Origin of the sequence: Rubrivivax sp. JA1026 (assembly GCF_011065555.1) — a bacterium.
GTDB classification, from domain to species: Bacteria; Pseudomonadota; Gammaproteobacteria; order Burkholderiales; family Burkholderiaceae_C; genus Rubrivivax; species Rubrivivax benzoatilyticus.
The window spans coordinates 109,869-220,499 of the sequence record NZ_JAALCQ010000007.1 but is presented as its reverse complement, the minus strand read 5'-3'; the positions used below and the strand labels follow the sequence as shown (position 1 = coordinate 220,499).

At 71.3% G+C, this 110,631-nt stretch carries 103 protein-coding genes and 1 riboswitch (2 of these 104 running past the window's edge); of the genes, 50 read left to right on the top strand and 53 right to left on the bottom strand.

Annotation, left to right across the window (positions count from 1 at the left end):
- The 4 genes from G5B56_RS13620 to G5B56_RS13605 form a co-directional block, all read left to right on the top strand.
- Positions 1-2,096: the 3' portion of an efflux RND transporter permease subunit gene (locus tag G5B56_RS13620; protein WP_240920814.1), read on the top strand. The gene continues 1,168 nt to the left of window position 1, outside the view; the window shows 2,096 of its 3,264 coding nt (coding positions 1,169-3,264); the start codon falls outside the window, past its left edge; it ends in the stop codon at positions 2,094-2,096.
- 2 nt (positions 2,097-2,098) lie between these two features.
- Positions 2,099-2,314, top strand: coding sequence for a DUF2892 domain-containing protein (locus tag G5B56_RS13615; protein WP_009857887.1), 216 nt, complete (start codon positions 2,099-2,101; stop codon positions 2,312-2,314).
- Positions 2,315-2,368: 54 nt separating this feature from the next.
- Positions 2,369-2,659, top strand: coding sequence for a metal-sensing transcriptional repressor (locus G5B56_RS13610; protein WP_009857886.1), 291 nt, complete (start codon positions 2,369-2,371; stop codon positions 2,657-2,659).
- Between the two features lie 130 nt (positions 2,660-2,789).
- On the top strand, positions 2,790-3,785 hold the full coding sequence (locus G5B56_RS13605) for an SLAC1 anion channel family protein (protein WP_164963532.1): 996 nt from the start codon (positions 2,790-2,792) through the stop codon (positions 3,783-3,785).
- Between the two features lie 12 nt (positions 3,786-3,797).
- Here G5B56_RS13605 and G5B56_RS13600 read toward each other — a convergent pair whose 3' ends face one another.
- Both G5B56_RS13600 and bchO read right to left on the bottom strand, forming a co-directional pair.
- Complete coding sequence (locus G5B56_RS13600; RefSeq protein ID WP_164963531.1) at positions 3,798-4,442, bottom strand: histidine phosphatase family protein; 645 nt, start codon at positions 4,440-4,442, stop codon at positions 3,798-3,800.
- A 22-nt stretch (positions 4,443-4,464) separates the two neighbouring features.
- On the bottom strand, positions 4,465-5,313 hold the full coding sequence (gene bchO / locus G5B56_RS13595; protein WP_164963530.1) for an alpha/beta fold hydrolase BchO: 849 nt from the start codon (positions 5,311-5,313) through the stop codon (positions 4,465-4,467).
- A gap of 215 nt (positions 5,314-5,528) precedes the next feature.
- Here bchO and G5B56_RS13590 point away from each other — a divergent pair, with 215 nt between their 5' ends.
- The 4 genes from G5B56_RS13590 to G5B56_RS13575 all read left to right on the top strand — a co-directional run bounded on the left by G5B56_RS13590 (position 5,529) and on the right by G5B56_RS13575 (position 9,641).
- Positions 5,529-6,542: a sulfate ABC transporter substrate-binding protein gene (locus G5B56_RS13590; protein WP_009857882.1), complete on the top strand. Its 1,014-nt coding sequence runs from the start codon at positions 5,529-5,531 to the stop codon at positions 6,540-6,542.
- A 176-nt stretch (positions 6,543-6,718) separates the two neighbouring features.
- Entirely contained in the window at positions 6,719-7,555 is an 837-nt protein-coding gene (gene cysT, locus G5B56_RS13585) for a sulfate ABC transporter permease subunit CysT (protein ID WP_009857881.1), read from the top strand.
- 138 nt (positions 7,556-7,693) lie between these two features.
- Positions 7,694-8,632, top strand: coding sequence for a sulfate ABC transporter permease subunit CysW (gene cysW, locus G5B56_RS13580; protein WP_164963529.1), 939 nt, complete (start codon positions 7,694-7,696; stop codon positions 8,630-8,632).
- Positions 8,622-9,641: a sulfate/molybdate ABC transporter ATP-binding protein gene (locus tag G5B56_RS13575; protein WP_164963528.1), complete on the top strand. Its 1,020-nt coding sequence runs from the start codon at positions 8,622-8,624 to the stop codon at positions 9,639-9,641. The genes cysW and G5B56_RS13575 overlap by 11 nt, the downstream gene beginning before the upstream one ends.
- Before the next feature lie 10 nt (positions 9,642-9,651).
- Here the strand turns inward: G5B56_RS13575 and G5B56_RS13570 are convergent, their stop codons facing one another.
- Positions 9,652-10,284 carry a cold shock and DUF1294 domain-containing protein gene (locus G5B56_RS13570; protein WP_230247112.1) on the bottom strand — a complete coding sequence of 211 codons (633 nt, stop codon included), beginning with the start codon at positions 10,282-10,284 and terminating at the stop codon, positions 9,652-9,654.
- 89 nt (positions 10,285-10,373) lie between these two features.
- Here G5B56_RS13570 and G5B56_RS13565 point away from each other — a divergent pair, with 89 nt between their 5' ends.
- Positions 10,374-11,558, top strand: coding sequence for an ATP-binding protein (locus G5B56_RS13565; protein ID WP_009857877.1), 1,185 nt, complete (start codon positions 10,374-10,376; stop codon positions 11,556-11,558).
- A gap of 48 nt (positions 11,559-11,606) precedes the next feature.
- Here G5B56_RS13565 and G5B56_RS13560 read toward each other — a convergent pair whose 3' ends face one another.
- The 3 genes from G5B56_RS13560 to G5B56_RS13550 all read right to left on the bottom strand — a co-directional run bounded on the left by G5B56_RS13560 (position 11,607) and on the right by G5B56_RS13550 (position 14,816).
- Complete coding sequence (locus tag G5B56_RS13560) at positions 11,607-12,563, bottom strand: CysB family HTH-type transcriptional regulator (protein WP_009857876.1); 957 nt, start codon at positions 12,561-12,563, stop codon at positions 11,607-11,609.
- 59 nt (positions 12,564-12,622) lie between these two features.
- Positions 12,623-14,188 carry a PAS domain-containing methyl-accepting chemotaxis protein gene (locus G5B56_RS13555; protein ID WP_009857875.1) on the bottom strand — a complete coding sequence of 522 codons (1,566 nt, stop codon included), beginning with the start codon at positions 14,186-14,188 and terminating at the stop codon, positions 12,623-12,625.
- Between the two features lie 130 nt (positions 14,189-14,318).
- Positions 14,319-14,816 (bottom strand): NUDIX hydrolase, encoded by a 498-nt coding sequence (locus G5B56_RS13550; protein ID WP_164963527.1) that lies wholly within the window; start codon positions 14,814-14,816, stop codon positions 14,319-14,321.
- A 102-nt stretch (positions 14,817-14,918) separates the two neighbouring features.
- Here G5B56_RS13550 and G5B56_RS13545 point away from each other — a divergent pair, with 102 nt between their 5' ends.
- From G5B56_RS13545 to G5B56_RS13515, 7 genes are all read left to right on the top strand, one after another.
- On the top strand, positions 14,919-16,049 hold the full coding sequence (locus G5B56_RS13545) for a Re/Si-specific NAD(P)(+) transhydrogenase subunit alpha (protein ID WP_164963526.1): 1,131 nt from the start codon (positions 14,919-14,921) through the stop codon (positions 16,047-16,049).
- 11 nt (positions 16,050-16,060) lie between these two features.
- The gene (locus G5B56_RS13540) at positions 16,061-16,378 is read left to right on the top strand and encodes an NAD(P) transhydrogenase subunit alpha (protein ID WP_009857872.1); all 318 of its coding nucleotides are present in this window, start codon (positions 16,061-16,063) and stop codon (positions 16,376-16,378) included.
- Positions 16,375-17,796 (top strand): NAD(P)(+) transhydrogenase (Re/Si-specific) subunit beta, encoded by a 1,422-nt coding sequence (locus tag G5B56_RS13535; RefSeq protein ID WP_164963525.1) that lies wholly within the window; start codon positions 16,375-16,377, stop codon positions 17,794-17,796. Before G5B56_RS13540 ends, G5B56_RS13535 begins: the two co-directional genes overlap by 4 nt.
- Positions 17,797-17,930: 134 nt before the next feature.
- A complete protein-coding gene (locus G5B56_RS13530; RefSeq protein ID WP_164963524.1) occupies positions 17,931-19,598 on the top strand; it encodes a long-chain-fatty-acid--CoA ligase in 1,668 nt (555 codons plus the stop codon).
- 51 nt (positions 19,599-19,649) lie between these two features.
- A complete protein-coding gene (locus G5B56_RS13525; protein ID WP_164963523.1) occupies positions 19,650-20,138 on the top strand; it encodes a hypothetical protein in 489 nt (162 codons plus the stop codon).
- Positions 20,139-20,187: 49 nt separating this feature from the next.
- Positions 20,188-20,916: a 16S rRNA (uracil(1498)-N(3))-methyltransferase gene (locus G5B56_RS13520; RefSeq protein WP_164963522.1), complete on the top strand. Its 729-nt coding sequence runs from the start codon at positions 20,188-20,190 to the stop codon at positions 20,914-20,916.
- A gap of 42 nt (positions 20,917-20,958) precedes the next feature.
- On the top strand, positions 20,959-22,467 hold the full coding sequence (locus G5B56_RS13515) for an amidase (RefSeq protein WP_164963521.1): 1,509 nt from the start codon (positions 20,959-20,961) through the stop codon (positions 22,465-22,467).
- On the opposite strand, the gene G5B56_RS13510 is transcribed toward G5B56_RS13515, so the two are convergent.
- From G5B56_RS13510 to argS, 9 genes are all read right to left on the bottom strand, one after another.
- Entirely contained in the window at positions 22,453-23,088 is a 636-nt protein-coding gene (locus G5B56_RS13510) for a hypothetical protein (RefSeq protein WP_009857866.1), read from the bottom strand. The two genes, G5B56_RS13515 and G5B56_RS13510, sit on opposite strands and share 15 nt — an antisense overlap.
- 188 nt (positions 23,089-23,276) lie before the next feature.
- Positions 23,277-23,915 carry a DsbA family oxidoreductase gene (locus G5B56_RS13505; protein WP_164963520.1) on the bottom strand — a complete coding sequence of 213 codons (639 nt, stop codon included), beginning with the start codon at positions 23,913-23,915 and terminating at the stop codon, positions 23,277-23,279.
- Positions 23,912-25,147 carry a class I SAM-dependent RNA methyltransferase gene (locus G5B56_RS13500; RefSeq protein ID WP_164963519.1) on the bottom strand — a complete coding sequence of 412 codons (1,236 nt, stop codon included), beginning with the start codon at positions 25,145-25,147 and terminating at the stop codon, positions 23,912-23,914. The genes G5B56_RS13505 and G5B56_RS13500 overlap by 4 nt, the downstream gene beginning before the upstream one ends.
- Positions 25,148-25,354: 207 nt before the next feature.
- Positions 25,355-26,857 carry an RNA polymerase factor sigma-54 gene (locus tag G5B56_RS13495; RefSeq protein ID WP_164963518.1) on the bottom strand — a complete coding sequence of 501 codons (1,503 nt, stop codon included), beginning with the start codon at positions 26,855-26,857 and terminating at the stop codon, positions 25,355-25,357.
- Positions 26,858-26,867: 10 nt separating this feature from the next.
- Positions 26,868-27,626 carry an LPS export ABC transporter ATP-binding protein gene (gene lptB / locus G5B56_RS13490; RefSeq protein WP_009857862.1) on the bottom strand — a complete coding sequence of 253 codons (759 nt, stop codon included), beginning with the start codon at positions 27,624-27,626 and terminating at the stop codon, positions 26,868-26,870.
- A complete protein-coding gene (lptA, locus tag G5B56_RS13485; RefSeq protein WP_009857861.1) occupies positions 27,626-28,246 on the bottom strand; it encodes a lipopolysaccharide transport periplasmic protein LptA in 621 nt (206 codons plus the stop codon). The genes lptB and lptA overlap by 1 nt, the downstream gene beginning before the upstream one ends.
- 115 nt (positions 28,247-28,361) lie before the next feature.
- The gene (locus G5B56_RS13480) at positions 28,362-29,009 is read right to left on the bottom strand and encodes a thiol:disulfide interchange protein DsbA/DsbL (RefSeq protein WP_009857860.1); all 648 of its coding nucleotides are present in this window, start codon (positions 29,007-29,009) and stop codon (positions 28,362-28,364) included.
- Between the two features lie 65 nt (positions 29,010-29,074).
- Positions 29,075-29,680, bottom strand: a complete 606-nt coding sequence (locus tag G5B56_RS13475) for an SPOR domain-containing protein (protein WP_029718884.1) — start codon at positions 29,678-29,680, stop codon at positions 29,075-29,077.
- Positions 29,677-31,377, bottom strand: coding sequence for an arginine--tRNA ligase (gene argS, locus G5B56_RS13470; RefSeq protein ID WP_164963517.1), 1,701 nt, complete (start codon positions 31,375-31,377; stop codon positions 29,677-29,679). The genes G5B56_RS13475 and argS overlap by 4 nt, the downstream gene beginning before the upstream one ends.
- Positions 31,378-31,471: 94 nt before the next feature.
- On the opposite strand from argS, the gene G5B56_RS13465 reads away from it, so the two are divergent.
- Positions 31,472-32,827 carry a serine/threonine-protein kinase gene (locus G5B56_RS13465; RefSeq protein ID WP_009855384.1) on the top strand — a complete coding sequence of 452 codons (1,356 nt, stop codon included), beginning with the start codon at positions 31,472-31,474 and terminating at the stop codon, positions 32,825-32,827.
- 310 nt (positions 32,828-33,137) lie between these two features.
- Here the strand turns inward: G5B56_RS13465 and G5B56_RS13460 are convergent, their stop codons facing one another.
- Positions 33,138-34,052, bottom strand: a complete 915-nt coding sequence (locus tag G5B56_RS13460; RefSeq protein WP_009855383.1) for a sigma-70 family RNA polymerase sigma factor — start codon at positions 34,050-34,052, stop codon at positions 33,138-33,140.
- 135 nt (positions 34,053-34,187) lie between these two features.
- Between G5B56_RS13460 and G5B56_RS13455 the strand changes: the two genes are divergently transcribed.
- On the top strand, positions 34,188-34,466 hold the full coding sequence (locus tag G5B56_RS13455; RefSeq protein WP_009855382.1) for a PsiF family protein: 279 nt from the start codon (positions 34,188-34,190) through the stop codon (positions 34,464-34,466).
- 10 nt (positions 34,467-34,476) lie between these two features.
- Here G5B56_RS13455 and G5B56_RS13450 read toward each other — a convergent pair whose 3' ends face one another.
- Positions 34,477-35,391: a LysR family transcriptional regulator gene (locus G5B56_RS13450; RefSeq protein ID WP_009855381.1), complete on the bottom strand. Its 915-nt coding sequence runs from the start codon at positions 35,389-35,391 to the stop codon at positions 34,477-34,479.
- Positions 35,392-35,553: 162 nt separating this feature from the next.
- Here G5B56_RS13450 and G5B56_RS13445 point away from each other — a divergent pair, with 162 nt between their 5' ends.
- Positions 35,554-36,243, top strand: a complete 690-nt coding sequence (locus G5B56_RS13445) for a haloacid dehalogenase type II (RefSeq protein WP_164963516.1) — start codon at positions 35,554-35,556, stop codon at positions 36,241-36,243.
- A gap of 11 nt (positions 36,244-36,254) precedes the next feature.
- Positions 36,255-38,444, top strand: coding sequence for a malate synthase G (locus G5B56_RS13440; protein WP_164963515.1), 2,190 nt, complete (start codon positions 36,255-36,257; stop codon positions 38,442-38,444).
- A gap of 9 nt (positions 38,445-38,453) precedes the next feature.
- On the opposite strand, the gene G5B56_RS13435 is transcribed toward G5B56_RS13440, so the two are convergent.
- The 3 genes from G5B56_RS13435 to G5B56_RS13425 form a co-directional block, all read right to left on the bottom strand.
- Positions 38,454-39,710, bottom strand: coding sequence for a DNA cytosine methyltransferase (locus G5B56_RS13435; protein WP_164963514.1), 1,257 nt, complete (start codon positions 39,708-39,710; stop codon positions 38,454-38,456).
- Entirely contained in the window at positions 39,710-40,921 is a 1,212-nt protein-coding gene (locus tag G5B56_RS13430; protein ID WP_164963513.1) for a hypothetical protein, read from the bottom strand. The genes G5B56_RS13435 and G5B56_RS13430 overlap by 1 nt, the downstream gene beginning before the upstream one ends.
- Positions 40,922-41,059: 138 nt before the next feature.
- Positions 41,060-41,437 (bottom strand): TraR/DksA C4-type zinc finger protein, encoded by a 378-nt coding sequence (locus tag G5B56_RS13425; protein ID WP_240920813.1) that lies wholly within the window; start codon positions 41,435-41,437, stop codon positions 41,060-41,062.
- A gap of 125 nt (positions 41,438-41,562) precedes the next feature.
- Between G5B56_RS13425 and G5B56_RS13420 the strand changes: the two genes are divergently transcribed.
- Genes G5B56_RS13420 through G5B56_RS13410 form a run of 3 tightly spaced genes read left to right on the top strand, consistent with a single transcriptional unit; the run spans position 41,563 to position 45,318 of the window.
- Positions 41,563-42,789 carry an NAD(P)/FAD-dependent oxidoreductase gene (locus tag G5B56_RS13420; RefSeq protein WP_164963559.1) on the top strand — a complete coding sequence of 409 codons (1,227 nt, stop codon included), beginning with the start codon at positions 41,563-41,565 and terminating at the stop codon, positions 42,787-42,789.
- A 5-nt stretch (positions 42,790-42,794) separates the two neighbouring features.
- Positions 42,795-43,562 (top strand): class II glutamine amidotransferase, encoded by a 768-nt coding sequence (locus G5B56_RS13415; protein WP_009855377.1) that lies wholly within the window; start codon positions 42,795-42,797, stop codon positions 43,560-43,562.
- Between the two features lie 58 nt (positions 43,563-43,620).
- On the top strand, positions 43,621-45,318 hold the full coding sequence (locus G5B56_RS13410; protein ID WP_164963511.1) for a M14 family metallopeptidase: 1,698 nt from the start codon (positions 43,621-43,623) through the stop codon (positions 45,316-45,318).
- Positions 45,319-45,431: 113 nt separating this feature from the next.
- On the opposite strand, the gene G5B56_RS13405 is transcribed toward G5B56_RS13410, so the two are convergent.
- The 5 genes from G5B56_RS13405 to bchE form a co-directional block, all read right to left on the bottom strand.
- Complete coding sequence (locus G5B56_RS13405) at positions 45,432-48,380, bottom strand: PAS domain S-box protein (RefSeq protein WP_164963510.1); 2,949 nt, start codon at positions 48,378-48,380, stop codon at positions 45,432-45,434.
- Between the two features lie 12 nt (positions 48,381-48,392).
- Positions 48,393-49,214, bottom strand: a complete 822-nt coding sequence (gene pyrF, locus G5B56_RS13400; RefSeq protein ID WP_009856150.1) for an orotidine-5'-phosphate decarboxylase — start codon at positions 49,212-49,214, stop codon at positions 48,393-48,395.
- On the bottom strand, positions 49,211-50,581 hold the full coding sequence (purB, locus tag G5B56_RS13395) for an adenylosuccinate lyase (RefSeq protein ID WP_009856151.1): 1,371 nt from the start codon (positions 50,579-50,581) through the stop codon (positions 49,211-49,213). The genes pyrF and purB overlap by 4 nt, the downstream gene beginning before the upstream one ends.
- A gap of 142 nt (positions 50,582-50,723) precedes the next feature.
- Positions 50,724-51,311 carry a bacteriochlorophyll 4-vinyl reductase gene (gene bchJ, locus G5B56_RS13390; protein WP_164963509.1) on the bottom strand — a complete coding sequence of 196 codons (588 nt, stop codon included), beginning with the start codon at positions 51,309-51,311 and terminating at the stop codon, positions 50,724-50,726.
- Positions 51,308-52,975, bottom strand: a complete 1,668-nt coding sequence (bchE, locus tag G5B56_RS13385) for a magnesium-protoporphyrin IX monomethyl ester anaerobic oxidative cyclase (RefSeq protein ID WP_009856153.1) — start codon at positions 52,973-52,975, stop codon at positions 51,308-51,310. The genes bchJ and bchE overlap by 4 nt, the downstream gene beginning before the upstream one ends.
- 200 nt (positions 52,976-53,175) lie before the next feature.
- Between bchE and G5B56_RS13380 the strand changes: the two genes are divergently transcribed.
- Positions 53,176-54,165, top strand: coding sequence for a BMP family protein (locus G5B56_RS13380; RefSeq protein ID WP_009856154.1), 990 nt, complete (start codon positions 53,176-53,178; stop codon positions 54,163-54,165).
- Positions 54,166-54,287: 122 nt separating this feature from the next.
- The gene (locus G5B56_RS13375; protein ID WP_009856155.1) at positions 54,288-54,716 is read left to right on the top strand and encodes a hypothetical protein; all 429 of its coding nucleotides are present in this window, start codon (positions 54,288-54,290) and stop codon (positions 54,714-54,716) included.
- 93 nt (positions 54,717-54,809) lie between these two features.
- Here G5B56_RS13375 and G5B56_RS13370 read toward each other — a convergent pair whose 3' ends face one another.
- Positions 54,810-55,763 (bottom strand): DUF3667 domain-containing protein, encoded by a 954-nt coding sequence (locus G5B56_RS13370; RefSeq protein WP_240920812.1) that lies wholly within the window; start codon positions 55,761-55,763, stop codon positions 54,810-54,812.
- Positions 55,764-55,770: 7 nt separating this feature from the next.
- Between G5B56_RS13370 and G5B56_RS13365 the strand changes: the two genes are divergently transcribed.
- The 3 genes from G5B56_RS13365 to G5B56_RS13355 are packed head-to-tail and all read left to right on the top strand — an operon-like array spanning position 55,771 to position 59,250.
- A complete protein-coding gene (locus G5B56_RS13365) occupies positions 55,771-57,267 on the top strand; it encodes an ABC transporter ATP-binding protein (protein WP_164963508.1) in 1,497 nt (498 codons plus the stop codon).
- Entirely contained in the window at positions 57,257-58,318 is a 1,062-nt protein-coding gene (locus tag G5B56_RS13360; RefSeq protein WP_164963507.1) for an ABC transporter permease, read from the top strand. Before G5B56_RS13365 ends, G5B56_RS13360 begins: the two co-directional genes overlap by 11 nt.
- On the top strand, positions 58,315-59,250 hold the full coding sequence (locus tag G5B56_RS13355) for an ABC transporter permease (RefSeq protein WP_164963506.1): 936 nt from the start codon (positions 58,315-58,317) through the stop codon (positions 59,248-59,250). Before G5B56_RS13360 ends, G5B56_RS13355 begins: the two co-directional genes overlap by 4 nt.
- 181 nt (positions 59,251-59,431) lie before the next feature.
- Here G5B56_RS13355 and G5B56_RS13350 read toward each other — a convergent pair whose 3' ends face one another.
- The 6 genes from G5B56_RS13350 to G5B56_RS13325 all read right to left on the bottom strand — a co-directional run bounded on the left by G5B56_RS13350 (position 59,432) and on the right by G5B56_RS13325 (position 66,096).
- Complete coding sequence (locus G5B56_RS13350; RefSeq protein ID WP_164963505.1) at positions 59,432-60,085, bottom strand: phosphoribosylanthranilate isomerase; 654 nt, start codon at positions 60,083-60,085, stop codon at positions 59,432-59,434.
- Entirely contained in the window at positions 60,082-61,410 is a 1,329-nt protein-coding gene (locus G5B56_RS13345) for a thymidine phosphorylase (RefSeq protein WP_164963504.1), read from the bottom strand. Before G5B56_RS13345 ends, G5B56_RS13350 begins: the two co-directional genes overlap by 4 nt.
- A gap of 13 nt (positions 61,411-61,423) precedes the next feature.
- Positions 61,424-63,115 carry a bifunctional UDP-sugar hydrolase/5'-nucleotidase gene (locus G5B56_RS13340; RefSeq protein WP_164963503.1) on the bottom strand — a complete coding sequence of 564 codons (1,692 nt, stop codon included), beginning with the start codon at positions 63,113-63,115 and terminating at the stop codon, positions 61,424-61,426.
- Complete coding sequence (gene deoC, locus G5B56_RS13335) at positions 63,115-63,855, bottom strand: deoxyribose-phosphate aldolase (protein WP_164963502.1); 741 nt, start codon at positions 63,853-63,855, stop codon at positions 63,115-63,117. Before deoC ends, G5B56_RS13340 begins: the two co-directional genes overlap by 1 nt.
- 376 nt (positions 63,856-64,231) lie before the next feature.
- The gene (locus G5B56_RS13330; protein WP_164963501.1) at positions 64,232-65,185 is read right to left on the bottom strand and encodes a retron St85 family RNA-directed DNA polymerase; all 954 of its coding nucleotides are present in this window, start codon (positions 65,183-65,185) and stop codon (positions 64,232-64,234) included.
- Positions 65,182-66,096 (bottom strand): retron St85 family effector protein, encoded by a 915-nt coding sequence (locus tag G5B56_RS13325; RefSeq protein ID WP_164963500.1) that lies wholly within the window; start codon positions 66,094-66,096, stop codon positions 65,182-65,184. The genes G5B56_RS13330 and G5B56_RS13325 overlap by 4 nt, the downstream gene beginning before the upstream one ends.
- 309 nt (positions 66,097-66,405) lie before the next feature.
- Here G5B56_RS13325 and G5B56_RS13320 point away from each other — a divergent pair, with 309 nt between their 5' ends.
- The 3 genes from G5B56_RS13320 (at position 66,406) to G5B56_RS13310 (ending at position 68,204) form a co-directional block, all read left to right on the top strand.
- Positions 66,406-66,708, top strand: a complete 303-nt coding sequence (locus tag G5B56_RS13320) for an addiction module antidote protein (protein WP_206023524.1) — start codon at positions 66,406-66,408, stop codon at positions 66,706-66,708.
- A gap of 47 nt (positions 66,709-66,755) precedes the next feature.
- Positions 66,756-66,959, top strand: coding sequence for a type II toxin-antitoxin system VapB family antitoxin (locus G5B56_RS13315; protein ID WP_164963499.1), 204 nt, complete (start codon positions 66,756-66,758; stop codon positions 66,957-66,959).
- Positions 66,960-67,301: 342 nt separating this feature from the next.
- The gene (locus tag G5B56_RS13310; protein ID WP_164963498.1) at positions 67,302-68,204 is read left to right on the top strand and encodes an amino acid ABC transporter substrate-binding protein; all 903 of its coding nucleotides are present in this window, start codon (positions 67,302-67,304) and stop codon (positions 68,202-68,204) included.
- 13 nt (positions 68,205-68,217) lie between these two features.
- Here the strand turns inward: G5B56_RS13310 and G5B56_RS13305 are convergent, their stop codons facing one another.
- The 6 genes from G5B56_RS13305 to G5B56_RS13280 form a co-directional block, all read right to left on the bottom strand.
- On the bottom strand, positions 68,218-69,027 hold the full coding sequence (locus G5B56_RS13305; protein ID WP_164963497.1) for a purine-nucleoside phosphorylase: 810 nt from the start codon (positions 69,025-69,027) through the stop codon (positions 68,218-68,220).
- Complete coding sequence (locus G5B56_RS13300; protein ID WP_206023522.1) at positions 69,024-69,449, bottom strand: cytidine deaminase; 426 nt, start codon at positions 69,447-69,449, stop codon at positions 69,024-69,026. The genes G5B56_RS13305 and G5B56_RS13300 overlap by 4 nt, the downstream gene beginning before the upstream one ends.
- Positions 69,449-70,417, bottom strand: coding sequence for an ABC transporter permease (locus tag G5B56_RS13295; protein WP_164963496.1), 969 nt, complete (start codon positions 70,415-70,417; stop codon positions 69,449-69,451). Before G5B56_RS13295 ends, G5B56_RS13300 begins: the two co-directional genes overlap by 1 nt.
- Entirely contained in the window at positions 70,410-71,510 is a 1,101-nt protein-coding gene (locus G5B56_RS13290; protein ID WP_164963495.1) for an ABC transporter permease, read from the bottom strand. The genes G5B56_RS13295 and G5B56_RS13290 overlap by 8 nt, the downstream gene beginning before the upstream one ends.
- A 553-nt stretch (positions 71,511-72,063) precedes the next feature.
- Complete coding sequence (locus G5B56_RS13285) at positions 72,064-73,602, bottom strand: ABC transporter ATP-binding protein (RefSeq protein ID WP_164963494.1); 1,539 nt, start codon at positions 73,600-73,602, stop codon at positions 72,064-72,066.
- Positions 73,602-74,570: a BMP family protein gene (locus G5B56_RS13280; protein ID WP_164963493.1), complete on the bottom strand. Its 969-nt coding sequence runs from the start codon at positions 74,568-74,570 to the stop codon at positions 73,602-73,604. The genes G5B56_RS13285 and G5B56_RS13280 overlap by 1 nt, the downstream gene beginning before the upstream one ends.
- Before the next feature lie 107 nt (positions 74,571-74,677).
- On the opposite strand from G5B56_RS13280, the gene G5B56_RS13275 reads away from it, so the two are divergent.
- Positions 74,678-75,730, top strand: a complete 1,053-nt coding sequence (locus G5B56_RS13275; protein WP_164963492.1) for an adenosine deaminase family protein — start codon at positions 74,678-74,680, stop codon at positions 75,728-75,730.
- 1 nt (position 75,731) lies between these two features.
- Here the strand turns inward: G5B56_RS13275 and G5B56_RS13270 are convergent, their stop codons facing one another.
- Together G5B56_RS13270 and G5B56_RS13265 are read right to left on the bottom strand one after the other, a co-directional pair.
- Complete coding sequence (locus tag G5B56_RS13270) at positions 75,732-76,694, bottom strand: BMP family protein (RefSeq protein WP_164963491.1); 963 nt, start codon at positions 76,692-76,694, stop codon at positions 75,732-75,734.
- 5 nt (positions 76,695-76,699) lie between these two features.
- Positions 76,700-78,916, bottom strand: a complete 2,217-nt coding sequence (locus G5B56_RS13265) for a TonB-dependent receptor (RefSeq protein WP_164963490.1) — start codon at positions 78,914-78,916, stop codon at positions 76,700-76,702.
- Positions 78,917-79,153: 237 nt separating this feature from the next.
- Between G5B56_RS13265 and G5B56_RS13260 the strand changes: the two genes are divergently transcribed.
- The 6 genes from G5B56_RS13260 to G5B56_RS13235 all read left to right on the top strand — a co-directional run bounded on the left by G5B56_RS13260 (position 79,154) and on the right by G5B56_RS13235 (position 84,876).
- Entirely contained in the window at positions 79,154-80,428 is a 1,275-nt protein-coding gene (locus tag G5B56_RS13260) for an amidohydrolase family protein (RefSeq protein WP_164963489.1), read from the top strand.
- Positions 80,429-80,513: 85 nt separating this feature from the next.
- Entirely contained in the window at positions 80,514-81,131 is a 618-nt protein-coding gene (locus G5B56_RS13255) for a glutathione S-transferase family protein (RefSeq protein WP_164963488.1), read from the top strand.
- A gap of 37 nt (positions 81,132-81,168) precedes the next feature.
- Positions 81,169-81,245: riboswitch (SAM riboswitch) on the top strand.
- 30 nt (positions 81,246-81,275) lie between these two features.
- A complete protein-coding gene (locus G5B56_RS13250; RefSeq protein WP_164963487.1) occupies positions 81,276-82,430 on the top strand; it encodes a homoserine O-acetyltransferase in 1,155 nt (384 codons plus the stop codon).
- Positions 82,423-83,007 (top strand): methionine biosynthesis protein MetW, encoded by a 585-nt coding sequence (gene metW / locus G5B56_RS13245; RefSeq protein WP_164963486.1) that lies wholly within the window; start codon positions 82,423-82,425, stop codon positions 83,005-83,007. Before G5B56_RS13250 ends, metW begins: the two co-directional genes overlap by 8 nt.
- A 332-nt stretch (positions 83,008-83,339) precedes the next feature.
- Complete coding sequence (locus G5B56_RS13240) at positions 83,340-83,708, top strand: VOC family protein (RefSeq protein WP_009856180.1); 369 nt, start codon at positions 83,340-83,342, stop codon at positions 83,706-83,708.
- On the top strand, positions 83,674-84,876 hold the full coding sequence (locus G5B56_RS13235; RefSeq protein ID WP_029719065.1) for a CaiB/BaiF CoA-transferase family protein: 1,203 nt from the start codon (positions 83,674-83,676) through the stop codon (positions 84,874-84,876). Before G5B56_RS13240 ends, G5B56_RS13235 begins: the two co-directional genes overlap by 35 nt.
- Positions 84,877-85,154: 278 nt before the next feature.
- Here the strand turns inward: G5B56_RS13235 and G5B56_RS13230 are convergent, their stop codons facing one another.
- Positions 85,155-85,988 (bottom strand): enoyl-CoA hydratase-related protein, encoded by an 834-nt coding sequence (locus tag G5B56_RS13230; RefSeq protein WP_009856182.1) that lies wholly within the window; start codon positions 85,986-85,988, stop codon positions 85,155-85,157.
- Positions 85,989-86,097: 109 nt separating this feature from the next.
- On the opposite strand from G5B56_RS13230, the gene G5B56_RS13225 reads away from it, so the two are divergent.
- Both G5B56_RS13225 and G5B56_RS13220 read left to right on the top strand, forming a co-directional pair.
- A complete protein-coding gene (locus G5B56_RS13225; RefSeq protein WP_164963485.1) occupies positions 86,098-87,546 on the top strand; it encodes a M20 family metallopeptidase in 1,449 nt (482 codons plus the stop codon).
- Positions 87,547-87,566: 20 nt separating this feature from the next.
- A complete protein-coding gene (locus G5B56_RS13220) occupies positions 87,567-88,517 on the top strand; it encodes a LysR family transcriptional regulator (RefSeq protein WP_164963484.1) in 951 nt (316 codons plus the stop codon).
- Positions 88,518-88,747: 230 nt separating this feature from the next.
- Here the strand turns inward: G5B56_RS13220 and G5B56_RS13215 are convergent, their stop codons facing one another.
- Positions 88,748-89,812: an aminoglycoside phosphotransferase family protein gene (locus G5B56_RS13215; protein WP_164963483.1), complete on the bottom strand. Its 1,065-nt coding sequence runs from the start codon at positions 89,810-89,812 to the stop codon at positions 88,748-88,750.
- An 18-nt stretch (positions 89,813-89,830) separates the two neighbouring features.
- Between G5B56_RS13215 and G5B56_RS13210 the strand changes: the two genes are divergently transcribed.
- Genes G5B56_RS13210 through rsmA form a run of 3 tightly spaced genes read left to right on the top strand, consistent with a single transcriptional unit; the run spans position 89,831 to position 94,285 of the window.
- Positions 89,831-92,206 carry an LPS-assembly protein LptD gene (locus tag G5B56_RS13210; protein WP_164963482.1) on the top strand — a complete coding sequence of 792 codons (2,376 nt, stop codon included), beginning with the start codon at positions 89,831-89,833 and terminating at the stop codon, positions 92,204-92,206.
- Positions 92,203-93,513, top strand: coding sequence for a peptidylprolyl isomerase (locus G5B56_RS13205; RefSeq protein WP_009855812.1), 1,311 nt, complete (start codon positions 92,203-92,205; stop codon positions 93,511-93,513). The genes G5B56_RS13210 and G5B56_RS13205 overlap by 4 nt, the downstream gene beginning before the upstream one ends.
- A gap of 7 nt (positions 93,514-93,520) precedes the next feature.
- Positions 93,521-94,285, top strand: a complete 765-nt coding sequence (gene rsmA, locus G5B56_RS13200) for a 16S rRNA (adenine(1518)-N(6)/adenine(1519)-N(6))-dimethyltransferase RsmA (protein ID WP_009855811.1) — start codon at positions 93,521-93,523, stop codon at positions 94,283-94,285.
- A gap of 16 nt (positions 94,286-94,301) precedes the next feature.
- Here the strand turns inward: rsmA and G5B56_RS13195 are convergent, their stop codons facing one another.
- From G5B56_RS13195 to G5B56_RS13180, 4 genes are all read right to left on the bottom strand, one after another.
- Complete coding sequence (locus tag G5B56_RS13195) at positions 94,302-94,499, bottom strand: hypothetical protein (RefSeq protein ID WP_138938762.1); 198 nt, start codon at positions 94,497-94,499, stop codon at positions 94,302-94,304.
- Positions 94,478-94,873, bottom strand: coding sequence for a barstar family protein (locus G5B56_RS13190; protein WP_009855810.1), 396 nt, complete (start codon positions 94,871-94,873; stop codon positions 94,478-94,480). The genes G5B56_RS13195 and G5B56_RS13190 overlap by 22 nt, the downstream gene beginning before the upstream one ends.
- Before the next feature lie 35 nt (positions 94,874-94,908).
- Positions 94,909-95,277: a ribonuclease domain-containing protein gene (locus G5B56_RS13185; protein ID WP_009855809.1), complete on the bottom strand. Its 369-nt coding sequence runs from the start codon at positions 95,275-95,277 to the stop codon at positions 94,909-94,911.
- Positions 95,278-95,514: 237 nt separating this feature from the next.
- Positions 95,515-97,809, bottom strand: coding sequence for an NADP-dependent malic enzyme (locus G5B56_RS13180; protein WP_164963481.1), 2,295 nt, complete (start codon positions 97,807-97,809; stop codon positions 95,515-95,517).
- A 133-nt stretch (positions 97,810-97,942) separates the two neighbouring features.
- Here G5B56_RS13180 and G5B56_RS13175 point away from each other — a divergent pair, with 133 nt between their 5' ends.
- The 6 genes from G5B56_RS13175 to G5B56_RS13150 are packed head-to-tail and all read left to right on the top strand — an operon-like array spanning position 97,943 to position 103,537.
- Positions 97,943-100,003, top strand: a complete 2,061-nt coding sequence (locus G5B56_RS13175; RefSeq protein ID WP_164963480.1) for a sensor histidine kinase — start codon at positions 97,943-97,945, stop codon at positions 100,001-100,003.
- Positions 100,004-100,022: 19 nt separating this feature from the next.
- Complete coding sequence (locus tag G5B56_RS13170) at positions 100,023-100,670, top strand: response regulator transcription factor (protein WP_164963479.1); 648 nt, start codon at positions 100,023-100,025, stop codon at positions 100,668-100,670.
- A 43-nt stretch (positions 100,671-100,713) separates the two neighbouring features.
- Positions 100,714-101,664, top strand: a complete 951-nt coding sequence (gene thiL / locus G5B56_RS13165; RefSeq protein ID WP_164963478.1) for a thiamine-phosphate kinase — start codon at positions 100,714-100,716, stop codon at positions 101,662-101,664.
- Between the two features lie 9 nt (positions 101,665-101,673).
- Positions 101,674-102,195: a phosphatidylglycerophosphatase A gene (locus tag G5B56_RS13160; RefSeq protein ID WP_164963477.1), complete on the top strand. Its 522-nt coding sequence runs from the start codon at positions 101,674-101,676 to the stop codon at positions 102,193-102,195.
- Positions 102,186-102,674 (top strand): CinA family protein, encoded by a 489-nt coding sequence (locus G5B56_RS13155; RefSeq protein ID WP_206023521.1) that lies wholly within the window; start codon positions 102,186-102,188, stop codon positions 102,672-102,674. Before G5B56_RS13160 ends, G5B56_RS13155 begins: the two co-directional genes overlap by 10 nt.
- Positions 102,671-103,537, top strand: a complete 867-nt coding sequence (locus G5B56_RS13150; protein ID WP_164963476.1) for a glyoxylate/hydroxypyruvate reductase A — start codon at positions 102,671-102,673, stop codon at positions 103,535-103,537. The genes G5B56_RS13155 and G5B56_RS13150 overlap by 4 nt, the downstream gene beginning before the upstream one ends.
- Positions 103,538-103,742: 205 nt before the next feature.
- Here the strand turns inward: G5B56_RS13150 and holA are convergent, their stop codons facing one another.
- From holA to G5B56_RS13115, 7 genes are read right to left on the bottom strand one after another with little or no spacing between them, the layout of a single operon-like run.
- Positions 103,743-104,843, bottom strand: coding sequence for a DNA polymerase III subunit delta (gene holA, locus G5B56_RS13145; protein ID WP_164963475.1), 1,101 nt, complete (start codon positions 104,841-104,843; stop codon positions 103,743-103,745).
- A 2-nt stretch (positions 104,844-104,845) separates the two neighbouring features.
- Positions 104,846-105,346 carry an LPS assembly lipoprotein LptE gene (lptE, locus tag G5B56_RS13140; protein WP_009855800.1) on the bottom strand — a complete coding sequence of 167 codons (501 nt, stop codon included), beginning with the start codon at positions 105,344-105,346 and terminating at the stop codon, positions 104,846-104,848.
- Positions 105,333-107,957, bottom strand: a complete 2,625-nt coding sequence (gene leuS / locus G5B56_RS13135; RefSeq protein ID WP_029718845.1) for a leucine--tRNA ligase — start codon at positions 107,955-107,957, stop codon at positions 105,333-105,335. Before leuS ends, lptE begins: the two co-directional genes overlap by 14 nt.
- A gap of 18 nt (positions 107,958-107,975) precedes the next feature.
- A complete protein-coding gene (locus tag G5B56_RS13130; RefSeq protein ID WP_164963474.1) occupies positions 107,976-108,398 on the bottom strand; it encodes a biopolymer transporter ExbD in 423 nt (140 codons plus the stop codon).
- 11 nt (positions 108,399-108,409) lie between these two features.
- The gene (locus G5B56_RS13125) at positions 108,410-109,063 is read right to left on the bottom strand and encodes a MotA/TolQ/ExbB proton channel family protein (protein ID WP_164963473.1); all 654 of its coding nucleotides are present in this window, start codon (positions 109,061-109,063) and stop codon (positions 108,410-108,412) included.
- A gap of 10 nt (positions 109,064-109,073) precedes the next feature.
- Entirely contained in the window at positions 109,074-109,877 is an 804-nt protein-coding gene (gene dapB / locus G5B56_RS13120; RefSeq protein WP_164963472.1) for a 4-hydroxy-tetrahydrodipicolinate reductase, read from the bottom strand.
- Positions 109,874-110,407 carry an outer membrane protein assembly factor BamE gene (locus G5B56_RS13115; protein ID WP_009855795.1) on the bottom strand — a complete coding sequence of 178 codons (534 nt, stop codon included), beginning with the start codon at positions 110,405-110,407 and terminating at the stop codon, positions 109,874-109,876. Before G5B56_RS13115 ends, dapB begins: the two co-directional genes overlap by 4 nt.
- Positions 110,408-110,510: 103 nt before the next feature.
- Between G5B56_RS13115 and fur the strand changes: the two genes are divergently transcribed.
- Positions 110,511-110,631, top strand: the beginning of a protein-coding gene (fur, locus tag G5B56_RS13110) for a ferric iron uptake transcriptional regulator (RefSeq protein WP_009855794.1). The gene runs 311 nt beyond the window's last position; the window shows 121 of its 432 coding nt (coding positions 1-121); the start codon lies at positions 110,511-110,513; the stop codon falls past the right edge of the window.

Sequence of the window (110,631 nt, the reverse complement as noted above, 5' to 3'; positions counted from 1 at the left end):
TCGGCGCCGCCGTCGTGCTGACGCTGGCGGCGACGCTGTTCGCCAGCTGGGCCTGGGGCTTCACGCTGAACCGCGTGTCGCTGTTCGCGCTGATCTTCTCGATCGGCATCCTCGTCGACGACGCCATCGTCGTGGTCGAGAACATCCACCGCCACCAGCGGCTGGAGCCCGGCCGGCCGCTCGCCGCGATCATCCCGGCGGCGGTCGACGAGGTCGGCGGGCCGACGATCCTGGCGACGATGACCGTCATCGCGGCGCTGCTGCCGATGGCTTTCGTCAGCGGGCTGATGGGCCCGTACATGAGCCCGATCCCGATCAACTCCAGCCTGGGCATGGCGATCTCGCTGGCCATCGCCTTCACGGTGACGCCGTGGCTGGCGCTGAAGCTGATGAAGCCGCACGGCGCCGCGGCGCACGGCGGCCGCGCCGAGGCGCTGGCCGGGCGGCTGCAGGGCTTCTTCGCGCGGCTGCTGCAGCCGCTGCTGGACAGCGCGCGCAAGCGCTGGCTGCTGCTCGCCGGCATCGTCGCCGCGCTCGTGCTGTCGGTCGGCCTGGCCGCCGTGCAGTGGGTGGTGCTGAAGATGCTGCCCTTCGACAACAAGAGCGAGTTCGCGCTCGTCGTCGACATGCCGGCCGGCACGCCGCTGGAAGACACCGCGGCGACGCTGCACGAGCTCGGCGCCTACCTCGCCGCCCAGCCCGAGGTGCGCGACCTGCAGGGTTACGCCGGCACCGCCAGCCCGATCACCTTCAACGGCCTGGTGCGCCAGTACTACCAACGTGCCGACGCCGAGCAGGGCGAGCTGCAGGTCAATCTGGTCGACAAGTCCGAGCGCCACGAGCAGAGCCACGCGATCGCGCAGCGCCTGCGCCCGGAGCTGCAAAAGATCGCCGCGCGCCGCGGCGCCAAGCTCAAGCTCGTCGAGGTGCCGCCCGGCCCGCCGGTGATGAGCCCGATCGTCGCCGAGGTCTACGGCCCCGACGAGGCCGGCCGCCAGCAACTCGCCGCGCGGCTGGAGCAGGCCTTCCACGCGACGCCCGACGTCACGTCGATCGACAGCTCGTTGCACGCCGACGCGCCGCGCGCCTTCCTGCGTGTGAACCGGCAGCGCGCCGAGACGCTGGGCATCGCGGTGGCCGACATCGCCGCCACGGTGCAGGGCGCGCTGTCGGGCGCCGACGCCGCCTGGCTGCACGACGGCCAGTCCAAGTACCCGGTGCCGGTGCGGCTGCAGCTGCCGCGCGAGGCCCAGGTCGGCCTGGATGCGCTGCTGGCCCTGCCGCTGCGCAGTGCCTCCGGGGCGCTGGTGCCGCTGTCGGAGCTGGTTCGGGTCGAACGCGGCGTCGTCGACAAGCCGCTCTACACCAAGGACCTGCAGGGCGTGAGCTACGTCTACGGTGACGTCGGCGCCGGCGGCGCGACGCCCGACTCGCCGCTGTACGGCCTGTTCGGCATCCGCTCGCGGCTGACCGACGCGGCGCTGCCGAACGCCGGCCCGCTGGGCGAGTACTGGATCCGCCAGCCCGCCAATCCCTACGCCGAGTACGCGCTGAAGTGGGACGGCGAGTGGCAGATCACCTACGAGACCTTCCGCGACATGGGCGCGGCCTACGGCGTCGGGCTGGTGCTGATCTACCTGCTGGTCGTCGCCCAGTTCCGCAGCTACCTCGCGCCGCTGGTGATCATGGCGCCGATCCCGCTGACGATCATCGGCGTGATGCCCGGCCACGCGCTGCTGGGCATGCAGTTCACCGCCACCTCGATGATCGGGATGATCGCGCTGGCCGGGATCATCGTGCGCAACTCGATCCTGCTCGTCGACTTCATCGAGCTGCAGGCCGCACGCGGCGTGGCGTTCAAGCAGGCGGTCATCGACGCCGCCGCGGTGCGCGCCCAGCCGATCGCGCTGACCGGCCTGGCGGCGATGACCGGCGTGCTCTTCATCCTCGACGACCCGATCTTCAACGGCCTCGCGATCTCGCTGCTGTTCGGCATCGCCGTGTCCACGCTGCTGACGCTGGTCGTGATCCCGGTCCTGTACTACGCGCTTTTCCGCCGGCGCCACGAGACCCCACCCGCAACCGAAGGAGCCTGACGATGACCGTCGACCGCCTGATCCGCGTCTTCGCGGGCAGCTTCATCCTGATCTCGCTGGCGCTGGGCGCGCCGGCCAGCCCGCTGTTCGTCAGCGAATGGTGGCTGGCCTTCACCGCCTTCGTCGGCCTGAACCTGTTCCAGTTCGGCTTCACCGACGTCTGCCCGCTGGGCATCGTGCTGAAGAAGCTGGGCGTCCCCGTCACCAAACGTGCTTGAGGTAGGACAATGGGGGTACACGATCCATCCGCCCCGTCCCCGGAGCCCTGCCCCATGAGCTCGCTCGTCGACACCACCAGCCGCACCGACATCCTGAACCGCCTCAAGCGTGCCGAGGGTCAGTTGCGGGGCATCCAGCGCATGGTCGAGGAAGGTGAACCCTGCCTCGAGATCGCCGGCCAGATGTCGGCCGTGCGCAAGGCGCTGGACAGCACCTACGTGCGCATGACGGTGTGCTTCATGCAGCAGGAACTGCAGCAGCGCCTGTCGCTGGCCGAGTCGCGCGAGGACGAACTCGCCGCGGTGCTGGCCGACGTGCAGAACCTGCTGTCCAAGGTGCGCTGAGCCCGCGGGCGAAGCCACGCGCGGGCGCCTGTCGGCCCGCTCTCGAACCGAAGAACCTCCGGCCCTGCCGCGTGCGGGGCCGGCCGGCGTCGCGCCTGCCGCGCGCGCCGGTTTGCCCATGGCCCCACGCATGTCCCGTCCCGACGCGCTGAAGTTCCTCCACCCCGGCTGGTTCACCACCGTGATGGGCCTGTGCGGCCTGTCGCTCGCCTGGCACCGCGCAGTGCCGCTGATGGGCGAGATGGCCGGCGCGATCGCGCTGGCCCTGGGCGCGCTGGCCGCGCTCGTCTTCCTGGCGCTGGCCGGGGCCTTCGTGCTGCGCCTGTCGCGCCACCCCGAGGCCTGGCGCGAGGACCGGCGCCACCCGGTGCGCTACCCCTTCGTCGCCGCGATGCCGGTGGCCGTGATCCTGCTGGCGACGGTGGCCACCGCGCTGCTCGGCCCGGCGCGCTGGATCGAGGCCGTCTGGTGGCTGGGCTGCCTGGGGCAACTGGTCGTCACCGCCTGGGTGCTGCAGCACTGGTGGCACGACGCCCAGTCCGGCGGCCTGCAGTGGCCCGGCGTCACGCCGGCGATGCTGATCCCGGTGGTCGGCAACGTGCTGGCGCCGCTGGCCGGCGTGCCGCTGGGGCGGGTCGAATGGTCGGCGGCGCAGTTCGGCGTCGGCCTGGTGTTCTGGCCGGTGGTCATCGGCCTGCTGGCCACGCGTGTGGCGCTGCGCGGGCCCTGGCCCGAGCGGCTGCGGCCCACGGCCTTCATCCTCGTGGCGCCGCCGGCGGTCGTCGGGCTGTCGGCGCTGCAGTTCGGCGCCTCGCCGCTGCTGGGCTGGATGTGCTGGGGCGCGGCGGCCTTCGCCGTCGTCTGGGCCGGCACGCAGGCGCGGCGCATCGCGGCGCTGCCGTTCGCGCTGCCGCACTGGGGGCTGTCGTTCCCGCTGGCGGCGTTCGCGGCGCTGACACTGCGCCTGGCCGAGCCCGGCAGTGCGCTGGCCGCGTTCGCGCCGGTGGCGCTGGCGCTGGCCTCGCTGGTCATCGCCTGGCTGGCGCTGGCGACGTTGCGTGGCCTGCGCGACGGCTCGCTGCTGGCGCCCGAGCCGGTGGCGACGATCCAGCCGGTGGCGGGCTGATCCGGCGCGCCTTCAGCGCGCCAGCGGCGTGACCGGTGCCGTTCCCGGCAGGTCGGCGAGGTGGGCGTCGTCGCCCCAGTTCTCGATCTCCAGCGCACCGTCGCGCCAGCGCAGGCGGTTCAGGCCGGTGTTCGGGATCGGGCAGGCGCGTGCGCCGTCCAGCGGCTCGGCGCGTGCATGGCGCCACAGCATGTCGAGCACGCCGCCGTGCGTGACGACGGCGACACGTTCGCCAACGTGCACCCTCGCCAGGCGGGCGACGGCGTCGAGCACGCGGGCGCTGAAGTCGCGCACGCTCTCGCCGCCGGGCAGCGCGAAGTCGGCGCGGCGTTCGGTCCAGCGCGCCCAGAGCTCGGCGTGCTCCAGCCGGATCGTCGGCACGTCCAGGCCTTCGAGGATGCCGAAGCCCTGCTCGCGCAGCCCGGGCTCAGGGCGCGTGCCCAGCTTCCAGGTGCGCGCCAGCGGCTCGGCGGTCTGCATCGCCCGCGTCAGGTCGCTGGCGTAGAGCGCGGCCACCACTTCCGGCGCCAGGCGCTCGGCGAGGCGTTCGGCCTGCAGCCGGCCGGTGGAATTGAGCGGCACGTCGATGCGGCCCTGGAAACGCTGCTGGCGGTTCCAGTCGGTCTCGCCGTGGCGGATGAAGAGGAATTCGGTCATCGGCGGCGAGTATGCCGCCGGCTCAGAGCAGTTCGATGAGGCGTTGGGCGGCGCGTTCGGGGCTCTGCTCGTGCAGCAGATGGCCGCCGGGCCAGGTCTGCACCTCGGCCTGCGGCAGGTGGCGCTGCAGCACGCGGCGCAGCGGGCGCTCGCGGATCCAGCCGTCTTCGCGGCCGAGCACGAAGGCCGTCGGGCAGGGCAGCGCGGCGCAGCCGGGCAGCAGCGACGGCAGGTCGGCTGCGGCCATGAAGCTCATCGCGCCGCGCACGTGCGTCGGCTGCGCGAACAGCGTGCGGTAGAGGCGGCGTTCGGCCTCGGGCAGCTTGCTGCCGGTGGAGTCGAGCAGCCAGTCGAGCATGCCGGTGGGGCCCACGGCCCAGGCCAGCATCGAGGTCACTGGCGCCGAGGTCGCGAACGGGTGCACCAGCGGCGCCATCCACTGCATGTAATAGGCCGGCGGCGGCACCAGCGACGGCGCGAAGCCCAGCACCGCCTTCGGTGGCCGCGGCGCGTCCAGCGCCCAGCGCAGCGCCAGCGCGGCGCCGGCCGAGTGCCCGGCCACCAGCGCCGGGCGCGGCAGCTCCAGCGCCTGCAGCAGCGAGGCGATGGCCTCGCGCAGCCGTGGCAGCGTCAGCGCGTCGAAACGGGCGCCGGTCGTGAAGCCGTGGCCCGGCAGGTCGGGCGCGACGATGGTGCCGTGGGCCACCAGGTGCGGCAGCATGCCGGCGAACGAGTGCGAGGAGCCGCCGGAGCCGTGCAGCAGCAGGATCACCGGGCCGCGGCCGGCGACCTGCACGTGCCAGTCGACCTCGCCGGTGCGCACCGAGCGGCTGAACTCGCGCAGCGGCCAGTCGGGGGGCGGCAGGCTCATCGGGGGCACCCGCGCACGGTAGGCGGGCCGAAGACGGGGCGGGGCATGGCGGCCGAGCATAGCCGCCCGCCGCACCCGGCCGCTTCACGCCGCGCAAGCCGGCTGCCGGGGCCCCGGGGTGGCCGCAAACCGCATAAGGATCGGCGATTTCATTCGTTCTTCGGCGTCTTGCTCGTTCCTAGCATGCATCGCATCCCCGACCGAACGGATCCCGCATGAACACCACCCGCTTCCCCTGGCGCGCCACGCTGGCCGCCGCCACGCTGGCCATCGCCACCGCCGGCGCCTGGGCCAAGGACGTGACGCTGCTGAACGTCTCCTACGACCCGACGCGCGAGCTCTACCAGGACTTCAACAAGGCGTTCGCCGCGCACTGGAAGGCCAGGACCGGCGACAACGTGACGATCAAGCAGTCGCACGGCGGCTCGGGCAAGCAGGCGCGGTCGGTCATCGACGGCCTGGACGCCGACGTCGTCACGCTGGCGCTGGCCTACGACATCGACGAGATCGCCGCCAAGGCCGGGCTGCTGGCGCCGGACTGGCAGAAGCGCCTGAAGCACAACAGCGCGCCGTACACCTCGACCATCGTGTTCCTGGTGCGCAAGGGCAACCCGAAAGGCATCAAGGACTGGGACGACCTGGCCAAGCCCGGCATCGGCGTCATCACGCCCAACCCCAAGACCTCCGGCGGCGCGCGCTGGAACTACCTCGCCGCCTGGGGCTACGCGCTGAAGAAGTACGGCTCCGAGGCCAAGGCGCAGGAGTTCGTCGGCAAGGTCCTCGCCAACGTGCCGGTGCTCGACAGCGGCGCCCGCGGCTCGACCACCACCTTCGTCGAACGCGGTGTCGGCGACGTGCTGCTGGCCTGGGAGAACGAGGCGCTGCTGGCGCTGAAGGAACTGGGCCCGGACAAGTTCGACATCGTCGCGCCCTCGCTGTCCATCCTGGCCGAGCCGCCGGTGGCCGTGGTCGACAAGGTCGTCGACCGCAAGGGCACACGCGCCGTCGCCCAGGCCTATCTCGAGTACCTGTACTCGCCCGAGGGCCAGGACCTCGCCGGCCAGAACTACTACCGGCCTACCGACGCGAAGGTCGCGGCCAAGTACGCGGGCCAGTTCCCCAAGGTCACGCTGTTCACGATCGACCAGGTCTTCGGCGGCTGGGCCAAGGCGCAGAAGACCCACTTCGGCGACGGCGGCACCTTCGACCAGGTCTACGTGCGCCGCTGACCGCCGCCGGCCGCCGCCGGCGTGCGCAGGCACAGACGGCGGCCGCATAACGATCCTCGAAACGCTTCGTAGGCCGCGCACGGCCGCTGCCTACGATGCGTCGGCCTTTGCATTCCCCTCGCCAGCATGAGCAAACCGATGAAGCGCGGCCGAACGGCACGGCGCGTGGAGGCCTGATGCCGTTCTCCCGCGCGCTGCTGCGCCGCCACACCGTCCTGCCCGGCTTCGATCTCGCGTTCGGCTTCGCGCTGTTCTACGTCTGCCTGATCGTGCTGATCCCGCTGTCGGCGGCCTTCCTGAAGACGGCGACGCTGAGTTGGGACGCCTTCGTCGCGGCGACGATGTCGCCGCGTGTCGTCGCCTCGTACCGGCTGACCTTCGGCGCGTCGCTGGCGGCGGCGCTGGTCAACGCCGTGTTCGGCATGCTGGTGGCCTGGGTGCTGGTGCGCTACCGCTTCCCGGGGCGGCGTTTCGTCGACGCGCTGGTGGACCTGCCGTTCGCGCTGCCGACCGCGGTCGCCGGCATCGCGCTGACGGCGATCTACGCCGGCAACGGGCTCATCGGCCAGTGGCTGCCGTTCAAGGTGGCGTTCACGCCGGTGGGCGTGTTCGTGGCGCTCGTGTTCATCGGTCTGCCCTTCGTCGTGCGCACCGTGCAGCCGGTGCTGGAGGACGTGAACCGCGAGTTCGAGGAAGCCGCCGCGACGCTGGGCGCGACACGCTGGCAGACGGCGACCCGGGTCGTGCTGCCGATCGTCATGCCGGCGCTGCTGACCGGCTTCGCGCTGGCCTTCGCGCGTGCGCTGGGCGAGTACGGCTCGGTGATCTTCATCGCCGGCAACATGCCGATGGTCAGCGAGATCACGCCGCTGATCATCATCACCAAGCTCGAGCAGTACGACTACGCCGGCGCCACCGCGGTGGCGGTGGTGATGCTGACCGTGTCCTTCGCGCTGCTGCTCGTCATCAACGCGCTGCAGGCCTGGGCGCGCAAGCGGCAGGGGGGGGTATGAGACCTCAGGACTTGTCCGGGGCTCATTCCCGCCAGGCGGGACCGGCCGCAGGCCGAAGGGTGCCCCAATGAGACCTCAGGACTTGTCCGGGGCTCATTCCCGCCTGGCGGGACCGGCCGCAGGCCGTAGGCTGCCCCAATGAACACGACGACGACCCGGCTGCGTGGCGGCTGGCGCGCCGTCGTGCGGCGCAAGACGGAGCCCTGGCCGGTGGCCGCCCCGGCCGTCGAGCGCCGCCTGGGGCCTACCGAGGAGCCGGCCTGGGTGCGCCGGCTGCTGATCGGCACCGCGCTGGTGTTCCTGACGCTGTTCCTGTTCGTGCCGCTGGCCACCGTCTTCCACGAGGCGCTGAAGAAGGGCTGGGACGTCTACCTGGCGGCGATCGTCGAGCCCGACGCGCTCGCGGCGATCAAGTTGACGCTGGTGGCCGCGGCGATCAGCGTGCCGCTGAACCTCGTCTTCGGCATCGCCGCGGCCTGGTGCATCGCCAAGTTCGACTTCCGCGGCAAGAACCTGCTGCTGACGCTGATCGACCTGCCGTTCTCGGTGAGCCCGGTGATCGCCGGCCTGATCTACGTGCTCGTCTTCGGCATGCAGGGCTGGTTCGGCGGCTGGCTGCGCGAGCACGACCTGAAGGTCATCTTCGCCGTGCCGGGCATCGTGCTGGCCACCGTTTTCGTCACCTTCCCGTTCATCGCCCGCGAGCTGATCCCGCTGATGCAGGCGCAAGGCGTCGAGCAGGAGGAGGCGGCGCGTGTGCTGGGTGCCGGCGGCTGGCAGATCTTCCGCCGCGTGACGCTGCCCAACGTGAAGTGGGCGCTGCTGTACGGCGTGATCCTCTGCAACGCGCGGGCGATGGGCGAGTTCGGCGCGGTGAGCGTCGTCAGCGGCCACATCCGCGGCGAGACGAACACGATGCCGCTGCACATCGAGATCCTCTACAACGAATACCAGTTCGCCGCCGCCTTCGCGGTCGCGTCGCTGCTCGCGGCGCTGGCGCTGGTCACGCTGGTGCTGAAGTACGCCGTCGAGCAGCGTGTGAAGGCGACGATGAAGGGAGCTGCCGGTGAGCATTGAAGTCCGCAACCTGAAGAAGCGTTTCGGCAGCACGGTCGTCTGCGACGACCTCAACCTCGACATCCCGTCCGGCGAGCTGGTCGCGCTGCTGGGCCCCTCGGGCTCGGGCAAGACGACGCTGCTGCGCATCATCGCCGGGCTCGAGGTGCCGGACGCCGGCAGCGTGCACTTCCACGGCGAGGACGCGACGAACACCGACGTGCGCGAGCGCAACGTCGGCTTCGTCTTCCAGCACTACGCGCTGTTCGGTCACATGACGATCTTCGAGAACGTCGCCTTCGGCCTGCGCGTGCGGCCCAAGCACCGGCGCCCCGACGACGCGACGATCCGGCGCAAGGTGACCGAGCTGCTGGAGCTGGTGCAGCTGGGCCCGCTGCTCGACCGCTATCCGCACCAGCTCTCCGGCGGCCAGCGCCAGCGGGTGGCGCTGGCGCGGGCGCTGGCCGTCGAGCCGAAGGTGCTGCTGCTCGACGAGCCTTTCGGCGCGCTCGACGCCAAGGTGCGCAAGGAGCTGCGCCGCTGGCTGCGCCGGCTGCACGACGAGGTGCACGTGACCAGCGTCTTCGTCACCCACGACCAGGAGGAGGCGATGGAAGTCGCCGACCGCGTCGTCGTGATGAACGCCGGCCGCATCGAGCAGGAAGGCGCGCCCGACCAGGTCTACGACCACCCGGCGACGCCCTTCGTGCTGCAGTTCCTCGGCGACGTGAACCTGTTCCGCGGCCGCTTCGGCGTGCCCGACGGCGAGACCGGCTACGTGCGCCCGCACGAGCTGGACATCCTCGGCGAGGCCGCGCCCGACGCGCTGCCGGCGACGCTGGCGCACACGCTGACGGTGGGCGCGCACACGCGGCTGGAGTTCCGCCGTGGCGACGACGGCGGCTTCGTCGACGTCGAGATGCTGCGCGCCGACTACGTCGCGCTGCGCGAGCGCCTGGGGCTGGCCGTCGGCGGCCACTACCACCTGCGGCCGCGGCGCGTGACGCGCTTCGTGGCGGGGAGCGTTTAGGCGCTGCGGCTCAGCCTGCGGCGCCGGCGAGCGCCGCACCCAGCGGCGAACCGAGCACCGCCAGCGCCGCCACGTTGAGCATCACCGTCGCCCAGAACACGCGGCGGAAGGCCGGCTTGCTCGACTTGTGACGCAGCCACTGCTGCGCCAGCAGCGCGCCCGGCCAGCCGCCGAGCAGCGCCAGCGTGTGCAGCGTGCTCTCCGGCGTGCGCCAGGCGCCGCGCTCGGCGGCCGACTTGTCCTGCGCGTAGGCCAGGAAGGCGACGACGCTGGCGCCGAGGTACAGCCCGCCGACCCACAGCGGCAGCCGCCAGAGCACCGACAGGCCCAGGTACAGCAGCAGGAAGGCGGGGATCACGAACAGCGTGGCCGTGCCCCAGGCGGCCGGCCCCGGCCGCGCGGCGCGTGCCGCTGTTCTGCGTGGCACGAGCGGCTGGATCCTGGTCGCCCGCTTGCCCTTGGGCCCCTGCTCGATCTCGAACGACACCCGCTGGTCGACGCGTGGCCGCGGCGCGTCCCGGGGCCATTCCGAGATGTGCATGAAGATCGGTTCGCCGCCCTGGGTGGACTCGATGGTCCCGAAGCCGCGGTCGTCGTTCCAGCGGGTGAGCTTGCCGTCGAAACGGATGAGGGAAGAAGCCATGGCCGAGATCTAGCTGAAGCTAGCAAAGTCTAGCCTCTGGGTCATAGACTAGGTTAGAAATCAATAGAGGCCGTTCGCAAGGAGTCATCATGGACCCGGTCCGCAACCCGTTTGCGCCTGGCGCTGGAAGCCGTCCCCCCGAGTTGGCGGGACGGGAGGGCATTCTTCAAGACGCCCGGACCGCCATCCAGAGAGCGCTGCTCGGGAAGTCGAGCCGGTCGCAAATGCTGCTCGGCCTCCGAGGGGTGGGCAAGACGGTACTGCTCAACAAGATCGAGGAGATGGCCGAGTCTGCCGGCCACATCACCTCGGCGATCGAGGCGCCGGAGGGCAAGGCGCTGAGCGAGCTTCTCGTCCCGAAGATCAACCAAGCCGTCCGAAAGCTCTCCGCTGCCGAGAATGCCAAGGCCAAGGCGCATCAGGCACTGCGGGCTCTGCGCTCATTTTCTGCGGCGTTCAAGCTCACCTATGGCGAGATCTCGATATCGGTCGACCCGGAAGTCGGTGTTGCCGACAGCGGCGATCTGGAGGCGGACCTGCCGGAGCTGTTCGTGCGGGTTGGCGAGACCGCGAGGGCCGCAGGCAAGGCGTGGACTCTGCTGATCGACGAGGTGCAATACCTTCGTTCCTCGGACCTGGCGGCGCTGATCGTCGCCCTGCACAAGGCCAATCAGCGCGAATTGCCGGTGCTGTTCTTTGGTGCGGGGTTGCCGCAAGTCGCGGCACTGTCCGGGGACGCAAAGTCCTACGCCGAGCGCCTGTTTCACTATCCCGCGGTGGGTGCCCTCGGGAACGAGGATGCTGAAAGTGCGATCCGGCAGCCGATCGAAGACGAGGGCGAGCGCATCGAGAACGAAGCGCTGCACGAGATCGTGGCGAAAACCAAAGGCTACCCGTACTTTCTGCAGGAATGGGGATACCAATGCTGGAACATCGCCGAGAGATCGCCCATCACGCTGGCTGACGCCGTGCGGGCGGCAGGTGCGGCGACGAAGCGCCTCGACGACGGATTCTTCAAGGTGCGCTTCGACCGCTTGACGCCGAAGGAACGGGAATACGTGATTGCGATGGCCAAACTCGGGTCAGGGCCTTATCGATCGTCCGATGTCGCGGCCGCATTGAAGGAGACGCACCAAAGTCTCGGCCCGCGCCGGTCACAGATCATCAGCAAGGGAATGATCTACAGCCCATCGCATGGCGATATCGCATTCACGGTGCCGATGTTCGAGGAATACCTGGTTCGCAACTACGTCAAGAACGCTGCCGGCGATTGATCGCTGCCGCGCCGGTGGCCCGCACCGGGCGCATCGCCGTCACGACGCTCACGGCTCCACCACCACCCCCGCCGGCGCCGCCAGCGCCCGGTCGACGAGCGCCCGGTCCAGCGGTGCCGCGAAAGTGCGGATGAAGTCGTAGACGTAGTCGCGCAGGTAGGCGCCGCGGCGCAGGCCGACGTGCGTCATGTTGGTGGCGAACAGGTGGCGCGCGTCGATCGCGCGCAGCCCCGGGTCGCGCTGCTCGTCCCAGGCCATCGCGGCGATGATGCCCACGCCCATGCCCAGCTCGACGTAGGTCTTGATGACGTCGGCGTCCATTGCCGACAGCACCAGGTCCAGCACCAGTCCCTTCTGGCTGAAGGCCTCGTCGATCTGGCTGCGGCCGGTGTAGCCGGGTTCGTAGGTGATCAGCGGGAACTCCGCCAGCCGCTCCAGCGTCAGCGGCACGCCGCGTTCGGCCTCCTGCGCGAGCACGTGCCCCGCCGGCACGACGACCGAGTGCGTCCAGCGGTAGCAGGGCAGCGCGACCAGGTCCGGGCAGGTGGCGATCAGCGCGGTGGCCACACCCAGGTCGGCCTCGCCTTCGAGCAGCAGCTCGGCCACCTGCTGCGGCGAGCCCTGGTGCAGGCGCAGCTGCACGTCGGGGTGCGCGGCGCGGAAGTCGCGCACCGCCGTCGGCAGCGCGTAGCGCGCCTGCGAGTGCGTCGCGGCGATGACCAGCGTGCCCTTGCCCTGCCCGGCGTAGTCGTCGCCGGCGCGCTTGAGGTTGTCGGCCTCCTGCAGCAGGCGCTCGACGATCGGCAGGATGGTCGCGCCCGGCGCCGTCAGCCCGGTCAGCCGCTTGCCGGCGCGCACGAAGATGTCGACGCCGAGCTCGGTCTCCAGCTCGCGGATCTGGCGGCTCACGCCGGGCTGCGAGGTGTGCAGCACCTGCGCCACCTCGGTGAGGTTGAAGCCCCGGCGCACCGTCTCGCGCACCGACCGCAGCTGCTGGAAGTTCACGCCGGCCTCCTGGAAGGAACGCGGCGATTATTCGCGCCGCCGGCGCGCCACGCGCCCCTTCAGCTGCGGGCGGCCGAGCCGTGGTCGAACACCGCCACCGCCTCCGACAGCGCCACCGCCTGCTGGCGCAGGCTGGCGGCGGCGGCGGCCGTCTCCTCGACGAGCGCGGCGTTCTGCTGTGTCGAGCGGTCGAGCTCGTTGACGGCCACGTTGACCTGGCCGATGCCTTCGCTCTGCTCGCGTGCGGCGGCGCTGATCTCGGCCAGCAGGTCGCCGACGCGGTGCACCTGCTGCACCAGGCGCTCCATCGCCGCGCCGGTGTCGCCGGCCTGGCGGTTGCCGGCCTCCACGCGTTCCTGCGACTCGGTGATCAGGCGCTTGATCTCGCGTGCCGCGTCGGCCGAGCGTTTGGCCAGCGCGCGCACCTCGCCGGCCACGACGGCGAAGCCGCGGCCCTGCTCGCCGGCGCGTGCGGCCTCCACCGCGGCGTTCAGCGCCAGCAGGTTGGTCTGGAAGGCGATGCCGTCGATGACGCCGACGATCTCGCCGATGCGTGCCGAGCTGCCGCTGATCTCGGTCATCGTGGCCACCATCTGGCCGACAGCCTGGCCGCCGTGCGCGGCCGCGGCGGTGGCCTCCTCGGCCAGATCGTGCGCGGAGGCGGCGCTGTCGGCCGTCTGGCGCACGTTGCCGGTCATCTGCTGCATCGACGCCGCGGCCTGCTGCAGGCTGGCGGCGGTCTGTTCGGTGCGCTGCGACAGGTCGAGGTTGCCGGCGGCGATCTCGCGGCTGGCGTTGCCCAGGCCGTCGACCTGCTGCGCGACGTCGTCGACCAGCGAGCGCAGGTTCAGGCCGGCCTGGTTCACCGAGCGCAGCAGCATGCCGACGTCGTCGGCGCGGTCCAGCAGCTGCGTGCTGCCGGGCTGGCCGGTGGCGACCTTCAGCGCCTGCTCGGCGGCGACACGGATCGGCTGCGTGACCTGCTGGCGCAGCCACAGCCCGCCGGCCAGGCCGCCGACGCCCGCGGCGGCAGCCACGGCGGCGAGCACCTCGGCCGGAGCGCCGGCCACCGCCGCGGCAGCCACCGCCGGCAGCGCCGCCACCATCACGCCCAGCCGCACGCGCCAGGCCAGCGACATGCGCTGGCGCAGCGACAGCAGCCTGCCGACGCCGGTTCGCACCAGCAGGCCGGCCTCGATCGCCAGGCCCTTGGCGCGGCCTTCGCGGATCTCCTGGTACAGCGCCTCCGCGCCCTGGATCTCCTCGGGCGTCGGCCGCGTGCGCACCGACAGGTGGCCGACGATGCGGCCGTCGCGCACGATCGGCGCGACGTTGGCGCGCACCCAGTAGTGGTCGCCGTTCTTGCGCCGGTTCTTGACGATGCCGGTCCAGGCCTGGCCGGACTTCAGCGTCGCCCACATGTCGGCGAAGGCCGCCGGCGGCACGTCGGGGTGGCGCACGATGTTGTGCGCCTTGCCGACGAGCTCCTCCCGGCTGTAGCCCGAGATCGCCACGAACGCCGCGTTGGCGTAGGTGATCTTGCCGCGCGGATCGGTCATCGACATCAACGTCGTGCCGTCCGGGAACGGGTGCTCGCGCTGGGTCACGGGCAGGTTCTGGCGCATGTTGGCTTATTCTGGTCTAGGCGTTGACGGGAGGCCTTGTGCCGCCTGCGTTGGGCGAACACTGTCCAGGACATCCCGGGCTATCGACGCGCCTGTCGCCAGCTTGAGCTTGTGCGTCCGGGGATTTGTCCTAGCGCAAAACGGGGTCCGCGCCGTTCCACAGGCTGGGATGGCTGTACACGCCGTCCAGCGGCAGGCGCCGCCCGGCGAGGTGGTCCTCGATGCACTGCAGCGCCAGCGGGCTGCGCAGCCGCGCGGCCTGGGCGCGGATCTCGTCGGCCGTCAGCCACAGCGTGCGCACGATGCCGCTGTCCAGCGCCCGGCCCGGCAGCGGCTCGCCGACGCGCCCGGCGTAGGCGATGCGCAGATAGGTGCGGTCGTCACCGGGCCGCGGCGTGAACCGCGACAGGTACAGCCCGAGGAGCGCCTCGGGCGTGAAGGCGCGTGCGGTCTCCTCGAGCGTCTCGCGCACCACCGCCTCGAGCGGCGACTCGCCGCACTCGAGGTGCCCGGCCGGGTTGTTCAGGCGCAGGCCGTCGGGCGTCTGCTCCTCGACGAGCAGATAGCGTCCGTCGTGCTCGACGGCGGCGGCCACGGTGACGAAGGGGGTCCAGCGGGTGCTCGGCATCGGCGGATCGTAGCGGCGACTTGTGGTAGCTTCCGACGCCCCCGGGCGCCGGCACCAGACGCCCGCGGCGGCCAATTCACCAACGTAGGTTAGGAGATCCCCATGCTGATCGGGGTGCCGCTGGAGACGGCGCAGGGCGAGACGCGTGTCGCCGTCACGCCAGAGACGGCGAAGAAACTGAAGGCCCAGGGCCACACCGTGAAGGTGCAGAGCGGCGCGGGCGTGGCGGCGAGTGCGCCGGACGAGGCCTACACGGCCGTCGGCGCGGAGATCTGCGACCGTGCGACGGCGTTCGGCTGCGAGCTGGTGCTCAAGGTGCGCAGCCCGGATGCGCAGGAGCTCGCGCTGATGAAGCCGGGCACGACGCTGGTCGGCATGCTGAACCCGTTCGACAAGCCTGGGCTGCAGGCCCTGGCCTCGGCCGGCCTGACCGCCTTCGCGCTCGAGGCTGCGCCGCGCACGACGCGGGCGCAGAGCATGGACGTGCTGTCCAGCCAGGCCAACATCGGCGGCTACAAGGCCGTGATGATGGCCGCCGACAAGTACCAGCGCCTGTTCCCGATGCTGATGACCGCCGCCGGCACGATCAAGGCCGCGCGTGTCGTCATCCTCGGCGTCGGCGTCGCCGGGCTGCAGGCCATCGCCACGGCCAAGCGCCTGGGCGCGGTCATCGAGGCCTCCGACGTGCGTCCGAGCGTCAAGGAGCAGGTCGAGTCGCTGGGCGCCAAGTTCATCGAGGTGCCTTACGAGACGCCCGAGGAGAAGGAAGCCGCCGAAGGTGTCGGCGGCTACGCCCGCCCGATGCCGCAGAGCTGGCTGGACCGCCAGAAGGTCGAGGTCGCCAAGCGCGTCGCGCAGGCCGACATCGTCATCTCGACGGCGCTGATCCCGGGCCGCGCGGCGCCGGTGCTCGTCACCGAGGACATGGTCAGGAGCATGAAGCCGGGCTCGGTGATCGTCGACATGGCCGCTGGCCGCGGCGCCGACGGCGTCGGTGGCAACTGCCCGCTGACCGAGGCCGGCAAGACGGTGACCAAGCACGGCGTGACGATCATCGGCGAGACCAACCTGCCGGCGCTCGTCGCGGCGGACAGCTCCAGCCTGTACGCGCGCAACGTGCTCGATTTCCTGAAGCTCGTCATCACCAAGGAAGGCGCGCTGCACGTGCCGGCCGACGACGACATCGTGCTCGCCTGCCTGATGGCGCAGGGCGGCGAACTGAAGAAGAACTGAAGGAGGCGGCGATGGAAATCGTGAGCCCGACCGTCACGAACCTGATCATCTTCGCGCTGGCGATCTACGTCGGCTACCACGTGGTGTGGAACGTGACGCCCGCGCTGCACACGCCGCTGATGGCGGTGACGAACGCGATCTCGGCGATCGTCATCGTCGGCGCGATGCTGGCGGCAGCGCTGACCGAGACCGACCTGGGCAAGACCATGGGCGTGCTGGCCGTCGCGCTGTGCGCGGTCAACGTCTTCGGCGGCTTCCTGGTCACGCGGCGGATGCTGGAGATGTTCAAGAAGAAGGACCGCAAGCCGGCGGCGGAGGCCAAGAAGTGAGCCTGAATCTCGTCACGCTGCTCTACCTCGTCGCCAGCATCTGCTTCATCCAGGCGCTGAAGGGCCTGTCGCACCCGACGACCTCGATCCGCGGCAACGTCTTCGGCATGGTCGGCATGACCATCGCCGTGCTGACCACCGCGGCGCTCATCGTCAAGCTCGCCGGTTCGCCGCTGGGCCTGGGCTGGGTGCTGCTGGGCCTCGTGATCGGCGGCGGCGCCGGCACGCTGATGGCCAACCGCGTCGAGATGACGAAGATGCCCGAGCTGGTGGCCTTCATGCACAGCATGATCGGCCTGGCCGCGGTGTTCATCGCCGTCGCGGTGGTCGCCGAGCCCTGGGCCTTCGGCATCATCAATCGCGGCGAGCCGATCCCGGTCGGCAACCGCATCGAGCTGTTCCTGGGTGCGGCCATCGGCGCGATCACCTTCAGCGGCTCGGTCATCGCCTTCGGCAAGCTCAGCGGCAAGTACAAGTTCCGCCTGTTCCAGGGCGCGCCGGTGACCTTCAGCGGCCAGCACATGCTGAACCTGGTGCTGGGGCTGTCGACGGTCGGCCTGGGCCTGGCCTTCGCGGCCACCGAGAGCTGGCCGGCGTTCTTCGCGATGCTGGCGCTGGCCTTCGTGCTGGGCGTGCTGATCATCATCCCGATCGGCGGCGCCGACATGCCGGTCGTGGTGTCGATGCTCAACAGCTACTCGGGCTGGGCGGCCGCGGGCATCGGCTTCAGCCTGAACAACAGCATGCTGATCATCGCCGGCTCGCTGGTGGGCAGCTCGGGGGCGATCCTCAGCTACATCATGTGCAAGGCGATGAACCGCTCGTTCTTCAATGTCATCCTGGGCGGCTTCGGCGGCGAAGGCACGACGGCGGCGGCGGGTGGCCAGGCGCAGCGCAGCGTCAAGAGCGGCAGCGCCGACGACGCGGCCTTCATCCTCGGCAATGCCGAGACGGTGATCATCGTCCCGGGCTACGGCCTGGCGGTGGCGCGCGCCCAGCACGCGGTGAAGGAGCTGGCGGCCAAGCTCACCGAGAAGGGCGTGACGGTGAAGTACGCCATCCACCCGGTGGCGGGCCGCATGCCGGGGCACATGAACGTGCTGCTGGCCGAGGCCGAGGTGCCGTACGACCAGGTCTTCGAGATGGAAGACATCAACGCCGAGTTCGGCCAGGCCGACGTGGCGATCATCCTGGGCGCCAACGACGTCGTGAACCCGGCGGCGCACGTCAAGGGCAGCCCGATCTACGGCATGCCGATCCTCGAGGCCTACAAGGCCAAGACCGTCATCGTGAACAAGCGTTCGATGGCCAGCGGCTACGCCGGCCTGGACAACGAGCTGTTCTACATGGACAAGACCATGATGGTCTTCGGCGACGCGAAGAAGGTCGTCGAGGAGATGGTCAAGGCCGTCGAGTGACGGCCCTGCGCGCCGGCCCCGCCCCGAGGCCGGCGCGTGCAGCACCTCCCGGGGCGGGCGTGCCTGCTCGGAATCCCGGATGACGCGGACGTAAGGCAGCCGACAGAATCCCGCGTTCCACGGAGAAAAGGTGCATGGAGAAGATCTGGCTGAAGCAGTACCCGGCGGGCGTGCCCGCCGAAGTGAGCGCCGAGCTGTACCCGTCGCTCGTCGCGTTGCTCGAGGAAAGCTTCGGCAAGTATCGCGAGCTGCCCGCGTACAAGTTCATGGGTCGCACCGTGAGCTTCGGCGAGGTCGACGAGCTCTCGCGCGCCTTTGCCGCCTACCTGCAGTCGCTGGGGCTGGCACGCGGTGACCGCGTCGCGATCATGATGCCCAACGTGCCGCAGTACCCGGTGGCCGTCGCGGCCATCCTGCGGGCCGGCTACGTCATCGTCAACGTCAACCCGCTGTACACGCCGCGTGAACTGGAGCACCAGCTCAAGGACTCCGGCGCCAAGGCCATCGTCATCCTCGAGACCTTCGCCGCCACGCTGCAGAAGGTCTACGAGGCGGTGCCGACGAAGAAGGTGATCGTCGCGGCGATGGGCGACATGCTCGGCCTGATCAAGGGCGCGATCGTCAACCACGTCGTGCGCAAGGTGAAGAAGATGGTGCCGGCCTGGGACATCCCGGGCGCGGTGCGTTTCCCCGACGCGCTGGCGCGCGGCCGCAACAAGCCGCTGGCGACGGGCAAGATCGGCCCCGACGACATCGCCGTGCTGCAGTACACCGGCGGCACCACCGGCGTCAGCAAGGGCGCGATCCTGCTGCACCGCAACCTGGTGGCCAACGTGCTGCAGTCCGAGGCCTGGTACCAGCCGGCGCTGAAGAGGATCCCGGCCGGCGAGCAGGTCGTCACCGTCTGCGCGCTGCCGCTCTATCACATCTTCGGCTTCACGGCGAACATGATGCTGTCGATGCGCACCGGCGGCTGCAACATCCTGATCCCCAACGCACGCGACTTCCCGTCGACGCTGAAGGAGCTGTCCAAGCACCGTTTCCACAGCTTCCCGGCGGTCAACACGCTGTTCAACGCGCTGGCCAACCACCCGGACTTCGACAAGGTCGACTGGAGCCACCTGAAGATCAGCATCGGCGGCGGCATGGCGGTGCAGCACGCGACGGCCAAGCTCTGGCTGGAGAAGACCGGCTGCCCGATCTGCGAAGGCTACGGCCTGTCGGAGACCAGCCCGTCGGCGACCTGCAACCCGGTCGACACCGACGCCTACAGCGGCGCCATCGGCCTGCCGCTGCCGTCCACCGACGTCTGCCTGCTCGACGACGACGGCCGCGAGGTGCCGCCCGGCGTCGCCGGCGAGATCGCGATCAAGGGCCCGCAGGTCATGGCCGGCTACTGGCAGCGCCCCGACGAGACCGCCAAGGTGATGACCGCCGACGGTTTCTTCCGCACCGGTGACGTCGGCCTGGTCGACGAACGCGGCTACTTCCGCATCGTCGACCGCAAGAAGGACATGATCCTGGTCTCGGGCTTCAACGTGTACCCGAACGAGGTCGAGGACGTCATCACGCAGATGCCCGGCGTGCTCGAGTGCGCCGCCGTCGGCGTGCCCGACGCCAAGGCCGGCGAGGCCGTGAAGGTGGTCATCGTCAAGAAGGACCCGGCGGTCACCGAGGCCGACGTGCGGGCCTATTGCGAGGCCAACCTCACCGGCTACAAGCGGCCGAAGGTGGTCGAGTTCCGCACCGACCTGCCCAAGACCCCGGTCGGCAAGATCCTGCGGCGCGAACTGCGCGGCTGACGCCATGGGCGCCGACCGCCGCACGGGCGCCTGCGCCCGCCGGGGCCGCGCATGAGCGTGCGCCTGCAGCGCACCGACGCCGGGCGCGAGGCCATCCGCTCCCGCGACGGCCAGCTCTCTCGCGCCGCGCGCAACCTGCTGCTGATCGTCGACCCCTCGCGGCCGGCCGAGCAGTGGCTGGCCGCCGTCGCCGGCGCCGAACCGGCCGACCTGGAGCGCCTGATCGCGCTCGGCTACGTCGCCGAGAGCAGCCCGCCGCCGCGTCTGGCGGCCGCTGCGGCGGCCGTCTCGCGGGCGCGGGGCGCGGCGCAGGCCGCGCTGGCCGGCGCCGAGCCGCGGGTGCTGTACGACCTGCTGACCTCCGAGGCCCGCTCGCGGCTGGGCCTCGTCAAGGGCTACCGCATGGTGCTCGACGTCGAGCGCAGCCAGGGCCTGGATGAGCTTCGCCAGCTCGCGCTGCGTTTCGTAGACGAGCTCGAGGCCGCCGACGGCGAGGCTGCGGCGCTGGCCTTCTGCCGCCGCCTCGGCGGCGCGCCCTGAGCAACGGGGCGGCGCGCCGGGGGCGGCTTGCGGCACACTGCGCGCCGCGATGAGCACCCGTCTTTATCTCGACATTCCCCTGGCCGCCGGCAGCACGCTGGCGCTGCCGCCCGGCGCCGCGCGCCACGTCCAGGTGCGCCGGCTGCAGCCCGGCCACGCCTTGGTCCTGTTCGACGGCGGCGGCGCCGAATGGCCGGCCGAGATCGTCGCGATGGGGCGCAGCGAGGTCACGGTGCGTGTCGGCGAGCCGCAGGCCGTCGAGCGCGAGCTGCCGTTCGCGGCGACGCTGGCCGTCGGCATGCCGGCCAACGACCGCATGGACGCGCTGGTCGAGAAGGCCACCGAACTCGGCGTCGCGGCGATCCAGCCGCTGGTCTGCGAACGGTCGGTGCTGCGCCTGGACGGCGAACGCGCCGAGCGCAAGCAGGCGCACTGGCAGGCGGTGGCCGTCGCCGCCTGCGAGCAGTGCGGGCGCACGCGCGTGCCGCGCATCCAGCCGGTGCGGCCGTTGGCGGCCTGGCTGGGCGCGCTGCCCGCGGAGCAGGATCTCGGCACCCGGCTGCTGCTGAGCCCGCGCCCCGGCGCGCGCCCGCTGGCCGAGCGGCTGCCGGCCGGTGCCGGCTTCTGCACGCTCAGCGGCCCCGAAGGCGGCCTGTCGCCGGCCGAGGAGGCCGCGGCCGTTGCCGCCGGCTTCGCCGCCGTCTGCCTGGGCCCGCGCGTGCTGCGCGCCGACACCGCGCCGCTGGCGGTGCTGGGCTGGGCCGGGCTGCGGGTCTGACCCGCTGCGCGGCAGCCGGCGCCGCCGCGACAATCGCCGCCGATGCGGCACGACGAGTACCTGCGCCACGACGCCACCGCGCTGGCCGATCTGGTGCGCCGCGGCGAGGTCTCGCCGCAGGAGCTGCTGGACCTGGCCCGCGCCCAGGCCGAACGGGTGCAGCCACGTCTCAACGCCGTCACGCGCTGGCTGCCGGCGCTGGCCGAGGCCCAGCTGGCGCACGGCGCCGCCGGTCCGCTGGGCGGTGTGCCGTTCGTCGTCAAGGACAGCGTCGCCGATGTCGCCGGCGTGCCGACGAGCTACGGCAGCCGCGCCGGCGAACGCCTCGTGCCACCGGTGCACGCCGCGGTGCTGCGCCGGCTGCTCGACGCCGGCGCGACGGTCTTCGCCAAGACCAACCTGCCGGAGTTCGGCCTCAAGGGCGTCAGCGACTCGCGCGCCTTCGGCCCCGTGCGCAACCCCTGGGACCCGGCGCGCCACGCCGGCGGCTCCAGCGGCGGCTCGGCGGCGGCGGTCGCCGCCGGTGTCGTGCCGATGGCCGGCGGCAACGACGGTGGCGGCTCGCTGCGCATCCCGGCGGCGTTCTGCGGGCTGTTCGCGCTGAAGCCCTCGCGCGGGCGCATCTCCAACGGCCCGGGTCTGGGCGAGGTCTGGTTCGGCGCCTGTTCGGAAGGCGTGATCTCGCGCAGCGTGCGCGACAGCGCGCTGGCGCTGGACATCCTCTGCGGCCCCGAGCCCGGCGACCCGTTCACCGGCGCCGCGCCGGCCGAGCCCTTCGTCGCCGCGCTGCGCCGGCCGCCGGCGCGGCTGCGTGTGGCGTTCTCGACGGCCTCGCCGCTGGGCACCGCGGTCGACGCCGAGGCCGCGGCGGCGGTGCAGGCCGCGGCGCGCCGGCTCGAAGCCCTGGGCCACCACGTCGAGGAAGCCGCGCCGCCCGTCGACGGCCATGCGGTCGCGGCCTGTTATCTGCAGCTCTACGCGGCCCAGGTGCCGGCGGTGATGGCCCAGGCGCGTGCGCTGGGCGCGCGCGACACCGAGTTCGAGCCGCTGACGCGGGTGATGGCCGCCTACGGCCAGCGCCTGGGCGGCGCGGCGCTGACCGCCGGCCTGGCGCGCTGGAACGGGTTCGCGCGCACGCTGGGGGCCTTCTTCACCGCCCACGACGTCTGGCTGACGCCGACGACCGCACGGCCGGCGCTGCCGCTCGGCGCGCTGGAGCCGTCGCCGGCCGAGGCCCGGTTGACCGACCTGCTGCTGGCCAGCGGGCTGCTCGCGCCGCTGGCGCGCTGGGGCGCGCTCGACACGCGTGTGCAGCGCCTGTTCGTGCAGAACCTGGCGCCGTACCCGTTCACGCAGCTCGCCAACCTGGCCGGCGTGCCGGCGATGAGCCTGCCGCTGCACCGCACGCCCGAGGGTCTTCCGCTGGGCGTGCAGGCCGTGGGCCGCCAGGGCGACGAGGTGACGCTGCTGCAGCTGGCGGCCGAGCTCGAGGCCGATGCGCCTTGGTTCGACCGCCTGCCGCCGATCGCCAGCGGTTCAGCCGCCCAGTGAGAACGGCAGCAGCGACCGTTCAGTGCCGAAAGCCAGCCGGTCGAACAGGCCGTAGACCGCGACGCCGCCATCCCAGGCGCTGGAGATGACGACCCGGGTGATGACCGCGCTGCCGGCCGACACCATCAGCACCTGCCAGCTGCCCCAGGCCGGGTCGCCGGGGTTCAGCGGGTAGCGCGTGCGCTCGAGCAGCCGGTTGCCGGCGTCGTAGGCCTCAATGAAGGGCCGCGCCGTCGGGTTGCCGAAGTACTCGGGCGGCAGCACCGGCTGGGCGTCGATCGACACCCATTGCTGCGGCTTGTCGAAACGCGCCTCGATGCCGCCCTGGCGCGCGTCGAACAGGCTCAGCTGCGGCGGCGCGACCACCGACACGCCGTTGGGCGCGCTCTCGATGCCCCAGGCCGAGCGTGCGTAGCTGCTCCAGCGCCGCGGCGGGCTGGTGCTGATCGACGCGAAGTGCACGCCCTTGGCGGCGTACTGCTCGTCGATGACGGTGCCGTCGGGCACGTCGTCGAAGGTGATGATCGTCGGGCGGGCGAACGGCAGCGGCGGGCGCGGCCGGAACAGGTCGGTGCGGTTGGGTGCGGGCACGGAGCCCAGCAGGTCCAAACGGGTGGCCATGATCGATCTCCTGGTGCGGACAACGGTCGCCCGGCGGCCGGACGACTGCGCCGCGGGGCCCGTCGAGGCCATGCTCGGCCGCACCGCGGCCCGCCGCTTGCGCTGTGTCAGCGAAGCCCGGGGCACCCCCCAGCCCGCAGTCGGTGCGCCGGCGCGCGGCGAGGTGTCGCCGCGGCCGGGCCGGCCGTTCAGCGGCCGGCGGCGATCTCGCGCAGCGCCTGCTCGAAGACCTCGGGCGGCTGGCCGCCGGAGATCAGGTGGCGTTCGTCGACGACGACGCCGGGCACCGAGCGGATGCCCAGCGCCAGCCAGCGCTGCTCCTCGGCGCGCACGGCGTCGGCGAACTCGCCGCGTTCGAGCACCTCGCGGGCGCGGGCCTCGTTCAGCCCGACGCCGGCCGCGACCTGGGCCAGCACCTCGGGGTCGCTCGGGTTGCGGCCTTCGCCGTGGTAGGCGGCGAGCAGCGCCCGCTTGAGGTCCAGCGCCCGGCCTTCGAGACCGGCCCAGTGCAGCAGCCGGTGGGCGTCGAAGGTGTTCCAGATGCGCGTGCGCTCGCCGAAGGCGAAGCCGACCGCCGCGCCGCGTTCGGCCAGCGTGCGCCGCACGGCGGCGAACTGCTCGGGCGCGCCGCCGTACTTGCGCTGAAGATGTTCGTCGATGGCCTCGCCTTCGGGCGCCATGTCGGGGTTCAGCTCGAACGGGCGAACCTCGATCTCGGCCTCGATCTCGCCGGCCAGGTTCTCGAGCGCCCGCTCCAGCGACGCCAGGCCGACGGCGCACCAGGGGCAGACGACGTCGCTGACGAAGTCGATGTGCAGACGCTTCATGCGGCCTCCTTGTTGGACCCGGCAACCATGTCGAAGCGGAACAGCCGGCATTCGATGGGCCCGTTCCACATCGGCACGCGCCGGCTCTCCTTCAGCCGCATCAGCGACGGCAGCTTCATCTCCGGGCTCAGCACCCAGGCCGTCCAGCCGGCGTAGCGGCGTTTCCAGTGCGCGGCCAGCGCGCCGAAGAACTCGGCCGACGAGCCGCCGCCGTCGAAGCCTTCACGCGCGCCGCCGGGCGCGTCGCCGCGGGCGCTGCCGCTGCCCTTGGGCGCGATGCGCTCGCCGTACGGCGGGTTGAGCATCAGCGTGCCGCGTTCGGCCGGCGCCGGGCGCTGCAGCGCGTCGGCAGTCTTGAAGGCGATGGCCTGGCCGACGCCGGCGTTGGCGGCATTGCGCGCCGCGAAGTCGGTCATGCGAAAGCTCACGTCGCCGGCGAAGACCTCGACCGCAGGCGCGTGCACACGTTCGCGCGCGGCCTGCTGCAGCTCGCGCCAGGCACCGAGCTGGTCGCGGAAGGGCAGCAGGCGCTCGAAGGCGAAACGGCGCTTGATGCCCGGGGCGATGCCGCAGGCGATCTGCGCGGCCTCGATGGCGATCGTGCCGGCGCCGCAGCAGGGGTCGAGCAGCGCGCCGTCCTCCTCGCGGCCCTGCCAGCCGGCGGCGGCCAGCATCGCCGCGGCCAGCGTCTCCTTCAGCGGCGCCTCGCCCTTGACGCCACCGGCGCGTTCGTCGCGCCAGCCGCGCTTGAACAGCGCCTCGCCCGAGGTGTCGGCGTACAGCGTCGCGTGCTCGGGGCCGACGTACAGCTGCAGCGACAGGTCGGGGTGGCGGGTGTCGACGCTGGGGCGTTCGCCGCTCGTTTCGCGCAGCTGGTCGCAGACGGCGTCCTTCACGCGCAGCGTCGCGAAGTTCAGGCTCTTCAGCGGCGAACGCTGCGCCGCGACGTCGACACGCAGCGTCTGGCGCGGCGTGATCCAGTCGTCCCAGCGCACGCGGCGCGCGAGTTCGTAGAGCTCGTGCTCGTCGCGGTAGGGGCCGTCGATCAGCGGCCACAGCACACGCTGGGCGAGCCGGCTCTCCAGGTTCAGCGCCATCGCGGCGCGGGCGTCGCCGTCGACGAAGACGCCGCCGCGCACGGCCTCGGTGCGGCAGCCGGTGATGCGGGCGGCCTCGTCGGCCAGCAGCGGCTCGACGCCACCGGCGCAGGGAAGGAACAGGGAGACGGTCATGACGGCGGCGCGACGGACGAAAGCGCTGGACTGTAGTCCAGCTGCGGCGGCGGCGGCGGCGCGTTGTGGCGGAGGACGCGGAGGACGGGGTCAGGTCTCGCGAGACCTGACCCCGGGCTGCCCGGGCTGCCTCAGCTGCGGCGGCGGCGCGTCGCGGCGGAGGACGGGGTCAGGTCCTGCGGGACCTGACCCCGGGCTGTGGTCGCGTCAGATCGCCCGGCGCAGCGAGGCCGGCGCGATCTTCAGCGCCTCGCGGTACTTGGCGACGGTGCGGCGCGCGACCTGGATGCCCTGCTCCTCGAGCATCTGCGACAGCTGGCTGTCCGACAGCGGCTTGCTGGCGTCCTCGGCCGAGACGAGCTGCTGGATCAGCGCCCTCACCGCGGTGCTCGACGCGTTGCCGCCGGCCTCGGTGTTCAGCGAGCTGCCGAAGAAGTACTTCAGCTCGAAGGTGCCCTGCGGCGTGGCCATGTACTTGGCCGTCGTCACGCGCGAGATCGTGCTCTCGTGCAGGCCCAGCTCGTCGGCGATCTCGCGCAGCACCAGCGGCTTCATCGCGATCGCGCCGTGCGTGAAGAAACCCTTCTGGCGCTCGACGATGGCCTTGGACACACGCAGGATGGTGTCGAAACGCTGCTGGATGTTCTTCATGAACCAGCGCGCCTCCTGCAGCCGCGACGACAGCCCGCCGGCGCCGTTGCGCTGGCCGCGGATCGCCTGGGCGTAGAGGTCGTTGATGCGCAGCTTGGGCATCACGTCCGGGTTCAGCAGCACCTTGAAGCCGCGCCCCGACTTCTGGACGATGACGTCGGGCACGATGATGTTCGACTCGGCCGGCGCGAACGGCCGCCCCGGCTTGGGCTCGCAGGCGACGATCAGTGCCTGCGCTTGGCGCAGCAGGTCCTCGCCGGCGCCGGTGGCGGCGGTCAGCTTCTTCACGTCGCGCCGGGCCAGCAGCTCCAGCGAGTGCTCGCAGATGCGGATCGCGACCTCGCGCGCCTCGCAGCGCGGCGTCGTGCGCAGTTGCAGCACCAGGCACTCGGACAGCGAACGTGCGCCGACGCCGGTCGGCTCCAGGCTCTGCAGCCAGCGCAGCGCGCACTGCAGGCGGTCGGCCAGGGCCTCGCGCTGCTCCTCGTCGTCCAGGTCCAGCATGTCGGCCAGGCGCGCGGCGATGTCCTCCAGCGGGTCGGCGAGGTAGCCGTCGTCGTCCAGCGACTCGATCAGCACGTGCAGTGCCGCAGCGTCCTCGGCCGACAGCCGCATGCCGGCGATCTGGCGCCGCAGGTGGTCCTGCAGCGTGCCGGCGCCGGCGCGGCGCTCCTGCGGGTCGAGGTCGTCGTCGCTTTCGGGCGCGGCCGCGGCCGGGGTCTCGCGGATGCCGTCGAAGTCGTCGCGCTCGGTGCCGTTCTCCCAGTCCTCGCGTTCGGTGGTGCCGAACTCGGCGGCGTCGACCTCGGCCGGTGCCGGCTCGGCGGCACCGTCGCCGTCGTCACGCTCGGCGACGCGGTCGACGGTGGCACGTTCGGCCGGCGGGTCGAACGGTGTCGCCGCGTCCTCGTCCATCTCCAGGAACGGGTTCTGCTCGAGCATCTGCTCGACTTCCTGGTGCAGCTCCAGCGTCGACAGCTGCAGCAGCCGGATCGACTGCTGCAGCTGCGGCGTCAGCGCCAGATGCTGCGACAGGCGGACTTGGAGGGAGGGCTTCATCGGCCGCGCGTCACATCTTGAAATGCTCGCCGAGGTAGACCTTGCGCACCTCGGCGTTCTCGACGATCGCCTGCGGCGTGCCTTCGGTGAGCACGCTGCCTTCGCTGATGATGTAGGCGCGGTCGCAGATGCCCAGCGTCTCGCGCACGTTGTGGTCGGTGATCAGCACCCCGATGCCGCGCGACTTGAGGAAGGCGATGATGCGCTGGATCTCGATGACGGCGATCGGGTCGACGCCGGCAAAGGGCTCGTCGAGCAGGATGAAACGCGGCTGCGTGGCCAGCGACCGGGCGATCTCGACGCGGCGGCGCTCGCCGCCGGACAGCGCCGGCGCCGGCGAGTCGCGCAGCTTCTCGATCGACAGGTCGTGCAGCAGCTTGTCCAGCAGCTCCTGGATCTGCGCCGGCTTCAGCGGCCGGCCGTCCGGGCCCTGCTGCAGCTCGAGCACGGCGCGGATGTTCTCCTCGACGGTCAGCTTGCGGAAGATCGACGCTTCCTGCGGCAGGTACGACAGCCCCAGGCGCGATCGCTGGTGGATCGGCAGGCGCTCGACCGGGCGGCCGTCGATGCGGATCTGGCCGGCGTCGGCACGCACCAGGCCGACGACCATGTAGAAGGTGGTGGTCTTGCCGGCGCCGTTGGGGCCGAGCAGGCCGACGACCTCGCCGGCGGCCACCGACAGGTGCACGTCCTTGACGACGCGCCGCTGGCCGTAGCTCTTCTGCAGGTTCTCGGCTTCGAGCCGGCTGCCCGCGACGGCGGTTTCCATCAGCGCTGGCCCCCGAGCGAGCGCGCCGGCGCCAGCGGCGCGGCCGAGGCCGGCGCGGCCGGCGGCGTGGCCGCCTTGTCGCTGCGCGGGCTCAGCACCGCGCGCACGCGACCGCTCGGGTTGGCACGGGTCGTCTCGCCGCCGGCGACGCTGAAGGTCTCGGCGGTGTTGTCCCAGACGATCTGCGAGCCGGTGATCTCGTCGGCGACGACCGCGCCGCGCAGCCGGCGCACCGCGCCGTTGCCGATGAAACGCAGCGTGTCGGCGCGGCCGTCGTACTCGATGCGGTCGGCCACGCCCTCGACGACCTCGTCGACGCCGTCACGCTTCTGGCGGTAGCTCGCCGGGCGGCCGGCGCTGCCGATGGCGGTGGCGGCGCGGTAGCCGTCGGCCGTCTCGCGCAGCTCGACGCGGTCGGCGCGGATGACCATCGTGCCCTGGGTGATGACGACGTTGCCGTTGAACTCGACGAGCTGGCGCTGCAGGTCGACCGAGCCCGGCCGGTCGGCCTCGACGACCATCTGGCGCTCGCGGTCGGCGCGCTCGGCGGCCGCGGCGGCGCACAGCAGCGCCAGCACCAGCGGTGCGGCACGGCGGAGGAGGGCGAAACGGAGCGTCATTTTCGGCACGAAACTTGCAAGCATTCTAGCCACAAGTTCGTGCCGTCGAACAGGGTTCGCGGGCCCCGCGTTGCGAGGCCGATGCGCCGGATCAAGACCCGGCGCGGGCCCGGGCTCAGGCGCCCTGGCGGGAGCGGGCGATCAGGAAGTCGGCCACCGCGAGCGCACGCTCGTGGCCGCCGGCCAGGGCGCCGGAAGTGTAGTACCGGCCCTGGATGCCCATCGCCGGCACGCCGTCGATCTTGTAGGCGTCGGCGAGCTGCTTGGCGCGGCTGGCCTTGGTCGCCACGCTGAACGAGCGGAAGGCGTCGCCGAAGCGCTTGCCGTCGAGGCCGTTGGCGACCATGAAGTCGATGATGTCCGACTCCGACAGCAGGCGCTTGCCCTGCACGTGGATCGCGTTGAACACCTTGCGGTGCACCGCGCCGACCTGACCCATCTCCTCGAGCGCGTAGAAGATCTTCTGGGCGATCTGGTGGCGCGCGGTGAAGCCCACCGGCACGCGGCGGAACACGACGTCGGCCGGCAGGCGCTTGCTCCAGGTCTCCAGCAGCGGCTCGAAGTTGAAGCAGTGGCCGCACTCGTACCAGAAGAACTCGACGACCTCGACCTTCTTGCCCTCGGGGATCGAGGTCGGTGCGGGCGTCTGCAGCCGCACGTAATGCGTGCCCTCGACCGGCCCGCCCTGCGCGCGGGCGCCACCGGCCATCGCCAGGCCCAGGCCCGCACCGGCCAGTTGGATCGAGAAATCGCGCCGCTTCATGAGTTTCCTTTCGAGTGATCGGTGTCGTCGCATGGGACCGGCCGCACCCGTGCCGGGTTCCCTGCTCAGGGCTTCTCGGCGCGGACCAGCCGGGCGTCGATGTTCGCCGCCTGCAGCCGTCCCTGGACGGCCTCGGCGTCGTCGCGCGTGCCGTAGGGGCCCGTGCGCACCCGGTACATCGTCTTGCCGGCCTGCTCGCGCTCGCTCACCTTGGCCGTGAAGCCGAGCATCGCCAGGCGGGCGCGCTCCTGCTCGGCGTCCTCGGTGCGCGTGAACGCGCCGGTCTGCACGAAGTACACGAACGCTTCAGCGGCCCGGTCGGTGGACTGGCCGGCGAGGATGGCCGCCGGATCGCGGGTGGAGCCACCCTGCGCGGCCGGGGCGCTGGCGGGCGTCCGCGCGGCCGTCGGCGGCGCGGACGGTGCGGCCGTCGGCGCCGAGGCCGCCGCCGCCGGCAGCGGCGGCTGCTTGCCGGCCAGCGGCGCGTTCGGGTCCCAGCGCTTGTTGCGCTCGACCTCGGCGCTGTCCTGCTCGGCGGTGCGCTGCGGCACCTTGTCGATGAAGGGCACCGGCGCCTTGGTGATGTACAGCGCCACCGCCAGCGCGATCGCCAGGCCGGCGAGCAGGCCGACGATCAGCCCGAGCGCGAAGCCGCCGCGCTGGCCCTTCACGCCGGCACCTCTTCGGCGGCGGCGCGCGACATCGAGGTCGGCGCCGACACGCCCAGCATGCCCAGCGCGTTGCGCAGCACCTGGGCGGTGGCCGCCAGCAGCGCCATGCGCGCGCGGGCCAGCGCCGGGTCATCGACGAGGAAACGTTCGGCGGCGTAGTAGCTGTGGAAGGCCGCGGCCAGGTCGCGCAGGTAGAACGCGACGTCGTGCGGCGCGTGTTCGGCCGCGGCGCGCTCGAGCATGCCCGGGTAGGCCGCCAGCTGCAGCATCAGCGCGTATTCCGACGGCGCCGTCAGCCGCGACAGGTCGGCGCCGGCGAAGTCGGTCTCGCCCTGGTACTGCGCCAGCACCGAGCAGATGCGCGCGTGCGCGTACTGGACGTAGAAGACCGGGTTCTCGTCGTTGGCCTTCAGCGCCAGGTCGATGTCGAAGACGAACTCGGTGTCGGCCTTGCGGCTGATGAGGAAGTAGCGCACCGCGTCGCGGCTGGTCCAGTCGATCAGGTCGCGCAGCGTGACGTAGCTGCCGGCGCGCTTGGAGATCTTCACCTCCTGCCCGCCCTTCATCACGGTGACCATCTTGTGCAGCACGTAGTCGGGGTAGCCGGCGGGGATGCCGACGCCGGCGGCCTGCAGGCCGGCGCGCACCCGCGCGATCGTGCCGTGGTGGTCGCTGCCCTGGACGTTGATGACCTTGGTGAAGCCGCGCTCGAACTTGGCGATGTGGTACGCGACGTCGGGCACGAAGTAGGTGTAGCTGCCGTCGGACTTGCGCATCACGCGGTCCTTGTCGTCGCCGTAGTCGGTGCTGCGCAGCCACAGCGCGCCGCCGTCCTCGAAGGTCTTGCCGGCGTCGACGAGGCGGCGCACGGTGTCCTCGACGCGGCCGTCGGCGTAGAGGCTGGACTCGAGGTAGTAGTTGTCGAAGCGCACGCCGAAGGCCTGCAGATCCAGGTCCTGCTCGTGGCGCAGGTAGGCGACGGCGAACTGGCGGATGCCGTCGACGTCGTCGGCGTCGCCCGAGGCGGTGAAGGCGCGGTCGTCGGCGTGCACCGTCTTCTTCGCGGCGAAGTCGGCGGCGATGTCGGCGATGTAGTCGCCGTTGTAGGCCGACTCGGGCCAGCCGTCGTCGCCGGGCTTGAGGCCCTTCAGGCGGCAGCGCGTCGACGTGGCCAGGTTCTGGATCTGGACGCCGGCGTCGTTGTAATAGAACTCGCGCGTCACGTCCCAGCCCTGCGACTCGAACAGGCGGCAGATCGAGTCGCCCAGCGCCGCCTGGCGCCCGTGGCCGACGTGCAGCGGGCCGGTCGGGTTGGCCGAGACGAACTCGACCATCAGCTTGCCGGCGCCGGCCGGCTTGCGGCCGAAGGCCTCGCCGCCTTGCAGCACCTCGGCGACGACGGCCTGGCGCGCCGCCGGCTTCAGGCGCAGGTTGATGAAGCCCGGGCCGGCGATCTCGAGGGCCTGCACCCAGCGCTCGAAGGCGGGCTGGCGGCCGAGCAGCTCGACGAGCTGCTGGCCGACTTCACGCGGGTTCTTCTTCAGCGTGCGCGCCAGCCCCATCGCGGCGGTGATCGCGAGGTCGCCGTGGGCGGCCTGCTTGGGGGACTCGAACGCGGCGACCGGGGCGGCGCCGGGGGCCAGTTCGGCCAGCGCCGCGGCCAGCGCCTGCAGCAGCTCTTGCTTGGCTTGGATCATCGGCCGATTCTACTTTTGGGCCCTGCTCCCGGCGCGGGCTCGCCGGGGCGCGGCGAAGGTGGCAACATCGGCCGGCCCCACACGGCCCGAGACGATGACCGACGCCCCCACCACGACGTCCACCTTCTTCGACCCCGACCTGCCCGAGCGCATCGGCAAGTACCGGGTGCTCGAGCGCCTGGGCGAGGGCGCCACCAGCGAGGTCTTCCGCGCCCGCGACGAGTTCCGCGAGGAGGACGTGGCGATCAAGCGCGTGCGCCCGGCGCTGGCCGCCGACTCGCGCGAGAGCCACTTCCAGCAGCGTTTCTTCGCCGCCGAGGCGGCGCTCGTCGGCCGGCTGCAGCACCCCAACGTCGTGCGCATCCTCGACGCGGTGGCCGACGGCCAGGCGCCGTACCTGGTGATGGAGTACGTGCCCGGCTCGACGCTCAGGCGCTTCTGCCGTGCCGACGCGCTGCTGCCGCTGGACCAGATCGTCGAGATCGGCTTCAAGTGCGCGATGGCGCTGGACTACATGTACCGCCAGGGCCTGATCCACCGCGACGTGAAGCCGGCCAACCTGCTGGCGGTGGTCGACGGCGACCAGGTCGTCGACGTCAAGATCACCGACTTCGGCAGCGTCTTCAACTTCGACACCGAGCGCACCCAGATCTACCGCGTCGGCTCGCTGGCCTACATGTCGCCCGAGCAGCTCGACGGCGACACGCTGGACTGCCGCGCCGACATCTATTCGCTGGCCGCGGTGCTGTACCACCTGATCGCCGGGCGCCCGCCGTTCGACGCCCAGCAGCAGCCGGCGCTGATGCACCAGATCTACCGCGCCGAGCCGCCGGCGCTGGGCCTGCTGCGCGAAGGCGTGCCGCCGCGGCTGGAGGCGCTGATCCTGCGTGCGTTGTCCAAGAAGCGCGACGAGCGCCCGGCCGACTGGAGCGCGTTCGCGCAGGCGCTGTCCGAACTCGTCGCCAACCGCGAGGTGACGCAGGGCCACGCCCAGAACGTGCTCGACTCCGAGCGCTTCAACCTGCTGCGCAAGCTGGAGTTCTTCTCGCGTTTCGGCGACGTCGAGCTCTGGGAGGTGGTGCACCGCGCGAAGTGGCAGCGTTTCCCCTACGGCCACGCGCTGTTCCGCAAGGGCGACACCGGCAACGCCTTCCACATCGTCGCCGCCGGCCAGGTGGATGTCTACCGCGACGGCCAGCGTGTCGCGCGCCTGGGCATGGGCACCTCGGTCGGCGAGATGGCCTACCTGGCGCCCAGCGAGGAGCTGCGTGTGCACAGCGCCGACATCCTGGTGTCCGAGCCGCTGACCAGCATCTCGTTCACGCCGGAGACGCTGGTGCAGCTGTCGATGGACACCCGGCACCGCTTCGACCAGGCCTTCATCGGCGTGCTGGTGCGCCGGCTGCACGCCGCGCACGAGGCGCTGGCGCATCCGCGCCGCATCCTCTAGGCGTCGGCGCGGCAGAAGCCTCGCCGACGCCTAGCCTGCGGCTTTGCGTACGGCTTCCCCGAGCCCCCTCCGAGAGGGTGCTCCAGCTTGTTCGACGGCTCCCTCCAGCCTCCCTCCGCGAGGGAGGCTCCAGTCAGTCTGACGAGTGCCTTTGCGCCGTTCAGCGTGCACCGAGCACGTGCCTTCGGCGCGTGCGCGTTCCGCGCCCAACAGCTCGTTTGAACGAGCACGTGCCTTCGGCGCGTGCGCGTTCCACGCCCAACAGCTCGTTTGAACGAGCACGTGCCTTCGGCGCGTGCCCGTTCCACGCCTACCAGCGCGTGCCTTCGGGCACGTCGATGTGCACGCCGAAACGTTCGGCCGGCGAGACCAGCACGTCTTCCATCATCGCGCCCCACGGCCCGGCTTCGGGGCGCGCCTGCAGCTCGCGCTCGCGCTGGGCGACCAGCGCCTCCATGTCGGCGCGGTCGGGCCGGCGGGTGCGGTCGGTGGCGCGCTGCTGCGGCGCGGTGCCGAAGCGCTGCGCCATGCGCCGCAGCAGCCCGTGGTACATCTGCGAGACCCGCGACGGCGTCACCTTCAGCGACGCCGCCAGCTCCACCGGCGACATGCCGATGCCGAGGTAGGCGTCGATCACGCGGCGCTCGCGCTCCGGCAGCTGGGCGAAGAAGGTCTCCAGGTGGCGCAGCACGATCGCCGTGTCCACCCGCGCCTCGACCTCGTCCTTCTCGGTGGCCGGGTGGTGGCGTTCGGTGAACTCGGGCTCGTCGTCCTCGCCGCTGCTGCTGCGCTGCTGGCTCGCCTGGGCCAGCTGCTCGAGCAGCGCGACCTCCTCCAGGTCCATCTTGCACAGCCGCGCCAGCTCGGCCAGGCCGGCCTCGCCGCCGTTGGTCGAGCGCCAGCGCTCGCGCGCGATCTGCAGCACCTTGATCTTGCGGCGCTGGGCGCGGGTCAGCACGTCCATCTGGCGCAGCTCGTCGATCATCGCGCCCTTGACGCGCTGGCGGGCATAACGCGCGAAGGCCTCGTGCGCCTCCGCGGTGTCGGGGTCGCCGTCCCAGACGAAGCTGAGCGAGGCCTGGGCCACGGCGATCAGCCCGACCTGGATCAGGTCGGCCTTCTCGACGTTGGCCGGGAGGTGGCGCACCAGCGACTGCGCCTGCTGGCGCACCCAGCTCTGATTGCGGGCCACGAGGGCCGAGGGCACACCCTCCAGCGAGATCATGGGCGCCTATCTTCCGGCCCGCGGCGGCCGGCCACAAGCATCGGGCTGGAAATTCGCCACGATTGCCCCTGGCCCGCGGCCCGGGCCTCTGATCCAATCGACGCCGGCCCCGGAGGGCAGACCAGGAGAAACGACATGAAGAGCACGATCATCGCCGCCGCGATCGCGGGCCTGCTGGCCTGCGGCACGGCGCTGGCCGCCGAGACGGCGCAGCAGAGCAAGATGAAGACCTGCAACCAGGACGCCGGCGACCGCAAGGGCGACGAGCGCAAGGCGTTCATGAAGGAATGCCTGTCGGCCAAGCCGGCCAAGGCGACGCCGCAGGAACGCATGAAGACCTGCAACGCCGAGGCCGCCGGCAAGACCGGCGACGAGCGCAAGGCCTTCATGAAGGAGTGCCTGTCGGCCAAGTGAGCTTCCTGCTTCAGACGGCGGCCCGGGCCCAGTAGCCCGGGTCGCCGTAGCTGTGTTTGACGAAGTCGATCCACAGCCGCACCCGCAGCGGCAGCAGCCGCCGTTGCGGAAACACGGCGTAGATGCCGTTCGGCGGCGCGGAGAACTCCTCCAGCACCGCCACCAGCTGCCCCGAGGCGATGTCCTGCTGCACCTCCCAGGTGCTGCGCCAGGCGATGCCCAGGCCCGCCCGGCACCAGGCGTGCAGCACCTGGCCGTCGCTGCAGTCCAGCCGGCCCGTCGGGCGCAGGTGCTGCACCTGGCCGTCGACGAGAAAGGCCCAGCCGCGCGTCTGGCTGGCGTCCGACGACAGCGTCAGGCACTCGTGGCGCGCCAGGTCGGCCGGCGTGCGCGGCACGCCGGCACGCTGCAGGTAGCGCGGCGAGGCCACGCACAGCCGCCGGTTGTCGGCCAGGCGCACGCTGACGAGGCTGGAGTCGGCCAGGTCGCCGACGCGGATCGCGCAGTCGAAGCCCTCGTTGACGATGTCGACGACGCGGTCACTGAGGTTCAGCGACAGGCTGACGTCCGGATGCTCGGCCATGAAGCTGGGCACCAGCGGCGCGACGTGGCGGCGGCCGAAACCGGCCGGCGCGGTGATGCGCAGATGGCCGCTGGCCTTGACGCCGCCGGCGCTGACGCTGGCCTCGGCGTTGCCCAGGTCGGCCAGCACCTTCTGGCAGTCCTCCAGGAAGGCGCTGCCTTCGTGGGTCAGCGTGATGCGCCGCGTCGTGCGCAGCATCAGCTTGACGCCCAGCCGCTCTTCCAGCGCGTCGATGCGCCGCCCGACCACGGCCGGTGCCACGCCCTCGGCCTGGGCTGCGGCGGTGAGGCTGCCCTTGGTCGCGACGGCGACGAAGGATTCGATCTGCTTGAGGCGCGGCATCGGCGGGATTCGTGATTCCGGTAGCCGGATTGCCGGCTGATCTTACGCTGGCTCCGTGCCTTGAAGGTTGGAATCGGGCCGGTTTCGTGCGCCTGGTGCACAGGACTCCGAACTCCGGCGTACGCAATCGCGGCCGCGGCGGCGATTAGATTCCTCTGCACCATGGTCGCCCGCACGCCCGCCCCGCCCCGCGCCGTCGTCTTCGACGCGTTCGGCACGCTGTTCGACGTCTACAGCGTGGGCCTGCTCGCCGAGCAGCTGTTCCCGGGCCACGGCGAGGCGCTGGCCCAGCTCTGGCGCGACAAGCAGATCGACTACACGCGGCTGGTGTCGATGAGCGGCCGCTACCGGCCGTTCTGGGACCTCACGCGCGCCGGCCTGCGCTACGCCGCCGCGCGCCGCGGCCTGGCGCTGGACGCCGCCACCGAGGACCGGCTGATGAACCAGTACCGCCACCTCAGCGCCTTCCCCGAGGGCCGCGAGGTGCTGGAGGCGCTGAAGGCGCGTGGCGTGCCCGCCGCCATCCTCAGCAACGGCGACCCCGAGATGCTGGCCGTCGCGGTGCGCAGCGCCGGCTTCGCGCCGCTGCTGCAGCACGTGATCAGCGTCGAGCCGGCGCAGCGCTACAAGACCGACCCCGCCGCCTACGCGCTGGCGCCGGCGACGCTGGGCGTCGCCGCGCGCGAGATCCTGTTCGTCTCCAGCAACGGCTGGGACGCGCTCGGCGGCACCTGGTACGGCTTCACGACGCTGTGGGTCAACCGCGCCGGCCTGCCGCCCGAACCGTTCGACACCGCCCCCACGCGCACCGGCACCAGCCTGCGCGAGGTTCTTTCGTTCTTCCCTTCCTGAAACGCCTCCTCATGCGCACGACCTTCCACCGACTGCACGTCGACACGCTGCTGGCCCGCTTCATCGAAGACCAGGTGCTGCCCGGCACCGGCATCGATCCCGCCGTCTTCTGGGCCGGCTTCGACGCCCTCGTCGCCGACCTGGCGCCGAAGAACGCCGCGCTGCTGGCCGAACGCGACCGGCTGCAGACCGAGCTCGACGCCTGGCACGCCAAGCACCCGGGCCCGATCAGGAACATGGCCAAGTACCGCGCCTTCCTCGAGAAGATCGGCTACCTGGTGCCGGTGCCGGCCAAGGTGAAGGCGACGACGAAGAACGTCGACAGCGAGCTCGCGCTGCAGGCCGGCCCGCAGCTCGTCGTGCCGATCACCAACGCGCGCTACGCGCTCAACGCCGCCAACGCGCGCTGGGGTTCGCTGTACGACGCGCTCTACGGCACCGACGCGCTGCCCGAGACCGACGGCGCCACGCGCGCCGGCGCCTACAACCCGGTGCGTGGCGCCAAGGTCGTCGAGTACGCGCGCCACGTGCTCGACCGCACGGTGCCGCTGGCCAAGGGCTCGCACATCGACTCCACCGGCTACCGCGTCGAAGGCGGCCAGCTCGTCGTGACGCTGAAGGACGGCAAGACCGTCGCGCTGAAGAAGCCGGCGCAGTTCGTCGGTTATCAGGGCGAGGCCGCCGCGCCGTCGTCGGTGCTGTTCGTGCACCACGGCCTGCACCTGGACCTGCGCATCGACCGCGGCACGACGATCGGCGCCTCCGACCCGGCCGGCGTCTGCGACCTCGTCGTCGAGGCGGCGCTGTCGACCATCCTCGACCTGGAAGACTCGGTGGCCGTCGTCGACGGCGCCGACAAGGTGCTGGCCTATTCCAACTGGCTGGGCATCCTGAAGGGCACGCTGACCGAGCAGGTCACGAAGGCCGGCAAGACCTTCACGCGCGGCCTGAACCCCGACCGCCGCTACACCGGCCCGAACGGCGAGGACGTCGTGCTGCACGGCCGCTCGCTGCTCTTCGTGCGCAACGTCGGCCACCTGATGACGACGCCGGCGGTGCTGTTCGGCGACGACGGGCGCGAGATCCCCGAAGGCATCCTCGACGCCGTCGTCACGACGGCGATCGCGCTGCACGACCTGCAGCGCCACGGCGCGAACGGCATCGTCAACTCGCGCGCCGGCTCGATCTACATCGTCAAGCCGAAGATGCACGGCCCGGCCGAAGTCGCCTTCGCCAGCGAGCTGTTCGGCCGCGTCGAGGCGCTGCTGGGCCTGCCCAAGGCCACCGTCAAGCTCGGCATCATGGACGAGGAGCGCCGCACCAGCGTCAACCTCAAGGCCTGCATCGCCGCCGCCGCCGACCGCGTGGCCTTCATCAACACCGGCTTCCTCGACCGCACCGGCGACGAGATGCACACCGCGATGCAGGCCGGCGCGATGCTGCGCAAGGGCGACATGAAGACCACCGCCTGGATCCAGGCCTACGAGCGCCAGAACGTGCTCGTCGGGCTGGAGTGCGGCCTGCGCGGCAAGGCGCAGATCGGCAAGGGCATGTGGGCCATGCCCGACCTGATGGGCGCGATGCTGCAGCAGAAGATCGCCCACCCGATGGCCGGCGCCAACACCGCCTGGGTGCCCAGCCCGACCGCGGCAACGCTGCACGCGATGCACTACCACCAGGTCGACGTCTTCAAGATCCAGAAGACGCTGGAGAAGACCGACGTCGACGCCGAGCGCGAGGCCCTGCTCGAAGGCCTGCTGACGGTGCCGGTGGTCAAGAAGGCCAAGTGGAGCGACGCCGAGATCCAGCAGGAGCTCGACAACAACGTGCAGGGCATCCTCGGCTACGTCGTGCGCTGGGTCGACCAGGGCGTCGGCTGCTCCAAGGTGCCCGACATCCACGACGTCGGCCTGATGGAAGACCGCGCCACGCTGCGCATCTCCAGCCAGCACATCGCCAACTGGCTGGAGCACGGCGTCGTCGACAAGGCGCGGGTGCGTGCCACCTTCAAGCGCATGGCCAAGGTCGTCGACCAGCAGAACGCCGGCGACCCGGCCTACCGCCCGATGGCCGGCCGTGCCAAGGACAGCGCCGCGTTCCAGGCCGCCTGCGACCTGGTCTTCAAGGGCACCCAGCAGCCGTCCGGCTACACCGAGCCGCTGTTGCACGCCTGGCGGCTGAAGGTGAAGGCCGCGGCCTAAGCGCGTCGGTCAAGCCTCGGCGTCCGCGAACAGCGTCCCTGTCTGCTGCTCTGCCTGCTGGTAGAGGAACCCGCGCCCTGTCCCCGGATGGGGCGCATGAGTTCCGGCCATAGACAAGTATTTCGCCGGTACGTCTGCCGGTTGCTCGGGCGGAGGACACGGAGTACGACGTGCCACGGCAAGTTCCGGCCGCTCGCGCTTCAGTGGACTACGAAAGAACTGCTGGCGGATAGCCCGTGCGAGCACCTCTGCAAGCAGGCTGGGGACGGCATTGCCCACTTGGCGCTGCGCTTCGACTCTGCCGCCCGTGACGACGAGGTCTTCGGGGAAGGTCTGGATTCGACTCAGTTCGCGGATCGTCAGGCGTCGGTTCTTCCAGTGGAACGGCCCAGTAGCTGGACCGGGCTGTGCCTGTATGGTCCATGCTGGCCGATCTTTTGACAGCTTCAACAGAAAGTTCCAGTAGCGACGACGCCACCCGAAAAGTGGCACGCCGCCCATGCGGTCCGTATGCCAGAGATAGTTCTGCCCTTCTGGAATCGAAGGAAGCAAGTCAGCCCACTTGCCTGTTAGGCACGTATCTTCATCCGCCACGCCCTCAACGTCGAGATCCCCGATGGCGTCCCAGGCCGTAACCCAGGCCTCATGTTCTTCCAGGGGAAGTGACGGATCGCGGTGCGTTGGTGGTGGTGGTACGAAGACTCGGCCATCCCTGCTGCCGATGACGAAGACGCGTGTTCGTGTTTGCGGCACCCCATAGTCGGCCGCGTTCAGCGTGACCACGACGGGGCGATACGCGGTGCCGGATGCAACATTGATCCGGCCGATCGCCTGCAGCAACAGCCGTAGCCCTTCATCCTTACCGCCAAACGCGAGTCCCTCGACGTTCTCGAGAAGAAATGCCTTCGGGCGTACCTCTTCGAGGACTCGCAGGTAGCCCGCCAGTGTGTTGGCGCGAGGGTCTTCCAAGCGGAGGCTATCGCCGGACTTCCACCAACCGCTCTTGGAAAAGGGCTGGCAGGGCGGACCACCGATCAGCATGTCGACACTGCCGGAGCGCAGCCGGCCCGCCTGAAGAATGCGTTGGGTTGGCGTCTTCAGCAGGTCGTCCTCGATCACCGGCCATGGTCGGCTGGCCCGCAGGCTCTCACAGCACTGGTGGTCCCACTCAAGTGCGACTCGGGTTTCAAAGCCGGCGGCCTCGAAGCCGTAGTCCAGGCCGCCTACACCTGTGAAGAGACTGAGGACGGAAAACTGCTTGGACATCAGGGTGCGGCGGCAATGAGGGCGAAGGCGTCTGCCGGATTTTCGTGCCAGTTGGCACCTACCTTCAGGGCGCTCTGAATTCTCCCCGAGCACTTGGCATGAGGAGGCAGCGCCTTCGTCGGTATGAACCGGTACTCCCAGCGCTCAGTCACGGCGTGGAGGCAGGCCGCGAGCACCTGGAAGTCCTCGGGTTGGTAGTACCTCGAGCAGGGGTTGCCCTTGGAGGCACGCGTGCGCTGGAAGTCGACGCGAGGACAGCCATCAGCCGCCCGTTGACGCAGCACGTTCTTGCACTCAATCAATATTGGCCCCCGGTTCCTGAATCGGAGTTCGATATCGGGGCGGCCTTCTTGGTCGAGCCTGCGACAGTCGCGGACGCCAGGAACGCGTTGTAGGTACTGCTCCAGATGGTGCTCCGCGACCCAGCCCCGGACGGCCATCTTTAGCCGGCTCGCGCTCTGGATGAGGTCCAGGACTTGTTGGCTCGACATGCTCAGTTCGCTAGTCAGCGCATGCGTCCCCGACTCGGAGAGCGCTGGGCTGCCGAAGAACTGTTCTGCGAGCAACTGCCGGTGTCCCGCGTCCAGGCCATGCGCGAGCCGCTCGAAGCGTATGAAGTCCAAGACACGACGCTTTGCGACGCCTACCAGCGTTTCGATGGGCTCTCCCTCCCGGCGTCGGCTGTCGCGCTCCCAGGCGTGCCATCCTGCCGTGGCGATTGCTTCGGCATGTGCCCGCTTGAACTCCAGGCTGATGAACATGCGCGTCTGGTCGTGCAGCACCGGGTCGGCGCCGACCAGGATGCCCTCCTTCGGGTCGATGCCGACAAAGATCGTCGTCACCAACCGCGACGGATCCTGCTCCAAGGGAAGCCGCAACGTTGGGTCGCCGCCATACTTGATCTGGAAGCGATGCTCGTCAGCGGGACGATTGCGAGTGAGTTTGGAGTTGGCCAGGAACGCGTAGGCAAGTACGCCGTGCCGTTCGCCGAGCGGAGTGTCGAAGGTGATGTGAAACGGTGCGAGTCCCGCATCGCTTACGTAAACGATGGTGCAACCAGCGGCCTGAAGGCCTTCGACTAGGAAGTCCAGCAGCGGCTGCTTGGCTGCGCGCTTGACCTGCCACTGTTCGTACTTGAACCCTGCCATTGTTTTCGCTGGAAGCGCGGTGTTCTGATGGATGGAGCAGCAGTTTAGGTTCGGCCTGAGCATGGCCGGCGTTTCGAGATTCGGCAGCGCTCGGTCGGACTAAAGCACGCCGCCAAAGCCGAATCAACGCCCCCCAGAGAGGGCGCGTGGCACGTCTACGCGGGGGAGTACGGTATGCCCGTGCGGCGCTAGGTACTGATCCTAGGACCGCTGCCGGCGTTCGCGCCGGCTCTCGCAGCCGACGCAGCGCAGCGCCCAGGGCTCGGCCTTCAGCCGGTCGAACGGGATCGCCTCGTCGCAGTCGGCGCAGCGGCCGTACGCGCCGGCCTGCAGCCGGCGCAGCGCGGCGCTGACCTCGCCCAGTTCACGCAGCTCCAGGTCGGACAGCGCCATGTCGACGTCGCGCTCGTCCTCACGCTGCGGCTGGTCGTCGTGATCCTGCTCGCGCAGCTCGTGCGCGTGCTCGGCGCGCGACAGGCCCTGGTGGTGGTCTTCGAGCCGGCGGTCGAGCTGGTGCTGCCGCTGCACGAGCGCGGCTTCCAGCCATGCCCGCTGGCCCGCCGTCAGTTGGGTGGACATCGTCTTCTCCTCGGCAGGGCTCTCGGGAGCCTCGGTGCGGCTCATCTTGCGCCGCGCTGTCGGGTGCTGAATTGAGGTTCATCAAGCCGCAGCCCGCCGCGGCGGCCCCGGCCGCGCTCCCTACAATGGGCCGCGTGTCGCCTCCCGTGCTTCCGGCTGCCTGCGAAGTGCTCGTCGTCGGCGCCGGCCCGGCCGGCAGCGCCTGCGCGCGCACGCTCGCCGCGGCCGGGCACGACGTGCTGCTCGTCGACCAGCACGTCTTCCCGCGTGACAAGGTCTGCGGCGACGGCCTGATCCCCGACGCCCACGCCGCGCTGCGTGTGCTCGGCGTGCACGACGAGGTGATGGACCGCGCCCTGCGCGCCGCGCACGTGCGCTGCGTCGCGCCGCGTGGCGGCCACGTCGACGTGCCCGGCACGCTGGCGGTGCTGCCGCGGCGTGATCTCGACGACATCGTCTGCCGCGCCGCGCGTGCGGCCGGGGCGCGTTTCGCCGCGCCGTGGCGTTTCGTCGCCCCGCTGCTCGACGGCGAACGTGTCGTCGGCGCCCGGCTGCGTGGCGACGGCATCGAACACGAGGTGCGTGCACGCTGGGTCGTGCTCGCCACTGGCGCCGCGGCGCCGCCGCTGGTCGCCGCCGGCGTCTGCGAGCGCCGCGCGCCCAGCAGCGTCGCGCTGCGCGGCTACCTGCACCACCCGGAGCTCGCGGCGACGCTGCGCGAGCTGCAGATCGTCTGGCACCCGCGCCTGTCGGGCGGCTACGGCTGGATCTTTCCCGGCCCGGGCGGCACCTTCAACGTCGGGGTCGGGCTGACCGCCAGCCACGCCAGCGAAGAAGGGGGCCGGGCCTCGATGCGCGAGGTCAACCTGCGCCGGATGCTCGACACCTTCGCCGCGGTGCACGCCCCGGCGGCCGACCTGCTGGCGCGCGGCGAGCTGCGCGGCGACTGGAAGGGCGCGCCGCTGCGCTGCTCGCTGGGTGGCGCACGCTGGTCGCGCCCCGGGCTGCTGGTCACCGGCGAAGCCGCCGGCAGCACCTACGCCTTCACCGGCGAGGGCATCGGCAAGGCGCTGGAGACCGGCCTGCTGACCGCCGCCGCGCTGGCCGAAGGCGGCGACGATGCCGCGGTGCGCGCCCGCCACGAGGCCGCGCTGGCCGGCCTGAAGCCGCGTTTCGAGCTCTACGAGAAGGCCGCGCACGTCAACCGCCTGCCCTGGCTGGCCGACCTCGTCGTCTGGCGCGCGCGCCGCAGCCCGCGCATCCTGCGCCGCATGAGCGCGGTGCTCGAGGAGCGCCAGAACCCCGGCCGCCTGCTCAGCTGGCGCGGCATGACCAAACTGATGTTCGAGTAACCGCGATGTGCCAGCTGCTCGGCATGAATGCCAACACGCCGACCGACGTGATGTTCAGCTTCGCCGGTCTGGCCTGCCGCGCCGACGAGCACAAGGACGGCTTCGGCATCGGCTTCTTCGAGGAGCGCGGGCTGCGCCACTTCATCGACCACCACGGCGCGCGCACCAGCCCGGTGGCCGAGCTGGTCAAGCACTACCCGATCAAGAGCCTCAACGTCGTCGCCCACATCCGCAAGGCGACGCAGGGCCGCGTCGCGCTGGAGAACACCCACCCGTTCGTGCGCGAGCTGTGGGGCCGCTACTGGGTGTTCGCGCACAACGGCGACCTGAAGGACTTCGCGCCGCGGCTGCACGGCGCCTTCCGCCCGGTGGGTGACACCGACAGCGAACGCGCCTTCTGCTGGCTGATGCAGGAGCTGGACAAGGCCCACGCCGACCTGCCGAGCATCGACGAGCTGACCTGCACGCTCGCCGAGCTGCTGCCGCTGCCGGCGCGCCACGGCACGTTCAACCTGCTGCTGTCCAACGGCCAGGCGCTGTGGGCGCACGGCTCGACCAAGCTGCATTCGCTGGAGCGCCGCCATCCGTTCGGCGCCGCGACGCTGGCCGACGAGGACCTGACGGTCGATTTCGCCGCGCTGACCCAGCCCGGCGACCGCGTCGCCATCGTCGCCACCGAGCCGCTGACCGCCGGCGAGCCCTGGTCGGCGTTCGCACCGGGCGAGCTGCGTGTCTTCGTCGACGGCGAGTGCCGGCTGCGGCGCTGCCCCTGAGCCCCACGCACGGCCGGCGCGGGCCACAATCGCCGCGGTCTCCCGCCGCGACGACACCATGGCCGCCATTCCCGTCCCCCGCTTCGACGTCTTCTACCGCCACGCCGAGCTTTCGCGCCTGCTGGCCGACTACGCCGCCGCCCGCCCCGGGCTCGTGCGGCTGGAGTCCATCGGCAAGAGCCACGAGGGTCGCGACATCTGGCTGGTGGTGCTGACCAACCCCGACACCGGCGCCGACGTCGACAAGCCTGCGTTCTGGGTCGACGGCAACATCCACGCCGCCGAGCTGACCGCCAGCACCGCCTGCCTGTACTGGCTGCACCAGCTCGTCACCGGCTACGAAGCCGGCGACGAGAAGATCCGCCAGCTGCTGGACACGCGCGCCGTCTACCTCTGCCCGCGCCTGAACCCCGACGGTGCCGAGCTAGCGCTGGCCGAGCGCCCGCGCCACATCCGCTCGTCGACGCGGCCCTACCCGTATGCCGAGGAGCCGGTCGACGGCCTGACGATCGAGGACGTCGACGGCGACGGCCGCATCCTCTACATGCGGGTGCCCGACCCGCACGGCCCGTGGAAGAAACACGCCGAAGAACCGCGGCTGATGGTCGCGCGCGAGCCCGGCGAGTTCGGCGGCGAGTACTACCGGCTGATCCCCGAGGGCACGCTGAAGCACTTCGACGGCGTGCGCATCAGCGCAAACCGCGACGTCGAGGGTCTGGACCTGAACCGCAACTTCCCCGCCTACTGGCGCCAGGAGTTCGAGCAGCTCGGCGCCGGCCCCTACCCGGCCAGCGAGCCCGAGGTGCGGGCGATGGTCGACTTCCTCGTGCGCCACCCCAACGTCGGCGCCGCGGTCAGCTTCCACACCCACAGCGGCGTCATCCTGCGGCCGATGGGCACCCAGTCCGACGACGACATGACGCCCGAGGACCTGTGGATCTACAAGCGCCTGTCCGACATCGGCGCCAGGCTCACCGGCTACCCGGCGATCAGCAGCTTCCACGACTTCAAGTACCACCCGAAGGAAGTCATCACCGGCACCCAGGACTGGGTCTACGAGCACCTCGGGGCGCTGTTCTGGACGGTCGAGATCTGGGCGCCGAACAAGGAAGCCGGCATCACCGACTACAAGTGGATCGAGTGGTACCGCGACCACCCGCCCGAGGACGACCTGAAGCTCTTGAAGTGGAGCGACGAGCAGTGCGGCGGCCAGGCGCACGTCGACTGGTACCCGTTCCGCCACCCGCAGCTGGGCATGGTCGAGCTCGGCGGCTGGGACCGCATGAACTACTGGCGCAACCCGCCGCCGGCGCTGCGCGAACGCGAGGCGGCACGTTTCCCGGCCTGGCTGACGCAGCTCGCGCTGTCGCTGCCGAAGCTCGAGCTGCTGCGCGCCGAGGTGCGGGCGCTGGGCCCCGACACCTGGCGCGTGCGCCTGGCCGTCGGCAACGCCGGCTACCTGCCGTCGAACATCAGCAAGCGTGCGATCGAGCGCAAGACGGTGCGCGGCACGGTGTTCCGCATCCACCTGCCGCCCGAGTGCACGCTGATCTCCGGCCGCGAACGCATCGAAGGCCCGCACCTGGACGGCCACGCGCCGCGCCAGTCGCTGCAGGCTTTCCTGCCGCAGCGCGAGATCACCGCCGACCGCGCGGTCGTCGAGTGGGTCGTGCAGGGGCCGCGGGGCGCGGCGATCGGGCTCGTCGCCAGCGCCGACCGCGCCGGCACGGTGCGCACCGAGGTCACGCTCGACTGAAGGAGCTGCGACGGGGCTTGCTCGTCGCAGTCAAGCTGCCGCCGTGGACCGGCTTTGCCGGGCCACCGGCGGCGCCCCCTTGAGGGGGAGCGCCGAAGGCGCTTCGGGGGGGGTCAGTTCCTCACCCAGCGGGCGAGGGTCTCGCGGAGTTTGTCGGCGTCGATCGGCTTGGTCAGGAAGTCGTCCATGCCGGCGGCGGTCGCGGCCTCGCGTTCGCTGACCAGCGCCGCGGCGGTCAGCGCGATGATCGGCAGGCGCCGGCCGGCCTCGCGGTAGCGCAGCGCGCGTGTCGCCTCGTAGCCGCTCATCACCGGCATCTGCACGTCCATCAGCACGGCATCGAAGGGCTGGCCGCAGGCCGCGGCACGTTCCACCGCCTCGACCGCCTGGCGGCCGTCGATCGCCTGCTCGACCTGCAGCCCCCAGCGCTCCAGCAGCGCCACCGCGATCATCATGTTGACCGGGTTGTCCTCGGCCATCAGCACGCGTGCGCCGGCCAGCTCGCGCGGCACGCCCGCCGCCGCCGCGCTGGCGGCGGCCGCCGCAGCGGGCGCCGGGGCCAGGCTGCGCGGCAGCGGCAGCACGGCCCAGAACACGCTGCCGCGGCCGGGCTGGCTGTCGACGCCGACCTCGCCACCCATCAGCGTCGCCAGCTCGCGGCAGATCGACAGCCCCAGCCCGGTGCCGCCGAAACGCCGCGTCGTCGACTCGTCGGCCTGCGTGAACGGGCGGAACAGCCGGGCCTGCGTCGCCGGGTCGATGCCGGGGCCGGTGTCGTGCACCTCCAGCCGCACGCGGCCGGCCGGCACGCGGCGCACCACGACACGCACGCCGCCCGCGGCGGTGAACTTCAGCGCGTTGCCGAGGAAGTTGGTGACGATCTGGCGCACCCGCAGCGGGTCGCCGACGACGGTGCCGTCCAGCCCCGGGCCGATGTCGAAGTCCAGCGTCAGGCTTCGCGCCGCGGCCATCGTCGCGTAGACGCGCTGCGCGCCGTGCAGCAGCTCGACCAGGTCGAAGGGCTCGCTGGCCAGCTCCATGCGGCCGGCCTCGATCTTGGAGACGTCCAGGATGTCCGAGACGATCGCCGCCAGCGACTGCGCGCTCTCGGCGATGTGGTCCAGGTACTGCTGGCGCACCTGCTCGTCGAGCTGGGCGTCGCGGGCCAGCTTGGCGAGGTTGATCATGCCGTTGAGCGGGTTGCGCAGCTCGTGGTTGGTGTTGGCCAGGAAGGCGCTCTTGGCGCGGCTGGCGGCCTCGGCGGCGTCGCGTGCGGCGGCCAGGCGGCGCTCGAACTCGCGCCGCTCGGTGACGTCCTCGACGATCCAGACCGCACCGCCGCGCGCCGGGTCGACCGGGTCGACGGCCTTGACCACGAGCCGGGCCAGGAAGGTGCTGCCGTCGCGGCGCTGGGCATGGCCCTCGATCTCCACCGGCTCGCCGCGGGCCAGCGCCGGCAGCGTGCCGCGGGCGATCTCGACGATCTCGTCGCTGCCCGGCCAGACCGCCGCCGCGGGGCGCTCGACGAGGCCGCCCGGCGGCCAGCCGAACATCTGCTCGAAACGCCGGTTGGCCATCATGAAGCGGCCGCCGCGCGTGACCGCGATGCCGATCGAGGCGTTGTCCAGGATCGCCTCGCGCTCGCGCCGGCTGTGTTCGGTCTCGGTGACGTCGCGTGCGTTGACGACGAGGTAGTCGTGGCCCTCGACGCTGAAGCGTGTGCCCGAGACCAGCACCGACAGCACGCGGCCGTCGCGGGCGCGGAAGTCCGCCGGCAGGTCGGTGGCGGTGCCGCTGCGCTGCATCTGCTCGGCGAACTGGCGGCGCTGCTCGTCGTGCAGCCACAGGCCGAGCTCGATCGCGGTGCGGCCGACGACGTCGGCGGCGGCGAAACCGGTGGCGCGCACGAAGGTGTCGTTGGCCATCGTGAAGCGCCCGGTGCCCAGGTCGGTCAGCGTGATCAGCTCGGGGCTGCTGGCGAACAGGTGCGCCAGCACCGCCTCGGAGCGGCGCAGCGTCTGCTCGGCGGCCAGGCGCTCGGTGTCGTCGGCGTAGATCGACAGCGTCGCCGGGCCGCCCTCGGCCTCGATGCGCACCGAGATCGCGCGCACCGACAGGCGCTCGCCGCCGCGCGGCTGCAGGCGGAAGTCGGCGATCGTCAGCGCGGTGCCGACCGGTGCGCCCTCCAGTTCGTCGAAGCGGCGGCGCTCGCGCTCGCGCGATTCGCCGGCTTCGTAGGCGCCCAGCAGCTCGTGGCCGACCAGCGTCTCCAGCGTGTCGCAGCCCAGCAGCACCAGCGCCGCCGGGTTGGCGTCGAGCACACGCCCGCGGCGGTGCAGCACCAGCGGCGTCGGGATGCGCGCGAACAGCTCCTCGCAGCGGGTCTCGGCGGCCGCCAGCGCGCGCCGCGCGTCCATCTCGGCCGAGACGTCGCGCGCGACGCCCCAGAAGCCGGCGAAGCCGCCACGTTCGTCACGCCGCGGCTCGCCGCTGACCAGCAGCGACAGCGGCCGGCCGTCGGCACCCAGCCAGTGCACCAGCCGGTCGCGGAACGGGGCGCGGGCGTCGAGGTCGGCGCGCAGCAGGTCCAGGGTCTCGTCGTCGCACTGGAACTGCGGCAGCTCCCAGGGCAGGCGGCCCCGGGCCTCGGTGCCGGCCAGCGGGCTCGTGTCGCCGCGCTGGCGATAGGCGGCGACGAGGCGGTGCTCGGCGTCGAGCTCCCAGCAGACGTCGGAGGCCAGCTCGAGCAGCGTGCGCGCGCGGCGTTCGCCGGCGGCGGCGGCCTCGGCCAGCTGCAGCGCGCTGCCGCACATCCGGCTGCCGGTGGCGGCGAGCAGCGCACCCAGGCCCAGCGCCAGGGCCAGCGGCACACGCAGTGCGGCGTCCAGCGGCAGCGGTGCGGCCAGTGCGGCCAGCGCCGCGGCCGCGCAGGCCAGGGCCGTGGCCCCGAGTGCACGGCGGCCGGCCTGCGTGCGCCGGCGCAGGCGCTCGGTGGTCGCGTCGCCGGCCGGACTGCGCTGCGACGCCGGCAGTGCGTGGTCTTCGGGCGGGCGCGTGACCAAGGTGAGCCCTGGCTACGAGCCGCGTTCGCGCTGCAGCAGCTCGCGGGTGGCCTCGGCGACACGCCGGGCCGCGGCGGCGAAGTCCTCGCCCGCGCTCGCGTACAGCACGGCACGCGACGAGTTGACGATGATCGGCCCGTCGGGGCGCCAGCCGGCACGCACCGTGGCCGCCGCGTCGCCGCCCTGGGCGCCGACGCCGGGGATCAGCAGCGGCACCGTCGGCGCGATCGCGCGCACGCGGGCGATCTCCTCCGGGAAGGTGGCACCGACGACCAGGCCCAGGCGGCGGTCACGGTTCCACGGGCCGGCGGCCAGACGCGCGACACGCTCGTACAGGCGTTCGCCGCCGTCGAGCAGCTGGTTCTGCAGGTCGCTGCCGCCGGGGTTGGAGGTGCGGCACAGCAGGATCAGGCCGCGGCCGTCCCAGCGCAGATAGGGCTCGATCGAGTCGAAGCCCATGTACGGCGACAGCGTCACCGCGTCGGCGTCGTAGCGCTCGAAGGCCTCGCGCGCGTACTGCTCGGCGGTCGAGCCGATGTCGCCGCGCTTGGCATCCAGGATCACCGGCACGCCGGGCGCGACGCGCCGGATGTGGGCCACCAGGCGTTCGAGCTGGTCCTCGGCGCGGTGTGCGGCGAAGTAGGCGATCTGCGGCTTGAAGGCGCAGACGAGGTCGTGCGTGGCGTCGACGATCGCGGCGCAGAAGTCGTGGATGCGCGTCGCGTCGCCCTTCCAGGCGCCGGGGAAGCGCGCCGGCTCGGGGTCGAGCCCGACGCACAGCATCGACGCCTGGCGCGCCGTCGCGTCGGCCAGCCGGTCGATGAAAGACGTCATGCTTTATGCGCCAGCTGCACCGCCCGGCCGATGTAGTTGCCCGGCGTCATCGCCTTGAGCCGCTCGCGTTCGCCGGCGGGCAGCGCGTCCAGGCTGTCGATGAAGGCGTGGAAGGTCTCGCGCGTGACGGCGCGGCCGCGCGTCAGCTCCTTGAGCTGCTCGTAGGGGTTGGGCAGGCCGTGGCGGCGCATCACCGTCTGCACGGCTTCGGCCAGCACTTCCCAGGCGCCGTCCAGGTCGGCGGCGAGCGCGGCTTCGTTGAGCTCCAGCTTGTCCAGGCCGCGCAGCAGGCTGTCGTGGCCCAGCACCGCGTAGCCCAGCGCCACGCCCATGTTGCGCAGCACCGTGCTGTCGGTCAGGTCACGCTGCCAGCGGCTGATCGGCAGCTTCTGCGACAGATGCGTCAGCAGCGCGTTGGCCAGGCCGTAGTTGCCTTCGGCGTTCTCGAAGTCGATCGGGTTGACCTTGTGCGGCATCGTGCTCGAGCCGATCTCGCCCGCCTTGGTCTTCTGCTTGAAGTAGCCCAGCGAGATGTAGCCCCAGACGTCGCGCGCGAAGTCGATCAGGATGGTGTCGCAGCGGGTCACGGCGTCGAACAGCTCGGCCATGTAGTCGTGCGGCTCGATCTGGATCGTGAACGGGTTGAACACCAGGCCCAGGCGGTCCTCGACGACCTGGCGGCTGAAGGCCTCCCAGTCGAACTCGGGCCAGGCGGCGATGTGGGCGTTGTAGTTGCCCACCGCGCCGTTCATCTTGGCCCGCAGCGGCACCGAGGCGATGACGTCGCGGGCGCGCGTCAGCCGCGCGACGACGTTGGCGATCTCCTTGCCGACGGTCGTCGGGCTGGCGGTCTGGCCGTGGGTGCGGCTGAGCATCGGCACCGCGGCGAAGCCGTGCGCCATCTTGCGCAGGCGCTCGATCAGCGCATCCAGCGCCGGCAGCAGCACGGTGTCGCGCGCGGCCTTCAACATCAGCGCGTGGCTGGTGTTGTTGATGTCCTCGCTGGTGCAGCCGAAGTGCACGAACTCGCCGGCCGTCTTCAGCTCGGGCTCATGCTCGATGCGCGCCTTGATCCAGTACTCGACCGCCTTGACGTCGTGATTCGTCGTGCGCTCGATGTCCTTGATCGCCTGGGCGTCGGCCTCGCTGAAACGCAGCGCCAGGCTGCGCAGCAGGCCGCGTGCGGCTTCGGACAGCGGCTTGAACTCGGCGAAACCGGCGTCCGACAGCGCGATGAACCACTCGACCTCGACCTGCACACGCCGGTGCATCAGGCCGAACTCGCTGAGCAGCGGGCGCAGCGCGGCGAGTTTGGCGGCGTAACGGCCGTCGAGAGGGGAGAGGGCGGTCAGGGCGGTCAGGGTCATCGCGGGCGCGCCGGGCAGGCGGAAATGGCGGCGGCCGTCGCGAAGACGGCCGGACGTCCCCCATCAAGGGGTATTGCAGATTCTAGGCCGTGTCCTGTGACACCTTGCCGGCGTTTTCCGCGCCGGGCCGCGCATCAGGCGTCTACCAGGTCAGCTCGAAGCGGCACTCGGTGTCGCCGCAGGCCTCGCAGGCCACCTCGCGGGCCTGCGCATTGCGGTGCACGAGCACCGTGAAGAGGCGCTCGAAGGTGCCGGTGTAGAAGTCGCAGGCGGGCTCGTCGGCCTGCCAGCCGCGGCACAGCGGGTTGTCGCGGATCGTCAGCACGCAGGGGCGGCCGACGACGTAGCTGAAGCGGCCGCTGCCGGCGAAGGTCCAGGAGTTGCGGCTGATCGCGGTGAGCAGCACGCGCGCGGCCAGCGGGGCCGGCATCAGCTTGAGCAGCACCTGCACCGGCTTGGGGATGCGCCGGGCGAGCAGGTAGTCGGCGGTGCGCACGCCGGCGGCGTGCGCGATCTCGCGCGCGGCCGCCGGGCCCAGCGACTCGCGCAGCACGCCGTGCAGGCGGCGCACCTCCGCCTCGTCGACCATCGACTCCGGCGGGGTGGTCAGGTAGTTCACCAGGCCGGCACGGTCGAACAGCCGCCGCGTCAGGTCGGTGCCGACCCGCGAGGGCAGCACCTCCGCGACGCGGATGATGGCGTTCGGACCGATGCGGCCGGCGACGTTCACGACGCGCGCGCCTCCGTGGCGGCCTGCTGCTCTTCGGTCAGCTGCTCGGTGCCGCCGCCGCAGGCCATGGCCTTCGCCGCGATCTCGAAGTTCTCGTCGCCCTTGCGGCGCTTCATCTCGATCTTCGGGCCGTGCATCGTGACCCAGCCGTCGTCGACGCGCGACAGCGCGTCCGCGGTCTGGGCGTCGATGCGGCGCTCCTTGTCGAAGCTGAAGTTGACCACCTTCTTGGACTGCGGGCCCCAGTAGCCGACGCGGCCCAGGTCGTAGAACTTGCGTTCGAAACCGCTCTTCAGGAACGCCTTCAGGCAGCCCATCAGGTACTTGCGGCGCAGCTTGTCCTTCGTGAACGGGTACTGCAGGAACGCCTTGTTCATGAAGAACCGGCGGTAGTTGTTCATCACCCGGTCCAGCAGCTCGCCGCGGTCCATCGCGTCGGGCTTCATGATCGGGGTCACGAAGTTGTACTTCTCGAAGTCGAAGACCTCGACCTTGTCGCCGAGTTCCTGGAACAGGTCGGAGAACGGCCACGGCGTGTACATCGCCCAGTTGGCCATGTCCGGGTTCCAGTCGCGCGCCATCCGGTACGTCTCTTCCAGCGTCTCGGCGGTCTCGTTCTCGAGGCCGACGATGAACTGGGCTTCGGTGACGATGCCGTTGTCCTTCAGGAGCTGGATCGCGCGCTTGTTCTGCTCGATCGTGGTCTCCTTGTTGAACATGTCGAGCTTGAGCTGCGCGGCGGCCTCGGTGCCCAGCGAGACGTGGATCAGGCCGGCCTTGCGGAACAGCGGCAGCAGCTTCTCGTCGCGCAGGATGTCGGTGACGCGGGTGTTGATGCCCCACAGCACGCCGAGGTCGCGCTTGATCAGCTCTTCGCAGAACTCGATGAACTTCTTGCGGTGGATCGTCGGTTCCTCGTCGGCGAGGATGAAGAAGCCGACGTCGTGCTGCTTGACCAGGACCTCGATCTCGTCGACCACCTTCTTCGGGTCACGGATGCGGTAGTCGCGCCAGAACTTCCACTGGCTGCAGAACGAGCAGGTGAACGGGCAGCCGCGCGCGAAGTTCGGGATCGCGACGCGCTTGTTCATCGGGATGTAGATGTACTTGTCCCACTCGAGGATGCCCCAGTCCGGCGTGATGCGGTCCAGGTCCTCGATCGGCGGCTCGGCCGGCGTGGCGACCACCTTGCCGTCCGGCGTCGCGAAGGCGATGCCGTTGACGCAGTTGCGGTCGGCCATGAAGCGGCCCTGGTCGACGGCGGTGACCAGGTTCAGCATGACCTGCTCGCCTTCGCCGCGCACGATGGCGTCGATCCACGGCGCTTCCTTGAGCACCTGCGGATACATGAACGTGCCGTGGATGCCGCCGAGCACCGTGACGATGTCGGGGTTCACTTCCTTGACGATCTGCAGCGTGCGCTCGGCCTTGTAGATCGCCGGGGTGATCGCGGTGCAGCCGACGATGTCGGGCTTGAGCGTCGTGATCTTCTCGCGGACCTGGTCTTCGCTCAGGTCGTTGGTCATCGCGTCGACGAAGATGACGTCCGTGTAGCCGCCCGCCTTGAGGTAGCCAGCCAGGTACGCCACCCACGCGGGAGGCCAGTTGCCGGCGATCTCGGCACCGCCGGAGTGATAGTTGGGGTGGATGAACAGCACACGCATGGAAACGGCTCCTCGCGATTCGGACTCGCACGGTAGGCGGGCACCCTGATTTCAGTTTTGCCCTAAGTCAATGACGCGCGACAGTCGCACTGACAACCCAGCCTGACACTCTTGGCGGCCGTCAAGTGCGTCAAGGCATGGCCCTTGCTAAAGTGGGCCGGTTGTCGTCGTCACATACCGATACAGCCCCAGGAGCCCTGATGAAGATCACCCGCCGCATCACCCTGCTCGCCGCCGCTTCGCTGGCGGCCGCCGTCGCCGTCCCGGCCTTCGCGCAAACCAAGCTGAAGGTCGCCGCCATCTACACCGTGCCGGTCGAGCAGCAGTGGGTGAGCCGCATCGACAAGGCGCTGAAGGCCGCCGCGGCGCGTGGCGAGGTCGAGTACGTGTTCAGCGAGAACGTCGCCAACGCCGACTACGAGCGTGTGATGCGCCAGTACGCCGAAGCCGGCAACGTGCTGATCGTCGGCGAGTCCTTCGCCGTCGAGACCGCCGCGCGCAAGGTCGCCAAGGACTACCCGAAGGTCGCCTTCCTGATGGGCAGCTCGGGCAAGCCGCAGGCGCCGAACTTCGGCGTCTTCGACAACTACATCCAGGAGCCGGCCTACCTCACCGGCATGATCGCCGCCGGCATGAGCAAGAGCGGCAAGATCGGCATGGTCGGCGGCTACCCGATCCCCGAGGTCAACCGCCTGATGAACGCCTTCATCGCCGGCGCCAAGGAAGTGAACCCGAAGGTCGAGTTCTCGATCAGCTTCATCAACAGCTGGTTCGACCCGCCGAAGGCCAAGGAAGCCGCCTTCGCGATGATCGACAAGGGCGCCGACGTGATGTACGCCGAGCGTTTCGGCGTCAGCGACGCCGCCAAGGAGCGCAAGGTGCTGGCGATCGGCAACGTCATCAACACCCAGGCCCAGTACCCCGACACGGTGGTCGCCTCGGCGCTGTGGAACATGGAGCCGACGATCGACGCCGCGCTCAAGGCGGTGAAGGCCGGCGCCTTCAAGGCCGAGGACTACGGCCGCTACTCGACGATGAAGTTCAAGGGCTCCGAGCTGTCGCCGCTGGGCACGTTCGCGAAGAAGGTCCCGGCCGACCTCGTCGCCAAGGTCCAGGCCAAGGAGAAGGCCATCCTCGACGGCAGCTTCGTCGTCAAGGTCGACGACAGCCAGCCCAAGGCCGGCAAGTGACGCGGCCCGGGGGAACCGCCTGGTTCCCCCGGCGCGTTCGCGCTTAGCATGCCGCCCGGGCGCACGACGCCCGCCCGCGGGCTCACGCCCCCTCTCGCCAACAAGACGAAGAAGCGCCTTCCATGACCCGTGCCCTGCTCTGTGCCGCCGTTCTCGCCGTCGCCGCGCCGTTCGCGTCGGCCGCCACCGCCCCGACCTACGACATCGAGGACTTCTCGACCGCCGCGCTGATCGACAAGCCGACCGTGATGGCGGCCTGGAAGGAGGCGCTGCCCACCGAGCGTCTGGTCAAGCTCTACCCGAAGGCCAAGTGGGGTTTCCTCAGCCAGGTCGAGGGCGGCGTCGTCGACGGCAAGCTGTGTGTCGTCACCGCGCGCGTGACGCTGCTGCCCAAGACCTCGCCGACGCGGCGTTTCGTCTGGGAGCCGGCCAAGAGCTCGACGGTCTTCGACGGCCGCCCGGTCGCCTCGGCCGCCGAGTGCAGCGCGCTGGCGCAGGACCGGCTGAAGGACGCGCTGCGTTCGCTGGTCTCCAGCCTGGTCAAGAGCTGAGCCTGGACGCAGGACGCCGGAAGGCGTTCTGCGCCTGCCGAAGGCCATCGCGCGACTGCACGCACGAGGGCTGAGGTCCGGAGCGCCGCGGCCTCAGGCCAGCAGCGCCCACAGCGCCGCGAACATGGTCGCGGTGACCAGCGTCGTGAAGTAGAACGTCGCCAGGACGCTGGCGCGCAGCGCCTGCGTCCACCAGCGGCCGCCGTAGACGCGGCGCAGCGCCAGCCAGGTGTAGACCGGCACGGCCAGCCACGCCACGAGCTGCAGGCCGCCCAGCGGCAGCAGCGTCACGCCCAGCATCAGGAACCAGAACGCGTGCAGGTGCAGCGCGAAGACGAGGTGCTCGGTGTAGCGCAGCCGCCGGTTGCGGTAGGCGATCGCCAGCCCGGCCGCGAAACACGGCAGCAGCACGAACATCATCGGGCCGACGGCGTCGGTCAGCCGGGCCTTGAGCCCGCTCGTGTCGTTGGCCAGCGCCGCCGGCCCGATGCCCAGGCGCTGCTCCAGCCGCTTGCAGACCGCCGCCGGCACGTTGCGGCACTCGAAGCCCTCGCCGCCCGGCTTGATGCCGACCTGCATGCTGGCGCCGCCGACGCTGAGCTCGATCTTCGGCGCCTCGCCCTTGTCGACCTGCAGCGCCGGTTGCGGCGTGCTGGGGTCGAGCAGCGTGGACACACGCACCGCCAGCAGCACCAGCACGCTGATCGTCAGGTACAGCCGCAGCGGCAGCACGTAGTGCTTGCGCCGGCCACGCAGGTACTGGCGCGTCAGCTCGCCGGGGCGGCGCAGCAGCAGCGCCAGCGTGCGCCACATCGCGCCTTCGGTCGACAGGTAGGCGCCGCCGAACTGCTGCACGAACTCGCCGACGGTCGGCGCACGCACCCGCGTCTCCTGGCCGCAGTGCGGGCAGAACTTGGGTGTCGGCTCGGGCAGCGGCTGCTCGCAGTTGGGGCAGGAGTCCAGGATGTGTGCTTCAGGTGGCGGGCGGCCTTGATGGTAGCGGCCGCCCCGGCGCCCGCCCGGGCTGGCGCGCTTCGTGCGTGACAATCCGACGATGTCTGCGAGTCCCCCGGTCCTGCGCCTGAAGGGCGTCACCAAACGCTTCGGCCCCCTGGTCGCCAACGACGGCATCTCGCTGGATCTGGACCGCGGCGAGGTGCTCGCGCTGCTCGGCGAGAACGGCGCCGGCAAGAGCACGCTGGTGTCCATCCTCTTCGGCCACTACGTCGCCGACGAAGGTTCGATCGAGGTCGACGGCCGCACGCTGCCGCCGGGCCAGCCGAAGGCGGCGCTGGCCGCCGGCATCGGCATGGTGCACCAGCACTTCACGCTGGCCGACAACCTGAGCGTGCTCGACAACGTGATGCTCGGCACCGAGCCGCTGTGGCAGCCGTTCACGCGCCGCGGCGACTGGCGCCGCCGCCTGCTCGACGCCGCGCAGCGTTTCGGCCTGCAGGTCGACCCCGACGCGCGCATCGCCGAGCTGTCGGTGGGCGAGCGCCAGCGTGTCGAGATCCTGAAAGCCCTGGTGCGCGGCGCGCGCATCCTGATCCTCGACGAGCCGACCGCGGTGCTGACGCCGCAGGAGAGCGAGTCGCTGTTCGCGACGCTGGCGCAGATGGTCGAAGGCGGCCTGTCGATCATCTTCATCAGCCACAAGCTCGACGAGGTGCTGCGTGTCAGCGACCGCATCGCCGTGCTGCGCGGCGGCAAGCTGATCGCCGTGCTGCCGGCCGAAGGCGCGAGCAAGGCCGACCTGGCCGAGGCGATGGTCGGCCGCACGGTCGCCCCGGCGGTGAAGACGCGCCACGAACCCGGCCCGGTGGTCTGCGAGCTGCCGGGCACGACGCTCTCGATCCGCGCCGGCGAGGTCTTCGCGGTCGCCGGGGTCGCCGGCAACGGCCAGCAGGCGCTGGCCGAGGCGCTGTGCGGCGAGCACGCGCCACCCGGTGGCGCCGTGCGGCTGGACGGCCAGGCGCTGCCGCCGTCGCCGCGGCGTTTTGTCGAAGCCGGCGTCGCGCGCATCCCCGAAGACCGCCACGCCGTCGGTGTCGTCGGCGACCTGCCGATCTGGGAGAACGCGGTGCTCGAGCGCCACGCCAGCCCGGCCTTCGCCCGCTGGGGCGTCGTGCGCCGCGCCGCCGCGCGCGCCTTCGCACGCGAGGTCGTCGAACGTTTCGACGTGCGCGGCGGCGGCCTGGACACGACGACGCGCTCGCTGTCGGGCGGCAACATGCAGAAGCTGATCCTCGGCCGCGCGCTGCGGGGCAGCGGCACGACGCCGCGGCTGGTCGTCGCCAACCAGCCGACCTGGGGCCTGGACGTCGGCGCCGTCGCCTACGTGCACCAGCAGCTGCTCGACGCCTGCGCCGCCGGCGCCGCGGTGCTGCTGATCAGCGAAGACCTGGACGAGATCTTCGCGCTCGCCGACCGTGTCGCCGTCATCTGCCACGGCGTGCTCGGCGCGCCGCGTGCCGCGGCCGACTGGACGCTGGCCGACATCGGCCTGGCGATGGCCGGTGCCGGCCGGGAGGTGGCGCATGCGGCTTGAACGACGCACCGAGGTGCCGCGGGTGCTGCTCGTCGCCGCGCCGCTGGCCGCCGTGGCCTTCACGCTGCTCGTGACCTCGCTGCTGGTGGCCTGGGCCGGCGCGCCGGTCGGCCGGGCCTATGCGCTGCTGCTCGAAGGCGGCTTCGGCTCGCGCTTCGCGATCACCGAGACGCTGACCCGCGCCACGCCGCTGATCTTCACCGGGCTGGCCGCCGCGGTCGCGTTTCGCGCGCGGCTGTTCAACATCGGCGCCGAAGGCCAGCTCTACGCCGGCGCGCTGGCGGCGGTGGCCGTCGGCGGGCTGCACGACGGCGTCGGCTACGAGATCGCGCCGGCGCTGCTCTTCGTGCTGATGTTCGCTGCCGCCGCGCTGGCCGGCGCATTGCTGCTGCTGGGGCCGGCGCTGCTGAAGAGCCGCTTCGGCGTCGACGAGGTCGTGACGACGCTGCTGCTGAACTTCATCGTGCTGCTCTTCGTCTCGGCGATGCTCGACGGCACGATGAAGGACCCGATGGCCATGGGCTGGCCGCAGAGCGTGGCGCTGCAGGACGCGCTGCAGCTCGACAAGCTGCTCGAACGCAGCCGCGTGCACACCGGCCTCGTCGCCGCCGTCGTGCTGGCCGTCGCGCTGTGGGCGCTCTTGAAGTACACGACGCTGGGCTTCCAGATCCGCGCCGTCGGCGCCAACCCGCGCGCCGCACGTTTCGCCGGCATGCCGGTGGGCTGGACGACGGTGAAGGTGGCGCTGCTGTCGGGCGCGCTGGCCGGGCTGGCCGGCGCCGTCGAGGTCGCCGGGCGCACCGGCTACGTCACGCTGGACATGAGCCCGGGCTACGGCTACAGCGGCATCGTCATCGCGATGCTGGCGATGCTGAACCCGCTGGCCGTCGTCGCCGCCGCGGTCTTCGTCGCCGGCATGCTGGTCGGCGCCGACAGCATGAGCCGCGCCGTCGCCGTGCCGACCTACATCGCCGACGTCATCGTCGCCGTGTCGCTGATCAGCGTGCTGGTGGCGACGATGCTGACCCAATATCGAGTTCGCAGAGCATGAGCGAAACGCTTGATTTGCTGATGGCCGCGCCCTTCTGGGTGGCGGTGCTGCGCATCGCGACGCCGCTGGTGCTGGGCACGCTGGGCGTGCTGATGTGCGAACGCGCCGGGGTGCTGAACCTCGGCATCGAGGGGATCATGGTCGCCGGCGCCTTCGCCGGCTGGCTGGCGGTCTACCAGGGCGCGGGGCTGTGGACCGGCGTCGCCGTCGCCGCGGCGGTCGGCGCCGTCTTCGGCCTGCTGCACGGCGGCCTGACCGTCGTGCTCGGGCTGTCGCAACACGTCGCCGGGCTGGGCATCACGCTGCTGGCGACGAGCCTGGCGAGCTTCGCCTACCGCGTCGGTTTCCCCAAGGTCGAGACGCCACCGACGATCCAGCCCTTCGAGCCGATGTCCTGGCTGCCGATTCCCGTGCTGAACGAGCAGACGCCGCCGGTGCTGCTGGCGCTGCTGGGGGTGCCGGCGATCGCCTGGTTCCTCTACCGCACGCCGCTGGGGCTGGCGGTGCGCATGGTCGGCGAGAACCCGGCCGCCGCCGAAGGCCAGGGCCTGAACGTCGTGCGCCTGCGCCTCGGTGCGGTGGCTGCCGGCTCGGCGCTGATGGGCGTGGCCGGCGCCTTCCTGACGCTGTCGGCCTTCAACGCCTTCTACTTCAACATGGTCAACGGCCGCGGCTGGGTCTGCGTGGCGCTGGTCGTGTTCGCGTCCTGGCGGCCGGGCAAGGCGCTGGCCGGCGCGCTGCTGTTCGCCTTCTTCGACGCGCTGCAGCTGCGCCTGCAGCAGGCCGGCGGCGGTGTCTTCGGCGTCGAGCTGCCGTATCAGGTCTACCTGATGCTGCCGTACGCGATGGCGATCGTCGCGCTGGTCGTGATGGCGCGGCGCGCCGCGTATCCGCAGGCTTTGATGAAGCCGTACCGCCAGGGCGAACGCTAGGAGTTCGCGCGGCGGCGCGAACTCCTAGCCTGCGGCTGAACCTTGGGCTCCCCCGAGCCCCCTCCGGGAGGGTGCTCCCGCTCGTTCGACGGCTCCCTCCAGCCTCCCTCCGCGAGGGAGGCTCCAGTCAGTCTGACGAGGGGAGGCGCTCGCGGGCCTGCTCTTGCGTTCCCATGCCGGTCTAATCCTTCAGCGCGGCGAAGAACGCGGCCAGCTTGCGGTCGTCGAGCTGGCCGTTGCAGCGCACGCCGCTGCACAGGTCCAGGCCGTAGGGCTGCACCGTCTCGACGGCCTGGCGCACGTTGGCCGGGTTCAGGCCGCCGGCCAGGACCAGCGGCAGCGGGCCGATCGTGTCGCGGATGCGCCGGCTGATCGCCCAGTCGTGGCGCCGGCCGGTGCCGCCCAGCTCCTTGACCGCCAGCGCCGGGTTGCCCGAGTCGAGCAGGATCGCGTCGACATACGGCGCCACGGCCACCGCCTCGGCTATCGACGCTTCGCCGGTGACGTGGATCACCTGCACGATCTCGACGTCCGGGCACAGCCTGCGCAGCGCCTGCAGCTCTTCGACGGCCACCGCGTCCACCAGCTGCAGCGTCGTCGTGCCGGCGGCGGCGTGCTGCGCGGCGATCGAGGCCGCGTCGGTGCGGCAGGTCAGCAAGAAGGTGCGTGTCGGCGGCGGCACTGCGGCGGCGATCTCGGCGATCGTCGCGTCGGCGATCACGCCGGGGCCGCTGGGCATCGCCGACACCAGGCCCAGCGCCGAGGCGCCGGCCGCGACCGCGCGCCGCGCTTCGTCGACGCTGGCGATGCAGCAGATCTTGACCACAGGCTTCATGCACTGTCTCCGTCAATCCGTTGATGCAGCCAGGGCGGCGGTGGCGGTGCCGTGTCGGCCAGCGTGACGGCGGCCTGCACGGCGGCCACGGCACGCGCGGCGCTGTCTTCGTCGGCCGCATGCACGCGCGCCAGCGGCTCGCCGGCGCGGCGTGTCTCGCCCAGCGCGACCATCTCGTCCAGGCCGACACGCGGGTCGACGACGTCGCCGCCACGGCGCCGGCCGCCGCCGAGTTCGACGATCGCATAACCCAGCGCGCGCGCGTCGATCGCGGCGACGACGCCGTCGCGCAGCGCCGGCACCTCGGCGATGACCGGCGCGGTGGCCAGCCGCGCATTCTTCAGCACGTCGGCCGGGCCGCCGAGCCCGGCGACCATCGCCGCGAAACGTTCCGCCGCCGCGCCGCTGGCCAGCGCCTGGCGCGCCGCGGCCAGCGCCGCCGCTTCGTCGGCCTGCAGCGCGCCCAGCACCAGCAGCCGCGCCGCCAGACCGAGCGTGACGTCGAGCAGCCGCGCGTCGCCCGGCTCGCCGCGCAGCAGCGCCAGGCATTCGGCGACTTCCAGCGCATTGCCGGCCGTGCGGCCCAGCACCTGGTTCATGTCGGTGACCAGCGCCGCCGCGGCCAGCCCGGCGCCGCGCGCGGTGTCGACCAGGCTGGTGGCCAGCGCCTGCGCCGCCGCCGCGTCGCGCATGAAGGCGCCGCTGCCGACCTTGACGTCGAGCACCAGCGCGTCCAGCCCGGCCGCGAGCTTCTTGCTGAGGATGCTGGCGGTGATCAGCGGCAGCGACTCGACGGTGGCCGTGACGTCGCGGATGGCGTAGAGCCGGCGGTCGGCCGGCGCCAGGCGCGCGGACGCGCCGACGATGGCGCAGCCGGCCGTGCGCAGCACCGCGTGCAGGCGTTCGGGCGACGGGTCGACGCCGTAGCCGGGCAGCGCCTCCAGCTTGTCCAGCGTGCCGCCGGTGTGGCCCAGGCCGCGGCCGCTGATCATCGGCACCAGGCCACCGCAGGCGGCGACGATGGGGGCCAGCAGCAGGCTGGTCTTGTCGCCCAGGCCGCCGGTGCTGTGTTTGTCCAGCACCGGGCGGCCGAAACCGGCCCAGCGCAGGCGCTCGCCCGAGTCGGTCATCGCCTGCGTCAGCGCCACCGTCTCGGCGCGTTCCATGCCGCGCAGCAGCACGGCCATCGCCAGCGCGGCGACCTGGGCGTCGCTCCAGCGCGCCTCGCCTTCGGGCGCGGTCAGCCCGGCGACGAAGGCGCGGATCTCGGTGTCGGACAGCACGCGACCGTCGCGCTTGTTGGCGATCACTTCGGCAGCCAGCATCGTGTTTCCTCGTTCAGCGGCGGCGCACGGCGCGTGCGTTCTGCGGCGGCTGCAGCCCGGGGTGGCGGCCCAGGTAGTCGGCCAGCGCGTCGGCGTCGCCGATGCCGACGACACGCTCGCGGCCGTCGCGCAGCATCGGGAAACGGTCGCCACCTTCGGCGAGGTAGCTGTTGACCGTCAGGCGCACCGGCTGATCGGGCGTGACCGGCTGGCCGTCGAGCGTCAGCGAGCCCGGCAGCAGCCGCGCGCCGGGCGGGCGCGTGGCGTCCCATTCGTACCGCAGGCCGCGCGAGGCCTGCAGCACACGCGGGCGCTCGCCTTGGAACTGCTGCTCCAGCAGCGCCGCCAGCTGCGCGCCGCTGATCGTCATCGTCACCAGCCGGTTGCCGAAGGGCTGGGCCTCGAACACGTCCTCGTAGCGCACGCGGCCGTCGGCGGGTTTGAGGATCGGGCTGCGCAGCCCGCCGGGGTTGGTCAGCGCGAGTTGGGCGCCGGCGGCGCGCGTGGCGGCGAGCTGCGCGTCGGCGACGACGCGCCCCAGCACCGACTCGCCCGAGTCGTCGCTCTCGCGTGTCAACGACGCGGCGATGCTGCCCACCACGCGTTTGGCCAGCGGCGCGGCCAGGCGTTCGTAGGCGGCGATCAGCGCCGTCTGGCCGGCGTCGGGCGCGAAGCGGCGCGTGTCGACGACGACGTTGTGCGCCTGCGAGCGCAGCACCTCGCCGCTGGCGCGGTCGAGCTCCAGGTCGATGGCCGTGACCAGCGTGCCGTAGCGGTCGCCGCTGGTGACCAGCCGCCCGTCGACGCGGCAGACGTAGGCGCGGTGCGTGTGGCCGCTGACGACGACGTCCACCGCCGGGTGCAGCCGCGGCACGATGCGCGTGATGGCGCCGCGCAGGTCGCCGCAGCCGTCGCGCCCGCCGTCGGCCTCGCCGCCTTCGTGCAGCAGCACGACGATGGCCTGCACGCCCTGGCGCTGCAGCTCGGGCACCAGCGCGTTGACGGTCTCGGCCTCGTCGCGGAACGCCAGCCCGGCCACGCCGGCGGGCGAGACGATCTGCGGCGTGCCCTTCAGCGTGAGGCCGACGAAAGCCACCGGCACGCCGTCGAAGCGGCGGATGGCGTACGGCGGCAGCAGCGTCTGGCCGGTGGCTCGCACGACGGTGCTGGCCGCCAGGTACTGGAAGCCGGCGCCGGCGAACGGCCTGGGCCCGCGGCAGCCGTCCACCGGATGGCAGCCGCCGCGCTGCAGGCGCAGCAGCTCGTCGGCGCCGTCGTCGAACTCGTGGTTGCCGACGGCGGCGTAGGCCAGGCCCATCGCCGACAGCGACTCGACCGTCGGCTCGTCGTGGAACAGCGCCGACAGCAGCGGCGACGCGCCGACCAGGTCGCCGGCGGCGACGAAGACGTGGTTCGGGTGCCCGGCCGCCAGCTCGCGCACCGCGCTGGCCATGGCCGCGGCGCCGCCGGCCGGGATGCTGCGGCTGCGCGCCGGGTCGGCCGGGTCCACCTCGCGATAACCGCCGGGCGGCGGCAGCAGGTGGCCGTGGAAGTCATTGATCGCCAGCAGGCGAAGCGGCACGGTGGCCGCGGGGGCGGTGGTGGGCGGGGCGGCGGGCGGTGCCGCGGCGCAGCCGCCCAGCAGCGCGGCGGCCAGCGCCAGCGCGGCGAGCACCGGCTGCGCGGCCGGCCGGCGTGCGGCCATCAGTAGCTGCCGGCCGCCGCCGGCCGCGCCGTGCCGCCGATCACGGCCTGCAGGTCGTCGAGCAGGCTGCTGGCGCCGATGCGAAAGCGCGCCGGCGTCGGCTGGCCGAGCGCCGCACGCGCCAGGTAGACGTAGTTCTGCGCCTGCTCGGCGGTGCGGATGCCGCCCGAGACCTTGAGCCCCGCCTGGCGGTAGCCGCCGCTGTTGATGGCGGTGAGCAGCAGGCGCGCGGCGTCGATCGTCGCGCCGTGGGGCGTGCGGCCGGTGCTGGTCTTCAGGAAGTCGGCGCCTGCGTCGAGCGCGATGCGTGCGGCGTTGCGGATCAGCAGCGGGTCGCGCAGTTCGCCGGTCTCGAGGATGACCTTCAGCGTGCGGCCGCGTGTTTCGCGCCGCACCTGGGCGAGCAGCGTGCGCGCCTGGTCCAGCGCCTGCCAGGGCATCACGACGTCGACCTCGTCGCCGCCGGCGGCCACGATCTCGGCCGCCTCGCGCACGGCGCGTTCGACATCGGTGCTGCCGTCCGGAAAGTTGGCCACCGCCGCCACTTTGACGGCCGGCGGCAACGCCGCGCGCGCCTGCGCCACGAACCGCGGCCAGACGCACACCGCCGCCACCCGCCCCTGCGGCCCCTCGGCGCGCTGGCACAGGCGCTCCACGTCAGCCGCCGTGTCGGCGTCGTTCAGGCTCGTCAGGTCCAGACAGGCGAGCGCGGTGCGGGAGGTGGCGATCAGGTCTTTCATTTCGGGTGGGGGACGGGGATGGGTGTCGGGGTGGAGTTTGACACCGGGGCGTTGTCGGTTGGTTGATGGCGCAGTGGTTGGCGGCGCCCTGCCTTTTGTTTGGTTGCGCGTGGCGGGTGATGGTTTGCGGTGCGTCGGTGCTTATCGCGTGCGAGCGCCGAGGCGTGCCGCGGCCGCCGGGTGGCCGGTTCCGGTCATGTCCCCCGGCCCGGCTGCGCCGGGCCTCCTCCTAATACTTCCCTACACCGGCCACCCGACGTCCGCGGCAGGGCGTGCTCAAGCCATCTTCTACGCAAACAACCCGATGCTCATAGTTTGAGATGCGGGTAAAGCAGATGATCTCAGTGGTTAAGCAGTGACTGAGGGCGCCTTTGTCTTATGTGTTTTCTTGCTTTCCCCGTAGCCGTGCAATTTCCTCGAAGTAGCGGAATGAAAGGCGAGTGAACAGGCGAGGGTCAGCGTGCTGTACGAAGGCCAGATGGCCTACGAGTCGAGGCACGTCATCGGCGGATATGCTGCCATTTGCAAAGTGCTTCAACAGCAGGCGGACGTGGTCTCTATATTTTGGGTGAACTCGGACTAGGCCGTCCTGGTTGATGCGGAGCCCAGTTACCAGAGTTGAGCCCCCGCGTCGACTCATGAAGCGGGTCTTCTTGGAATTTATTGCTAGCCTGGGGCTGGTTGTCCTTATTAGAGTTTCCTGAAGCGTATCGAGAAATGACCTACATGCGCCAGGCTTGTCGCTTGAAAATACAAAATCATCTGCGTATCTGGTGAGGCGCGCTTGGCCAAATTTTGTGGGGTCGATGTTAATTTTGTTCAGTAGCGCGACATCAATATTGCGCATAACTGCGTTTGCTATGGCGGGAGATGTCGGGTATCCGATTGGTAGGCGCCCGTCTCTATCAAAGCAGCATCGTTGGATAAAATCGAAGAAGCCAGCCTCTGCTGTAAAAGGTGGCAGTTCAATTGGGCTGCTCTTTATGGCCAGCACGAGGTCGCTTGAGCGAATCGAAGGAAAAAACTCCTTGATGTCGACTCTGATCGAATATAGAGACGCCTTGTGTTCGCTAGCGTTCTTTAGGATCGACGCGTCTTTTCGGAATGCTGTGGCAATCGGGCTAATCGGCAGCTTTGAGATGACTTCGTTGTTAAGCCAAGCAAGGACCAGTTTGAGTTCTGCTGCGGGTTGAATAATTATCCTCTCGCCGCCTGATCTCTTCTTGACTTTTATTTTTCTGAACCGAATGTGAGCGAGGTCCACCGCTGATTTAATGATCTCGGTGGGTACGTTGGTCTTTTCTCCGATGAGTGCGGGGAAATCGGTCATCGGGGCAATCTCGCTGGTTGGTTTTGTAAGTGAAAACTCCGAAATGTTGATAAGAGAGCGCTGGTTTTGAAGTTGTACTGTAAGAACGCTGTTCCGACTGTTGATTCATAAACCCAGCTCCCGTTGGCGTCAAAGCTTCGAATAAGCTCTGCCGAGCGGAGTACACCTAGCAGTTTCTTTAGCGTGTCGTAGCTTTTCTTGCCGAAAGCGGCCACGAAGAATTCGACTAGCTCCTCGTGGCTTATGGGGCCGGTTAGCAGTACGATGTCGTGAACAAAATAGAGGCTGACTTTCTTTGCCTCAAGTGCAGAAATGTCCCCGGCAACACGGGTTCCTCGACTTGCTGGCTTGACATCGATTGCGGCCTTTAATTCGTTGAACGTGGCGCCAATTCCATCGATGTTGTAGACCCCATCTGGTGCCATGGGGTACCACAGTACGGGTGACTTTACCTCGTTCGCTGCGGCAATGGGTCCGGTGTTAATAAATGAGTTCTGGGTTTTGAACTCTGAGTTATTAACGATAATCAGCTTCTTGCGGAAGTTTTGATGCGCAAATGCGCCGAGTTCGCAGAACGCGCTTGGGCTTTCGAGGACGATAAGAATTTTGTCGGCAATGTCAGAGATTTCGTGCTCAAGGTCGAGTACGTTCTTTGAATGGCCGATCTTCGTGAGCTCGTTAAATACGGCTTCGGCGTATATAACCCGATACTCGGGCGACAGCCTCTCGACGAATCGCTTAATCGCTTCTCGTCTTGCTGACGGCATGCCAGTTGATCTATTGGCGCCGCACAAGAACATAAGCTGATTTGATCGGGCCAAAAGAGGTGGGCTGGCCACGATGGCCAGCCCAAACTTTCTAACCCGAGCGCCGATTGCGCTGTTCTCTTGTTTGATCGCGCGTATCAGCATGCCTACTAGAGCGTCGATGGAGTCCGCTTCGGCTCCCTGCCGACTGGCGGGGAGCCGAAGCGGACTCCATCGCCAGATGGGCAAAAATGCAAGGCGGGTTGCGACCCGCAACCCGGTTCGACCGAGGTCGAACAATCGCTAGGCAGGAAGATTATGCTGCGCTCGTGCGGGGAAGCCAAGCCCGCTGTTGCCGGCGCCATAATCTAAAAGTAGCAACTGCCGGTCCGCCATGCCAGAGCTTTTCGCAATCTGGATAACGCCTCAGCGCGATGTCTTTCGACTGAGGCGAGAGGCGGAGCGAGCCCATTCATTGACCGAGACCAAGCCTCCGCCGAAGCGCCGGTCGACATCGACGCCGCGCGCTACCTCGACAACGACGACGCGATCGCCGAGTACTTGTCGGCCGCGCTCGAAGCGAACGACCCCGACTTCCTGCTGCTGGCGCTGGGCGACGTCGTGCGGGCCAAGGGCATGACGCAGGTCGCACGCGACGCCGGCCTGAGCCGTGAGAGCCTGTACAAGGCGCTGGCGCCGGGCGCCAAGCCGCGTTTCGAGACCGTCGCGAAGCTCGTACGCGCGCTGGGGCTGGAGTTCAAGGCCCTGCCTCGCTGAACGCAATGCACGACAGCCAAGCGAACCGTTCGACGGGAGCAACCCGAATGGCCACGAACCTAGCCATCGACCCCGAACTGCTCGAGCGCGCCTTCCGCGTCAGCGGCGAGCCGACGCCGGATGCGGCAGTGAATCTCGCCCTGAAGGAGTTCATCGCCCGGCGAGAGCAAGCGCGGGTGACAGGCCTCTTCGGCAAACTCGATCGGGACCCCGGCTACGACCACAAGGCCGAACGCAGCCGAAAGCAGTGAGCCTGTCGCCGGCCAGCGCCTTCCTAGCGCGCGCCCGCGCACCGGCTTCCTGATCGCGCCACACCTCTGCGCCGCCAGCCGGTCGTCGGGGCGTGTCCCGGAGTGAAGTATTAGGAGGAGGGCGGGCGCAGCCCGCCCGGGGGACATGAACGCAGGGACACGCCCCGGCGGCCGGCCCCCACCACTGCCGGCGGACGTGCACCACAACGACGCACCCGAGGCGAGCAATCGGTCACACCCCGCCGAACCGCCAACGACGCAGCACCCCCTGCTGGTCATGGGATGGACGCCGTCCGAGATTTACCATCTCGCCCTCCCCGATCTCCCGAAAGACGGCCCCCCATGGCGTCCCTGCGTTTCGGCCGGCTGGCAGTCATCACGCTGCTGGCGGCCTGCGGTGTTGCGAGTGCCCAGACCCCGGGCGACACGCTCAGCCGCATCAAGTCCACCAAGACCATCACCCTGGGCGTGCGCGAAGCGGCGCGGCCCTTCTCGTACCTCGACGAGAACAAGCGCCCGGTCGGCTACTCGGTCGACCTGTGCCTGGCCGCCGTTGAGGAGCTCAAGCGCGAGCTGAAGCTGCCCGAGCTGCAGGTCCAGTACAAGGTGGTCAGCGGCGCCGAGCGCATCCCCAAGCTGCTGGCGCGCGAGATCGACCTGGAGTGCGGCTCCACCACCAACACCAAGGCGCGGCAGGAGCAGGTGGCGTTCAGCTACACGATGTTCGTCGCCCAGATGCGCGTGCTGACGCCCAAGGACACGCCGGTCACGACGCTGAAGGACCTGGACGGCCTGCCGCTGGCGCTGAGCAAGGGCACGACGTCCGAGAAGCTCTTCTCCCGCCTGGCCGAGACCGAGGTCAACCTCAAGCTGCAGGTCTTCGGCAGCAACACCGAAGCCTATGCCGCGCTGAAGGCCGGCAAGGTGCGCGCGTTCGCGCAGGACGACGCGCTGCTGCAAGGCCTGGCCTCGGCCGACGGCGCGGCCGACAAGTTCCAGCTCAGCACGCTGGCGCTGTCGGTGGAGCCCTACGGCGTCATGGTGCGCAAGGAAGACAAGGCGCTGCTCGCCGCCGTCGACCGCACGCTGGCGCGCCTGTACGCCAGCGGCGAGGCCGACACGCTCTATCGCAAGTGGTTCGTCGGCGACAAGCTGGCCATCCGCATGAGCCGGATGACACGCGACAGCATCGTGCGCCCCAACAAGGAAGCCGGGGTCGCGATGGTGCTCGGTTACCAGCTCTAAAGAGGCGCGCTTTCTAGGCCGCGGCCAGCACCGGCAGCAGCGCCGCCAGCAGCCGCGCCGCGTCGTCGGCGCCGCCGCGCGCCACGGCCATCGTGTGCTCGTGGCTCAGCGTCTCGGCCGACAGGCCGGCGGCCATGTTGGTGAACATCGACAGCCCCAGCACGCGCAGCCCGGCGTGGCGCGCCAGGATGGTCTCGGGCACGGTGCTCATGCCCACCGCCTGCGCACCCATCGCCGCCAGCATGCGGATCTCGGCCGGCGTCTCGAACTGCGGCCCCAGCACCCAGGCGTAGACGCCTTCGGGCAGCGTGATGCCCTGGTCCGCCGCCACCTGGCGCGCGCGTTCGCGCAGCGCCGGGTCGTAGGCGCGGCCCATGTCGACGAAACGATCGTTGCCCGGCTCGCCGTGCAGCGGCGTGCGCTGCACGACGTTCAGGTGGTCGGCGATCAGCATCAACGAGCCCGGCGGCATCGCCGCGTCCAGGCTGCCGGCGGCGTTGCTCAGCACCAGCGTGCGGCAGCCGGCGGCGGCCAGCGAGCGGATGGCGCCTTTCATGCCGGCCGCGTCGCCGTCTTCGTAAGCGTGTTTGCGCCCGCGCAGCAGCCACACCGGCGTGCCGCGCACGCGCCCGGCGCGCAGCACGCCGGCATGGCCGGCGACGCCGAGCCGCGGGAAGGCCGGCAGCTCGGCATACGGCACGTCGACCGGGTCGTCGACCAGCGCGGCGATGCCGTCCCAGCCGCTGCCCAGCACGACGGCGACGGCGGGCGCCGGGCCCAGCGCGGCCAGGCGCTGCACGCTGGCGGCGATGCTCTCGTTCATGGCGTGTTCTCCTGCAGATGGTCGGGCCCGAAGGCCGCGGGCAGCAGCGCGCCCAGCGTGTGGCGCGCGGTGATGCCGTGTTCGTCGGCGCTCCAGACGGGGCAGTCGTCGGCGGCGAACTCGCGCAGCTTCTGGCGGCAGCCGCCGCAGGGCGTCAGCGGCCGCGGCCCGGCGCCCACGACGACGACGGCGCGCACGCGCCGGCCGCCGGCGGCCACCATCGCCGCCAGCGCCGAGGTCTCGGCGCACCAGCCCTGCGGGTAGGCGGCGTTCTCGACGTTGGCGCCGGCGTGCACACGGCCTTCGGCGTCCAGCAGCGCGGCGCCGACGGCAAAACGCGAGTAGGGCGCGTAGGCGTTCAGGCGCACTGCACGCGCGGCGTCGACCAGGCGCTGCATCGTCTCGTCGTCGGGCTGCTCCATCAGCGCTCCTTCACGTAGGGCCGGCCCAGCGCCGCCGGCGCGCGCGAGCGGCCGATGAAGCCGGCCAGCAGCACCACCGTCAGCAGATAGGGCAGCGCCTGGATGGCCTGCACCGGCACCGTGCCGACGAGCGGCAGCTCGGCGCCCTGCAGCCGGATCGACACCGCGTCGAGGAAGCCGAACAGCAGGCAGGCCGCCAGCGCGCCGGCCGGGTGCCACTTGCCGAAGATCATCGCCGCCAGCGCCATGTAGCCGCGGCCGGCGGTCATGTTCGGGATGAACGACGGGTTCTGCGCCAGCACCAGCGAGCAGCCGGCCAGCGCCGACAGCAGGCCGTTGAGCGCCAGCGCCTGGTAGCGCAGCAGCGCGACGCCGACCCCGGCCGCGTCGACCATCGCCGGGTTCTCGCCGACGGCGCGCAGCCGCAGCCCGAAACGGGTGCGCCACAGCAGCCACCAGACGGCGGCCACCAGCGCCAGCGCGCCGTAGACCAGCGCCGTGTGGCCGAACAGCGCCAGCGCCAGCCCCGGGCCGATGCCCGGCAGCCGCGCCACCTGCTCGCCCAGCGCGGTGAACCACGGGCCCAGGCGCACGGCGTCGGGCAGCGGCGGCGTCTGCCCGCCCTGCTGGAACCAGGCCAGCCCGAGCACGACGGTGGCGCCGGCGGCGGTCATCGTGATCGCCATGCCGAACACCACCTGGTCGCCGCCGTGCGTGACGCAGGCGTAGCCCTGCAGCATCGACAAGGCCAGGCCGACGGCCAGCGCCACGGCCAGCGCCGCCGGCAGCGACTGCGTCACCGCGCCGGTGGCGGCGGCGGAGAAGGCGGTCGCGAGCATCTTGCCTTCCAGGCCCAGGTCGATGACGCCGGCGCGTTCGGACAGCAGCCCGGCCAGCGCGCACAGGATCAGCGGCACCGACACCCGCAGCGTGCTCGCCACCAGCGAGCCGATCGCCAGCTCATCCACGCGCCGGCCTCCCGAACAGCCGCGCCAGCGCCGGCGCGCCGATGCGCGACATCGCCCCGGCGAACAGCACCACCAGCCCCTGCAGCAGCACGACCATGTCGCGCGAGAAACCGGGCAGCTCGAAAGCCAGCTCGGCGCCGCCCTGGTACAGCGCGCCGAACAGCAGCGACGCGAGCACGATGCCCAGCGGGTGGTTGCGCCCGATCAGGCTGACGGCGATGCCGACGAAACCGGCGCCGGCGACGAAGTCCGGGATCAGCCGGCCGTGCACGCCGGCGATCTCGTTGACCCCCACCCCCCCGGCCAGCGCGCCCGAGATCGCCATCGCCAGCAGCACCGTGCGCTTGGGCGCGATGCCGGCATAACGCGCGGCCTCGGGGGCGAAGCCGACGGCGCGGATGGCGTAGCCGGCGCGTGTCTTCCACAGCAGCGCCCAGACGCCGACCGCGGCGGCCGCGGCCAGCAGCAGCGACAGGTTCAGCGGCGTCTTCGGCCACTCGACGCCGATCCAGCCCAGCGCCTCGTGCAGCCCCGGCAGGTGCGCCGAGTCGGCGAAGGCGGCGCTCTCGGGCGTCATGTTGCCGGGCTCCTTCAGCGGCCCGACGAGCAGCCAGCCCAGCAGCGCCGCGGCGACGAAGTTGAACATGATGGTCGTGATGACGACGTGGCTGCCGCGCCAGGCCTGCAGCGCGCCCGGCACCGCCGCCCAGGCGCAGCCGCCGGCCGCCGCGGCGGCCACCATCAGCGGCAGCATCGCCCAGGCCGGCAGCACGCTGGAGGCGGCCAGCGCCACCAGCCCGGCGCACAGCCCGCCCAGCATCGCCTGGCCTTCGCCGCCGATGTTGAACAGCCCGGCGTGGTAGGCCACGGCCACCGACAGCCCGGTGAAGACGAAGGTCGTCGCGTAGTACAGCGTGTAGCCCCAGCCGATGCGGCTGCCGAACGCGCCCTGCGCCAGCAGCTTCATCACCTGCAGCGGCTCGAAGCCCACCAGCGCCATCACGCCGCCGGCCACCAGCAGCGCCGCCGCCAGGTTCACCAGCGGCAGCACGGCGACGTCGACCCAGCGGGGGAGGTCGGGGGTGCGGGTCATGCAGTGGCTCCAGTCGACTGCCGCGCATTCATGCATCGGCGCGTCCGCAGGCCGCCGATGCCGGAGGCAACGGCAAGACCGCTTGCCACCGCAGGCGCGAGAGCCGGCCGCCGGGGCGTGCCCCTGCGTTCATGTCCCCCGGGCGGGCAAGCCCGCCCTCCTCCTAATACTTCACTCCGGGACACGCCCCGACGCCCGGCTCCACCACTGCTGGTGGCGCACAGACAGGTGGTGCGGCACCGCTCGCTGTGGGCACGGCAGGGGGCCGTCGTTGGGGGCGACTTTCGCGGGTGAGCAGCGGAGGATTCGGGGTCGGCGCGCGCAGCGCGCATCGTGATCTGGCTCGCGGCCGACTGTTTGAGCGGAGCGAACGAAGTGAGCGCAGCGAGTTGGGCCGCGCGACCCCGAATCCGAGCAGCGCAACGAAGCCGGCGCGCAGCGCCGGTCCGCGAGCCGGAGCCCCCGGCGGCGGCCTCCTGGCGTGCCTCGCGCCGATGCAGGCGATCGATCCCTGCGCCCGCGCGCCGATGCTGGCGGACGACACCCACGAGCATCACGAAACAGCGCCCCCCATCAACCTCCCCAACACCGCCTCACTGCACTCCGAAACCGGCAGCTCCCCGACAACGCGCCCGCCGGCCATCACCAGCACCCGATCCGCCAACGCCAGGATCTCGTCGAGTTCCGAGGAAACGACCAGCACCGCCGCCCCGCCGTCGCGCAGCGCACGCAGCCGGCCGTGGATGAACTCGATCGCGCCGATGTCGACGCCGCGGGTCGGCTGGCCGACGAGCAGCACCTTCGGGCCGCCCCAGGTCTCGCGCGCCAGGATCAGCTTCTGCTGGTTGCCCCCGCTGAAGCTGGACGAACGCAGCGCCGGGTCGCGCGGGCGCACGTCGTAGCGTTCCATCATCGTTGCGCAGTCGGCGCGCATGCGGCCGCCGTCCAGCCAGCCGGCGCGCGCGTAGCCCGCCTCGTGCCCCAGCGCCGCCGACTCCCACATCGGGAAGGGCATCACCAGCCCGCGTGCGTGGCGGTCTTCGGGCACGTGGGCGAGTTTCAGCGTGCGCGCCGTCGCCGGGTCCAGCCAGCGCGCCGGCGTGAAGCGCCGGCCGCCGAGCGCCAGTTCGCCTTCCTGCGGCGCCAGCAGCCCGGCCAGCACGTCCAGCAGCTCGCCCTGGCCGTTGCCGGCGACACCGGCCACGCCGACGATCTCGCCGGCACGCAGCGACAGCGACACGCCGTCCAGCCTCGGTACGCCCAGCGAGTCGCGCCAGCGCAGATCACGCGCGGCCAGCAGCTCCTCGCCCGGCGCCGCGCTGGCATCGACACCACGGCCCAGCTGCACGCGCCGGCCGACCATCGCCTCGGCCAGCCCGTCCAGCGTCATGCCGGCGATGGGGCCGTCCAGCACCACGCGGCCGGCGCGCATCACCGTCACCGCGTCGCACAGCGCCAGGATCTCCTTCAGCTTGTGCGTGATCAGCAGGATCGTCGTGCCGCGTTCGCGCAGCCGGCGCAGCGTGACGAAGAGCTGCTCGGTCTCCTGCGGCGTCAGCACCGCGGTCGGCTCGTCCAGGATCAAGCAGCGCGCGCCGCGCACCAGGGCCTTGAGGATCTCCAGCCGCTGGCGCTCGCCGACCGGCAGCTCGGCCACCGTCGCGTCCAGGCGCACTTGCAGGCCGGTCTCGGCCATCAGCGCGTCCAGCCGCGTGCGCAGCGCGGCGCGGGCGCGGCCCAGCTGCCAGCCGTCTTCGGCGCCGAGCAGCACGTTGTCCAGCGCGCTCAGGCTGTCCACCAGCATGAAGTGCTGGTGCACCATGCCGATGCCCAGCGCGATCGCGTCGCGCGCGCTGGCGATCGTCACCTCGCGGCCGTCGACCTCGATCGTTCCCTCGTCGGCCGGGTGGAAGCCGTAGAGGATGGCCATCAGCGTGCTCTTGCCCGCGCCGTTCTCGCCGACGATGCCGTGCACGCGGCCCGGCGCCACCGTCAGGTCGACGCCGTCGTTGGCCTGCACGGCGCCGAAACGTTTGCGGATGCCGCGCAGGCGCACCGCGGCGCCGCGCGTGTCGGGCCCCGTCGTCGGCATCAGCGGCAGGCGTTGTGCGCCATGTAGTCGACGACCTTCAGCTTGCCGGCCACGATGTCGGCGCGCGCCTGCTCGACCTTGGCCTTCATCGCCGGCGTCACGAGCTTCGCGTTGTGTTCGTCGATCGCGACGTCGACGCCGCCTTCCTTCAGCCCCAGCGCGGTGACGCCCGGCGTCACGCCCTGGAAGGCCTGGTAGACCGCGACGTCCACGCGCTTGACCATCGAGGTCAGCACCGTGCCCGGGTGCAGATGGTTCTGGTTGCTGTCGACGCCGATCGCCAGCTTGCCGGCGTCGCGGGCCGCCTGCAGGATGCCGACGCCGGTGGCGCCGGCGGCGGCGAAGACGACGTCGGCGCCCTGGGCGAACTGCGCGCGCGCCAGTTCGGCGCCGCGGGCCGGGTCGCTCCAGGCGGCCGGCGTCGTGCCGGTCATCGCCGCCAGCACCCGGGCCTTCGGGTCGGCGTGTTTCACGCCCTGCTCGTAGCCGCACTGGAACTTGCGGATCAGCGGCACGTCCATGCCGCCGACGAAGCCGACGGTGCCGGTCTTGCTGGCCGTGGCCGCCATCACGCCGACGAGGAAGCTGCCCTCGTGTTCCTTGAACAGGATGCTCTGCACGTTGGGCAGCGTGACGACGGCGTCGACGATGACGAAACGCAGCTTCGGGAAGTCGCGCGCCACCTTCTCGACGGCGCTGCTCTGCGCGAAGCCGATGCCGACGATGGGGTCGGCGCCGCGTTCGGCCATGCGCCGCAGCGCCTGTTCACGCTGCGCCGGGTTGGTGACGGTGAACTCGAGAAAGGGCTGGCCGGTCTCGCGTTTCCAGCGCTCGGCGCCTTCGGCGGCCGACTGGTTGAACGATCGGTCGAACTTGCCGCCGGTGTCGTAGACCACGGCCGGTGCGGCCCAGGCCGCCTGCACGGCGGCGACGCAGGCCGCGAGCGCGGCGAGGGTACGGAGCGGCATGGCGCGACGGCAGTGGGGAATGGGGCGGTCAGGATACAAGACGTCCTGTAGCAAAAGCCTTGCCTCCGCGGCGCCTGACCGGCACGCGCCTTGCTGAAACCGCCGCGATGCACGACCCCGACACCCCGCTGGCCCACGCGCTGCCCAAGGTGCTGCTGCACGAGCATCTGGACGGCGGCTTGCGTGTCTCGACGCTGCACGAGCTGCTGCAGCAGCGTGGCCTGCCGTCACCGGCGGCCGACGTCGCCGCGCTGGACGCCTGGTTCGACGCCAACGCGCACGCCGGCAGCCTGCCCAAGTACCTCGAAGGTTTCGCCTTGACAGTGGCGGCGATGGCCACGCCCGAGGCGCTGGCGCGTGTCGCCTACGAAGCCGCCGAGGACGCGCGTGCCGACGGCGCGCTGCTGGCCGAGTTCCGCGTCGCGCCGCTGCTGTTCGAGGCCCACGGCGTCGATGGCGACGCGGCGGTCGAAGCCATCGTCGACGGCCTGAAGCGCAGCCCGCTGCCGTCGGGGCTCATCGTCTGCGCGATGCGCCAGCTGCCCGAGGTGCAGACCTTCCGCGCGCTGGAGCTGGCGCTGCGCTGGGCCGACCGCGGCGTCGTCGGTTTCGACCTCGCCGGCCCCGAACACGGCCACCCGCTGACCGACCACGCCGACGCGCTGGCCGCCGCGCGTGCCGCCGGCCTGCCGCTGACGCTGCACGCCGGCGAGGCCGACGGCGCCGAACGGGTGCTCGAAGCGCTGCAGCATGGCGCACGGCGTGTCGGCCACGGCGTGCGCCTGGTCGAGGTGCTGTCCGACCCGGCACGTGTCGAGATGCTCGACCGCGTGCGCGACGCCGGGCTGCACCTGGAGGTCTGCCCGACGAGCAACGTGCACACCGGCGCCGCGGCCTCGGTGGCGGCGCACCCGATCACCGCGCTGTGGCGCGCCGGCGTGAGCCTCAGCTATCACACCGACAACCGGCTCATGTCCAGCCTGAGCCACTCGTCCGAAGCCGCGGCGCTGCTGCGCGAGACGCCGCTGTCCACGGCCGACCTGCTGGCGATGACGGTCCAGGCGGCGCGCCATTCCTTCCTCGGCGAGGCCGAGCGCACCGCCGCCGAGGCTGTGGTGCGTGCGCACGCCGCGGCGCTGGGCGTGTCGCTGCCGGCCTGACTTACTTGCAGGCGCCGGCCGCGGTGTAGTCGATGACCTTCAGCCGGCCTGCGACGATGTCGGCACGCGCCTGCTCGACCTTGGCCTTCATCGCCGGCGTGATGAGCTTGGCGTTGTACTGGTCGATCGCGTAGTCGACGCCGCCTTCCTTGAGCCCCAGCACCGTCACGCCCGGCTGCACGCCCTTGAAGGCCTGGTAGACCGCGAGGTCCACGCGCTTGACCATCGAGGTCAGCATCGTGCCCGGGTGCAGGTGGTTCTGGTTGCTGTCGACGCCGATGGCGTAGATGCCGGCGTCCTTGGCCGCCTGCATGATGCCGAAGCCGGTGCTGCCGGCGGCGCTGAAGACGACGTCCACGCCCTGGGCGATCTGGGCCTTGGTCAGCTCGGCGCCGCGCGGCGGATCGGTCCAGGCGGCGTTGGTCGTGCCGGTCATCGCCGACAGCACCTGCACCTTGGGGTTGGCGTACTTCGCGCCCTGCTCGTAGCCGCAGAGGAACTTGCGCACCAGCGGGATGTCCTGGCCGCCGACGAAGCCGACCTTGCCCGACTTGCTGGCCATCGCCGCCAGCATGCCGACGAGAAAGCTGCCTTCGTGCTCGCGGTAGACGAAGCTCTGCACGTTGGGCAGCTTGATGACCATGTCGACGATCGCGAAGCGCTGCTTCGGGAAGTCCTTGGCCACCTTCTCGATCGCCGAGGCCTGCGGGAAGCCGACGCCGACCACCGGGTCGGCGCCGCGTTCGGCAAAACGCCGCGCGGCCTGCTCGCGCTGCGCGGCGTTGGCGATCTCGAACTCGAGGTACGGCTTGCCGGTCTCCTTCTTCCACTGTTCCGCGCCCCGCCAGGCCGCCTCGCCGAAGGACTTGTCGTTCTTGCCGCCGAGTTCGTAGATCACCGCCGGCTGCGCAGCGGCGGTGGCGGCCGCCGCGAGCGTCGCGGTGGCCAGGAGGAAGCGTTTCATCGTCGTCAGAAGCTGGCCTTGAACTGCACCCCGTAGGTCCGCGGGTCGTTGATGAAGCCGGTGAGGTTGTTGAAGTCGATGCCGCCGACGACCCGGACCTGGTCCGTCAGGTTGCGCACGAAAGCCGCCGCATCGTACTTCCCGTTGCCCCAGGTGTAGCCGACGCGCAGCCCGCCTTCGAGCAGCGACTTGCTGGTGAACTCGGTGGACTCGTAGAGGAAGAAGTTGACCGCGCTGCGGTAGGCCCAGTCGGTCAGCACGTAGGCGTCGCCGGCGGCCAGCGGCTGGGTGTACTTCAGCGTGAAGCTGACGGTGCGCCTGGGCGCCTGCGGCAGCGGGTTGCCGTCGATCAGCGCGTAGGTCGTGGTGCCGATGACGGTCTTCGGGTCGTTCACCGTGCACTGCGCGCAGGTGGCGACGAGCAGGTCCTTGTCGTGGATCTTCGTCAGGTTGTAGCCCACGCCCAGCGTGGCCAGCAGGTTCTCGCTGAGGTAGGCCTGCAGGTCGAGCTCGAAGCCCTGGCCGGTGGCCTTGTCGGCGTTGAGCAGGATGTTCGAGTTGGCCGCGCCGCCCACCGCGGTGAGCTGCTGGTCCTTCACGGTGTAGCGGAAGACGTTGAAGGCCAGGCGCGCGCGGCGCTCGAACAGGTCGGCCTTCACGCCGGCCTCGAACGAGGTGTTGGTCTCGGGCGTGGCGATCGACTGGCCGTTGAACGCGCCGGCGCCCTGCACGCTGCTGGCACGGAAGCCGGTGGCGGCGCGTGCGTACAGGTTGACGTCCCTGGACAGCGCGTAGGTCGCGCTCAGGTCCCAGCTGAGCTTCTTGTCCTCGGTGTTCGCGGCGATCTTGTCCAGGCTGCCCAGCCCGCCCGAGTACTCGAGCACGTCGAAGTCCTTCTTGTCACGCGTGTAGCGCAACCCGGCACGCAGCGACAGCGCCGGCGTCGCCTGCCAGGTGGCAGCGCCGAACACCGCCCAGGCGTCGTTCTTCTGGCGCGAACGTTCGTACGAGTTCTGCGGGTTGCCGGCGCTGAGCGAGTCGTAGCCGAAGTTCTCGAAGTCGAAGTTCTCGCGGAACAGGAACACGCCGGCCTGCCAGCCCAGCGCCGCGTCGCCGGTCGACTCGGCGCGGAACTCCTGCGTCCACTGCGAGTGTTTCGGGATGCCGTCGGCGGTCTCCGACGGGAAGTAGATGACGCCCGGGCCGCCGGGCGTGCCGCCGTCGATGTCGCCGCGGCTGTAGGTCTCGACGCTCTCGTAGCCGGTCACCGAGTACAGCGCCACCGGGCCCAGGTCCCAGCGCAGCCGGGCGCTGCCGCCGTGGTTCTGCAGCTCGGAGTGGTTGACGCCGTCGATGAAGATCTTGCCGGGGTCGAAGCCGGCGACGAGGTCGTTGCTGCCGGCCTGGATGATGTTGGCGCGGAACAGCCGCGCCGAGCCGTCGAAGTCGCGTGCGTGCAGGTTGAACAGCGCGCTGAAGTCCTTCGTCGGCTGCGTCTTCCACTGCAGGCGCACGGCGCTGTCGCGGTAGCCCTCCAGGTCCTGCGTCGGGCCGTCGGGGTTGGTGTTCTCGACCCAGTCGCTGCGCGTCTGGTTCAGCACCGAGACACGCAGCGCCGAGCTGTCGGAGGTCGGCACGTTCAGCGCGCCTTCGAGGTTGGTGGTGTTCCAGCGGCCGTAGGACAGGCTGCCGTAGCCCTCGAAGCGCTGCGTCGGCGCCACCGAGTCGAACTTGACGACGCCGGCCGGCGTGTTGCGCCCGAACAGCGTGCCCTGCGGGCCGCGCAGCACCTCGATGCGCTCCAGGTCGAAGGCCGGGAAGCCCTTCAGGATGGCGTTCTCCTGCACGACGTCGTCGTAGACCAGCGACACCGGCTGCGAGGCGTTCAGGCGGAAGTCGGTGTTGCCGTAGCCGCGCAGGTAGAAGCGCGGGAAGGCGCGGCCGAACGAGGACTCGATGTTCAGGCTGGGCACACGCGCCGACAGCATGCGGATGTCCTGGCCGCTGGTGTTCAGCACCTCCAGCGTCTCGCCCTGCAGCACGCTGACCGAGTTCGGCACTTCCTGGATGTTCTCCAGCCGGCGTTCGGCGGTGATCGAGATCGTCTGCAGCTTGCCGGCTTCGGCGTCGTCGGCGGACTGTGCGGATGCACCGAGGTGAAGCGCGGCGATCGCGGCGGCTGCGACGGCGTGGTGCGCCGGCAGGCGCGGGGTTCGGGCCATGGGATCCTCCTGGTGTGATTCGGGCTCGCGGCGCGCCGGCGCAAACGGCGTGCCACCGAACACCGTGCTGGCGCGGCACACCCTCAAGCAGGCGGGGAAGCCCGCAACCTTCCGGCGGGCGCGGTGTCGGCCGTCGTCCGCCCGTCCGGGCGGAACGTGATGCGTGCCGGCGACCGCATCTTCGGCCCCGGTCGCCGCCGTATGCTCGGCGGCGTCCACCGCCTTGCCGACCTCCCCATGCTCGTTCGCAACATCACCCTGCCCGACGGCCGCAGCGGCCTCGACCTGCTCGTCCAGGACGGCCGCATCGCCGCCGTCGGCCCCGCGCTCACCGCGCCCGAAGGCACGCCGGTCGTCGACGGCGGCGGCTGGCTCGTCAGCCCGCCTTTCGTCGACGCCCACTTCCACATGGACGCGACGCTCAGCTACGGGCTGCCGCGTGTCAACGCCAGCGGCACGCTGCTCGAAGGCATCGCGCTGTGGGGCGAACTCAAGCCGCTGCTGACGCAGGAGGCGCTGGTCGAACGGGCGCTGCAGTACTGCGACTGGGCGGTGGCGCGCGGGCTGCTGGCGATCCGCAGCCACGTCGACGTCTGCGACCCGCGGCTGCTGGCCGTCGAGGCGCTGCTGGAGGTGAAGAGACGCGTCGCGCCCTACCTCGACCTGCAGCTCGTCGCCTTCCCGCAGGACGGCGTGCTGCGTTCGCCGGGTGCGCTGGCCAACCTGGAGCGGGCGCTGGACCTGGGCGTCGACGTCGTCGGCGGCATCCCGCACTTCGAGCGCACGATGGCGGACGGTGCCGCCAGCGTGAAGCTGCTGTGCGAGATCGCCGCGCGCCGCGGCCTGCGTGTGGACATGCACTGCGACGAGAGCGACGACCCGCTGTCGCGCCACGTCGAGACGCTGGCCTGCGAAACCCAGCGCCTGGGGCTGCAGGGCCGCGTCACCGGCTCGCACCTGACGTCGATGCACTCGATGGACAACTACTACGTCAGCAAGCTGCTGCCGCTGATGGCCGAGGCCGGGCTGCACGCGGTGGCCAACCCGCTGATCAACATCACGCTGCAGGGCCGCCACGACACGTATCCGAAGCGCCGCGGCATGACGCGCGTGCCCGAGCTGCTGGCCGCGGGCGTCAACGTCGGCTTCGGCCACGACTGCGTGCTCGACCCGTGGTATTCGCTCGGCTCGGGCGACATGCTCGAAGTGGCGGCGATGGGGCTGCACGTCGCGCAGATGACCTCGCAGGCCGGCATGCGCCAGTGTTTCGACGCGGTGACGGTGAACAACGCGCGCATCCTCGGGCTGGAGGGCTACGGGCTGGAGCCCGGCTGCCGCGCCGACTTCGTGCTGCTGCAGGCGCGCTCGCCGGCCGAGGCGATCCGTTTGCGCGCCCAGCGCCTGCTGGTGGTGCGCGGCGGCCGCGTGCTGTCGCGCGCGGCGCCGGCGACGGCCGAGCTGGCGCTGCCCGGCCGGCCGGCGAGCGTCGACTTCACGCTACAGCGGTCCTAGGGGCGGGGTGCCCCGGGGGGTTCAGGGGGGCTTGGCTAGAATCGATCGGCCCTGGCAAGCCCAAAGCTGTAACTCTCCTCCCCCCATGAAACTCATCGGTTCGCTCACCAGCCCCTACGTCCGCAAGGTGCGCGTCGCCATGGCCGAGAAGAAGCTGGACTTCCAGCTCGTGCTGGAAGACGTCTGGGGCACCGACACGATCCTCAAGTCCAACCCGCTGGGCAAGGTGCCCTGCCTGGTGATGGAAGGCGGCGAGGCGGTGTTCGACTCGCGTGTCATCGTCGAGTACCTGGAGGCGCTGTCGCCGGTCGGCAAGCTGATCCCGCCGTCGGGCCGCGAACGGGTCGAGGTGCGCACCTGGGAGGCGCTGGCCGACGGCGTGCTGGACGCGCTGATCCTCGCCCGCCTCGAAGCCACCTGGAACGGCCGCACCGAAGGCCAGCGTTCGCAGGCCTGGATCGACCGCCAGATGGCCAAGGTGCAGGCCAGCCTGAAGGCGATGAGCCAGGGCCTGGGCGAGCGCCCCTGGTGCGCCGGCACCCACTACACGCTGGCCGACGTCGCCGTCGGCTGCGCGCTGGGCTACCTCGACTTCCGCTTCCCCGAGGTCGACTGGCGCGGCCCCTACCCGAACCTGGCCAGGCTGGCCGAGAAGCTGGCGGCACGCCCCAGCTTCATCGACACCGCGCCGCCCAGGGGCTGACGCGCGGCGCCGGCAGCGATGTGCCGGTGGCTATACTCCTTCCTCCAGCGCCGATTTGATCCTGATTGCGGGCGCTTCAACAAATGCCGCTAAAGAGGACACCGAGACCCGGTGCCCGCTGACGGCGGCGCCGGGTTTTTGCTTATGGCTTCGGTCGGACGCGTCACTCCCCAGACGATGCACTTCGACGAGCCGCTGCCGCTGCGCAGCGGGGCGTCGCTCCCCTCCTACTCGCTGGTCTACGAGACCTACGGCACGCTCAACGCCGAGCGCAGCAACGCGGTGCTGGTGTGCCATGCGCTCAACGCCAGCCACCACGTCGCCGGCGTCGACGAACGCGGCGCCACCGGCTGGTGGGACAACCTGGTCGGCCCCGGCAAGCCGCTGGACACCGAGCGGTTCTTCGTCATCGGCGTCAACAACCCGGGCTCGTGTTTCGGCTCGACCGGGCCGACGCACGTCAACCCGGCCACCGGCAAGGCCTGGGGCGCGGACTTCCCGGTCGTCACCGTCGAGGACTGGGTCGACGCGCAGCTGCGCCTCGTGGACCGGCTGGGCATCCCCAAGCTGGCCGCGGTGCTGGGCGGCAGCCTGGGCGGCATGCAGGCGCTGTCCTGGGCGATGCGCCACCCCGAGCGCCTGGAGCACTGCATCGCGGTGGCCACTGCGCCCAACCTGTCGGCGCAGAACATCGCCTTCAACGAGGTCGCGCGCCGGGCGATCGTCACCGACCCCGACTTCCACGGCGGCCACTTCTACGAACACGGCGTCGTGCCCCAGCGCGGCCTGCGCGTGGCGCGCATGATCGGCCACATCACCTACCTGTCCGACGACGCGATGGAGGCCAAGTTCGGCCGCGAGCTGCGTGCCGCCGAGTTGGGCTACAGCACGCAGGAGATCGAGTTCCAGATCGAGAGCTACCTGCGCCACCAGGGCGACAAGTTCAGCGCCTACTTCGACGCCAACACCTACCTGCTGATCACGCGCGCACTCGACTACTTCGACCCGGCGCGCGAACACGGTGGCCGGCTCGCGGCGGCCTTCGCGCCGGCACGCGACAAACGGTTCCTCGTCGTCAGCTTCACGACTGACTGGCGCTTCTCGCCGGCGCGTTCGCGCGAGATCGTCAAGGCGCTGGTCGACAACCGCATCGCCGTCAGCTACGCCGAGATCGACGCCCCGCACGGCCACGACGCCTTCCTGCTGGAGGACCCGCGCTACCACCAGGTGATGCGCGCCTACTTCGAGGGTGTCGCCGCGCGCGTCGGCGCGGTGAAGACGGAGGCCGCCCATGTCTGAACGCCGCGACCTGCAGATCATCGGCGACCTCGTGCCGCACGGTGCCCGCGTGCTCGACCTGGGCTGCGGCAACGGCGAGCTGCTGGCCTGGCTGCAGCGCCACAAGGGCTGCACCGGCTACGGCATCGAGATCGATGACGCCAACGTGCTGGCCTGTGTGCAGCGCGGCGTCAACGTCGTGCAGCTCAACCTCGAGGAAGGGCTGGCGCTGTTCGACGACCAGAGCTTCGACGTCGTGCTGCAGATCGAGACCCTGCAGCATCTGCGCAATGCCGAGCGCATGCTGCACGAGACGGTGCGCGTCGGCCGCATCGGCATCGTCAGCTTCCCGAACTTCGCCCACTGGCCCAACCGCGTGCGTGTCGTCGGCGGCCGCATGCCGGTGACGCGGGCCCTGCCCTACGAGTGGTACGACACGCCCAACATCCGCGTCGGCACCTATGCCGACTTCGAGGTGCTGGCGCGCAAGAACGGGCTGCAGATCAGCGACGCCTTCGGGCTGCAGGCCGGGCGCGTCGTGCGCACGCTGCCGAACCTGCGCGCCAGCGTCGCGGTGTTCAAGTTCCAGCGCGGGTGAGCCGACGCCGGGTGGGGTCAGCGCCGGGTGGGGTCAGGTCCCGCGGGACCTGACCCCGATGCATCCCCGATGCATCCTGCCAGCTGCGGGCCGCGTCCGTCCGCGTCCGTCCGGGGTCAGGTCCCACGGGACCTGACCCCGATGCACCTCACGGGACCTGACCCCGATGCACCTCACGGGACCTGACCCCGATGCACCTGACCCCGATGCACCCGATGCACCTGACCCCGATGCACCAGTTCGAGCGCGGTGAGCGGGGGCCGGGTCGGCACGCGCTCCCGGCGCGGCCGGCCGCGCCTAGACTCGGGCACCTTTGGCACGAGGAGCTGGCCGTGATCGGATACGTCACCCTGGGCACCAACGACCTGCCGCGCGCCGCGGCGTATTACGACACGCTGCTCGCCGAGATTGGCGCCAAGCGCATGATGGATTTCGGCCGCGGCTACGCCTGGGGGCGATCGATGGCGCAGCCGATGCTGGGCGTGATGAAACCCTTCGACGGCCAGGCCGCCAGCGTCGGCAACGGCGTGATGGTCGCGTTCCAGGTCGACAGCCGCGAGGCCGTCGACCGCGTCTACCGCAAGGCGCTCGAACTCGGCAGTGCCGACGAAGGGGCCGCCGGGCCGCGCGGCGAAGGTTTCTACGCCGGCTACTTCCGCGATCTCGATGGCCACAAGCTCAACGTCTTCTGCATGGGCTGAGCCCGCCGCCGGCGGCCCGCTGGCCGGGCTCAAGGTGCTCGAACTCGGCCAGCTGATCGCCGGGCCGTTTGCCGCCAAGACCCTGGCCGACTTCGGCGCCGAGGTCATCAAGATCGAGCCCCCCGACGGCGGCGACCCGCTGCGCCGCTGGCGGCTGCTGAAGGACGGCACCTCGGTCTGGTGGCAGCTGCAGTCGCGCAACAAACGCTCGGTGGCGCTGGACCTGAAGGACCCCGAGGCCCAGGCCGTGGTGCGCGAGCTGGCGCTCGAAGCCGACGTGCTGATCGAGAACTTCCGCCCCGGCGCGCTGGAAGGTTTCGGCCTCGCGCCCGAGGCGCTGATGGAGGCCAACCCGCGGCTCATCGTGCTGCGTGTCAGCGGCTACGGCCAGACCGGGCCGTACCGCGACAAACCCGGCTTCGGCGTCGTTGCCGAGGCGATGGGCGGCCTGCGTCACCTGAGCGGCGAACCCGGGCGCGTGCCGGTGCGGGTCGGCGTGTCGATCGGCGACACGCTGGCGGCGCTGCACGGCGTCATCGGCGTGCTGATGGCGCTGCACGAGCGCGGCCAGAGCGGCCGCGGCCAGATCATCGACGTCGCGCTCTACGAGGCGGTTTTCAACTGCATGGAGAGCCTGCTGCCCGAGTACAGCGCCTTCGGCGCCGTGCGCGGCCCGGCCGGCAGCGCCTTGCCGGGCATCGCGCCGAGCAACGCCTACGCCTGCCGCGACGGCCAGGTGCTGGTGGCCGGCAACGGCGACAGCATCTTCCGCCGGCTGATGACGGCCATCGGCCGCGAGGACCTGGCCGCCGACCCGGCACTGGCCGACAACACCGGCCGCGTCGTGCGTGTGCAGGAGATCGACGCCGCGATCGGCGCCTGGACCGCCGGGCGCACGGTCGACGAGGTGCTGGCCGCGCTGGACGCCGCCGCGGTGCCGGTCGGCCGCATCTACACCGCCGCCGACATCGCGCACGACCCGCACTACGCGGCGCGCGAGATGCTGCTGCCGGTGACGATGGCCGACGGCAGCACGCTGACCGTGCCCGGCATCGTGCCCAAGCTGTCGCGCACGCCGGGCAGCCACCGCCGCAACGCGCCGGCGCTGGGCCAGGACACCGACGAGGTGCTGGCGGCGCTGCGTGCGAAGCGCGAAGCCGAAGGCTAGACGCGCGGCACCGGGGTAGGGGTCAGGTCTCAACAGACCTGACCCCGTTCTTCCGTTCTTCAGGACACCGACGAGGTGCTGGCTGCGCTGCGTGCGAAGCGCGAAGCCGAAGGCTAGACGCGCGGCACCGGGGGTAGGGGTCAGGTCTTAACAGACCTGACCCCGTTCGTCCGTTCGTCCGTTCGTCCCGCCGCCAATGGCACGCCTGGAGGGGCTCGGGTGGTAGGGGTCAGGTCTCAACAGACCTGACCCCGTTCTTCCCCTGGCCGCATTGCGTCCTAGACCCGCGGGACCGGGGCCAGCGGGTCGAAGCCCGCCGGCTGCTTGCTCTGCCAGGCCTGGATGGCCTGTGCCATCTCGCCGATGTCGAAGATCGCGCTCTGCAGCAGCGCCATCTGCTCCAGCGCGTCGGCCGTCGGGTGGTCGATGGCGTAGTTCAGCGCCAGCTTGCTGCCGGCGATGGCCAGCGGCGACTTGGCGGCGATCTCGGCGGCCAGCGTCATGGCGTGGTCCAGCGTCGCCGCGGCGTCGGGCAGCACGGCGTTGACCAGGCCGACGGCCAGCGCGCGTTCGGCGCCGACACGTTCGCCGGTGTAGGCCATCTGGCGCGCCACGCCCGGCGGCACGATCTTCGGCAGGCGCTGCAGCACGCCCAGGTCGGCGGCCATGCCGATCTGGATCTCCTGCACGGTGAAGAAGGCGTCGGCCGAGCAGACGCGCAGGTCGCAGGCTGCGGCCAGGTCGAGCGCGCCGCCGATGCAGCCGCCCTGCACTGCGGCGATGACCGGGAAACGCGCCGACTCCAGCACGTCGAAGCAGCGCATCAGCTGGCGCAGCGAGTCCTGGAAGGCCAGCCGCCGGCGTGCGTTGCCGGTGTCCAGCAGCGACAGGTCGCTGGCGAAGACGTCCAGCGCCATGCCGGCGCTGAAGTGCTTGCCGGTCGACGAGATCACCAGCACGCGCGTGCGGCCCTCGGCGTTGAGCGACTCGACGACCTCGCGCAGCGCCGGGAAGAAGGCCGGCGTCATCGTGTTCAGCCGCTCGGGGCGGGCGAGCTGCAGGTGGGCGACGCCGGTGTCGGCGAGCTCGAGGCGGAAGAAGTCGGTCGTCATCGGGCCAGGATAGCGGCGGCCCCCGGCGCTGCGAAGCCCGGCTTCCCCTCGGGGCGCGGGGGCGCAGGCCTACACTGGTGGGATTGCCCGATTCACGCAGGAGCCGCCCATGAACGCACCCGACCGCCACCTGCCGCTGGCCGACTTCGTCGACCGCGCCTGGGACGAGCGCATCGTGCCCGCCCTCACCGACTACATCGCCGTGCCGGCCAAGAGCCCGATGTTCGACGCCGACTGGCAGGCCCACGGCCACATCGAACGCGTCGTGCAGGACGCCGTGGCCTGGGTCGAATCGCGCCGCGTGCCGGGTCTCTCGATCGAGATCGTGCGCATCCCCGGGCGCACGCCGGTGATCTTCTTCGAGGTCGCGGCCACCGGCGCGGCGAGCGACACGGTGCTGTTCTACGGCCACCTGGACAAGCAGCCCGAGTTCAGCGGCTGGCGCCACGACCTGGGCCCCTGGACGCCGAAGTACGTCGACGGCCTGCTCTACGGCCGCGGCGGCGCCGACGACGGCTACGCGATCTACGCCGCGGTCACCGCGATCGAGGCGCTGAAGGCCCAGGGCACGGCGCACCCGCGCTGCGTCGGCGTCATCGAGACCTGCGAGGAAAGCGGCTCGCACGACCTGCCGGCCTATCTGGACGCCTTGAAGCCCCGCCTCGGCGAGGTCGGCCTCGTCGTCTGCCTGGACAGCGGCGCCGGCAACTACGACCAGCTCTGGCTGACGACCAGCCTGCGCGGCATGGTCAGCGGCGTGCTGAAGGTCGAGATCCTGACCGAGGGCATCCACTCCGGCGACGCCAGCGGCCTGGTGCCGTCGAGCTTCCGCATCCTGCGCCAGGTGCTCGACCGGCTGGAGGACGCGAAGACCGGCCAGCTGCTGCCCGAGTTCTTCCACTGCGAGGTGCCGGCTTCGCGCGTCGCCCAGGCCCGGGCCACCGCGGCGATCCTCGGCGACGACGTCTGGAAGCGCATGCCCTGGGTCTGCGGTGCCGACGGCAACCCGGCGCTGCCGACGACCACCGACCCGGTCGAAGGCCTGCTCAACCGCACCTGGCGGCCGACGCTGAGCGTCACCGGCGTCGACGGTTTCCCCGAGCTGAAGAGCGCCGGCAACGTGCTGCGGCCGTACACCGCGTTCAAGCTCAGCCTGCGCCTGCCGCCGCTGGTCGACGGCCACGAGGCCAGCATCCGGCTGAAGGCGCTGCTGGAAGACAACGCGCCGTACAACGCGCGTGTGACCTTCGTGCCCGACGGCCGCGCCGGCGCGCTGGGCGCCAGCGGCTGGAACGCGCCCGAGCTGCCGGCATGGCTGGAAGACGCGCTGAACGCGGCGTCGAACGCGCACTTCGGCGCTCCGGTCGGCTACATCGGCCAGGGCGGCACGATCCCGCTGATGAGCATGCTGCAGGCCGGTTTCCCGAAGGCGCAGATGATGGTCTGCGGCGTGCTGGGCCCGAAGAGCAACGCCCACGGGCCCAACGAGTTCCTGCACGTACCCTACGCCAAGCGCCTGACGGCCGCGGTGGCGCAGGTGGTCGCCGCCTTCCGCTGAACCCAGGGCCGGGAGCCGCGATGGACCAGCTGCGCGCGATGAAGGTCTTCGTGCGCGTCGTCGACGAAGGCGGCTTCGCGCGTGCGGCGCGGGCGCTGGACATGGCGCCGCCGGTCGTCACGCGGGTCGTCGCCGAACTCGAGGCGCACCTGGGCGCGCGGCTGCTGAACCGCACCACGCGCCGCGTCGCGCTGACCGAGGTCGGCGAGAGCTACCTGGAGCGTGCACGCCGCATCCTGGCCGACGTCGACGAGGCCGACGCGCTGGCCGGCGAATCGACGCGCGAGCTGAGCGGGCCGCTGCGCCTGCTGTGCCCGTCGGCGCTGGCGGCGCACCAGTTGGTGCGCCACCTGGCGCGCTTCTCGGCCCAGCATCCCAGGCTGTCGATCGATCTGGTGTCGCCCTGCCGTGTCGAGACCGTCGACGAGGACTACGACGTCACGCTGCTGACGCTGCGCGGGCCGATCGACGGCGACTTCGTCGCGCGCCGGCTGGCGCGTTCGGAGGTGCTGCTCTGCGCCGCGCCGAGCTACCTGGCGCGCCACGGCCGGCCGCGCCACCCGCGCGACCTGTCGCGCCACGAGCTGCTGTTCCAGCCGGGTGTGCAGCCGCGCGGGCTGGTGTTCTTCCGCGGCGACGCCGGCGAGGCCGCCGAGACGGTGGTGCCCGAGCAGGCCGGCGCGCTGCACTGCGACGACCTGCAGACCCAGCTCGCCGCCGCCCAGGCCGGGCTGGGCGTCGCCGCGCTGCCGACGCTGATGCTCGACGAGGCGCTGGCTGCCGGCCGTGTCGAGCGTGTGCTGCCGTCGTGGCGCCTGGCGGGGCTGTCGATCTGGGCCGCGATGCCCAGCCGCAAGCACGTGCCGGCGCGCACACGCGCGCTGATCGAGTTCCTGGTGCAGGCCTTCGGCGGCGACGACCGCGACCCCTGGCTGGCCGCCTGCGGCGGCCCGCTGGCGCTGGTGGCCTAGGAGCCTGCGCGGCTTCTGCCGCGCAGGCGCCTGGGCGATGGCTCCCCGAGTCCCCTCCGAGAGGGTGCTCCAGCTCGTTCGACGGCTCCCTCCAGCCTCCCTCCGCGAGGGAGGCTCCGGTCAGTCCGACGGGTGGTTCTGCGCCTCTCCGGCCATGCCGAGCACCGTCATGCGCTGCCAGTTCGGCGCTATCGCCGGTGCGGGATCCGTCCTGCCGCGAGGATTCCGGGCTAGAACGTGAAGCCGGTCTCGACGCGCCGGCCCGACAGCGGCTGCAGCAGCGGCAGCAGCGGCTTCAGCGGCGCGTAGCGCATCGCGACCCGGGTCGCGTAGTCGAAGAAACGCGGCAGGTCCTCGGCGTAGCGAGGTTTGCCGTCGCGGTGCTTCAGGCGGCAGAAGATGCCCAGCACCTTCAGGTGGCGCTGCAGCCCCATCCATTCGAGCGCGCGCCAGAACTCGCCGAAGTCGTGGCCCATCGTGTCGCCCAGCGGCAGCCCGGCGCGGCGCGCCTGCTCCCACCAGCGCACGGCCCAGTCGATCTCCTGCGCCTCGTCCCAGGACAGGAAGGCGTCGCGCAGCATCGACGCCACGTCGTAGGTGATCGGGCCGCGCACCGCGTCCTGGAAGTCGAGGATGCCGGGGTTGGGCTCGGCGACCATCAGGTTGCGCGGCATCCAGTCGCGGTGCACGGCCACCTGCGGCTGCGCCAGCGCGCTGGCGACGAGCGCGTCGCAGACGCGGTTCCAGGCCGCGTGTTCCTTGTCGCCCCAGGTGATGCCGAACTCGCGCTGCACGCACCACTCGGGGAACAGCGCGAGCTCGCGGCGCAGCAGCGCCTCGTCGTACTCGGGCAGCGTCGAGGCGTCGACATGGCCCTGGAACTGCACCAGCGCGCGCAGCGCGTCGCGCATCAGCGTGTCGGCATGGCGGCCCTCGGTGTCGCGCAGCGCGTCCAGGTACAGGCTGCGGCCGAGGTCGGTGAGCAGCAGGAAACCCTGCTCGGCGTCGCACTCCAGCACCTTCGGCGCATTCAGCCCGGCGGCCTCGATCAGGCCGGCGACGTGCACGAAGGGGCGCACGTCCTCCTGCGGCGGCGGCGCGTCCATCACGATCAGGCTGCCGCGGCCGGCGGCCACGCGCAGGTAGCGGCGGAAGCTGGCGTCGGCGGAGGCGGGCACGAGCGAGGCGCGGTCGATGCGGTGGCGCTCGGCGATGGTGTCGAGCCAGCGCTCGAAGGCGAGTCGGCGGCCCTCGTCGGGCCACGCGACGACGGCGGTGGGCAGGCTGTCGCTCATGGATAATCGATTCTACAAATGCGACTGACACCGCTGGCGCTGGCGGCGGGATTGGCGTTCGTCGGCGCGGGTGTCCGGGCGCAAGCCCCGGATGCCCCGGCCGAAAACGGGCCGCCGTCCCCGCCGCAGCTGATCCCCGACCGCAAGCTCCAGCCCGCGCCCGGCGGCGAGGCGGGCCGTCGCCTGCCGATCGTGCTGCGCGCGAACGAGATCCGCGCGCGCCCCAACCTCGACGCCGTCGCCGAAGGCGACGCCGAGTTCCGCCGCGGCGGCACCGTCATCCAGTCCGACCGCCTGAGCTACGACCAGGCCGAGGACCTGGCCGTCGCGCGCGGCCATGTGCGCATCGAGCGCGAAGGCTCGGTCTACTGGGGCCCCGAGCTGCAGCTGCGCGTGCAGCGCTTCGAGGGCTTCTTCCTCGAGCCCGAGTTCGAGCTGCTGCAGTTCGGCTCCGGCGGCCGTGCCGACCGCATCGACTTTCTCGACAGCTCGCGCGCTCAGCTGAAGAACGCGCTGTACACCAGCTGCCCGCGCGACGGCGGTGCCGAGCCCGCCTGGGTGCTCGAGGCGCGCGAGGTGCGCATGGACTTCGACGCCAACGAAGGTGTCGCCGAAGGCGCCGTGCTGCGTTTCCTGGGCACGCCCATCCTCGCCGGCCCGGAGATCAGCTTCCCGCTGACCGACGAGCGCAAGTCGGGCTGGCTGCCGCCGTCGATCGGCCTGGACAGCCGCAGCGGCCTCGAGCTGACGGTGCCCTACTACTGGAACATCGCGCCGAACCGCGACGCGACGATCGCCCCCTGGCTGTCCACCCGCCGCGGGCTGGGCGTGCAGAGCCAGTTCCGCTACCTCGAGCCTTCGCTCGGCGGCACGCTGGACCTGGACCTGCTGCCCAACGATCGTGTCGCCGGCCGTTCGCGCAGCGCCTGGCACTGGCAGCACGAGGGCCGCCTCGGCAGCTCGGCGACCTATGCCGCCGACCTGCGCCGCGTCTCCGACGACGGCTGGTGGAAGGACTTCCCCGACACCCGCCGCAGCCTGACGCCGCGCCTGCTCAGCTCGGCCGCCGACGTCGAGCAGCCGCTGCGCCTGGGCGACGCCGAAGGCCTGGCCTACCTGCGCGTGCAGCGCTGGCAGGTGCTGCAGGACAGCGACCAGCGTGTGTTCTCGCCGTACCAGCGCAGCCCGCAGACCGGCGTGCGCCTGGGCGGCAGCGCCGCGGGCCTGGACTACAGCGCCGAGACCGAGTTCAACCGCTTCACGCTGCCCTCCGGCGAGGACGACGGCACGCGCCTGACCGGTGACCGCGTGCACCTGCTGGCGTCGGTGGCCCACCGCTTCGGCGCCCCCGGCTGGTGGCTGGAGCCGCGGCTGGCACTCAACGCCGCCGGCTACCGCACCGACCAGCGCATGGCCGACGGCGACCGCAGCGCCTCGCGCTCGGTGCCGACCTTCAGCCTGGACTTCGGCGTCGAGCTCGAACGCGAGACCTCGGGCTTCGGCCGCGCCTTGCGCCAGACGCTGGAGCCTCGCCTGCTGTACGTGCGCACGCCCTACGAGAAGCAGTCCGACCTGCCGAACTTCGACTCCTTCGGCAAGGACTTCAACTTCCAGTCGATCTATTCGCCCAACGTCTTCTCGGGCGTCGACCGGGTGTCCGACGCCAACCAGCTGACCGCCGGCGTGACCTCGCGTGTCGTCGACGCCGGCAACGGCAAGGAGCTGTTCCGCCTGGGCGTCGTGCAGCGCTACCTGTTCACCGACCAGCGCGTGACCCTCCAGGCCGACGGCACGCCCGACGGCCAGACCTACGACCGCCGCTTCTCCGACGTGCTGCTGCTGGGCTCGACCTCGCTGCTGCCGTCCTGGACGCTGGACGGCACGGTGCAGTACAGCCCCGAGATCTCGCGCACCGTGCGCTCGGTGGTCGGGGCGCGCTACTCGCCCGGGCCGTTCCGCACGATCAGCACCACCTACCGCTTCGCGCGCGGGCTGAGCGAGCAGGTCGAGGTCGGCTGGCAGTGGCCGCTGTGGGGCCGCGTGCCGACCGCGACCGACCGCGGCGCACGCTCCGGCGTCGCGGCGGCCGCCGGCGCCGGCAGCTGCAGCGGCACCTGGTACGGCGTGGGGCGCTTCAACTACAGCATGCGCGACAGCCGCATCACCGACTCGATCCTCGGCGTCGAGTACGACGCCGGCTGCTGGATCGGGCGCTTCGTCGCCGAGCGGCTGTCCACCGGGCGCAGCGAGGCCACGACCCGGCTGATGTTCCAGCTCGAGCTCGTCGGCCTGTCGCGCCTGGGCTCCAATCCGCTCGGGGTCTTGAAGGACAATATCCCGGGCTACACCCTGCTGCGCGAAGACCGCCGCGACCCCATCTCCTCCGCCGAATGACCGATTCCATCCACGTCTGGCGCCGCGCCGCGCTGGCGCTCGCGCTGTGCGCCGCGGCCCTCGGGGCCTCCGCCCAGCAGCGCGAGCGCAACGGCGACTACATCGTCGCCATCGTCAACCAGGAGGCCGTCACCGCCGCCGAGGTCGAGTCGCGTGTGCAGCGCGTGCTGCAGGCGGCCGCCCGCAGCGGCGCGCAGCCGTCGCTGGAGGTGGTGCGCAAGCGTGTGCTCGACGACCTGATCGAGGAGCGTGCGATCGTCACCTATGCGCGCGACAGCGGCATCCGTGTCGAGGACCCGGAGGTCGACCGCGCGATCCAGAGCGTCGCGGCGCAGAACCAGCTGACGGCCGACCAGCTGCGCGAGCGCCTGCGCGCCGACGGCCTGGACTACGCGCGTTTCCGCGCCAACCTGCGCGACCAGATCCTCATCGAGCGTGTGCGCGAGCGCGAGGTCTACCAGCGCATCCGCGTCACCGACGGCGAGGTCGACCGCTACCTGGCGCAGCAGAACATCGCCACCCAGGCCGACGTCGAGCTCAACATCGCGCAGATCCTGGTCATCGTGCCCGAGGGCGGCGACGAGCAGGTGCTGGCGGCGCGCAAGGCGCGCGCCGAGCAGGCGCTGGCGCGGGTGCGCGGCGGCGAGGACTTCGCCGCGGTCGCACGCGAGATCTCCGAGGACGCGAACCAGGAGCGTGGCGGCGTCATCGGCCTGCGCCCGTCGGCGCGGCTGCCGGACCTGTTCGTCGAGGCCGTGCGCGACGTGCCGGCCGGCGAGGTCAAGCCCGAGCTGGTGCGCTCCGGCGCCGGCTTCCACGTGCTGAAGGTCGTCGAGCGCAAGGAGACGATGGCCGTGCGCGTGACGCAGACGCACGCCCGGCACATCCTCGTGCGCACGTCCGAGCGGGTGTCGCCCGAGATGGCGGCGCAGCGCCTGGCGGAGTTCCGCCGCCAGATCGTCTCCGGCCAGCGCCGCTTCGAGGACGTCGCGCGCCAGTATTCCGAAGACGGCTCGGCGCCGTCGGGCGGCGACCTCGGCTGGTTCGCGCCCGGCACGATGGTGCCGGAGTTCGAGGAGGCGATGAACCGGCTGCCGATCGAGGGCGTGTCGCCGCCGGTGCGTTCACGCTTCGGCGTGCACCTGATCCAGGTGCTCGAGCGCCGCGACACGGCCGTCGAGGCGCGTCAGGTGCGCGAGCAGGCGCGCAACGTGCTGCGCGAGCGCAAGTTCGACGACGCCTACACCGAGTGGGCCAAGGACCTGCGCGACCGCTCGTACATCGAGTTCCGCGAGCCCCCGGTCTGAGCCCCGCGTGAAGCACCAGCCGCGCAAGCGTTTCGGCCAGCACTTCCTGGCCGACGACGCGATCATCGACGCCATCGTCGACGCCATCGACCCGCAGCCGGGCGAGGCGATGGTCGAGATCGGCCCGGGCCTGGGCGCGATGACGATGCCGCTGCTCGAGCGCATCGAGCGCCTCACCGTCGTCGAGCTCGATCGCGACCTGGCCGCGCGGCTGCGCCGTGTGAAAGGGCTGGAGGTCGTCGAGGCCGACGTGCTGAAGGTCGACTTCGCCGCGCTGGCGGCGGCCGCCGGGCGGCCGCTGCGGGTCGTCGGCAACCTGCCGTACAACATCTCGACGCCGATCCTGTTCCATCTGCTCGACGCGGTGGAGCACGTCGTCGACCAGCACTTCATGCTGCAGAAGGAGGTCGTCGACCGCATGGCCGCCGGCCCCGGCAGCAAGGACTACGGCCGGCTGTCGGTGATGCTGCAGTGGCGCTACGACATCGAGTCGGTGCTCGACGTCCCGCCCGAGGCCTTCGACCCGCCGCCGCGGGTCGATTCGGCGATCGTGCGCATGCTGCCGCTGCCGGCGCCCGAGGGCGTCGACGCGGCACTGCTCGGCGAGCTGGTGACGGTCGCGTTCTCGCAGCGGCGCAAGCTGCTGCGCCACACGCTCGGACGCTGGATGGAACAACGCGGCGCCGAGGTCGGGTTCGACCTCCAGCGCCGCGCCGAAGAAGTGCCGGTGGCGGACTACCTGGCGCTCGCGCGCGCGGTGGCCGCCGGCTGAACGATCGCCGCCGCCCTCAGGCGGCGTTGAGCCAGGCCGCGGTGTCGAACGCGCTGCACATCATCGGCATGTTCATGCCGAAGTTGGGGTTCTGACCGTTCTTCGAGACCGTCTTCGCGGCCGGCTTGGCCGCGGTGGTGTTCTGGGCCGTTTCAGCAGCCCGCTCCCATGACCCGTTATCTTGGGAGCGGGCTACTGAAAAGAATAGAAACACCGGAACGGTATCCGCCGTTCGCCCCAGAAGTCGGCGGCGTCGCGGAAGACGTCGAGCAGCTGCTCGCGCGCCTCGCGGTCGAAACGCGGGTTGTCGGGGATCTGCTCGAGCACGACGACGAAGCCCGGCTGCGGGCCGGCCTTGTGCACCAGGTCGGTCATGCAGTCGTACAGCGCGTCGAGGTTCTTGCCGAAGTGGGCGGGGAACAGGAACGCCTCGGCGATCGCCTCCAGCACCTCCGGCTTGGATTGCGCCGCCGACAGGTTGGCGTAGAGGAAATGCTGGCCGGCGCTGCCGGCGGCCTGCATCAGGTCGTCGACACGGTAGGCCCGTATCGCCTGGACGATGTTGGATCGGACGGTCTGCAACTGCATGGTCGCGTGCCTCCTCGTGGGTTCAGAAATCGGTGTCACCGCGCGCCCGTTTCCGCGATGCGACTGAAGCTCGCGTAGTGGTCGGCGGTGTAGAAACAGGTGTCCGGCGCGGTCGGCTGCTGGCCGCCGCAGACGATGCGGCGGGCGCCTCGGTTGCGCGCGCCCGGGGTCGGCACGGTGTACTCGCGGTAGTAGCCGCGGGCCTTGGCCGGGAGCAAACGTTCGCGATTGAAGAAGACCGTGCCGTCCTTCTGGTACGGGAAGGGGCCGCCAGCGTGGATCAGGCGGTAGGTCTTCTGGGCCTGGGCCGGGAGCTCGTTCAGGGAGACGACGTCGGCCGCTTCGGCCGGGGGCGAACTCGGGCGTGCATGAACCGCTGCGCCGCACGCCAGGCTCGTGGCCACGGCGATCGCGAGAGCCCCTCTGCAAACCGCCTGTCGAAGCGCGCCACTCCTGTCGGCCAGACCGGACCAGAACACGGGTCAACCCTGAAAGAACAAACCGCGATGGTACCGCCCGGACGCGGAAAACTCAAGGTTTTGCCTCAAAAAAAGGCAAGCGGCGTGCGACGTGAGTAGGCGCCCACATGTTGACCGCCTCTCTGCCGGCGCGCCTCCGAGGCGCGCCGCAGCCAGGCAAAATCAGCGCAGGACGTTGGCGTCCGCGACGGCCAGCGCCGTCATGTTGACGATGCGCCGCACGGTCGCCGACGGCGTCAGCACGTGCACCGGCTTGGCGGCGCCGAGCAGCACCGGGCCGATCGCGATGCCGCCGCTGGCGGCCGTCTTCAGCAGGTTGTAGGCGATGTTGGCGGCGTCGATGTTGGGCAGCACCAGCAGGTTGGCGTCGCCCTGCAGCGTGCTGTGCGGCATCAGCGCGGCGCGCGCATGGGCGTCCAGCGCGATGTCGCCGTGCATCTCGCCGTCGACCTCCAGCCAGGGCGCACGTTCACGCAGGATGGCCAGCGCGCGGCGCACCTTGACCGCGCTGGGCTGGTCGCTGGTGCCGAAGTTGGAGTGCGACAGCAGCGCCGCCTTCGGCTGGATGCCCAGGCGCAGCAGCTCGTCGCCGGCCATCGCCGCGATCTCGGCCAGCTCCTCGGCCGTCGGGTCGTAGTTGACGTGGGTGTCGACGAGATAGACCTGGCGCCCCGGCAGGATCAGCCCGTTCATGCAGGCGTAGACGCTGGCGCCCTCGCGCCGGCCGATGACCTGGTCGATGTAGTGCAGGTGGCTGGCCGTCGTGCCCCAGGTGCCGCAGAGCATCGCGTCGACGTCGCCCTTGGCCAGCAGCATCGAGCCGATCAGCGTCAGCCGCCGACGCATCTCGATCTTGGCCACCTGCTGCGTCACGCCCTTGCGCTCGGCCATGCGGTGGTAGGTCTGCCAGAAGTCGCGGTAGCGGTCGTCGCGCTCGACGTTGACCACCTCGAAATCCAGGCCTTCCTTGATGCGCAGGCCCATCTTCTCGATGCGGCGTTCGATCACCGCCGGCCGGCCGATCAGCGTCGGCCGCGCCAGGCCCTCGTCGACGACGACCTGCACCGCGCGCAGCACGCGTTCGTCCTCGCCCTCGGCATAGGCGACGCGGCGCGCGGCGGCGCGTTTGGCGATGTTGAAGATCGGCCGCATCGTCTGGCCCGAGGCGTAGACGAAGGCCTGCAGCTTCTCGCGGTAGGCGTCGAAGTCCTCGATCGGGCGCAGCGCGACGCCGCTGGCCTGGGCCGCGGCGGCGACCGCCGGCGCGATCTTGATCATCAGCCGCGCGTCGAAGGGCTTGGGGATCAGGTACTCGGCGCCGAAGGACAGCGTCTGGCCGCCGTAGGCCGCAGCCACCGCGTCGTCCTGCTCGGCCTGGGCGAGCTCGGCGATCGCGTGCACCGCGGCGATCTCCATCTCGTCGGTCACCGTCGTCGCGCCGCAGTCCAGCGCGCCGCGGAAGATGTACGGGAAACACAGGACGTTGTTGACCTGGTTCGGGTAGTCGGTGCGGCCGGTGGCGATGACGGCGTCGTCGCGCACCGCCTTGACCTCTTCCGGCAGGATTTCCGGCGTCGGGTTGGCGAGCGCGAAGACGATGGGCCGCGGCGCCATCGCCCGCACCATGTCGGGCTTCAGCACGCCGCCGGCCGACAGGCCGAGGAACAGGTCGGCGCCTTCGATCACTTCGCGCAGCGTGCGCGCCGCGGTGTCCTGGGCGAACTGGGCCTTGTCCTCGTCCATCAGCTCGGTGCGGCCCTGGTAGACGACGCCGGCCAGGTCGGTGACCCAGACGTTCTCGCGGCGCACGCCGAGCTTGACCAGCAGCCCCAGGCAGGCCAGCGCCGCGGCGCCGGCGCCGCTGGCGACGACCTTGATCTCCTCGATGCGCTTGCCGACGACCTTCAGCGCGTTCAGCGCCGCGGCGCCGACGACGATCGCCGTGCCGTGCTGGTCGTCGTGGAAGACCGGGATCTTCATGCGCTCGCGCAGCTTGCGCTCGACGTAGAAGCAGTCCGGCGCCTTGATGTCCTCGAGGTTGATGCCGCCGAAGGTGGGCTCCAGCGCGGCGATGTGCTCGACCAGGCGGTCGAGGTTCTTCTCCTGGACCTCGAGGTCGAAGACGTCGATGCCGGCGAACTTCTTGAACAGCACCGCCTTGCCTTCCATCACCGGCTTGGCCGCCAGCGGGCCGATGTCGCCCAGGCCCAGCACCGCGGTGCCGTTGGTGACGACGGCCACCAGATTGCCGCGCGAGGTGTAGCGGAAGGCGGCCGCCGGGTCGGCGACGATCTCCTCGCAGGCGAAGGCGACACCGGGCGAGTAGGCCAGCGCCAGGTCGCGCTGGTTGACCATCTGCTTGGTCGGCGCGACGGCCAGTTTCCCGGGGGTCGGAAGTTCGTGGTACTCGAGCGCGGCGCGACGCAGCTCGGCGCGCTTGTCTTCTGGGCTGGACATCCCGGTCTCCTGTTGGCGTCGCGAGGGGCCAGGGATTCTAGGCAGCCGGGTCCGGCCCTGCCGCGATGCGCAAAACTGCGTAGCGTGCGCGCCCGCCCGGCGCCGATACTGCGCGCTCCGAATCCCTCCCGCGATGACCGACTCCGAAGATCCCGTCCGCGTGCCGCGGCTGCGGCGCTGGCTGCCGTGGATCGCGCTCGTGCTGCTGCTGCTGGTGGCGCAGTCGCTGCTCGTCTGGCTGACGCTGCGCCACGAGTCCAGCCGCGCGCAGGAGGAGTCCGACCAGATCGCCACCGAGGCCGCGGCCGAGGTCAAGCGCGACCTGCTCGCGGCGATGCGCTCGCTGCAGGCGCTGAGCTGGGGCGATCCACCGGCCGAGCGCTGGCGCGCCGACGCCGCGGCGCTGCTGCGCGGGCAGCGGCTGCTGCTGCGCATCGAGCGCCGCGACGTGCAGATGCGTGTCGATGACGCGGTCGACGGGCCGTTCGCGCTGCCGCTGTTCTCGGCGATGGCGCGCGCGTCGCTGGACGTCGAGGCCGGCATCGCCTGCACCGCGGCGCGCCACATGGCCGCGCCGGCCTTCTCGCGCAGCTACTTCGTGCCCGGCGAAGGTGGCATCGGCGAGGAGGTCGTCGACGTCTGCATCCCGCTGCAGCGTGCCGGCCGTGACGTCGGTTATCTCGTCGGCAGCATCGGCCTGCCGCAGCTGCTCGACGGTGCGCTCGGCCCGCGCCAGACGCGCCGCCACGAGCTCAGCTTCGTCGAGGGCGACGGCACGCGGCTCGCGCGGGCCGGCCTGGTGCGCGGCGCCGGCATCTACCAGGCCGAACGCCTGATCGACGTGCCCGGCACCGTGCTGCAGTTGCGCGCCGACAGCGCCGCCGGCCGCCCCAGCCTGATCCCCAACGTCGCCACCGCGCTGGTGCTCGGGCTGTCGCTGGCGTTGTTCGCCGTCGTGCTGCTGCTGGCGCGCGACGTGCGCCGGCGCGCGCGTGTCGAACGGGCGCTGGGCGAGGCGCTGGCCTTCCGCAAGGCGATGGAGGACTCGCTGGTCACCGGCCTGCGCGCGCGCGACCTGCAGGGGCGCATCACCTACGTCAACCCGGCGTTCTGCGCGATGGTCGGCTTCAGCGAGGAGGAGATGCGCCAGCCGCTGCCGCCGTACTGGCCGCCGGAGTTCGTCGAGGTCTACGCCGAGCGCCAGCGCGGCCGGCTGGTCGGCGCCGGGCGCCCGGCGCGCGAGGCGCGTGAAGGCTTCGAGACCGTCTTCATGCGCAAGAACGGCGAACGTTTCCCGGTGATGATCTACGAGGCCGCGCTGGTCGACGGCCAGGGCCGGCAGAGCGGCTGGATGAGCACCGTGCTCGACGTCAGCGCCCAGCGCCGCATCGAGGAGCTGTCGCGCCAGCAGCAGGACCGGCTGCAGGCCAGCGCCCGCCTGGCGACCGTCGGCGAGATGGCCTCGCTGCTGAGCCACGAGCTGAACCAGCCGCTGGCGGCGATCGCCAGCTACTCCAGCGGCTCGCTGAACCTGCTGGAGGACGCCGCGCGCGAAGGCACGCCGCCGGGCCCGGTCGACGCCATGCTGCGCCAGGCGCTGGAGCGCATCGCCGAGCAGGCCGAACGTGCCGGCCGCATCATCAAGAGCGTGCACCACTTCGTGCGCCGGCGCGTGCAGCAGCGCGAGACGCTGGGTGCCGACCAGCTGATCGACGCCGTGCTGCCGCTGGTGCGGCTGCAGGCGCGCAAGAGCGGCACCCGTGTCGAGGTCGACATCCCCAAACGCGCGCCGCGCCTGGAGTGCGACCGCACGATGCTCGAGCAGGTGCTGCTGAACCTGACGCGCAACGGCATCCAGGCGATGGAGAACGACACGCCGCTGGAGGAGCGCGTGCTCGCGCTGCGCGTGCGCCAGGCCTCGGCGCAGCGGGTGGAGATCGTCGTCGCCGACCGCGGCCCGGGCATCCCGGCCGAGGTCGCCGAAAAGCTGTTCACGCCGTTCTACACGACGCGCACCGAGGGCATGGGCCTGGGCCTGAGCCTGTGCCGCACGGTGGTCGAGCAGCACGGCGGCACGCTGGAGTTCGGCTCCGGGGCCGACGGCCGCGGCTGCGAGTTCCGCTTCACGCTGCCGGCGGCCCGCACGCCGGCAGCGCCGGGCGGCCCGCCGCGCCAGGCCGTCGCCGGCGGCTGAGCGGCGATACTCGCGCTTGATGCGTCCCGATCCCGCCCTCGGCATTCCCGTCGTCTACCTCGTCGACGACGAGGACGTCGTGCGCGACGCGCTGGCCTGGCTGCTGCGTTCGCGTCGCCTGCTGTCCGAAGGTTTCGCCAGCGCCGAGGCCTTCGAGGCCTTCCGCGCCGGCTGCCGCGCGCCCTGGCCCGACGCGCCGTCGTGCCTGCTGCTGGACGTGCGCATGCCCGGCCAGTCGGGCCTCGCGCTGTTCGAGCAGCTCGCCGACAGCGGCCTCACCGAGACGCTGCCGGTGATCTTCCTCACCGGCCACGGCGACGTGCCGACCGCGGTGGCGGCGGTCAAGCGCGGCGCCTTCGACTTCGTCGAGAAGCCGTTCTCGAACAACACGCTGGTCGACCGCGTCGAGCAGGCGCTGCTGGTCAGCGCCGAGGCGCTGGGCCGGCGGCGGGCCGCCGAGGCGGTGCAGCGCTCGCTGGCCGACCTGACCGAGCGCGAGCGCGAGGTCATGCGCCTGGTCGTCGAGGGCCGGCCGAACAAGGGCATCGCCGACCAGCTGGCGATCAGCGTGCGCACCGTCGAGGTCCACCGCGCGCGCGTGTTCGAGAAGATGAACGTCAAGTCGGCGATCGAGCTCGCGAACCTGCTGCGAGAATCCGGCGCCTGAGGCCCGCGGCCTGCCCGCCAAGGCCGCCCGCATCCTGTCGACCATGGGCGAATTCGAACTCATCGAGAAGTACTTCGGCCGCGCGCCGCGCCGGGCCGCCGTCGGCGTCGGCGACGACTGCGCGCTGCTCGACCTCGAGCCGGGCCAGCGCCTGGCCATCTCCAGCGACCTGCTGGTCGAGGGGCGGCACTTCCTGTCCACTGTCGCCCCCGAGCGCCTGGGCCACAAGGCGCTGGCGGTCAACCTGTCGGACCTCGCCGCCTGCGGCGCCGAGCCGCTGGCCTTCACGCTGGCGATCTCGATGCCGCGTGTCGACGAGAGTTTTCTCGCCGGCTTCTCGCGCGGGATGTTCGCGCTCGCCGAGCGCCACGGCATCGAGCTCGTCGGCGGCGACACGACCGCCGGCCCGCTGTCGATCTGCATCACCGTCTTCGGCCAGGTGCCGCCCGAGCAGGCGCTGCTGCGCAGCGGCGCACGCCCCGGCCACGACCTCTGGGTCAGCGGCCGGCTGGGCGACGCGCGCCTGGCGCTGGAGGTCTTCCGCGGCGCGGCGACGCTGCCCGGCAGCGCCTTCGAGGAGGTGCGGCGGTCGATGGAATGCCCCGAGCCGCGGGTGCCGCTGGGCATCGCGCTGCGCGGCGTCGCCACCAGCGCCATCGACCTCAGCGACGGCCTGGCCGGCGACCTGGGCCACGTGATGCGGCTGTCGGGCGTCGGCGCGACGGTCGACTACGACGCCATCCCGCGCAGCACCGTGCTGGCGATGCAGTCGGACGCGCTGCAGCGTGAATGCCTGCTCGCCGGCGGCGACGACTACGAGCTGCTGTTCACCGCGCCGCCGTCGCGCCGCGACGCGGTGCTGGCCGCGGCCGCCGAGGCCCAGGTCGCGGTGAGCTGCATCGGCGCCATCGACGCCGAGGACGTGCTGCGTGTCGTCGACGGCCAGGGCCGGCCGCTGGACGTCGCGCTGCGCGGCTTCGACCACTTCGCCTGACGCCGCGCGATGGCCGCGTCCCGCGCCAGCACCGGCTTCATGCTGCGCCATCCGGCGCACTGCATCGCGCTCGGCTTCGGCAGCGGCCTGGCGCCCAAGGCGCCGGGCACCTTCGGCACGCTGTGGGCCTGGGGCGCGTTCTGGCTGCTCGACCCGTGGCTGGGCACGCTGGGCTGGGCGCTCGTCATCGGCGCGGCGCTGCTCGTCGCGCCCTGGGTCTGCGCCGTCACCGCGCGCAACCTGGGGGTCGGCGACCCGTCGGCCGTCGTCTGGGACGAGGTCGTCGCGTTCTGGCTCGTGCTCTGGCTGGTGACGCCGGCCGGCTTCGTGATGCAGGCCATCGCGTTCGCGCTGTTCCGTTTCTTCGACGCCGCCAAACCCGGCCCGGTGGGCTGGGCCGACCGGCGTTTCAAGCCCCGGCCCGACGGCACGATCGGCTGGCGCGAAGGTTTCGGCATCGTCTTCGACGACCTGGTGGCCGCCGGCTGCACGCTGCTGGTCATCGCGATCGGGGTCGCGCTGTGGCGCTGACCCGTTTCGAGCCGGCGGTGCTGGCGCTGGCCGACGCGCTGCGCGCCCGCGGCTGGCGCCTCGCCTGCGCCGAGAGCTGCACCGGTGGCCTGCTGGCCGCGGCCTGCACCGCGGTCGCCGGCTCCAGCGACTGGTTCGAACGCGGCGTCGTCAGCTACAGCAACGACGCCAAGACCACGCTGCTCGGCGTGCCGGCGGCCACGATCGACGCGCACGGCGCGGTCAGCGAGGAGGTCGCCCGCGCGATGGCCGAAGGCCTGCTGGCGCGCGCGCCGGTCGAGCTGACGCTGGCCGTCACCGGCATCGCCGGCCCTGGCGGCGCGGTGCCCGGCAAGCCGGTCGGCACGGTCTGGATCGCCTGGGCCGTGGCCGGGCGCACCGAGGCGCGGCTGCTGCAGCTGGACGGCGACCGGGCCGCGGTGCGGGAGGCGACGGTCGACGCCGCGCTGGCCGCGCTGACGGCGGCGGCGCACGCATGAAGGTCCGCCTCGCCGGCGAGATCGACGCACGCTGGCGGCAGGAGCTCGCCGCCGCGCTGCCCGAAGCGCACTGGTGCGACGACGGCGACGCCGAACTGGCCGTCGTCGCCAACCCGCCGCCCGGCGCGCTGGCCGGCATGCCGTCGCTGGCGCTGGTGCAGTCCTTGTGGGCCGGTGTCGACCGCCTGCTGGCCGATGCGACGCTGCCGCCCGGCGTGCCGGTGGCGCGCATGGTCGACCCGGCGATGAACGCCGCGATGGCCGAGACCGCGACCTGGGCCGTGCTGGCACTGCATCGCGGCTTCTTCGCCTACGCCGCGCGCCAGCGCGAAGGCCTGTGGCGGCCGCACGCGCAGCGCCGTGCCGACGAGGTCGCGGTGCGGGTGCTGGGCCGCGGCGAGATGGGCGGCACGGTCGGCGCGCGGCTGGCGGCGCTGGGTTACCGCGTCGAACACTGGCACCGCGGCTGCGAGCTGGCGCCGCTGCTGGCCGGCGCCGACATCGTCGTCAACCTGCTGCCGCTGACGCCGGCCACACGCGATCTGATCGACGCGCGTTTCCTGGCCGCCTTGCCCGCAGGCGCTTCGCTGGTGAACCTGGGCCGCGGCGCCCACGTCGTCGAAGCCGACCTGCTGGCGGCGCTGGACGCCGGAAGGCTGCACCACGCGGTGCTCGACGTCTTCCGCCACGAGCCGCTGCCGCCGGGCCACGCGTTCTGGGCTCATCCGCGGGTCACCGTGCTGCCGCACGCGGCGGCGGCCACCGACCCGCGCAGCGCCAGCGCCGTCGTCGCCGCCAACCTGCGCGCCTGGCGCGACGGCCGGCCCGTCGCCCACCTCGTCGATCGCAGTCGCGGTTACTGAGCCAGCAGGCTGCGCGGCGGAGTCCGGCGATGCCGACGCAGGCTGAACCGCGCACCGCAATCGTCAGACTGACTGGAGCCTCCCTCCCGGAGGGAGGCTGGAGGGTGCGGTCCGACCAGCTGGAGCCCCCTCTCGGAGGGGGACTAGGGGGAGCCCAAGGTGCAAGCGCAGCCTAGGAATCGGGGCGGCGAAGCCGCCCCGATTCCTAGGCGTGCAGCGCGAGCGCGCGCGGCATGCTGGCGCGCGTGCCGCGCGTCGGCGTGCCGGCTGCGGCGGCGGCTTCGACGGTCATCAGCACCAGGCGGCGCAGCGCGTCCCAGGGTTCGGCCGGCCAGTCGGGGTGGCGCAGGCCCTTGACGATGCCGTCGACGATGCTCGCCGCCTGCACCAGGTGCTGCGTCTGGTGGCCGGCCAGCGCCGGCACCACGCGCTCGTAGAGCTTTTCCTTCGTGCCCCAGACCCGCGCCTCGCGCAGCGCCAGCGGCAGCGGCTTGCCGTCGTCGACGGCGGCACGCACGCGCGCCAGGCCGCGCAGGTCCTCGGCCAGCGTCCAGTGCACCAGCACCGGCGCCTCGCCTTCGGCGCGCAGGCCGTCGAGCATGCGCAGCGCACGCACCACCTGGCCGGCGAGCACCGCCTCGCCGAGCTTGAAGACGTCGTAGCGTGCGACGTCCAGCACCGCCGCCTCGACCTGCTCGAAGCTCAGTTCGCCCGGCGGGTACAGCAGCGCGAGCTTCTGCAGCTCCTGGTGTGCCGCCAGCAGGTTGCCTTCGACGCGGTCGGCGAAGAAGGCCAGCGTCTGCTGCCCGGCCTCGCCGCTGGCCACACGCTGGCCCTGGCGGCCCAGGCGCTGCGCCAGCCAGGCCGGCAGCGCCTTGCGCTCGACCGGCTCGACCTTCAGCGTCACGCCGGCGCCGTCGAGCGCCGCGAACCAGGCCGACTTCTGCTGCTGGAAGTCGAGTTTGGGCAGCGTCACCAGCGTCAGCACGTCGGGCGAGAGCTGCTGGCAGTAGCGCTGCAGCGCCTCCGAGCCGTCCTTGCCGGGTTTGCCGTTGGGGATGCGGATCTCGATCAGCTGGCGGTCGGCAAACAGCGACAGCGCCTGCGCGGCGCCGAGCAGGCCGCTCCAGTCGAAGTGCTGGCCGACGGTGAAGACCTGGCGCTCGACGAAGCCGGCGGCGCGCGCAGCGGCGCGGATCGCATCGCCCGCTTCCTGGGCCAGCAGCGGCTCGTCGCCGTGGATCGTGTAGAGCGTGTCGAGCCCGCGCTGCAGGCGCTGCTCGAGCTGTTCCGGACGCAGTTGCATCGTTACAGACGGATCGCCGCCAGACGCCGCATGACCTGGATGACGATGTCGTTCTCCATGTCGCGGTACAGGTCGGCTTCCTCGAATTGCTTGGCCAGCGCGGCCTTCTCGCTGTAGCTGAGGTCTTCCTCGCGCAGCAGCTCGGTCGGTGCGATCAGCTCGCGGCCGTCGGGCGTGCGCGCGCTGAAGTGCAGGCGCACGCGGATCTCGAACTCGCGCACCTGCGCCGCCGAGGTCGACGCGACGACGCTCTTCTCGCGCCGGTCCTCGGTGACCTCCAGGATCACCTGGGCGGCCGCCGGCACGTCGACGACGTGCACGCCGGGCTCCAGCGCCCGCCGCAGCGCCGCGCCGACCGTCGACTTCGGCCTGAAGCCGACCAGCGCGATGCGCTCGAAGCTCGGCTGCTGCGGCCGGCGCAGCTGGAAGCCGCAGCCGCCGAGCGCGAGCGCGCCCAGCGCGGCGATCGCGCCCAGCGCGCGGCGGCGGTCAGACGACGACATTGACGAGCCGGCCGGGCACGACGATGACCTTCTTCGCCGGCTTGCCGTCGCTGAACTTGGCGAACTCGGGCGAGGCCAGCGCCACCGCCTCGATCGCCTTGCGGTCGGCGTCGGCGGGGATGCGCACGCTGCCGCGCGTCTTGCCGGCGATCTGCAGCACCAGCTCGATCTCCGAGCGCGCCAGCGCGGCTTCGTCGACCTCGGGCCACGGGGCGTCGATCAGGTCGCCCAGCGCGGCGGTGAAGCCGAGCTCGCCCCACAGCGCGTGCGTGACGTGCGGCGCCGCCGGGTACAGCGCACGCAGCAGGATGCCGACACCTTCGCGCAGCGTCGCGTCGTCGGCGGCCGCCGCGCCGTCTTCGAGCGCGTTCAGCAGCTTCATCGCGCCGGAGACGACGGTGTTGTATTGCAGCCGGTCGTAGTCGGCGCCGATCTGCTTGAGCAGCGTGTGCACCTCGTAGCGCAGCGGGTTGGTGCCCTGCGCCGCGGTGTCGACCGCGGTGATGCGCGGCGCGACCTTGACGCCGAAGCTCCACAGCCGGCGCAGGAAGCGGAACACGCCTTCGGCGCCCGAGTCCGACCACGCGGCGCTCTGGTCCGGCGGGCCGGCGAACATCGTGAAGGTGCGCGCGGTGTCGGCGCCGAACTTCGCGATGATGTCGCGCGGCTCGACGACGTTGTTCTTGCTCTTGGACATCTTCTCGATGCCGCCGAGCTGCACCGGCAGGCCGTCGGCCTTGGCCACGGCGCCCACCGGCTGGCCGCGCTCGTCGAACTTGACGTCGACTTCGCTCGGGTAGAACCAGCGCTTCTTGCCCGACGCGTCCTCGCGGTAGTAGGACTCGTTGAGCAGCATGCCCTGCGTGAACAGCTTCGTGAACGGCTCGCTGAAGCTCACCAGGCCGATGTCGCGCATCGCCTTGGTCCAGAAGCGCGCGTACAGCAGGTGCAGCACGGCGTGCTCGATGCCGCCGATGTACTGGTCCATCGGCATCCAGTACTCGTTGCGCGCGTCGACCATCGCGCCGTCGCTGTCCGGGCAGCAGTAGCGCATGTAGTACCAGGACGAGTCGACGAAGGTGTCCATCGTGTCCGTCTCGCGCCGCGCGGCGGCGCCGCAGGTCGGGCAGGCGACGTTCAGGAAGGACTCGCACTTGTTCAGCGGGTTGCCGCTGCCGTCCGGCACCAGGTCCTCGGGCAGCACGACCGGCAGGTCCTTCTCGGGCACCGGCACGTCGCCGCAGTGCGGGCAGTGGATGATCGGGATCGGCGTGCCCCAGTAGCGCTGGCGGCTGATGCCCCAGTCGCGCAGGCGCCAGGTGGTCTTCTTCTCGCCCAGGCCCTTGGCCTGCAGCGCGGCGGCCACGGCGTCGACGGCCGGCTTGTACGGCAGGCCGCTGTAGTTGCCGGAGTTGATCGTCACGCCGCGCGTCTTGTCGGCGTACCAGTCCTGCCAGCGCTCGTAGTCGTAGTGCTCGCCGTCGACGTGCACGACCTGGACGATGCCCAGGCCGTACTTCTTGGCGAACGCGAAGTCGCGCTCGTCGTGTGCCGGCACGCCCATCACCGCGCCGTCGCCGTAGCTCATCAGCACGTAGTTGCCGACCCACACCGGCACCTGCTCGCCGGTCAGCGGGTGGGTGACGAAGAGGCCGGTCGGGCGGCCTTCCTTCTCCTTCAGCGCGAGTTCGGCCTCGGTCGTGCCGCCCTTCTTGCACTGCTCGATGAAGGCCGCCAGCTCGGGGTTGTCGCGCGCGGCGTGCTGCGCCAGCGGGTGCTCGGCGGCGACGGCGCAGAAGGTGACGCCCTTGATCGTGTCGGCGCGCGTCGTGAAGACGTACAAACGCCCGCCCTGGATCAGCTCGCCGTCGGCGCCGCGGATGTCATGGGTGAACGCGAAGCGCACGCCCTCGCTCTTGCCGATCCAGTGCTCCTGCATCAGGCGCACGCGCTCCGGCCAGCCGTCGAGGTAGTGGGCGCTGGTGCTGTCGTTGACGCCGGCCAGCAGCTCGTCGGCGTACTTCGTGATCGCCAGGTAGTAGCCGGGGATCTCGCGCTTCTCGACGATCGCGCCCGAGCGCCAGCCGCGGCCGTCGACGACCTGCTCGTTGGCCAGCACGGTCTGGTCGATCGGGTCCCAGTTGACGACCTGGGTCTTCTTGTAGGCGATGCCCTTCTCGAGCATCTTCAGGAAGAACCACTGGTTCCACTTGTAGTAGCCGGGGTCGCAGGTGGCGACCTCGCGGCTCCAGTCGAAGGCCAGGCCCAGCGGCTGCATCTGGCTCTTCATGTCGGCGATGTTGGCGCGTGTCCACTTGGCCGGCGCGACGCCGTTGTCGATGGCCGCGTTCTCCGCCGGCAGGCCGAAGGCGTCCCAGCCCATCGGCATCAGGACGTTCATGCCCTTCATGCGCAGGTAGCGCGCCATCATGTCGTTGATGGTGTAGTTGCGCACGTGCCCCATGTGCAGCTTGCCGCTGGGGTAGGGCAGCATCGAGCAGGCGTAGAACTTGGGCTTGCTCTGATCCTCGGCGACCTTGAAGGCGCCGGTGGCGTTCCAGTGCGCCTGGGCGGCGGCTTCGACTTCCGCGGGGACGTACTTTTCGTTCATCCCCCGGATTGTAGGGAGCTACCTGGGTGCCTCGGGCTCGGTGACGAAGCCGATGCGTGTCAGGCCCGCCTGCTGGGCGGCGTCGATCAGCTCGGCGACGCGGCCGTAGGGCACGGCGCGGTCGGCGCGCAGCCGCACCTCGGTCTGCGCGTCGGCCGCCGCGGCCTCGCGCAGCGCGCGCTCGACCTCCTCGCGACCGGCCGGCCGGTCGGCGAGGTACAGCGTGCCCTGGGCGTCGAGGCCGAGCGCGACGAAGCGGGCCGGCTCCGACGGCCCGGAGGCCTCGGCCCGCGGCAGGTCCAGCTTGAGGCTGGAGGCCAGCAGCGGCGCGGTGACGATGAAGATCACCAGCAGCACCAGCATGACGTCGATCAGCGGCGTCACGTTGATGTCGCTGATCGGCGGCGGCGGGGTCGAGCGTTCCAGGCGTCCGAAGGCCATCGCCGCGCGCCTCAGTCGTGTGCCGCGTCCAGCACCATGCGGCGCAGGTCGTGGGCGAAGCCTTCGAGCTCGGCCTCGCAGGCGGCGACCCGCTTGCCGAGCGCGTTGTAGGCGAGCACCGCGGGCACGGCGACGGCGATGCCGGCGGCGGTCATCACCAGCGCCTCGCCGACCGGGCCGGCGACGCGCTCGATCGTCAGCGTGCCGGCGTCGCCGATGCCGGTGAGCGCGTGGTGGATCGCCCAGACGGTGCCGAACAGGCCGACGAAGGGCGCGGTGCTGCCGATCGAGGCCAGGATCACCTGGCCGAACTGCAGGTGCGCGAGGCCGCGGTGCAGCGCGTCGCGCAGGCGGCGGGTGAGGCGAGCCTCCAGCGCCGCGGCGCCTTCGAGCGTGCCGCCGGTGGCCGGCGCGACGGCGGCGTCGACCAGCGGCAGCAGCACGCCTTCGCGGTCCAGCGCCTGCACGCGGCTGCGGCCGTCGGTGGCCGAGGCCGAGTCCCAGAAGGCCGGCACGGCGCGGCGGATGTCGGCGCCGGCGCGGCGCAGCAGCAGGCTCTTCCAGACGATCAGCAGCCAGGCCGCGACCGACATCGTGAACAGCAGCAGCGCGACGATGCGGCCGACCGCGTCGGCCTCGGCCCAGAAGTGTTCGAGGCCCTGCATCGGCGGCCGGCTACAGGCCGAGCACGTCGGCCATGCCGTACAGCCCGGGGCCGTGCTCGACGAGGAAACGCGCCGCGCGCACGCTGCCGGCGGCGTAGTTGGCGCGGCTGTTGCTGCGGTGGCTGATCTCGATGCGCTCGCCGGTGCCGGCGAACAGCACCGTGTGGTCGCCGACGATGTCGCCGCCGCGGATCGTCGCGAAGCCGATCGTGCCGGGCTGGCGCTCGCCGGTGTGGCCTTCGCGCGCGAAGACGGCGTGTTCGGACAGGTCCTGGCCGAGCGCGCGCGCCACGGCCTCGCCCATCGCCAGCGCGGTGCCGCTCGGGGCGTCGACCTTGTGGCGGTGGTGGGCCTCGACGATCTCGATGTCGTAGCCGTCGGCCAGCGCCTTGGCGGCGGTTTCCAGCAGCTTGAGCACGACGTTGACGCCGACGCTCATGTTCGGCGCGAAGACGATGCCGACCTGCTGCGCGGCGGCGGCGATCTCGGCCTTCTGCTGCGGCGTGAAGCCGGTGGTGCCGATGACCATGCGCACGCCGAGTTCGCGGCACAGCGCCAGGTGCGCCAGCGTGCCTTCGGGGCGGGTGAAGTCGATCAGCACGTCGGCACCGGCGAGGCCCGCGCGCAGGTCGGCGGTGACGGCGACGCCGGTCGTGCGGCCGAGAAAGGCGCCGGCGTCCTGGCCCAGCGCGGGGCTGCCGGGCACGTCGAGCGCGCCGCTCAAGCGGCAGCCTTCGCTGTCCAGCACCGCCTCGACGAGCATGCGGCCCATGCGGCCGGACGCGCCGGCGACCGCGATCGCCACCGGGTTCAAGAGGCCTCCAGCGGCGGGTACTGGCGCGCCGGGCCCTCGGGCTCGGCTTCGGCGGCGCCGTCGTCGCGCTTGGGCGGCCGCGGCAGCGCCAGGCGCTCGGCCTCGGTCAGCTCGAGCTTGGGCACGGCCGGCTTCTCGTCGCGCTGGCGCGTGATCGACTCGACGAACTCGCGTTCGGTCTGCAGGTCGTCCGGGGCCTCGACGCCGCTCATCGCGCCGGAGGCGTCGAAGCGCACGACGACGCTGCGGCGCTGCGGTTCGGTGCCGGGGCGGCGGATCGTGAAGATGTAGTCCCAGCGATCGGCGTGGAACGGGTCGGTGACCAGCGGCGTGCCGAGCACGTTGCGCACCTGGTCGCGCGACATGCCGGGCTTCAGCGCCTGCAGCTGTTCGCGCGTGACGACGTTGCCCTGGACGATGTCGATGCGGTACGGCGTGATGAAACCGAGGAAACTGTTGCCGGACGACGGCGTCGACGAGCATGCGCCCAGCAACAGAGAGCCGGACAGCAGGGCCAGGAGTCGAAGCATGAGGGGATTCCTGCGCGGCCGCAGAGAACGGCGCGTGAGGCTGGCTATGATGCTCGGCATTCTAGCCGGCGAGTCCGGGCGCCGGCCCTCGAGGATTTCCGACATGTCCAATGCCGAAGAACTGAAGAGCAGCGGCCTGAAGGCCACGCTGCCCCGCATCAAGATCCTGGAGGTCTTCCAGAGCGCCGAGCGCCGCCACATGACGGCCGAGGACGTTTTCAAGG

What these genes read in the sequence shown, in the direction of transcription:
- G5B56_RS13255 (WP_164963488.1), top strand. Translation starts at nt 80,514, where the DNA reads ATGAAACTCATCGGTTCGCTCACCAGCCCCTACGTCCGCAAGGTGCGC.
- G5B56_RS13250 (WP_164963487.1), top strand. Translation starts at nt 81,276, where the DNA reads ATGGCTTCGGTCGGACGCGTCACTCCCCAGACGATGCACTTCGACGAG.
- lptA (WP_009857861.1), bottom strand. Translation starts at nt 28,246, where the DNA reads ATGACGCTCCGTTTCGCCCTCCTCCGCCGTGCCGCACCGCTGGTGCTG.
- G5B56_RS13605 (WP_164963532.1), top strand. Translation starts at nt 2,790, where the DNA reads ATGTCCCGTCCCGACGCGCTGAAGTTCCTCCACCCCGGCTGGTTCACC.
- lptB (WP_009857862.1), bottom strand. Translation starts at nt 27,626, where the DNA reads ATGGAAACCGCCGTCGCGGGCAGCCGGCTCGAAGCCGAGAACCTGCAG.
- G5B56_RS13180 (WP_164963481.1), bottom strand. Translation starts at nt 97,809, where the DNA reads ATGTCCAGCCCAGAAGACAAGCGCGCCGAGCTGCGTCGCGCCGCGCTC.
- G5B56_RS13305 (WP_164963497.1), bottom strand. Translation starts at nt 69,027, where the DNA reads ATGAACGAGAGCATCGCCGCCAGCGTGCAGCGCCTGGCCGCGCTGGGC.
- G5B56_RS13615 (WP_009857887.1), top strand. Translation starts at nt 2,099, where the DNA reads ATGACCGTCGACCGCCTGATCCGCGTCTTCGCGGGCAGCTTCATCCTG.
- G5B56_RS13340 (WP_164963503.1), bottom strand. Translation starts at nt 63,115, where the DNA reads ATGGCCGCACGCCGGCCGGCCGCGCAGCCGGTGCTCGCCGCGCTGGCG.
- bchE (WP_009856153.1), bottom strand. Translation starts at nt 52,975, where the DNA reads ATGCGTGTGCTGTTCATCCACCCCAACTATCACTCCGGCGGTGCCGAG.
- thiL (WP_164963478.1), top strand. Translation starts at nt 100,714, where the DNA reads ATGGGCGAATTCGAACTCATCGAGAAGTACTTCGGCCGCGCGCCGCGC.
- G5B56_RS13455 (WP_009855382.1), top strand. Translation starts at nt 34,188, where the DNA reads ATGAAGAGCACGATCATCGCCGCCGCGATCGCGGGCCTGCTGGCCTGC.
- G5B56_RS13225 (WP_164963485.1), top strand. Translation starts at nt 86,098, where the DNA reads ATGAACGCACCCGACCGCCACCTGCCGCTGGCCGACTTCGTCGACCGC.
- G5B56_RS13600 (WP_164963531.1), bottom strand. Translation starts at nt 4,442, where the DNA reads ATGACCGAATTCCTCTTCATCCGCCACGGCGAGACCGACTGGAACCGC.
- G5B56_RS13540 (WP_009857872.1), top strand. Translation starts at nt 16,061, where the DNA reads ATGGAAATCGTGAGCCCGACCGTCACGAACCTGATCATCTTCGCGCTG.
- G5B56_RS13230 (WP_009856182.1), bottom strand. Translation starts at nt 85,988, where the DNA reads ATGACGACCGACTTCTTCCGCCTCGAGCTCGCCGACACCGGCGTCGCC.
- G5B56_RS13555 (WP_009857875.1), bottom strand. Translation starts at nt 14,188, where the DNA reads ATGCGCCAGAACCTGCCCGTGACCCAGCGCGAGCACCCGTTCCCGGAC.
- G5B56_RS13510 (WP_009857866.1), bottom strand. Translation starts at nt 23,088, where the DNA reads ATGGCCACCCGTTTGGACCTGCTGGGCTCCGTGCCCGCACCCAACCGC.
- G5B56_RS13410 (WP_164963511.1), top strand. Translation starts at nt 43,621, where the DNA reads ATGGCCGCCATTCCCGTCCCCCGCTTCGACGTCTTCTACCGCCACGCC.
- G5B56_RS13345 (WP_164963504.1), bottom strand. Translation starts at nt 61,410, where the DNA reads ATGCTGGCTGCCGAAGTGATCGCCAACAAGCGCGACGGTCGCGTGCTG.
- deoC (WP_164963502.1), bottom strand. Translation starts at nt 63,855, where the DNA reads ATGAAAGACCTGATCGCCACCTCCCGCACCGCGCTCGCCTGTCTGGAC.
- G5B56_RS13570 (WP_230247112.1), bottom strand. Translation starts at nt 10,284, where the DNA reads ATGGCTTCTTCCCTCATCCGTTTCGACGGCAAGCTCACCCGCTGGAAC.
- G5B56_RS13520 (WP_164963522.1), top strand. Translation starts at nt 20,188, where the DNA reads ATGAGCACCCGTCTTTATCTCGACATTCCCCTGGCCGCCGGCAGCACG.
- G5B56_RS13115 (WP_009855795.1), bottom strand. Translation starts at nt 110,407, where the DNA reads ATGCTTCGACTCCTGGCCCTGCTGTCCGGCTCTCTGTTGCTGGGCGCA.
- G5B56_RS13220 (WP_164963484.1), top strand. Translation starts at nt 87,567, where the DNA reads ATGGACCAGCTGCGCGCGATGAAGGTCTTCGTGCGCGTCGTCGACGAA.
- G5B56_RS13515 (WP_164963521.1), top strand. Translation starts at nt 20,959, where the DNA reads ATGCGGCACGACGAGTACCTGCGCCACGACGCCACCGCGCTGGCCGAT.
- G5B56_RS13210 (WP_164963482.1), top strand. Translation starts at nt 89,831, where the DNA reads ATGCGACTGACACCGCTGGCGCTGGCGGCGGGATTGGCGTTCGTCGGC.
- G5B56_RS13375 (WP_009856155.1), top strand. Translation starts at nt 54,288, where the DNA reads ATGACCCGTGCCCTGCTCTGTGCCGCCGTTCTCGCCGTCGCCGCGCCG.
- bchO (WP_164963530.1), bottom strand. Translation starts at nt 5,313, where the DNA reads ATGAGCCTGCCGCCCCCCGACTGGCCGCTGCGCGAGTTCAGCCGCTCG.
- G5B56_RS13205 (WP_009855812.1), top strand. Translation starts at nt 92,203, where the DNA reads ATGACCGATTCCATCCACGTCTGGCGCCGCGCCGCGCTGGCGCTCGCG.
- G5B56_RS13480 (WP_009857860.1), bottom strand. Translation starts at nt 29,009, where the DNA reads ATGAAGCGGCGCGATTTCTCGATCCAACTGGCCGGTGCGGGCCTGGGC.
- G5B56_RS13330 (WP_164963501.1), bottom strand. Translation starts at nt 65,185, where the DNA reads ATGACCGATTTCCCCGCACTCATCGGAGAAAAGACCAACGTACCCACC.
- cysW (WP_164963529.1), top strand. Translation starts at nt 7,694, where the DNA reads ATGAACACGACGACGACCCGGCTGCGTGGCGGCTGGCGCGCCGTCGTG.
- G5B56_RS13420 (WP_164963559.1), top strand. Translation starts at nt 41,563, where the DNA reads ATGGGCCGCGTGTCGCCTCCCGTGCTTCCGGCTGCCTGCGAAGTGCTC.
- G5B56_RS13425 (WP_240920813.1), bottom strand. Translation starts at nt 41,437, where the DNA reads ATGTCCACCCAACTGACGGCGGGCCAGCGGGCATGGCTGGAAGCCGCG.
- G5B56_RS13150 (WP_164963476.1), top strand. Translation starts at nt 102,671, where the DNA reads ATGAAGGTCCGCCTCGCCGGCGAGATCGACGCACGCTGGCGGCAGGAG.
- G5B56_RS13285 (WP_164963494.1), bottom strand. Translation starts at nt 73,602, where the DNA reads ATGCCGACGACGGGGCCCGACACGCGCGGCGCCGCGGTGCGCCTGCGC.
- G5B56_RS13125 (WP_164963473.1), bottom strand. Translation starts at nt 109,063, where the DNA reads ATGCAGGGCCTCGAACACTTCTGGGCCGAGGCCGACGCGGTCGGCCGC.
- G5B56_RS13175 (WP_164963480.1), top strand. Translation starts at nt 97,943, where the DNA reads ATGACCGACTCCGAAGATCCCGTCCGCGTGCCGCGGCTGCGGCGCTGG.
- G5B56_RS13440 (WP_164963515.1), top strand. Translation starts at nt 36,255, where the DNA reads ATGCGCACGACCTTCCACCGACTGCACGTCGACACGCTGCTGGCCCGC.
- G5B56_RS13530 (WP_164963524.1), top strand. Translation starts at nt 17,931, where the DNA reads ATGGAGAAGATCTGGCTGAAGCAGTACCCGGCGGGCGTGCCCGCCGAA.
- G5B56_RS13505 (WP_164963520.1), bottom strand. Translation starts at nt 23,915, where the DNA reads ATGAAGCGTCTGCACATCGACTTCGTCAGCGACGTCGTCTGCCCCTGG.
- G5B56_RS13415 (WP_009855377.1), top strand. Translation starts at nt 42,795, where the DNA reads ATGTGCCAGCTGCTCGGCATGAATGCCAACACGCCGACCGACGTGATG.
- G5B56_RS13215 (WP_164963483.1), bottom strand. Translation starts at nt 89,812, where the DNA reads ATGAGCGACAGCCTGCCCACCGCCGTCGTCGCGTGGCCCGACGAGGGC.
- G5B56_RS13380 (WP_009856154.1), top strand. Translation starts at nt 53,176, where the DNA reads ATGAAGATCACCCGCCGCATCACCCTGCTCGCCGCCGCTTCGCTGGCG.
- cysT (WP_009857881.1), top strand. Translation starts at nt 6,719, where the DNA reads ATGCCGTTCTCCCGCGCGCTGCTGCGCCGCCACACCGTCCTGCCCGGC.
- G5B56_RS13590 (WP_009857882.1), top strand. Translation starts at nt 5,529, where the DNA reads ATGAACACCACCCGCTTCCCCTGGCGCGCCACGCTGGCCGCCGCCACG.
- metW (WP_164963486.1), top strand. Translation starts at nt 82,423, where the DNA reads ATGTCTGAACGCCGCGACCTGCAGATCATCGGCGACCTCGTGCCGCAC.
- G5B56_RS13525 (WP_164963523.1), top strand. Translation starts at nt 19,650, where the DNA reads ATGAGCGTGCGCCTGCAGCGCACCGACGCCGGGCGCGAGGCCATCCGC.
- purB (WP_009856151.1), bottom strand. Translation starts at nt 50,581, where the DNA reads ATGACCCTGACCGCCCTGACCGCCCTCTCCCCTCTCGACGGCCGTTAC.
- G5B56_RS13265 (WP_164963490.1), bottom strand. Translation starts at nt 78,916, where the DNA reads ATGGCCCGAACCCCGCGCCTGCCGGCGCACCACGCCGTCGCAGCCGCC.
- G5B56_RS13445 (WP_164963516.1), top strand. Translation starts at nt 35,554, where the DNA reads ATGGTCGCCCGCACGCCCGCCCCGCCCCGCGCCGTCGTCTTCGACGCG.
- G5B56_RS13130 (WP_164963474.1), bottom strand. Translation starts at nt 108,398, where the DNA reads ATGGCCTTCGGACGCCTGGAACGCTCGACCCCGCCGCCGCCGATCAGC.
- G5B56_RS13365 (WP_164963508.1), top strand. Translation starts at nt 55,771, where the DNA reads ATGTCTGCGAGTCCCCCGGTCCTGCGCCTGAAGGGCGTCACCAAACGC.
- G5B56_RS13495 (WP_164963518.1), bottom strand. Translation starts at nt 26,857, where the DNA reads ATGAAGCCCTCCCTCCAAGTCCGCCTGTCGCAGCATCTGGCGCTGACG.
- leuS (WP_029718845.1), bottom strand. Translation starts at nt 107,957, where the DNA reads ATGAACGAAAAGTACGTCCCCGCGGAAGTCGAAGCCGCCGCCCAGGCG.
- G5B56_RS13435 (WP_164963514.1), bottom strand. Translation starts at nt 39,710, where the DNA reads ATGTCCAAGCAGTTTTCCGTCCTCAGTCTCTTCACAGGTGTAGGCGGC.
- G5B56_RS13160 (WP_164963477.1), top strand. Translation starts at nt 101,674, where the DNA reads ATGGCCGCGTCCCGCGCCAGCACCGGCTTCATGCTGCGCCATCCGGCG.
- G5B56_RS13260 (WP_164963489.1), top strand. Translation starts at nt 79,154, where the DNA reads ATGCTCGTTCGCAACATCACCCTGCCCGACGGCCGCAGCGGCCTCGAC.
- G5B56_RS13550 (WP_164963527.1), bottom strand. Translation starts at nt 14,816, where the DNA reads ATGCCGAGCACCCGCTGGACCCCCTTCGTCACCGTGGCCGCCGCCGTC.
- G5B56_RS13430 (WP_164963513.1), bottom strand. Translation starts at nt 40,921, where the DNA reads ATGCTCAGGCCGAACCTAAACTGCTGCTCCATCCATCAGAACACCGCG.
- G5B56_RS13280 (WP_164963493.1), bottom strand. Translation starts at nt 74,570, where the DNA reads ATGCCGCTCCGTACCCTCGCCGCGCTCGCGGCCTGCGTCGCCGCCGTG.
- G5B56_RS13315 (WP_164963499.1), top strand. Translation starts at nt 66,756, where the DNA reads ATGGCCACGAACCTAGCCATCGACCCCGAACTGCTCGAGCGCGCCTTC.
- holA (WP_164963475.1), bottom strand. Translation starts at nt 104,843, where the DNA reads ATGCAACTGCGTCCGGAACAGCTCGAGCAGCGCCTGCAGCGCGGGCTC.
- G5B56_RS13450 (WP_009855381.1), bottom strand. Translation starts at nt 35,391, where the DNA reads ATGCCGCGCCTCAAGCAGATCGAATCCTTCGTCGCCGTCGCGACCAAG.
- pyrF (WP_009856150.1), bottom strand. Translation starts at nt 49,214, where the DNA reads ATGACGTCTTTCATCGACCGGCTGGCCGACGCGACGGCGCGCCAGGCG.
- G5B56_RS13545 (WP_164963526.1), top strand. Translation starts at nt 14,919, where the DNA reads ATGCTGATCGGGGTGCCGCTGGAGACGGCGCAGGGCGAGACGCGTGTC.
- G5B56_RS13170 (WP_164963479.1), top strand. Translation starts at nt 100,023, where the DNA reads ATGCGTCCCGATCCCGCCCTCGGCATTCCCGTCGTCTACCTCGTCGAC.
- G5B56_RS13500 (WP_164963519.1), bottom strand. Translation starts at nt 25,147, where the DNA reads ATGACCGTCTCCCTGTTCCTTCCCTGCGCCGGTGGCGTCGAGCCGCTG.
- G5B56_RS13355 (WP_164963506.1), top strand. Translation starts at nt 58,315, where the DNA reads ATGAGCGAAACGCTTGATTTGCTGATGGCCGCGCCCTTCTGGGTGGCG.
- G5B56_RS13300 (WP_206023522.1), bottom strand. Translation starts at nt 69,449, where the DNA reads ATGGAGCAGCCCGACGACGAGACGATGCAGCGCCTGGTCGACGCCGCG.
- lptE (WP_009855800.1), bottom strand. Translation starts at nt 105,346, where the DNA reads ATGTCGTCGTCTGACCGCCGCCGCGCGCTGGGCGCGATCGCCGCGCTG.
- G5B56_RS13310 (WP_164963498.1), top strand. Translation starts at nt 67,302, where the DNA reads ATGGCGTCCCTGCGTTTCGGCCGGCTGGCAGTCATCACGCTGCTGGCG.
- G5B56_RS13350 (WP_164963505.1), bottom strand. Translation starts at nt 60,085, where the DNA reads ATGAAGCCTGTGGTCAAGATCTGCTGCATCGCCAGCGTCGACGAAGCG.
- G5B56_RS13465 (WP_009855384.1), top strand. Translation starts at nt 31,472, where the DNA reads ATGACCGACGCCCCCACCACGACGTCCACCTTCTTCGACCCCGACCTG.
- G5B56_RS13290 (WP_164963495.1), bottom strand. Translation starts at nt 71,510, where the DNA reads ATGACCCGCACCCCCGACCTCCCCCGCTGGGTCGACGTCGCCGTGCTG.
- G5B56_RS13360 (WP_164963507.1), top strand. Translation starts at nt 57,257, where the DNA reads ATGCGGCTTGAACGACGCACCGAGGTGCCGCGGGTGCTGCTCGTCGCC.
- G5B56_RS13270 (WP_164963491.1), bottom strand. Translation starts at nt 76,694, where the DNA reads ATGAAACGCTTCCTCCTGGCCACCGCGACGCTCGCGGCGGCCGCCACC.
- G5B56_RS13235 (WP_029719065.1), top strand. Translation starts at nt 83,674, where the DNA reads ATGGCCACAAGCTCAACGTCTTCTGCATGGGCTGAGCCCGCCGCCGGC.
- G5B56_RS13460 (WP_009855383.1), bottom strand. Translation starts at nt 34,052, where the DNA reads ATGATCTCGCTGGAGGGTGTGCCCTCGGCCCTCGTGGCCCGCAATCAG.
- G5B56_RS13610 (WP_009857886.1), top strand. Translation starts at nt 2,369, where the DNA reads ATGAGCTCGCTCGTCGACACCACCAGCCGCACCGACATCCTGAACCGC.
- G5B56_RS13565 (WP_009857877.1), top strand. Translation starts at nt 10,374, where the DNA reads ATGGACCCGGTCCGCAACCCGTTTGCGCCTGGCGCTGGAAGCCGTCCC.
- G5B56_RS13275 (WP_164963492.1), top strand. Translation starts at nt 74,678, where the DNA reads ATGCACGACCCCGACACCCCGCTGGCCCACGCGCTGCCCAAGGTGCTG.
- G5B56_RS13325 (WP_164963500.1), bottom strand. Translation starts at nt 66,096, where the DNA reads ATGCTGATACGCGCGATCAAACAAGAGAACAGCGCAATCGGCGCTCGG.
- argS (WP_164963517.1), bottom strand. Translation starts at nt 31,377, where the DNA reads ATGATCCAAGCCAAGCAAGAGCTGCTGCAGGCGCTGGCCGCGGCGCTG.
- G5B56_RS13190 (WP_009855810.1), bottom strand. Translation starts at nt 94,873, where the DNA reads ATGCAGTTGCAGACCGTCCGATCCAACATCGTCCAGGCGATACGGGCC.